Origin of the sequence: Thalassotalea sp. G20_0, from assembly GCF_017744175.1 — a bacterium.
Classification (GTDB): Bacteria; Pseudomonadota; Gammaproteobacteria; order Pseudomonadales; family Endozoicomonadaceae; genus Endozoicomonas.
Map to the genome: position 1 here is coordinate 1 of NZ_JAGHQV010000011.1, position 115343 is coordinate 115343.

Below are 115343 nucleotides of genomic sequence, written 5' to 3' on the forward strand. Positions count from 1 at the left end.
TTCCATGACCTGAAAGCAAAAGGAGTATCGGATCATGAAGGACTGGTATCCGGACACAAAACCCTGGAAGCCAAGAAGGTTTACATCCGTAAAACACAGGAAGTCAAAGGAACGAGATGAAGAAAACGAAGGTACAAAAAAAGGCCATCTCAGGCCTTTTTTTTATGCGACTATTGTCGAGCAATAATCATGAACCAAAGTGCTATTAAGAGGCTATTTTTTTGGCCGCTTTTTTTTGGGAATTTTTTTGGGAAACGACCATGTCAGTCTATTCCACAATTCCCGTAACTCATTGATTCTATTGGTGCCGAAGACGAGACTCGAACTCGTACGCCCATACAGGCACTGCCCCCTCAAGACAGCGTGTCTACCAATTCCACCACTTCGGCCTTAGCTGTCGCTCTCGGCGACAGCAAAATTATTTCTGAAAACTCTTTATAAATCAATAAGATTTTAAATCTTACTGAGGTTTTTCAGAGCTGCTGGAGCCGCTGCTCTCAACGGGCTGAGACTCTAACACAGGCGCATCGCTTTCGATAGTGTTTTCTAATGAATCCACCGAAAAAGGCGCATCATTTACCGGCACAATCTGTTCAATCTGAACAGACGGCAAACCGGCATCAGCAACACTATCAGCTTTCTGCCTGGCCATCATCGCCAGACCGATACTGGTGACGAAAAAGATCGTTGCCAGAATAGCGGTTGTACGGCTCAGAAAGTTCGCTGAGCCCTGACTTCCAAACACCGTTTGCGAAGCCCCCGAGCCAAAGCTGGCTCCTGTTTCTGCACCTTTGCCCTGCTGCAGCATGATCATAGCGATCACACCAACAGCTACCAGCACGTGCACAAGAAGAATAATGGTTTCCATTACTATCCCGCAGCGTGACAAATCACCTTGAAATCAGCAGCTACCAGCGAAGCACCACCGATCAGACCACCATCAACATCAGGCTGGCTCATCAGTTCTGCTGCATTGTCAGCCTTCATGCTTCCACCATACAAAACACGGGTTCTGTCCGCCATGGACGGATCGTTTTCTGCCAGCAGCGCACGAATTTCAGCATGAACTTCCTGCGCCTGTTCAGGGGTTGCAGTCAGACCGGTTCCGATAGCCCAAACTGGTTCATAGGCAATTACATAATTAGCCAGACGCTCCGGACCAGCAGCCCGAAGCACAGTGTTGATCTGATGAGCCACTACTTTCATAGTGTCACCAGCTTCGCGCTCAGACAGAGTCTCACCAACACAAAGCACTGGTACCAGACCCTGATCAACCAGAGCACAGAATTTCGCAGCCACATCGGCATCGGTTTCGCCATACAGGGAACGACGCTCAGAGTGACCAATAAGTACATATTCACAGCCAAGGTCTTTGGCCATCAGAGGAGAGATTTCACCCGTGTAGGCTCCTGACAGCTTATCGGAGGCATTTTGCACGCCAAATTTAACCGCAGAACCCTTCAGCAAGTCGCGTACCTGCTGAACGTATACGCCAGGTGGAAAAACGAGCACCTCAGCCTTGGTTTCAAGCCCTGAAAGGATTCCATCAACAAGCTCACGGATACTGTCAGAAGAACCATTCATCTTCCAGTTTCCGGCTACCAGTGGCTGACGCATACCGCTTACCTCTTTGATCGCGAGGCCGGAATACTAACCTGAAAGACGCCAACATACAATAAGTCAAGCCCTGCGAAGCTATTGAAATCAAGGCAAGGCAACACAGCTCCGGTGCAGGCCAATTCCTGCACCGGGCATCATTCAGCACATTTCCTGCTCAACCACTTTTGCCAGCTTTTCCGCCTGAGCCTTTACCTGAATGCCGTCTTCACCTTCTACCATCACCCGAATGACTGGCTCAGTTCCTGAAGCTCTGAGAAGAACGCGACCTTTTCCGGCCATCTCTTCTTCTGCTTTTTTTACTGCCTCAACAATACCTGGAATGGTGTCGGTGTCCCGCTTATTCTGCACCCGGACATTGATCATGACTTGTGGATAAAGTGTGATCGCAGCCACCATTTCTGACAGTGACTTACCTGCTGTCTGCATGGCTTTTAACACTTTCAATGCCGAGACAATGCCATCACCCGTGGTCGATGCATCACGACTGATAATGTGGCCTGAAGACTCACCACCGAGCTGCCAGTCATTGGCTATCAGCAGTTCATTGACATAACGGTCACCGACATTGGCCCTGGCAAACGGAATGCCGGCAGCTTCCAGTGCTTTCTCCATTCCCAGGTTGGTCATCAACGTGCCCACGACACCACCTTTCAATATCCCCCTGGAATGGCGATCCATGGCAATAATAAACAGCAGCTGGTCGCCATCGACGATCTCACCTATATCATCCACCATAATGACCCGGTCACCATCACCATCAAAGGCAATTCCCAGATCCGCACCGACTTCCCTGACTCTGGCAGCCATTCCTTCCGGGCTGGTAGCGCCTGCGTTCTCGTTAATGTTGACGCCATCCGGATGGATGCACATTGGTATCACTTCCGCACCCAGTTCACGAAAGACCGCAGGACCAACCTGATAGGTTGCACCGTGACCGGCATCAATCACAATTTTCATGCCACGCAGATCCAGCTGCTGGGAAGTGCTACCCTTGCAGTACTCAATGTACCGGCCTGCTGCATCATTCATCCGGGTCACTTTACCCAGGTTCTGGGAGTCAACTACCTCAATCTCTGACTCAAGCAATGCTTCAATTTTCAGCTCAACCTCATCGGATAGCTTGGTGCCGTCGCCTGCAAAAAACTTTATACCATTGTCGTAAAACGGGTTATGGGAGGCGCTGATCACAATACCCGCCTGCCCATTAAAGGTTCGGGTCAGATAGGCAATAGCAGGAGTCGGCATTGGCCCGGTCAGGACAACATCGATACCGGCAGCAGAGAGACCGGCCTCAAGCGCAGACTCAAACATATACCCGGAGATTCGGGTGTCCTTGCCAATAATGACTTTCCCTTCACCCTGTTCAGCCAGGACACGACCCGCAGCCCAGCCCAGCTTCAGGACAAAATCCGGGGTAATTGGAAAGTCACCCACCTTCCCACGAATTCCGTCGGTACCAAAATATTTTCGAGCCATAGCCGTTTACCAAGAATTTCTGAAAGCAATAGCGGTAATCATCTCACTCATTCAAGTGAACCACCAGTACCATTAGATTAAGCGGCTGGCGATATGGAATCGAATATTTCTGTGCTGTTGATGTATGCAAATCTGAAAAGTGACGGGCAACTGGGGGAGTTAATGTCACTCATTTGAAGACCATGAAATGAGCAAAAAAGGATGTTCATCCGTGTTCGCCAGAATACGACAGACTTTCAGGCAATGGGAAGTGGACATGCGCCCCTCTCCCAAAGAGGAAAGACCATTGGTGTACCATATTATAGTCAGCTAAGGGTTACCAGGGTCTAACACGCCAGTTAACCATCAAGGTATTTACAACATCCGAACAACTCCCGTCATCCATTGGCGGGTTAGCTGTCGCCATCAAGGCATGTAAAGCGCCCGAACGACTTCCGTCACTGTCCACTGGCGGGTTAGCTGTCGCCATCAAGGCATGTAAAACATCCGAACGACTTCCGTCACTGTCCACTGGCGGGTTAGCTGTCGCCATCAAGGCATGTAAAGCGTCCGAACGACTTCCGTCACTGTCCACCACTTGCAGGCTAAACCCCAGGGCTTGTAACAACCTATCAACAAGTGAGCACTCTTGCTGGATTGCCCTATCCTTGAGAGGAGTTCTACACATAGGACAGACTACACCATACTGGAGCCAAGTCTCTAAACAAGATGTATGATAATTATGGGCGCATGTGGTAACCGATACTTCTTTTCCTGCAAATTCTGAAATACAAATACCACATTGGTCGTCTTGCTGATATTCAGTAGCGGGCTGGTAATATCGGACGCAGGGGCTTGTGGTTCCGTTCATAACATTTACATCCATCTGATCGATCGTAAATTATGTGACTTGCGTTATCTTTTTTAGTTTCTTGGTTCTCTGTATTTTTTTAGGTAATTCAATAGCTGCAATTATGTAAATGAAGTTGAAATAACAATCATACTTTCTGACTCCCCTGATAAGCAGAAGACAAGGCGGCGTGAAGGCTACGCCTCGTCAACAGACTGAAGAAAACGCAGGACATCAACCGTTTCCCTGACATCATGCACACGGATGATATGAGCACCGCCCTGGGCCGCCAGTATGGCGGCAGCCAGACTACCCGGGAGCCGGTCTTCAGTATCCCGGTCCAGGGTTGCCCCAATAAAGGACTTTCTGGACATACCCGCCAATACCGGCAGACCCGGTTCATGGAAGCGGCGAAAACCCTTCAGCATTTCAAGATCGTACACCGGCGTTTTACCAAACATACCGCCCCCAAAGCCCGGATCCAGTATTAAGCGCTCCCTGGCAATCCCTGCACTCTCACAGCGCTCCACACAAGCCATCAAATACTGGCTGACCTCTTTAACCACATCACCATAGACAGGTACAAACCCGGGCTCAGGTTGATCAACAAGAGAGTGCATCAGAATAATGGGAACCGTCGTTTCCGCTGCTGCTTCCAACGCCCCCTCGCGGTGTAACGCCCGGACATCGTTAATAATCCCCGCGCCCGCTTTTACCGCCTCTTTCATCACCAAAGGAGAGCTGGTATCAATGGAGATAATGACGTTGAAGCGCGATGCCAAACCTTCGATAACGGGCAGAACCCGCTCTAACTCCTGCTCCTGATCTGGCGCACCGGAAGCACCGGGGCGTGTCGACTCGCCACCAATATCCAGAATATCCGCCCCGTCCTTGATCATCTGTTCAGCAACATTCAGCCAGTTATCAGCACAGCGGCTCCCTTGATAAAAAGAGTCCGGCGTAACGTTCAAAACCCCCATCACCCTGGGCCTGTTCAGATCCAGTATTTTCCCTGCACAGTTCAACTTGAATTCGTTGCTCATGAAAACTCCTCAGATCTCATACCAATCACTCCCCCCGAAGTGGGTGCACCAGCAGTAGCCATAAAACCGATAACCATGATTCATCGACAAATTGGCAGACACAAAAAAGGGCAGGTTAAACCTGCCCTTCACAATCTTAGACCTGACTGACGATCAGTGCTCCCCAGCGGGGCCACCAATCGAACCGCCTGAATCTTTTTTACCACCGTCTTCGGCCTTGTCATCAGCCTTTACTTCGGACTCATCAGCAGCAGCCTTAACACCGCTGTCATCGTTATCACCGGAATCCTTGGGAGGGCGAACTTCACGGCCAGCCATGATGTCATCAATCTGATCACTATCAATGGTTTCGTACTGAATCAGCGCCTCAGCCATTTTATCCAGCTTGTCGCGATTATCCACGAGAATCTGGTTAGCGCGGGAGTAACATTCGTCGACTACCCGGCGAACTTCCTCATCAATGATCTTCGCCGTTTCGCCGGAAACATTCATTCTGGAACCACCGCTGCCGTAGTTTTTACCCAGGAAGACCTCACCCTCATCTTCATCGTAGAGCAGCGGACCGAGCTTTTCAGAAAGGCCCCACTTGGTCACCATGCTTCTGGCAATCTGGGTAGCGCGCTGGATATCATTGGAGGCACCGGTTGTTACCCCATCTTTGCCCAACGTCATCTCTTCGGCGATACGACCACCAAACAGCGAGCATATCTGGCTCAGCAGTGCCTGGCGGCTCTGGCTGTAGCGATCCTCTTCAGGCAGGAACATGGTCACCCCAAGCGCCCGGCCTCGCGGAATAATACTCACTTTGTAGACTGGATCATGGTCCGGTACCAATCGACCAACAATGGCATGGCCGGCTTCGTGAAAAGCTGTATTGCTCTTCTCCTTATCACTCATGACCATGGACTTGCGCTCAGCGCCCATCATGATTTTGTCTTTCGCCAGATCAAACTCTTTCTGACCAACTGTGCGCTGGTTAGCCCTTGCTGCAAAGAGCGCCGCCTCATTAACCAGGTTGGCCAGGTCGGCACCGGAGAATCCGGGAGTACCACGGGCGATAACCGAAGGCTGCACATTGTCAGAAACCGGAACCTTGCGCATATGCACTTTAAGGATCTGCTCACGACCACGGATATCCGGCAGGCCAACCACCACCTGACGGTCAAAACGACCGGGACGCAACAACGCAGGGTCAAGAACATCAGGACGGTTGGTAGCAGCAATTACAATAATACCGTCGTTCGCTTCAAAACCGTCCATCTCAACCAGCAGCTGGTTGAGGGTCTGTTCACGTTCATCGTGACCACCGCCCATACCGGCACCACGGTGACGACCGACCGCATCAATCTCGTCAATAAAGATAATGCAGGGGGCCTGCTTCTTGGCCTGCTCAAACATGTCACGGACACGGGAAGCACCAACACCCACAAACATTTCAACAAAGTCAGAACCGGAGATGGTAAAGAACGGAACCTTGGCCTCACCGGCAATCGCTTTGGCGATCAGGGTTTTACCGGTACCCGGAGGACCCACCATCAGAACACCCCGGGGAATACGACCACCCAGACGCTGGAATTTACCGGGATCTTTCAGAAAGTCTACCAGCTCCTGAACATCTTCCTTGGCTTCTTCAACACCGGCTACATCAGCAAACGTGGTTTTGATCTGATCTTCAGACAGCAGACGGGCCTTGCTTTTACCAAAGCTCATTGGGCCACCCCGGCCTCCGCCGCCGCCCTGCATCTGACGCATGAAGAACATAAATACCGCAAGAATCACCAGAATCGGGAAGCTGGCTACCAATAGCTGCGTCCAGATACTCTGCTTTTCAATAGGCTTGGATTCAACCTGTACCTTGCCCAGCAGGAGTTCATCCATCAGTTTGTTGTCTGGCACCGTGGGCGGCAGGTTGGTTTCAAAACGTTCACTGTTGTTTAACATGCCGGTGATGGTAAAACCATCAATGACGACCTTACTGACCTGACGATTTTCTACCATGCTGATGAAGTCAGAATAGGCAACCTTCTGAGTAGACGACTGCATGCCATCGAAGTTTTTAAAGACGGTCAATAGCACCAAGGCGATTATGACCCAGAGAATCAAATTTTTTGCCATATCATTCAAGGGGCTAACCTCTCTTGAGCGTACTTAAGCCTCAGGTAATCGTTTATATTGAGCACGTTCCCCTGGCTCGCTGTGTTATGTATTAATGCTTATTTGCAACGATACACGATCAGCGGACGGTGTGACAGTGATTGTCTTCTATCATGCTGATTAATGCATCCTATTATTCAACGTCCGGTATTATCCCCTGAAGCCCGAGGCCAGCAGATATACTTCTCTTGAGCGCGCCCTGGAAGCCGTCGGCTTGCGAGTCTGCACTTTGTCGAAACTGGTTTTCATATCTTTCAGATAGGCATCAAAGCCTTCCCCCTGAAATACCTTAACCAGGAAAACACCTCCTTTACGTAATACCTGCCTGGACAGATCCAGTGCCAGTTCCACAAGGTACATGGCATTGGGCTGATCAACAGAGAGTGCTCCACTCATATTGGGGGCCATATCGGAAATTACAAGGTCTACCCGGTCTGAACCGATGGTTTCGAGTATTTGTTCCAGCACCGCGTCTTCTGTGAAGTCACCCTGAACAAAGTCAACCCCGGCGATGGGATCCATGGCCAGAATATCTGAAGCAACCACCCGCCCCTGATCACCCACCAAATCAACAGCTACCTGGGACCAGCCCCCGGGTGCCGCACCCAGATCAACCACCCGGATGCCCGGGCGAAAGAGTTTATCCTTCTCCTGAATTTCCAGAAGTTTATAACTGGCCCTGGATCGCCAGCCATCTTTTTGCGACTGCTTTACATAGTGGTCATCAAAGTGCTCTTTTAACCAGCGACCACTACTTTTGGATCTCGCCATATTCTTTTTGCAAACTGCCTGTAAATTAAGTCTGAATGTTGTCTGAAAAATATTTGAACAACATCAAACCGAAAACCGAAAGGGGTAAAAGTCATAGCGATAATATCTTATACAGCATGGCTGTGACAGCAGAAGACAATAAAAGATTAAGTGGCTGATTAGGGGTTAATACGCATCACAAGCCAACACTTTCCACACACTTGTGCTGGTCAAACACTCTGGCAAGTTTATTATTGTGGAGTCAGTAATCACTAACCGCCGTAACACCATTAGCATAATAGGTATTGTTCAACCAATGCCGAAGAGACAGGTTACCACTTATACGGGCAACCTCGAACAGCAGGCCACTTCCCTCCGCAACCAGAAAGCGATAGCATGCGCCACCAGAAGCTTGAATATGCTGTCGAATGACTGAAATGCTGCCAGCCTGAGACCCATTCAGCAGTCCACGGCGCCAGGAGGCTGACCGAGAATAGCGCCCGTAGCGAGGATGGCAGAAAATTGAGGATAAAAAGTCGGAAATTTTTAGTGAATAGTGGTTCTATTTACTAAAAATTTCCGACTTTTTAGACCAATTTGCTGCCACCGCAGCAGGGCAGTCTATTCTCGGACAGCCTCCTAGACATTAATTCACTCTCTTCGACACCCAGTCAATGACCGTTAAGCGCTCCATGAACAGTACTTTTCTGTCCCCAACCTGCATTAACGAAAACTTCTCTGGAAAAATACGGTCATACCCATCATCAGATATCGTGTATGACGATTCGTTATTAAAGAAATTATCAGGAATAGCAAACATGAGCTTGAATGCAGCCAAAAAGAAGCATTTCCGTACCATCGGCCACAACCTGAATCCTGTCGTCATTGTGGCAGACAAGGGGCTGACGGATGGCGTGGTTGAAGAAACATTACGCGCACTGAATGACCATGAACTGATCAAGGTAAAATTCGCCATTGGCGACCGGGAAATCCGCCAGCAACTGGTCAGCGAACTGATCAGCGCCACAAACTCTGACCTCATTCAAACGATTGGCAAAATCGCACTGATTTTCAAAGCCGCCGACAAACCCAATCCTGCACTTTCAAACCTGCTGAGAGTCCAGGGCTAAAGCGAACAGGCCACGATGGTGGCCTTTATCAACGACTGACTGGCAAGCAATTACTGCCCTGCCACTTTCGCCGCCAGGATTGCCTGAAGCTTATAAATATTGGTTTTGCTGTTAAATTCCATCTGCATTGACTCTGGCTGGCCGGAAATCCATATTTTCAGTTCAGCATCCAGATCAAAATGGCCTACAGACTCAACAGTAAACATGGTAATCGACTTATAAGGTATTGAGCGATATTCAACCTTGCGTCCGGTAAGCCCCTGTTTGTCGATCAAAATCAAACGGTGATTGGTCAAAACCACCATATCCCGCACCAGCTTATAGGCCAGCTCTATTGACTCCGACGGATTAAGAATGGTTGCCAGATCCTCCATTGCCTCCGTATTGCTCATCTCACCTGCATTGCCCAGTAAGGCATCAAACAGACCCATAGCATTTCTCCTTAATTTTCACAGGTTATCAGCAAGCATCATTTTTCGGGGGGTAGCGCAATTGAACTTGTTACCAATGATCATGTTCAATGCGTCGAGTCTACCTGATCTTATTCAGGATTCATCATCGCCAGCAGCACTTTGACAAAACCCTTCGTCTTGAGCTGGTGATCATTAACGAGCTGAGTTGTCGCCAGCCAGCTGTTAACCCTGCGCTCAAAATCATCACGACAAATATGGCTGGCCAATTTTATTTGAAGATTCCCAGCCAGCACATGAAGGCGTTGTTGTTCCTGTTGCAGCCGATCAGTCCGGCAGTCTGATGTGTCGGGTTCTTCCTCACAGTGCCGGGCGATAAACTGCCGGGCTTTATTCAGGGTAAGCAGTGAGCGTATCAGCAAGCCATAAATGCGCTCAGCGGTGTTTTGGGGATTGTTAAAAAGAATGGTTCGAGGTATGACAAATACGGCCCCTTTTTGCAGTTTCTCGGTCAGCGGATCAAGGTTCTCAATAAGGAATTCCAGGGCATCGTTCAATAATCTGGTTTCTTCAGTAAACGACAAACACCATACAGGCCTTTCAACGCCAGGAACATGAACGGCCAGTCGTGCTCCATTCGTATCAATGACTCTGGAGTCCACGCTGACTTGCAGCTCCATCGTTTTGATACCCAGATCACCGTATCTAAGATCAATATTGCAGGCGTGCGGCAATTTAATCGCCTGACACCCCGGGATCGACCTGATGGTAATGCTTTGTGTGATTTCTGAATCCTCATCGGTGTTCAGTGCCTGCAGTTTCTCGAGGAGTATGGAGGCCGATTTTTCTGTCGTGCAGATAATGTCAATATCATTAAATGCCGGGCAGAGGTTCTGCAGAAAACGGGCGTATGAACCGGTAATCAGAATGGGGGGATCGGCATAAGAGTGATTGACGTCCTGAATAATTTCCAGTGCTTTTAGTGTCAGTGCATCTAACCGCGGAGCTTGCTTGTCCGGGAAACCCGATGCCCCTGTTTTTGCCCATTGCTTCCGGATTTGAGCCCCAATGGTGGAAAATAATGGCTGAGCAACCGATGTATTTTCTGTTTCATTCCTGTACTCCTGAAACTGAGGAAGGAAAAGGACTTCCTGGCCAGGATTGGTATCGGATACCTCTAACGGTGTTGCTACCCAACCAGGGTTGTCAATATCACTTCCGGGGATAACCGGTTGAAACAGCCACTGATCAAGTATATTGGCTTCGGAGCTGTATTGTTCAAACCAGCAGCCCAACGCATGGCGCTGCTTACTTCCTTCAGGAAAATTATTAAGGTACTCCAGCACCTGATCCTTATGGATTTGTCGTCCATCAATAGACAGTCTCTTACTGTAGCAATGTGCCAGGAAGAAGAAATGCAGGCGTAAATTCTGAAATGAGCGCCTCAGTGTTTTGATGGATTGCAATACCTGTTCTGCGGATACGCTCTGATGATTCATTGGCAGCTCATGCTGCATAGCCATGAATTTCAGGATACATTGCACTCGATGCTGCTCATCGTCTTTGACCGATAAGTTGTTTAGGCTTTGACAGGCTTCTTGAAAAATGTGCTGAAACTCACTGGCTTCATCATACGGCTGAAATTGTTCCAGCCGTTGAATCAGAAACCTGGTTTGTCTTGAAGAATAATCCCCGGGCACTTTACTAAACGCTGCCAATACTCTCTGGTTATCCAGATAAGAGCCATGCAGTATTCTTGCATTCAATGCCAGCCGGGAATAAAAAATAGCCCTTTCCAGCAGCCAACCACCACGGACATAGTCTTTAGCCACCTCATCCGGGTTGACCTGCTGGCCATTCAACAACAAGCCCCTGAAGCAGCATTCTGCTTTGAAGCGCACAACCCCCAGCTTGCCTTCCGGACTGTCCGGGAACGCCCTAACCACCGTATCCGGTGTCACCGGCTGGCCATGTAACGGCAAGCCCCTCAGGCAACATTCCGCTTTAAAGCGTGCCAGCGCCAGTGGTGCCCTGGCTGCCTGATAATCCTTAACTACCTCATCCGCTGTGACTTGCTGGCCATGCAATGTCAGGCTGTTCAGGCAACATTCTGCTTTGAAGTGCGCTATACCCAGTTTGCCTACCGGACTATCCGGGAAATACTTAACTACTTCATCCGGTGTCACCTGCTGACCATTCAGCAGCCAGCCCCTCAAACAACATTCTTCTGTAAAGCGCGCTATCCCCAGCTTGCCTTCCGGACTATCCGGGTAATCCTTAACCACCTCATCCGGTGTAATCTGCCGACCACCCAATGGCAGGCACTTAAGGCAACATTCCGTTTTAAAACGGGCTATCCCCAGTTTGCCTTCGGGACTCTCCGGGAAATCCTGAACCACCTCATCCGGTGTAACCTGTCGGCCATTCAACAGCAGATACCTTAGGCAACATTCCGCCTTGAAGCGCGCCAGCTCCAGTGTTGCCCCGATGGCGTGATAAGCCATGACTACTGAATCCGGGAAGACCTGATGACCATTCAAGTTCAGGCCCATCAGGCAACATTCCGCCATGAAGCGTGCTATCGCTAATTGGAACTTATTATTTCGATCTGGCTGTCGGGCGAACTCTTCAATGACCTGAATCGGGGTAACGACTCTATTGCCATGCAGAATGTTCTGTAAGCAAAGTTTTTGCAGGAAAAAGCCGCTTCTGATAGAAGATGTATCACTTCCATAGGCTGTCAGCACATCAGCCGAAGTGATTTGACGTCCTTGTAATGGCTTTTTTTCCCAAAAAGCATCCTCAACACACTTGCCATTATACAGAGCGATGCCTGTGGCTCTATGGGAACCAGGGTTTGAGACACTTTTACCGTAAAATGCACTTCTGAAAGGGTCAGGAAGTCTGCTTGAACTGGCTTGTTGATCAACCCGGCGAGCAGACTTTGGGTGGGCGCTGGATGATGCGGCAGCTTTCAGAATAATACCCTGCACTCATAAATAACGCCATTTGACCTTAAAATTATTATCAGGTTCCATTCAGGATGTGCCAATCCGGGAGATAAACTCAACCCGAAAGGCTGGTGCATGTGGCAATAGCACAATCAGAGCAGCGCAACTGACACTATGAAACAGAAAAATCTGTCGCAAACTTTTTATGCAAGTAATCCTTGTAGGCGGCAAAATTTTTCTCAGACTCCAGAAGTGCTGCAACTTTGCACTTCAGGCCATTTTGAAAGCCTTGAAGTTCATGCTGGTATTGAGCAGGGGAGAATTTAACCAGGCGACTCTCCGCCAAATGTCGAATTTCCAGAGCATCCAATTGCTTCTCCATTAATGGTTTTAAAGCCTCATCATAGGCAGAGCGCAGTAAAGAAATATGCTTCATTTTGGTCGCCGATGGAGAATCAACATCTTGACGAATGAGTCTTTCCCCAGTGACATTTTTCAACATGGATTGTGCAAACCAGGTGACAGTGTCCTGCTCCCCCCTCGTATAGGCGTTCGCTCTGGTGAGAATCGTCCAAAACTCATTCTCTAAAGCTCTCAGGTTATCAATAGGTTCCTTCAGCGCCAGGTTAGCCAGCAAACGTTGTGCCGCAGATACTTCATCTAACTGTTCCAGCTCCATCATATAGTCAGTAAGTTGTTTACTTTTAGCAGGATCACCTTCCCTGCCATCTTTAAAATGTATACCAAGGGGAGATTGTCTGAAACCGAAGTTTGCTACCTGTTCTGGCGTAAACTGGTATTTTGCAATGCCGGGCGTAGAAGCCAGCAGTGATTCAGCCCATCCATTGTCTTCTGATAACACATCGGTGACCTGAACCTGTGTAATAAAACCGTAATTTAAAAATTGGCAGGCTTCCCGCTTACTTTCTTCGGTGCCGTTTAACATCTTTTCTGCCAGCGCTTTAGCCTGAGATGAAACTGCCTCCAAATGCATTCGTTGAGTCTTCGTGAAATCAAACTGCCGACGGGGATATAAGGAAAAAGGCCTCAAACAGGACTTATGGGTGTAGAGCTTACCGGCTCCATCCTTATTGCAGACAATAAATATTCCAATCTGTTCCAGGAATCTAATCCTCGCAAGATCGGACAGCAGGGCTTCTAAAATACCAGGCAATATCTTGCAAAAATCAGCTTTATCTAGATCATCCCGATTACTGGCCAGTCTTTTCAGCCTATCCAAAGGTGCCTTTAGATTTTTAGACAGCTTACTTGAAAGTTCCTCTACTTTCGCAGCTTGAGAAGCTTTCTCAGCCAGCAGTTTTTCCTTATCGAGTTGAACATCTTCCAATTTAGACGTTGCAAGCTTTTGATTATTCGCCGCTATTGCCAGTTCTAGTTTATATTGAGCATTTGTCTTCTCTGCCTCTGTGAGCGCCTCCTCAGCCTTTATACGCGCCTCCTCAGCCTCGGTGCGAGCTATATCCACCGCCTGGTTCTGCTTCTCCGCCTTGGCAACCTCTCCTGCCAACGCCTGCAATTGTTCTTCTTTAGCCTGCAATTGTTCTTCTTTAATGGAAAGGATGCCTTCCATCTTTTGTACTTCTGCTGTCCGCTTTTTCAGTTTACGAGATGTCAGCACGACATCACTTTTCGCACTTTCTGCCTCACCTTTATAATGAGCGGCTTGTTTTTCCAACGATTTGGTTTCTTGCTGCTGCTTTTCAAGCTTCAGCTGCTGTTCCTGCATTAACTCTTCCAGTTTTTGCTTCTGCTGTTCTTCCATCTCATTGATTGCAAACTGCTGCTGCATCAACACCATCTGCAATTCACGCTCTTTCGCTGCACATTCTTCTTTTGCCATTTTAAATTGCTGTTCAGTTATACCCTTTCTTTGAACTAATGCCTGTTTTTGTTGTACCATTTTCAGTTCATTTTCCAAACGAGCAACTTTATTATGGGCTGACTTGATGTGACTACCAGCTTCTTCAATGATTTTATACCCACTGGAAAAAGCGGTCATTTTCCCCAGGCACTCGTCTAAGTCGGGACGAGAGGCACTGTTGTTTGCAACCATGTCAGTTAAGAAACCTATCAGCTGCTGGACGAAATCAGCACAGTTTTTGTTTATCCTGAGTTCTGGAAGAAATTTCTCCAGATTTAGTTTTAAGTCCTTGCGCTGAGCGATCCGAGACTCGGCAACTGCATAACCACCAGGGTCATCAGAAAATAGATTCAACAAAATAATTCCAAGGGAAAACACCATCGACTTGTCTGTAATTTCTGATTTTTGGAATTGGTCAGGCTCAACAAAAAACGGCGTCCCCAACAGATTCAGTGGCCTGGGCGCTGATGGGTCTTCAAGATCACATACATGGGCATTATCAATAAAAAAAATCTCATTCTTAACTTCATCATACATCATGTTGGACGGTTTAATATCGGGATGAGCTAACCCCCCAGCCACGAAAGTCTTGGCACAAATCAACATAGCCACAGCACAGTCAAACCTGTTTTTCAGTGGCCAGTTTTTATCAGCAAAATACTTCTGTAAACATTTTCCGGGAATGCGTAATTGATCCAGGTATTGGTAACCTTCAAATTCTCCAGCACCTAACGATCCGGGCTGAACCGAATGAAAGTCTCTTTCACTCCGGGCAACTTCATTGTTTTCCTGGATCTTCATAACTCTGTTATATTGCTGCCCATGAGGAACTCCCCAACGTTTCTCTGACTTTCGGACCAAATGACTGCTTTCAAAGACTTCTCCAAAAGCACCCTTGCCTAAATATGGTTTGCCATCGTGAACCTGGATAATGACAGGATCCTCTCCAGCCCTTTTAAAGCCAACCAGTCGATCATAATAACTGGTCTTCACTAAACAAAGACAGGAATCTGAGCTACTGTGACGTTGTACTTTAAGCCGACCATATAATTCTTCAGCCATTTTGGCTTCCGGGGATCTCAATACCCGTTTGAACTTAATCCCATGGGCATTTCGTTGCTCGCCATGGACTGAACCTACTGAGCCCGCGCGAGGTGTTTGATGGCTTACTGAGGGTGGAGAAGGGTATAGCATAAGTAAATCCTGCAATTAAAATTTTGATTATGATGATTTGATCGTTAAAAGTTTAAATAGTTCTTTACCATTGTTAATTAACCTGACAGAACGTCAAATCAAAGCTCCATAAAGTGATTCGAAATACTCCGGTTTAAATACCATTTGTTTTCACATAAATCACTAACCAGTTGGTAAGCGTTTATAACATCCCGACTAATCTACTGAAGTAGAATGATCTGGAAAATATTCGATGACAGTTGGTTAACTGATTATGAAGGGCAAGAAGCGAGTGCATCAGTTCAATGAGATTGACGTGCACCATCTCCGTTCATCCTGAGCGGAGTCCAAGAGGGCTTGGCACGATACTATCATGGGCCGGAGTTTGTGCCCTTTGAGAGGAAACATAGAGCCTCAGGACGAACGGAGTGCAGAGCTTATGGTAACGACACCCCGTCAAACTCATGGAAATGATATAACAGGAGGCTAACCGAGAAAGGGGAAAAGAACTTCATGGCAGGGTAAAAACAAAAAAGCCGGGATTAACCCGGCTTTTTTATGACTTATTCTTCGTCAGCGGACGCTACTGCTTCAACAGCAGGACGGTCCAGCAACTCGACATAAGCCATAGGCGCGTTGTCACCATGACGGAATCCGCACTTGATGATACGGATGTAACCGCCTGGACGCTCTTTGAAACGCGGACCCAGATCAGTAAACAGTTTGCCTACCGCAGCCTTGTTACGGAGACGATCGAACGCCAGCCGACGGTTAGCAACGCTGTCTTCCTTAGCCAGGGTGATCAGCGGTTCAGCAACACGACGCAGCTCTTTCGCTTTTGGCAGTGTTGTCTTGATTACTTCGTGCTCAACCAGGGAAGCAGCCATATTCTTGAACATCGCTTTGCGATGAGAACTGTTCCGGTTAAGCTTGCGGCCACTCTTACGATGACGCATGGCACAAACTTCCTCTTCTTACCAGGAACCGCTTCTGTTTCTGCAACAGTGGCGGCTCCTGGCTGCAATTAAGCAGAAACCTTATCGTCGCTCTTCAAACTGGCAGGTGGCCAGTTATCAAGACGCATACCCAAACTCAGACCACGGGAGGCCAGAACGTCCTTGATTTCAGTCAGGGACTTCTTACCCAGGTTCGGGGTCTTGAGCAACTCAACTTCAGTGCGCTGGATCAGGTCACCAATGTAGTAGATATTCTCTGCCTTCAGGCAGTTAGCACTACGTACGGTCAGTTCGAGATCATCAACCGGACGAAGAAGAATCGGATCAACCTCGTCTTCTTCCTTCACAGGCTCTGGCTCGGACTCACCTTCCAGGTCCACGAATACCGCCAGCTGCTGCTGCAGAATAGTAGCAGCACGACGGATGGCTTCATCAGGATCCAGAGTACCATTGGTTTCCAGGTCGATAACCAGCTTGTCGAGGTCAGTACGCTGTTCTACACGAGCACTTTCTACGACATAGGAAACACGGTATACAGGGCTATAGGTGGCATCCAGCTGCAGACGGCCGATAGCGCGAGTTTCCTCTTCATCCTGACGACGGCTGTCGGCTGATTCATACCCACGACCACGAGCAACCTTCAGCTTCATGTTAAGATTGCCCTTGTTGTTCATGTGGGCAATAACATGATCAGGATTCACGATTTCTACATCGTGGTCCAGCTGGATGTCAGCAGCAGTGACGACACCCTCGCCTTTTTTGCTCAGAGTCAGAGTAACGCTGTCACGGCCAGTCATGCGAATAGCCAGGCCTTTGAGGTTGAGCAGGATTTCAATAACATCTTCCTGAACACCTTCAATAGCACTGTATTCATGCTGCACGCCATCAATCTCTACCTCAGTCACGGCGCAACCGGGCATAGAGGAAAGAAGAATGCGACGCAGGGCATTGCCTAAGGTATGCCCAAAACCACGTTCCAGCGGCTCCAGGGTGACCTTTGCCCGTGTCAGACTGATTTCCTCAACATCAATGTGTCGAGGAGTTAGAAATTCAGTTACCGAATTCTGCATGGATGTTACACCCCACCTAACTGTCTATCCCTTACTTGGAGTACAGCTCGACGATCAAGCTCTCGTTGATGTCGGCCGCCAGATCACTCCGCTCGGGCAGCGTCTTGAAGACACCTTCTTTTTTGTTGGCATCTACTTCCACCCAGATGGAGAAACCACGCTGGGCCGCAAGTTCAAGCGCTGCATTGATGCGCAGCTGGTTTTTTGCCTTTTCACGGATAGCAACAACGTCACCAGGCTTAACCTGATAAGACGGGATGTTTACAGTCTTGCCATTAACCATGACAGCTTTGTGGCTGACCAGCTGGCGTGCTTCTGCACGGGTAGAACCGAACCCCATGCGGTAAACCACATTATCAAGGCGAGACTCCAGAAGTTGCAACAGGTTTGAACCAGTTGCACCCTTCAGGCGGTCAGCTTCCTTGTAGTAGTTACGGAACTGCTTTTCCAGTACACCGTAGATACGACGAACTTTCTGCTTCTCACGAAGCTGAACACCGTAGTCGGAGAGACGACCACGACGCTGGCCATGTTGGCCAGGAGCATTTTCTGCCTTGCACTTTGACTCGAGCGCACGAACACCACTCTTCAGGAAGAGATCAGTGCCTTCACGACGAGACAGCTTGCACTTAGGACCTATATATCTAGCCATTTACCGGTCTCCTGCTTATACACGACGCTTCTTGGGCGGACGACAACCATTGTGTGGGATCGGGGTAACATCAGTGATGTTATTGATCTTGAAACCACAAGCGTTGAGCGCGCGTACAGCGGATTCACGGCCTGGACCAGGCCCTTTAACATTCACGTCCAAATTCTTCAGACCGAACTCAGCGGCGGCACGTCCGGCACGCTCAGCTGCAACCTGCGCAGCAAATGGCGTGCTCTTACGGGAACCACGGAAGCCGGAGCCACCTGCAGTTGCCCAGGAGAGTGCATTACCCTGGCGGTCGGTAATTGTCACGATAGTGTTGTTAAAAGAGGCGTGAATATGGGCGATGCCATCCACAACCGACTTTTTAACTTTCTTACGTGTACGAGTACCTGGCTTTGCCATATCAGAACAAATCCTGTATTTAAAAGTTCGTTATTCTCTGCAAAGAAAAGCCTTTAATAGAAAAGGACTATGCCAAGCGTTTCTTCAGAGAAATGCAACGATCTTATTTACGAATCGGTTTGCGCGGACCCTTGCGAGTACGGGCATTGGTCTTCGAGCGCTGACCACGAACCGGCAGACTGCGACGGTGGCGAAGGCCACGGTAGCAACCCAGGTCCATCAGGCGCTTGATGTTCATGCTGATTTCGCGACGCAGGTCACCTTCTACGTTGAGTTTTGCAACTTCAGTACGCAGGGATTCCAGCTGATCTTCGCTCAATTCAGATACTTTGGCAGACGGGTTAACGCCAGTGGCAGCACACAGCTGCTGAGCTGAAGTCTTACCGATACCAAAAATGTAGGTCAACGAGATAACGGCATGTTTGTTATCTGGAATGTTGACGCCAGCAATACGGGCCATTCAATCGTCTCCGTTATTACATTTAACCGTGTAACAGCTATTCAGTTGATCATTTGCTCAGCAAAACCAAATTAAACTGAAACACGTCACCATATTAAAACGCCGGAAGAAACCGTTGTTTCAGAAATGGCTGCTTTCATCCTGAGAAAACACCTTGCCAACGGAGCAATCAAGCAAAGCTAAAACACTCACGCAGCAAAAGGCATTTCCAACAGGTCGAAAGGCGGAAATTGTAATCCCCCTTTCGATAAAACACAACCGCTCATGAACAATTTCATGAGCGGTTGGCTTTGCCTGAGGTCACATTAGACCAGAGTCCTGCTATCGCGAGAATCCGTAGATTCCCAACAATGATTAGCCCTGACGCTGTTTGTGACGCGGCTCCTGACAGATCACACGTACATTACCCTTACGCTTGATGATCTTGCAGTTGCGGCAGATTTTTTTAACCGACGCACGTACTTTCATAACTAACTCCACAACCGTTGCAGAACTATTCTCAATGAGAGTGGCTTAGCGGATCAAACCGCCAGAGCCATAGCCCTTAAGATTGGATTTCTTCAGCAGCGACTCATACTGATGCGACATGAGATGCGACTGCACCTGAGCCATGGTGTCCATCACCACGACCACCACGATCAACAGGCTGGTACCTCCCAGATAGAACGGAACATTGGCCGACACTACCAGGAACTGAGGCAACAGACACACTGCTGTCATATAGAGAGCACCGAACATGGTCAGGCGAGTCAGGACACCATCAATATAACGTGCAGACTGCTCGCCCGGACGGATACCGGGGATGAATGCACCAGACTTCTTCAGGTTATCTGCCACGTCTTTTGGATTAAAGACCAGGGCAGTGTAGAAGAAGCAGAAGAAGATGATGCCTGCCGAGAACAGTATGATGTTCAGTGGCTGACCCGGACCCAGCGCCAGAGCAATGTCCTGCAGCCATCCCATACCTTCACCCTGGCCGAACCACTGCGCAATGGACGCAGGGAACAGCAGCAGGCTGGAAGCGAAAATAGCTGGAATAACGCCGGCCATATTCACCTTCAATGGCAGATGGCTGCTCTGGGCCGCAAACACCTTGCGCCCTTGTTGACGCTTGGCATAGTTTACGGTTATCCGGCGCTGACCCCGTTCGATAAAGACCACAAATGCGATGATCGCAATTGCCAGAAGGGCAACGGCGAGTAACATCAGGATGTTGATATCACCCTGACGTGCGGACTCGAAAGACCGCACAATTGCACTTGGAAGACCAGCGACAATACCTGCAAAAATGAGAATCGAAATACCATTGCCGATTCCCCGTTCAGTCACCTGCTCGCCCAGCCACATCATAAAGACGGCACCGGTGACGAACGTGACCACAGCAACAATATAGAAGCTGAGGTCAGTGCTGAAGGCAACACCCTGATTGGCCAGACCGACAGTCATGCCAGTACCCTGGACCAGGGCAAGGGCAACGGTCAGGTAGCGGGTGTACTGGCTGATCTTGCGACGTCCGGACTCACCTTCCTTCTTGAGCTGCTCCAACTGCGGGCTAACCACGCTCATCAACTGAACGATAATGGACGCCGAAATATAAGGCATGATCCCCAGGGCCAGTACCGACATTCTCTCCAGCGCACCGCCAGAGAACATGTTGAACAGACCCAGAATGGTGCCTTCATTTTGTTGAAACATCCGAGCCAGCGCATCAGGATTGATGCCCGGCACAGGGATGTGCGCACCGATCCTGTAAACCAGGATCGCCAGAAACACGAACTTAACGCGAGACCAGAGCTCGTTTAAGCCGCTTTGATTCCCAACAGGTAATGTCTTAGCCATTTAGTCCTCGATCTTACCACCGGCAGCTTCAATCGCGGCACGGGCGCCTTTGGTAACAGCCAGACCTTTGATGGTGACTGCTTTAGCCAATTCGCCAGACAGTACCACTTTGGCGCGCTGGATGCTACCGCTGACCAGGTCAGCTGCTTTCAGCGCTGCCAGATCGATCACGTCTGCTTCGACCTTGTTCAGTTCGTGCAGACGAATCTCAGCAGTAAAACGCGCTTTGCGTGAAGTAAAGCCAAACTTTGGCAGACGACGCTGCAGTGGCTGCTGACCGCCTTCGAAACCTGGCTTGACAGAACCACCGGAACGGGACTTCTGACCTTTGTGGCCACGGCCACAGGTCTTGCCCAGGCCGGAGCCAATGCCACGACCTACGCGCTTACCCTCTTTGCGGCTACCTTCAGCCGGGCTCAGAGTATTCAAACGCATGTTATTCTCCTTCTACCCGGACAAGGTAGGATACCTTGTTGATCATGCCACGAACTGAAGGAGTGTCTTCCACTTCAACAGTGTGGTTGATACGACGCAGGCCCAGACCCCGTACGCAAGCCTTGTGGCTTTCGAGGCGACCGTTAGTGCTCTTCACGAGCGTCACTTTGATCATCTTCTCAGCCATGACTTACCCCAGGATATCCTCAACAGACTTGCCACGCTTGGCAGCAACGCCTTCAGGAGAACGCATGTCGCGCAGACCGTTAAAAGTAGCACGAACCACGTTCACCGGATTGGTAGAACCGTAGCACTTGGCCAGTACGTTGTGTACGCCAGCCACTTCAAGAACGGCACGCATTGCACCACCGGCGATAACACCGGTACCAGCAGACGCTGGCTGCATGTAAACCTTGGAAGCACCGTGACGGGCTTTCACCGGGTACTGCAGGGTGTCACCGTTCAGGTCAACATGAATCATGTTGCGACGGGCAGCTTCCATCGCTTTCTGGATAGCGATTGGCACTTCACGGGCTTTACCGCGACCAAAACCAACCTTACCCTTGCCATCACCAACGACAGTCAGCGCTGTGAAGCCAAAGATACGGCCACCTTTCACCACTTTGGCGACACGGTTAACCTGTACCAGCTTCTCAATCAAGCCTTCGTCGTTGTTAGGCTTACGCTCATCTCTTTCTCTTGCCATGACGTTCTACCCTTAGAATTCCAGTCCGCCTTCACGGGCTGCATCGGCAAGCGCCTTGACACGACCGTGATATTTGAAACCAGAGCGGTCAAACGCCACCTTGGTTACACCCGCCGCCTTGGCACGCTCAGCAACCAGGGCACCAACTTTCTTGGCCGCTTCTACGTTACCGGTAGCATCGCCACGCAGTTCTTTTTCAACAGTGGAGGCAGATGCCAGCACTTTGTCGCCGTCAGCGGCGATAACCTGCGCATAGATGTGGCGAGGCGTACGATGAATGCTCAGACGAATGGCACCCAGCTCACGCATCTTGACCCTTGCACGAAGGGCACGACGCAGGCGAGAAGATTTCTTGTCCATCATGATCTCACCCTACCTTACTTTTTCTTGGCTTCTTTGCGACGAACGCGTTCGTCAGCATAGCGAACACCCTTGCCTTTATAAGGCTCAGGACGACGGAATTCACGAATTTCCGCAGCAACCTGTCCAACCAGCTGCTTGTCGATACCGCGAACCAGAATTTCAGTCTGGGTCGGAGTTTCACAAGTCACGCCTTGTGGCAGTTCGTATTCAACCGGATGGGAGAAGCCCAGGTTCAAAGTCAGGCTATTACCTTTGGCCGCTGCACGATAACCAACACCGACCAGCTGCAGCCTCTTTTCGAAGCCAGCGGTAACACCGGTTACCATGTTGTTAACCAGGGCACGGGTAGTGCCGGCCAGAGCACGAGAGTGCTTGGCACCATCACGTGGAGCAAACGTCAGAACGTTTTCTTCCTGTCCAACTTCGACATTGTTGTGAACAACAAGTTCCAGTTGACCCTTAGAACCTTTGATTACAAGGATCTGGCCATTGCGCTTGATCTCTACACCAGCAGGGACAGCAACAGGGCTTTTGGCTACTCGAGACATAATACCCCTCCCTTAGAACACAGTGCAGAGAATTTCGCCACCAACACCGGCTGCACGGGCAGCGCGATCGGTCATAACACCTTTGTTGGTGGAAACGATAGCGATACCCAGACCGCCGTTCACTTTAGGCAGCGCTTCCTTGCCAGCGTAAGAACGCAGGCCGGGACGGCTGGTACGCTTCAGGCTTTCAATAACTGGCTTGCCTTCGAAATACTTCAGCTCGATGGCCAGTTCAGCCTTGGCTTCGCCAGCGACTCTGTAGTCAGCGATGAAACCTTCGTCTTTCAAAACCCGGGCTACAGCAACCTTGATTTTGGAGGACGGCATGGTGACAGAGGCGTGCTCTGCCATCTGGGCATTACGGATACGAGTTAGCATATCTGCTAACGGGTCCTGCATACTCATTATCTATATCTCCCGAAGATGAAATGCGCTTACCAGCTGGCTTTAACCAGACCTGGAACATCACCACGCATCGCTGCTTCACGCAGCTTGATACGGCTCAGGCCGAACTTGCGCAGTACGCCGTGTGGACGGCCAGTGATGCGGCAGCGGTTACGCAGACGCGCCTTGCTGGCATTGCGAGGCTGCTTCTGCAGAGCTACCAGGGCATCCCAACGCTCATCTTCAGTGCTGTTAGGATTGTTAATCACAGCTTTCAGCTGTGCACGCTTTTCAGCATACTTGGCAACGGTGCGCTGACGCTTCAGTTCCCGTTGCTTCATGGATACTTTTGCCATAAAACTCGTACCTGTATCAGTTACGGAATGGGAAGTTGAAAGCCTTCAGCAGAGCACGGCCTTCTTCGTCATTCTTGGCGGTAGTGGTCAGAGTGATGTCCAGACCGCGCAGAGTGTCGATTTTGTCGTAATCAACTTCAGGGAAGATGATCTGCTCTTTAACACCCATGCTGTAGTTACCGCGGCCGTCGAAAGACTTGGGGCTCAGACCACGGAAGTCACGGACACGTGGCAGAGCGATATCAACCAGACGCTCCAGGAACTCATACATGCGCTCACGACGCAGAGTCACCTTAACACCGATTGGCCAGCCTTCACGGACTTTAAAGCCGGCAACGGATTTGCGGGCCTTGGTCACAACAGCCTTCTGACCGGCGATTTTTTCCAGGTCAGCAACCGCGTGTTCGATGACTTTCTTGTCACCAATCGCTTCACCCACACCCATGTTCAGGGTGATCTTGGTGATGCGTGGCACTTCATGAACGTTTTTCACACCCAGCTCTTCTTTGAGCATGGGCAGAATTTCTTCACGATATTTGGTTTTAAAATTTGCCATCACTCTCCCCTTACGCGTCAACAGGCTTGCCGTTAGACTTGAATACGCGCTGCTTTTTGCCATCTTCGATAGCAAAGCCAACACGATCAGCCTTGTTGGTTTCAGGGTTCAGAATCGCAACATTAGAAGCTTCGATAGCCGCTTCTTTTTCTACGATTCCACCAGGAGTGCCCAGCATCGGGTTAGGCTTCTGATGTTTCTTGATCATATTGATGCCAGAAACAACCAGCTTGCCGTCAGCACGAACGGTTTGCACTTTACCGCGCTTACCTTTGTCCTTGCCGGCAATTACGATGACTTCGTCATCACGACGGATCTTTTTCATTACCTGCTCCCGTTACAGTACTTCTGGGGCCAGTGAGATGATCTTCATGAACTGCTCACCGCGCAGCTCACGAGTCACTGGTCCAAAGATACGGGTACCGATGGGCTGCAGGTTGGCGTTCAGAAGAACGGCTGCATTGCCATCGAATTTGATCAGGGAACCGTCTGGACGACGAACACCTTTTTTGGTACGCACGACAACAGCGTTCATCACCTGGCCTTTTTTGACCTTACCGCGGGGAATCGCTTCCTTCACGGATACTTTGATGATGTCGCCAATGCCAGCGTAACGGCGATGGGATCCACCCAGCACCTTGATACACTGAACTCGACGGGCGCCGCTGTTATCAGCGACTTCGAGTTGACTTTCTGTCTGGATCATTGCTTATTCTCCAAGCCCAAACTGCAGACGGGTACTCGCCGGCTTTCACAAAAACAACCGTTCCGACGGCAGCCGGAACGGCCATTAATCACTCAAGCCCAAAGCACCGTAGCCTTAGATCTGAGTAGCACGCTCGTCAATGGATACAAGCGTAAACGTCTTGCTCTTTGACAGAGGACGCGTCTCTTTGATGGTCACAACGTCGCCCATACGGCAGTCGTTGTTTTCATCATGAGCGTGCAACTTGGTGGACCGCTTCACGATTTTACCCAGAAGCGGATGTTTTACCCGGCGCTCGATGAGAACAGTGATGGTTTTATCCATCTTGTCGCTCACGACCTTACCGGACAGTGTACGGATCTTTTTCTGACCAACCAGTTCTTCAGCCATCTTATGCTCCTGCCTTTTGGTTCAGGATGGTTTTCACACGAGCGATGTCGCGCTTAACCTGCTTCAGCAGATGGCTCTGACCCAGCTGGCCAGTAGCTTTCTGCATACGGAAGTTAAACTGATCCCGCAGCAGAGAGAGCAGCTCAGTATTGAGCTCCTCTACAGACTTTTCACGCAGTTCAGCAGCTTTCATCACATTACGCTCCGCTTAACGAAGGCAGTTTCCAGCGGCAGCTTGGCTGCTGCAAGAGCAAAGGCTTCACGAGCCAGCTCTTCGGACACACCTTCCATCTCATAGAGAACGCGGCCTGGTTGAATCTGGCACACCCAGTATTCCACGTTACCCTTACCTTTACCCTGACGAACCTCAAGAGGCTTACCGGTGATCGGCTTGTCAGGAAAGACGCGGATCCAGATTTTACCGCCACGTTTAATGTGACGGGTCATGGCACGACGAGCCGCCTCAATCTGGCGAGCTGTTATACGTCCACGACCGATTGCTTTCAATGCGTATTCGCCGAAGCTAACCTTGGAGCCGCGGAGTGCCAGACCACGATTGCGGCCTTTTTGCTGCTTACGAAATTTCGTACGCTTAGGCTGTAACATTTCCGCGCTCCTTAACTCTTAGCCTGACGCTTCTTAGGGCGACGAGCTGGCTGTTCTTTATCTTTGGAAGGCTCAACAGTGGGCGCCATGCCACCGATAACCTCACCCTTAAAGATCCAGACCTTGACACCCAGAATACCGTAGGTGGTCAGTGCTTCATAATGTGCATAATCGATGTCAGCACGCAGGGTGTGCAGTGGCACACGACCTTCGCGGTACCATTCAGTACGCGCGATTTCAGCACCGCCAAGACGGCCACTCAGTTGAACCTTGATACCCTTGGCACCCAGACGCATGGCGTTCTGGACAGAGCGCTTCATGGCACGACGGAACATCACACGACGCTCCAGCTGACCAGCGATGCTCTGAGCCACCAGCATGGCATTCAGTTCAGGCTTGCGGATTTCTTCAATGTTGATGTGCACAGGCACGCCCATCATTTTGGACACCGCCTGACGCAGCTTCTCAACGTCTTCACCCTTCTTGCCAATCACGATACCCGGACGGGCAGTGTGAATGGTCACGCGGGCGCTTTGCGCTGGACGCTGGATTTCAACATGGCTTACAGAAGCGTTTTTCAGCTTCTCTTCAATGAAACTGCGCACCGCCAGGTCAGCATTCAGTTTGTCAGCGTAATCGCTGCCATCTGCAAACCAGACTGAACGGTGGGGCTTAACGATGCCCAGGCGAATTCCATTAGGATGTACTTTCTGACCCATCTGACCGCTCCTTAGACCTCTGCAACCTTAACCGTAATATGGCAAGACCGCTTCAGAATGCGATCAGCACGACCCTTGGCACGTGGGCGAATGCGCTTCATAGTCATGCCTTCGTCAACGAAGACAGTAGAGACTTTCAGCTCATCGATGTCCATGCCGTCATTGTGCTCAGCGTTTGCAATAGCAGACTCAAGCACTTTCTTAACCAGAACCGCAGCTTTTTTCGGGCTGTAGCTCAGGAGATCCAGGGCGTCGCCAACTGCCTTGCCGCGGATCTGGTCAGCGACCAGACGCGCTTTCTGGGCAGAAATGCGAGCGCCTTTATGCATAGCAGCAACTTCTTTCATTTCTATACCCTCTTAGCGCTTCTTGGCCTTCTTGTCTGCTGCGTGACCGCGATAAGTACGGGTTGCAGCAAACTCACCCAGCTTGTGGCCAACCATATCTTCGGTAACGAAGACAGGAACGTGCTGACGACCGTTGTGCACAGCCAGAGTCAGACCAACCATGGTTGGGATAATCATGGAGCGGCGAGACCAGGTCTTGATCGGACGCTTGTTGCCGCTTTCAGCCGCTTCTTCGACTTTCTTCAGCAGGTGAAGGTCGATAAATGGGCCTTTTTTCAATGAACGTGGCACTATCGTATCCTCTCTCTAGGCTTACTTCGCGCTGCGACGACGTACGATCATTTTGTCCGTACGCTTGTTGGAACGAGTCTTGCGACCCTTGGTCGGGATACCCCATGGCGTCACAGGATGACGACCACCGGAAGTACGACCTTCACCACCACCATGTGGGTGATCTACCGGGTTCATGGCAACACCACGAACGGTCGGACGCACACCACGCCAGCGCTTAGCACCCGCTTTACCCAGAGAGCGCAGGTTGTGCTCACTGTTAGAGACTTCGCCCAGAGTGGCGCGACAGTCAGCCAATACTTTACGCATTTCACCGGAACGCAGACGCAGGGTAACGTAAGCACCGTCACGAGCGACCAGCTGGGCAGAAGCACCAGCACTGCGAATCATCTGAGCGCCCTTACCAGGCTTCATTTCTACACAGTGTACGATGGAACCCTGTGGAATATTGCGCAGAGGCAGAGTATTACCAGCTTTGATCGGGGCATCAACACCGGAGAACAGCTCATCACCGGCTTTCACACCTTTAGGCGCGATAATGTAACGACGCTCACCATCCATGTATTTCAACAGGGCGATGTGCGCAGTACGGTTTGGATCGTATTCCAGACGCTCAACAACAGCTGGAATGCCGTCCTTGTTGCGACGAAAGTCTACGATACGGTAGTGCTGCTTGTGACCACCCCCGCGATGACGGGTAGTGATACGACCAGCATTGTTGCGACCACCAGTTTTGCCTTTCTTTTCCACCAGAGGCGCGTAAGGGCGGCCCTTGTGGAGGTCAGGGTTTACTACCTTGACAACGAAGCGGCGACCTGGAGAAGTCGGCTTGCATTTGATTACTGCCATTCTCTAGCTCCTTATTCCGCGTCCGCGAAGTCAATTTCCTGACCTTGCTCCAGGCTGACGTACGCCTTTTTCCAGTCTGAGCGCTGGCCCATACCGAAACGAGTACGCTTGGTCTTGCCCTTAACAACGGCAGTCCTGACAGCTTTAACGCTGACTTCAAACAGCTGCTCAACAGCTTTTTTGATTTCGAGCTTGGTTGCGTCCCTGGCTACCTTGAAGACGTACTGATTGTGCTCTTCAGCAACGACAGTGGCCTTCTCGGAAATGTGCGGACCAAGCAGAACTTTGAAAATACGTTCCTGGTTCATCCCAGCATCTCCTCGAACTTCTTGATGGCAGACACGGTCATCACGACTTTGTCGTGAGCAACCAGGCTAACCGGATCAATACCCTGAACGTCACGAACATCCACGTGAGGAATGTTGCGAGCGGCCAGATAAATGTTCTGATCCACTTCATCAGCAACGATCAACGCGCCGTTAGCGTTCAGTTCATTCAGCTTGGCTACAACCAGTTTGGTCTTTGGTGATTCAACAGCGAACTGCTCAACCACAATAAGACGCTCTTGACGAACCAGCTCGGACAAGATGGAACGCAGCGCTGCGCGATACATCTTCTTGTTCAGCTTTTGAGCGTGATTCTGTGGTTTGGCAGCAAATGTCTTGCCGCCCCCGCGCCACAGTGGGCTGCGGATAGTACCGGCGCGTGCACGACCGGAACCTTTTTGACGCCAGGGCTTACGACCACCGCCACTTACGTCGCTGCGGTTTTTCTGAGCTCTGGTGCCTTGACGCGCACCGGCCATGAATGCAACAACCGCCTGGTGAACCAGGGTTTCGTTGAATTCAGTGCCAAAAGTCACGTCTGAGACCTGAACGGCATCTGCACCGTTTACCTTCAGTTCCATCGTCTAATCCCCTCAGGCGTGAGCACGTGCTTTAACTGCTGGACGAACAATAACGTCAGCACCGGCTGCACCGGGTACTGCGCCTTTGACCAGCAGCAGGTTACGCTCGCTATCAACGCGAACGAGTTCCAGGGACTGTACGGTCACGTTTTCAGCGCCCATATGTCCAGCCATTTTCTTGCCTTTGAAGACACGACCAGGAGTCTGACACTGGCCGATAGAGCCAGGTGCACGGTGAGACAGAGAGTTACCGTGGGTCGCGTCCTGCATACGGAAGTTCCAGCGCTTGATAGCACCCTGGAAGCCCTTACCCTTGGACTGACCGGTAACGTCTACTTTCTGACCTTGCTCAAACAGGTCTACACCGATAACGTCGCCCGCTTTATATTCAGCGTCAGCGTCGATACGGAATTCCCAGAGACCAGAACCAGCTTCAACGCCTGCTTTGGCGAAGTGGCCAGCTTCCGGCTTGCTCAGACGGCTGCTTTTCTTGCTTCCGGAAGTTACCTGAATTGCAGTATATCCGTCGGTTTCCAGGGTTTTCACCTGGGTAACGCGGTTTGGATCTACCTCAATTACGGTAACCGGTATGGAAACACCGTCTTCGGTGAAAACACGGGTCATACCGCGTTTCTTGCCGACTAATCCAATAGTCATTTCAACCTCTCTCGTGTACGGGGCTATCACCCACTATGGCCGCTCACTTCAGAGCTGTTACACAAAAGTGTGCACACTTTGATGGAGAGCCCATGGCCTCATTAACCGAGACTGATCTGCACTTCGACACCGGCTGCCAGATCCAGTTTCATGAGTGCGTCTACAGTTTTTTCGGTGGGCTCGATAATGTCGAGAAGACGCTTGTGAGTACGGATTTCATACTGGTCACGGGCGTCTTTGTTGACGTGTGGAGAAATCAGTACAGTAAAGCGTTCTTTTCGTGTTGGCAGAGGGATTGGACCACGAACCTGCGCACCAGTTCTTTTTGCAGTATCAACGATTTCCTGCGTAGACTGGTCAATCAGGCGATGGTCAAAAGCCTTCAGGCGAATACGAATTTGCTGCGCCTGTGAGGACTGCTTTGATTGTTGGCTCATTTTGTTCTAACCATGGCATCTATAAAGAACAAAGTCTGATGAACTATGTCACCTAGACAAAAGGACGCAAAATTCTACTAACCACAAAACTTGCTGTCAACACAAGCTTTCAAACAAGTTTTTGTTATATGGAAGAGCAGAGGGTCATTTTATCAGGCGGGCATGATACATGGCCGGGGGGGATTGATTGAATAGGGACTATCTGAAGGCAGGCTGGGTACAGATCACAATCCATTACTCTCAAATTGTTATTTTGCTAAAAGATCAAGCATTTGTCCCCACGGATTTTTAATGATTCTGACTGCCAACTGACTTTCTGTGTCTGAAAAGCCGCCAGAGCTTTTCTTTTTGTTACACCGAAGAACCCTTTAGACATTTGCCCTGATCTCAAATCTCTTACTGCTTTCGAAAAGTCACAAGCCTTATCATAAGTTTCGTTGCTTACCTCTCCGTCTGAAACATCGCCTACGGTCTCTGCTGAATTCTTGAGAAATGCCGCATACTGCCTGTCATCACTCCTGACTGCATCAACAAATTCGGTCACTGACTGCTCTTTAAACGTCCCATGGTTCGGCAAATGCAACATTTGATCCCCACCCATGGAAAGCGCTATATGAGAGTTACCGTAAAAGAGAATAATATCACCGGGTTCCGGCACAGTATCATGCAAAGGTAAGGATTTCTGCATGCCAAAAAGCTCAACGATTTTCTTGTTATAATCCATGTCACTGCTCATGGCATCGTTATTTTTCAACCATTTTATCAGTGCATCCTCAGGCAACACTCCACTTTTCATCCCTGCCTGTAAAACCCCCTCCCAACAATTAAGCCTGGATTGCTCATTGATCGGTGTACCACGCTTCACCAGCTCCTCCAAACCATTTTTGGCACCATCAACATTCATCGCCGGTGCCCCCCAATGGTACCAACCAACCATCTTATTGGCAGCCTCCACTACTTTAGCTCCCGGCGTATTGGTAAAGTCAGGTTGTACTTTTATCTTAATATCAATAGCCGTTGATGAAATCTTACGGCTTGACAATAACTTCGCAGAAGGCTTAACCCCAGACCCCAAACAAGGCTTTACACCATGTTGGGTTACTACTTTGCGCTGATCCTCTGTCTTCCCAACCTTCCTGACTTCCGCTTCGCCAAAATTATTATGAACCACTCCCTGATTTTCGTTAATCTTCATAAACTTATCATCCCTGATCATTATTCATTCGTTATATCTTTACAATAATAGTTAAAAGCTATTAATGAAGAACAGATCACCCCAATACCACCTTGCAAATAAAGCACTTATAGGTGACATAACTTTTGTCTATATAGTAAAGCGAAAGTGCCATTATAATGTCCCACCTTAATCACGGCTTTCCCATTAAAACGATATTTACGGCCTTATTTCATGCATAATCCAACACTTAAACTCTGGTTGGCGTTCTGCGCACTGCTGCCGCTCGGGATTTTTCTGCTGATCAGCGCCAGCTATAAACCACCGGAGTCTCTGCTGTATTGGCCCTGGATTCCGTCACTGGGCATCGATTTTTCACTCCGCCTTGATGGCCTCAGTGTCCTGTTTGCCAGTTTAATCAGTGGCGTCGGGTTTCTGGTCCAACTCTATGCCATCGCTTATATGAAACCTTACCAAGGCCGCGGTGCGTTTCACCTGTATCTGACCCTGTTTATGCTGGCCATGCTGGGTCTGGTACTGGCTGATAACCTGCTGTTGCTGTTCGTATTCTGGGAATTAACCACCCTCACCTCCTATCTGCTGATTGGCTTTAACCATGAACAGGAAAAATCCCGCAAGAACGCCCTGCAAGCCATGCTGGTCACCGGCAGTGGCGGCCTGGCAATGCTGGCGGGCCTGATTATGCTGGGCGAAATGGCGGGTACCTACAGTCTCAGTGCCATCATCACCCAGGGGGCTTCGCTGTCTCAGCACCCGTGGTTTACGCCATCACTGTTGCTTATTCTGCTGGGGGCATTCACCAAATCGGCACAGTTTCCCTTTCATTTCTGGTTGCCCGGTGCCATGGCCGCACCTACCCCCGTCAGTGCCTATCTGCACTCGTCCACTATGGTCAAAGCCGGTGTTTACCTGCTGGCACGACTGCTGCCGGTGTATGGTGACAGCACGTTATGGTTCACACTGCTGTGCAGTGCCGGTGCTTTTACTGCACTGTGGTGTGCCATACAGGCTTACCGTCAGACCGACTTAAAGCTGATGCTTGCCTTCAGTACCAATGTCATTCTTGGTCAGCTGGTGATGCTGATCGGCATCGGCAGCAGCTATGCCGTCACTGCCGCGTTGCTGTTGATTGCGGCGCACTCCTTTTATAAGGCCGGACTGTTTATGGTGGTCGGTAATATCGATAAAGCCACCGGCACCCGGGAATACCATGAACTGGCGGGGCTGCGTGCGGTACTGGCCATCAGCTTTACTGCCGCTTTGGTGACCGCTGCGTCCAAGGCGGGTCTGCCACCGTCGTTTGGTTTCCTGTCCAAGGAGTACCTCTATAAAGCAGGACTGGAATTTGGCTGGCTGCTTTCCGGCACCATGCTGCTGACCAATGCCATTATGGTGGCGTTGGCACTGCTGATCGTGATCAAACCCTTTTTACGGCCCCATCATGCCAAGGCTGCACCGATGAAAGCCGTTGAACATAATCAACTGCTCTGGTTGCCACCCATCGTGCTGGCACTGCTGTCGATCATTGTGCCGCTGGCACTGCTGAACTGGTATCAGGGGCTGGTGATTGATCCGGCTGCTGAGGTGATGCTGTCTACCCCTCAGGTGAAAACGGTGAAGCTCTGGGAAGGGTTAAACCTGCCGCTGCTGTTAAGTGCACTCACGCTGTTACTGGGTATCTTGCTCTATGTCGGCTATCCACGCCTGAAGCCACGGCTCGACCAGCTTATGTCCGGGCTACCGTCCGGCCCTGCTATTTATCAGTACCTGCTGGATGCCGTGGTCAAACTGGCAAACTGGCAAACCCGTCTGTTACAGCACGGTCAGCTAACCCAATACAGCCTGCAGTTTTTCCTGGTGTTACTGGCTTTTCTTGGCACTGTACTCTGGCAGATACACCCCCTGCCACCGATTGATTGGGATCTGAAGTACTACGATATCTTCCTCGCCGTGTTTCTGGTCATCGCCGCCGTGGTGGTGGTCAAGGCCCGTACCCTGCTATTGGCGGTGGCCGCACTGGGTACCATTGGCTTTCTGACCACACTGGTTTTCCTGGTGTATAGCGCTCCGGATGTGGCCAAAACGCAGTTACTGGTAGAGACCCTGCTCGTGGTCTTTATCGCCATCGTGTTACGCCACCTATCTGCTGCCAACACGGTTCCCCGGCATTCAGCGGTTCGCCGCCTGGTGCACGCCTGCGTTGCCGCAGGCATCGGGATCAGCATCACCCTGGCTCTGTGGATTATTACTGCCGAACCCATGAATCAGGCAATCTCCGAGTTCTATGCCCAGACCAGCGTCAGCGGTGGCAAAGGGCGCAATATCGTCAATGTTATCCTGGTGGATTTCCGTGCGTTTGACACCCTCGGAGAAGCCGTTGTAGTGGTGATCGCCGCACTGGCGACCATCGCGGTACTGGCTGGCAAACGAATTAACCAGATGGTCTCTGATACCCCCAAGGAGCCCCGTTAATGTCATCGATTATCTTTCGTACCAGCGCCCATATCGTCACGGTGCTGATGCTGGTGTTTTCTGTCTACCTGCTGTTGCGTGGCCATAACAATCCCGGCGGCGGGTTTATTGCCGGCCTCATAGCCGTGATTGCCTTTGCCCTATTAATGCTGGCTGAAACCCCTGACTATGTGCGCGAGCGACTGATCTATCCACCGCCCGCTTTTGCTGGCTGTGGCGTGTTAATAGCACTGTTCGCTGGTCTGCTGCCCCTGTTTTTCGGGCAGCCTTTTCTCTCTGGCCTGTGGCTGGGCAAAATCGGCAGCCCACTGTTATTTGACGTCGGCGTTTACCTGGCCGTCATCGGATCGGTACTGATGATCCTGCTCAATGTTGAAGAGGAGTTAAGTTAATGGAGTTTCTCTGGTGTCTGGTCGTCGGCCTGATGACGGCCTGCGGCGTTTTCCTGATGCTGGAGCGTCATATCGTGCGCTTTCTGTTCGGTATGATTCTGGTCAGTAACGCCATCAACCTGGCCATTTTTGTCGCTGGCCGCTTAACCCGGGGCAATCCCCCGCTGATTGCCAGTGACGCCCTGCTCCCGGCCGCCGGTTACGCCAACCCGCTGCCACAGGCGCTGATTCTGACCGCCATTGTGATCGGTTTCGGTCTGTTATTGTTCACCTTATTACTGGCCTATCGCGCCATTAAAGAATTTGGCACTGCTGATATGGACAAAATGCAACATGCGGAGACAGAGCAATGACCCATTGGCTACTGGTTATGCCTGTTTTTATTCCGCTGCTGACCGCTACGGCCTGCGCTTTCAGCTTTCGCGCCCGCGCCCTGTCATCGGTGATCAGCTGGTCCGGTGCTCTCGCCAACCTGTGTATCGCCCTGTTGCTGATCCAGCAGGTCATTTCGCAAGGCCTGCAGGTAACCGCCTTTGGTGATTGGCAAGCTCCCTTCGGCATTGTCTTTGTCGCTGACCTGCTATCAGCCAGCATGGTGCTGATTACCGCCATAATCGGTGTCGCGATTGTGCTCTACAGCACCACCGATTTGCGCAGCAAACCGTTCTATGGGATCTATCACAGTTTGATTCATGCCCTGCTGGCCGGTGTGATGGGCAGCTTTTTAACCGGCGACATTTTCAATCTTTATGTGTTTTTTGAGGTCATGCTCATTACCTCATTTGGCCTGATGGTGCTCAATGCCAATAAACAGCAGGTGGATGCGGCGGTTAAATACGTGGTGCTCAACCTGATCTCCACCATGGTTTTCCTGTTGGCCATCGGGCTATTGTATGGCGCTACCGGCACCTTGAATATGGCCGACCTGCACGCCAAAGTCCCGTTACTGCCGGACACCACCATGATGCTGATTTCCGGGTTGTTTCTGTTTGGCTTTGCCATCAAGGCATCGGCGTTCCCGGTCTTCTCCTGGCTGCCAGCGTCCTATCATCATCTGCCCAGCGCCATCGTTGCCCTGTATGCCGCACTGCTGACCAAAGTGGGTGTTTATGCGTTGATCCGCGTTTTCACCATTGTGTTTGACCTGGTCGATAGCGGCTACCAGCCATTGCTGATTGTGATTGCCGGCCTGACCATGCTAACCGGCGTTCTTGGGGCGGCCAGTCAATTCCATATCAAACGTATTCTGTCGTTTCATATTATCAGTCAGATTGGCTATATGCTGATGGGACTGGCCATCTATACACCGCTGGCCATTACCGGTGCGATTTTCTACATCATCCACCACATTATTGTTAAGGCCAACTTGTTCCTGATCGGCGGCTTCCTGCAGCGCAGACAGGGCAGTGATAACCTGCGTGAGCTGGGTGGCGCTTATCGAAGCATGCCGTGGCTGGCCCTGCTGTTTCTGATTCCGGCGTTCTCTCTGGCGGGCTTTCCACCGCTGTCCGGATTCTGGGGCAAGTTTCTGGTGATCAAGGCAAGCCTGCAAACTGACGCCTATCTGCTGGCGGCCACCGCCCTGTTTGTTGGCCTGATGACCATTTACTCAATGACCAAAATCTGGGCCGAAGCGTTCTGGAAACCACTTCCGGACAACGCTGCTGCACCGATCCCCCTGACGCGGATGGAAAACTGCCTGTATATCGTTCCTATTGCGGCACTGGCGGTGCTGACCATTCTGATCGGTTTGCTGGTCGAACCCATTTATCAGCTGGCAGAAGTCTCTGCGACCAACCTGCTCAATCCACAGCCTTACCTTAATGCGGTGCTTGGCAGCGACAGCACGGCCTACTCAACGCTCACCATACCTTCCGCACCCGCTGGAGGAACGCAACCATGAACCTGTTTTTGTTAAACATCCTGTTAGCGTTTGGCTGGATGCTGCTGAACGGCGACTATGGCAGCATCGACTTTACCATTGGTTTTGTGGTCGGTTTTTTTGCGCTGTTGCTGACCGAACCCTTCCGCAATAAACCTCACTACGGCCGCAAGTTCCTGGCAGCCCTGAAGCTACTGGCGGTGTTACTGTACAAACTGCTGACCAGCAGCATGCAAGTGGTATGGGATGTCATCACCCCCACCCACCTGAGCCATCCGGCCATTATCAAAGTGCCGCTGGCGGTTGAATCTGACATGGAGATTATGTTGCTGGCCAATATGGTGTCGCTAACGCCGGGGTCACTGACGCTGGATGTCAGTGAAGATCGCCGGTATTTGATCATACATGCCATGTTCAGCAAGAACGAACAATCGGTGATCGACGATATCAAAACATCATTGGAGCGTCGTATTCTGGAGGTGACCCGTGACTGACATTATGGATTTTGCCACTCATTTCGCCTTTGTCGGTTTGTTAGCCAGCCTGGCCCTGGCATTTATCCGACTGTGCAAAGGCCCCTCCCTGGCAGATCGGGTGATTGCCCTGGATCTCATTGCCTTTATCACCATCGGCTTTATTGGTGTATTCACCATTTACAGCAACGCCACCGCGTTTATGGATATTGCCATCACTCTGGCACTGGTGGCGTTTCTCAGCACCATTGCCTTTGCCCGCTTTATGATGCGCGTGCCACTGGGTCAGTCTCGCGGTGATTCGGGTTTAAGTTCAGGAGAAAAATCATGATGGATTGGGTAGTCGCCAGCTGTTTAATTGTCGGGGTACTGTTCAGCTTTTTCTCTGCGCTGGGTATTTTACGGATGCCGGATGCTTACATTCGCATGCACTCATCCACCAAGGCAGGCACCATCGGGATTGGTTTAATTATGGTGGCTGTGGCCCTGCACTTTCAGGGGGTTTCCGTCAGTTCCCGGGCCGTCGGGATTATCGCTTTCCTCCTGATGACCGCCCCCGTTGCAGCACACCTGATGGGTAAATCGCTGTTGATGAATAATTACCAGATGTGGCGTGGTCATCAACAGGATTAACTCCTCCCTTCTAAAGCGGGCCTGAAACTTCGGGCCTTTTTTCACTTCGGTGCCTCTTCTTTTCAACTCTGCTTCAGGGATCATGGGGAAATTATTTAAGAACAATCAGTTTGCAAATGAACCTGCTAAAACGACTCCCCCCTTTTATCCTGACATTTTCCTCAGTTGTTTCAGTTTTTTTTGCTTTTCCTGTCTTTGATGATTTCTGCCGCACTGACTTGATAAACAAGATTCAAGTACTGGAATTTTCCAACAGTCCCCGAGCCAGCAAGAAATAGATGGCTGTTTTGTGTTTTCGTGGTTGCTCAAACTTGAGCACAAATCCAAGACAATGAACTTTCTCTTGATTAGATGGTCTTAAAAATCGCTGGACAGCTTTTACTACCCGGTAATCCCAAAGCCTGCATCTTTACTGGTTATCTTTGACAACTCAGGCTTTGCAGTAGGGATACTAACAACTGTCCACAGTATTAAAAAAGAGTCATTGATCAAACCAAATTCTTATGGTCGCCATTGTCGGTCTAATAATTTGTGATCTGATTTTTCAGTCACCCTGCACAATGAAAATTCCACATTGCTCAGGTCATGATTGCCTGGCTTGGGAGTTCTCAAGGCAAAAATGATTAAAACCTTAAATGATGAACTCACTACCCGTTTTACCCGGCTCTTCTTCAGAAGCAGTCGCGAAAGAAGCCATACACAACACTGACCATTGCCAGGGTTCTGTCAATACGGCCATTGGCAAAACGCCACCGGGCAAGGTTTCCGTTCAATGTCACATCGGACAACAGCACTATTTCGATTTCACCTCAACCGGAGACATTTCACTGACCCAGCGGGATATTCAACACCTGTCAGCCCATCTGCCCGGATTTAAGCCACAGCCCGGGAATGGTGACCAGCCCCTGGTGACCGTGAAACACGTCCAGACCAACGACCGCCCGGTCATCATGCAACGTGAAGGAGCCGTTCAGGTTATGGCTCCCGATAACGACATCATGCCGGATACCCTGCCACACCTTCTTTACGGGGCCTGTCGGGTTGAGTGGTTACGAAGAAAACTGTTCCCGGTCCATGCGGCCTGTATCGGCGATGCCTCGGGCTGTTACCTGCTTGCCGGTTCCTCAGGCTCTGGCAAAACCACACTGGTACTGGAGCATGCCCTGCGGCATCTCAACCTGCCAGAACGAAAAATCATCTCGGCAGACAAAACCCTCGTCAGGTTTACCGATGACGGGCAACTCAAGGCCGTTGCGGGCACCAAGACCATTTCGGCGCGTAACCATGATATGCCCAAATGGGAGCCCGTGGTCAGTGCCGGAGTTGCTGAAGCAGGAAAATCTGAACAGTCCCTCACCAGTGTTGGCGACCGGACCCATTTTCAGCTGCCTTCGGATTACTACAGTGACCCGGAATCGGAAGTCCCGATACGGGACATTGTGCTGGTCAAGTTAACCGACGATTTCATGGAAAAAACCCTGACCCCTGAAAGTGCAAGACATCAGCTGTTTAACCTGTTCCTCGACAAGCAGCGCGAGGATATTCTGATTGGTGATCACGATGCCGTCCTTGATGGAACCGTTCCTCGCGAGGTCAAAGACTACCTGGCGCAGAAGCTCAGTGATTATCTTCGCGAGGACGGGCGGCAGACACGACAGATCAGCGGCCCACTGCAGGACGTTTACCAATCCATCATGCCCACGCTGTCCATGGAGGTGCTGCCAACGGACAAAAAAAAAAGATAGTGATTGGCATCTGTGGCATTGGCAACGGCCATCTGAACCGTCAGTTGCCCTGCCTCAATTACCTCAGGGACAGAGATCATCAGATCGTCCTGTTCACTTACGGGCAGGCGCTGGAGTATTTCCACAACCACCAGAAGGAGTATCCGGGGGTTCGCGTATGTGAGGTGAACAATCCCTACATTGCTGGCTGTCTGACCGGGCTGGATTTTGAGGCCACCAGTAAGCTGCCACAAAACAACCGCATGAACTTCAACCAAATCAACTTCCAGGCCATGGCAGTAGCGAGTCAACAACTGGGTACTCCGGATCTGGTGATCAGTGATTACGAGCAGGTGTCCGCCCAGTATGCCTACAGCAAACAGGCTCCGCTGATCACCAGCGACCAGCAAAGCAAGTTTTTAACCGGCAGATTCACACCTGATCTGGCGGGTACGTCATTTCGGGATGAACGGGAGCGGCTGTCACTTTTCTTTCCCCGTGCCGACAAGCGTTTGGCCATCTCTTTCTTCAACGTTCAGCCTGGAGTTCAAGAGCAACAGCGCAGGGATACTGCCAATGTAACCCTGCTGCCACCGGTGATTCGTCCGGAAATCATTGCTGCCAAAGAACAATGCCAAGGCACAACGGCCTCGTTACTGATGTACATTACTGCCCAGTCGTGGACCGCTCTGCCTATTGATCAATGGCTACAGACCGTCCGGGAGAATGTACCAGACGGCATCACAGTACATATATTTTTACCCAAACGGTGTCCGCTTCCTGCTGATAGTGGGTGTCGTCGGTTTTATCACCATGGCGACGCCCAATTTGTTTCATTACTCGCGGCCTGCGGCGGGGTGATCTCCACCGCAGGACACACACTGCTGTCAGAAGCCATGTACCTGAACAAGCCCGTCTATGCCATACCCCTGAAAAATCTGTATGAACAGCAGATCAATGCCAAAGTGATTGGCGACAACCAGTTTGGGATAAGCTCGGGGGAGCTGAGTGCAGAAAAACTGAAAACGTTTATTGCCAACCTGGCTTTTTACTCCCACAACATTGGCAAAGATAACACCGTGCTTTTACGGGGCAATGGCAAAGACCAGGTTATCCAAATCGTTGAGCAAACGCTGCAGGAAAACCAGCGCCCTGTCCAGGAGCCGTCCCCCTGCCAGGAAATCACATTTTCCAGCACGGATTCAGGGGCAGAAAAAAAGATACTATTTAATGCAGAACCCTTCGGTTTTGGCCCTTCTGCTGCCATCGGGGAAATATTTCCTTACGTACGCAAACAGGCCAGACACCTCGCCTATATCGGAGAAAAGCACACCCTCGATATTCAGTCCAAGTACCCATATAACCGAATCATTGACTGCACCGAACAGGGCTCTGCCACCGACCGAAAAGAAAAGTACCTCCGCCACCTGCGTGAATACGATCTGTTTATAACCGCCTGTGATCTGGAGGTTGCCGGGTGGGCCAAAGAAGCAGGCCTTGAAGTCATCGTATATGATCCACTGTCCTGGTACTGGAAAGAGGTGTCTCCAGCCATTACCCATGCCGACCTCTATCTGGTACAGAACTTTCTCACCGTGCAGGAGCGGTTACAGGAAAACAGGAATAAACTGCCGGAAACCATCGTCGTACCGTCCATTGCGTCCGGCTTGCAGCGTCTTCAGGATAAGCACACCCAAACCAATACGGCCAGTCTGTTGCTGGTCAATACCGGTGGGCTGATGAATCCCCTGGTTACTTCTTCCATCATGATGAACTACGCAAAAATCATCATGAATTGCATTAACCAGACCCTTGGCAGTCACTACGACCAGCTCCAGTTTCTGGGCAGCCGTACCCTGGCAGAGGCCACAGGGGACCAGTTTGAGGTCCAGACACTGACACCTGATCAAGTGCAGGATGTTTTGCAGCAATCAACAGTGGCCCTGATGACCCCGGGACTTGGCAACATATTTGAGGCGGCCGCCCTGGGTAAAAAAATTATCTGGCTGCCTCCGGCCAATGACAGCCAGGGCCAGCAGTTAACACTGCTAAAGCAAAATCACATGGTGGATGCCAGCATTGACTGGCATGACATATTTCCCGGGACCGCTCCCATTGACTACTTCAAAAGTCAGGAAGAGGTTATGGAATCCATCACTCATCTTATAGAAAGGTTAACAACGGAACCCGGAGCAATCACAACACTCAGCCATCTCATGGATATTGCTCACCAGCAATTGTCCCATACCGACGAGTCATCATTGAGTGAACTTGACAGACGATTTTCCCATGGCGGAGGGAAAGTCATTGCTGATCAGATTCTGCAGCGACTACAAAACACCCTGAAGGAGGAGGAAAAACAATGAACCCACTGGCACGCCCCAATTGCAGTAACAATACCTTTAATGAGATCAGCTATACCGGTCATACAGTTTACGATGGAAAGTGGGCTGACCGGAAAGTCATGAAAGAAGCCTTTGAGAGGGAGGGTTACATCGTTGCCGGGAATGTTTCCACTCCAGCGGATCGTGACAGGGCTGTCAGCCTGCTGCAACGTCAGGTCAAGCATCATCCAGCGGCCAGCATCAATGGTTTTTTTGAACTGTACCATGATGATGCCCTGGCCCAGCTGAGGCAGAACCCAACCATGGTCAAGTTGTTTGAAACCCTTTGGGATAATAAAAAACTATGGGTGGTATTTGACCGATGCATTTATATGCGGCCAGAAACAGACCAGAACAGCATACTCCCCCTTCATGTGGATCAAAATCCTCATACCCAGCCCGGTTTCAGTGCGGTTCAAGGCTTACTGGCGCTCAAGGATTGTGATAAAACCACCGGCATGCTGGGTATTATCCCCGGCTCCCATCATGACTTCGGGCAATATAAATCGTGGTCAGATAATAAACAGGGCTGGATTGAATATCAGGGCGAAGATGTACAAGACCGTTGGCGGGCACTCCGGGCTGTGCAATTGAAAGAAGGGGAGATGGTGGTTTGGGATTCTCGCCTGACCCACTCACGATTTAATCCAGATCCGGACTGCACCGACGACAGGCGCGAGCGTATGCTGGCGATGATCAGCTTTCTGCCCGCCTCTGCCGATGAGGCGCTAAGGGAAAAAAGGGTGCACGCCATGGAAAGCGGCACAGGCCAATACAATCATGAGGCAGGATTGCGGAAAACGGCAGGTTCTGACATTCAATCATTACGGGTAAACCGGGAAAACCTGACGGAAACAGGCAGGAAAATCTATGGTATCGAACCCTGGTGATGCTGGAGCAGTACTACCTGGCCAGATAAGGAAGCGCTTGATGATACCTTGTTCCCACGGTCCCGAGTTTGTTGCAAAAGTTATAAAAGCCTTGAACCACAAAGACACGAAGACACGAAGGAAGCCTTTTTGATTTGCTGAGCGTAACTCAGGCAAGCCCAGAATAACCTTTGTGTCTTTGTGCCTTTGTGGTGCCCTTCTTTTTAAGTCCTTTCGCAACACCCTCTCCCCCGTGGGAATGCATACCGAACCTCTCCGTAAATTAGCCTCCCATTAAACTCTTATAATTCCGGGCAGAAACAGGCTGTTCCACATCCTGCAGGCTTCGGGGGGTTATCTGAGTTAATTAATCAAAGGACAATCAAGGCTGCCCGTGAACTTCCTGACCTTTGGCCTGTCCATTAAAACCGTGAATCAATGGTTGCCACATGTTTCGCAGTGCCGGTAATAACTCATTAATAATGAGGTAAGTCAATGAGTGACCCTTTGTCTTCAGGTGCCGCCGGTGTCCCGATGGCACCGGATTGGCCTGCACATCTGCCGACAAAAACCTCACCCTCTGACTCCCCGTCCACTATCGCGCTTGCAGAGATAAGTCCTCAGAAACAGCCCCCGCAGAAACAAACTTTGTGGCAAAGAAGGATTACTGAACTTCCTCCCGAACTGTTGGCCATGATTTTTGACCACCTTGAATTCGATGATATCCGACGTGTCAATGCAACCTGTCTTGCATTTCGGGATGTGGTCACAGAATGCAAATACATTCAGGAACTGTCTTATTTTGCCCGACTTCCGCAACGCTTCCGGGAACAGTTCCAGCAACATGTCTTTGGGCAGAAAAAATCCCGGTGCTTTCATCCATTTGCCACTCCAGCATTACGCAACAATAGAGGGATATCGTTCAGGGACAGGATAATAAAGAACCTCCCGCAGATGTCCGCACTATTATGCCTTGACACCCTGGGGAGGATGGAATCATGTCCGGCTTATCGCATGGTCAAGCTATTAAAAGTTACGCTCCCCCAGCGTGCAGCATGGAATTCACAGCCACAGACCGGTGCCGCTATTGAGGTTCGCTTCAGCCCGTCCAGTCGTCATCTGTTGTTTTATGGCCGTTGCCTGAATGACTCCCGAGTTCTGGCCAGGGATGACCAGGGGCAATGGGCAGAAGAGCACCTGAATTGGTCCGATAACAGCCGCTCCCGGGTGGTTTCCGGGGCAAATTTCAGTGCTTGTGAAAATCGCCTGTTTACCTGGAACGGTAAGAATCGCGCGAATATGTTGCAACCTGCCCACAACCGCTGGGATGAAGACGACAAGGTAAAGTTATCGGGTCATGCGGTCGTGTTCAGCCCCTCGGGGAAATATATGGCGGCCTACAAGCACGATCCTTTCATCGTCTGTCGCATGGACAACAATAATAAATGGCGAAAAGTGAAGATTAACGGCCTCTCCGGAGAGTTGATTAAACTCGCCCTGTTCAGTCCATCGGAGCGATATTTGGCACTCCTCTGGTCGCATCCACCATCATGGGTGAGTGAAATAACGATGCTATCTCTGAATGATCGTAGCGCTGAAGTCTGGAAATCACAGAACTTAAAAATATGTGAACATTATTTTGTTACTCATGCCCAATTTGGCCCGGTCGCAGATCAGTTACTGGTGGGTTTTGAAAAAAATCATGGCATTAGCGGGCAGGTCTCAATTTACAGCCGGGAATCATCGGGGAAATGGGAAGAGACTGTGATCTTCCCATGCTATTGTCCGGTTTTCTTGAGTTCTAACGGTCAATATCTGTTCAATAAAAGCTGGCTCATGGGCCTTGATATACTGCAAAACAAGTCCAGAGACTATGACGTGCGGCTATGGCACCTACCGGAAAATTTGTCTGCCGGGTCGCTGGACGACGGTCGCTTGCAGCAGCCGGATGCCGTATCAAGAGCGATTCTTGATTCAGAAATAACGCTCAGACACAGTTTTCCGGTGAAAGCGGCGCGGTTCAGTCCGTCTGACAACCACTTAGTGGTCAGCTGCGAGTCGGGTACAGTCTACATCTGGGGGAAGAGCCAGGCTGGACAATGGGCAATTGAAACCATCACCGACGAATGCGCCCCAATCACCATACCCTGGTTTAGCCCGTCCGGCCTTCATGTGCTGACCTGGAACTCGTCAATGGTAGGAATCCTCGGGCGCAGCGGTCAACAGCACTGGTCACTCAAAGGGGTTATCAAGCAAGACCGTATTCTGAAAGCCTACTTCAATCCACTATCAGAGCATGAGGTGGTGGTCCTGAGCCAAACTCAGAATGGCGACGTTACCAATATCAGTTTACAAGTCTGGGAAATAAGGGATGCTGGTACGCAGGATTGAAGGCAAATGCGGTATGCATTACCACGCAGGGCGTGGAAATAAGAAGATACCGGAGCCTGCAGGATGTCAAACAACCGGTCAGGAATTCATGTCAGAAAACCGGTGACTTTACTCCGTTGTCATTGTGAGTTAACGATCAATAATTTTTAAAACAGCTTCTTAATGTCTGCCGTAAGAACAACCTGTTTCTGTCCGGAAACTTCCTGCCCTCAGGTCTGTCCAATATCACCATAAATCCATGGTTATGAAGGTTCTCGGACAGCCTCCTAGCCGGTAATAACTCATTAAGAATGGAGTAAGTCAATGAGCGACCCTCTGTTTCCAGGGGTTGTCGGCGCTTCGATTGCACCGGATTGGCCTGCAAATGAGCCTGCTAAAACGACACCCCCCGGCTCCCCACGCGCTATCGCACTCCCGGAGGCAAGTCCGCAGACACAGTTTCCGCAACAACAACCGTTGTGGCAAAGAAGTATTACTGAACTCCCTCACGAACTTTTGGTCATGATTTTTGACCATCTTGAATTCGATGACATCCGGCAAGTTAATGCAACCTGCCTGACATTCCGGGAAGTGGTGAAAGAAAACAATTATATTCAGGAACTGTCTTATTTTGCCCGACTTCCGCAACGCTTCCGGGAACAGTACCGGCAAATTGCCCCGTGGCAGAAAAAATCCAGGTGCTCTCATCCATTTGCCACTCCAGCATCACGTAACGACAGAGGGATATCGTTCAGGGACAGGATAATAAAGAACCTCCCGCAGATGCCCGCACTACTATGCCTTGAGACCTTGAGGAGGATGGAATCATGCCCGGCTTACCGTCTGGTTCCGGGACACAAAGTCACTCTCCCGCAGCGTGATACAACTGAACCATATAATCAGACCGAAACTATTCTTGATTTTTGCCTCAGCCAGTCCAGTCGTCATCTGTTGTTTTATGGACGTCATTTGAATGACTACCGTATTCTGGCCAGGGATGACCGGGGGCAATGGGCAGAAGAGTACGTCAATTGGTCCGGTAACAACGGCAGCCGGGTGATTACCGGGGCAAATTTCAGTGCTTGCACGAACCGCCTGTTAACCCGCAGCAGTGAGGGTTATGTGAATACCTTACGGTCTGCTAACAGCTGTTGGGAGGAAGTCGGCAAGGAAACTTTGCCGAACCAGACGGTCCAATTCAGCCCTTCCGGGAAATATATGGTGACCTGTAATGAGGACAATCAGGTACTCATCTGGTGCATGGACGAAAATAATAAAAATTGGCTGAAAATGAAGGTTTCCGGCCTCTCCCCCAGAGCGTTGATTGATCAAGTCCAGTTCAGTCCAACGGAGCGGTATCTGTCACTGCGCACGCTGGATAAAAGAACCATTTTATCTCTGGATGATTGTGGAGTCTGGTCAGCACAGCATTCAATATTAATAGCAGAGGATTCGGGTTATGCCTGCTTCAGCCCAGTGGCAGATCAGCTTCTGGTGGGTATTGAACACAAACCCTACAATCCCGGACGGGTTGCAATTCACAGCCCTGATCCATCGGGGAAATGGCAAGAGACGGTAATCTTCCCAACATTCTTTCCGCTTCAATTCAGCTCTACCGGTAAATACCTGTTCGCTATATCTGGTAAAATGGGCGGTCCGACGCCTTGCGAGGATTTGCTGCTATGGCACAGACCGGAAAATTGGTCTGACTGGTCGCTGAACCGGCGTCTCTCGCCGGAGTTGAGTTCCGCGTCAAGGCTTGAATCAGCAATAAGGCTCAAACATGATGGCGCTGTATATCAGGCGCTATTCAGCCCGTCTGACAGTCACTTGCTGACCACCAGCTATAGAGGGACCGGTACAATTTGTATCTGGGAGAAGAGCCAGGCAGGGACATGGTTAATTCAAACCATCACCAGGGAGTACATCCCACACGTCACCCACTTTAGCCTGTCAGGCCTTCATGCACTGACTTGCAACAATCACATGGTAGAAATCCTGGGGCGCAACGATCAAAAGCACTGGTCACTCAAGGGGAAGATCGAGCAAGACGGTATCATAAAAGCATGCTTCAATCCCATGTCAGAGCATGAAGTGGTGGTCTTGAGCCGTACCGGGGAAGGCGATATGACCAATTTCACTCTACAAGTTTGGGAAATAAGAGATGCTGACAAGCCGGGTTGAAGACAATGGCCAGCTGTTTTGAACTCGTTCCCAGGATCCTCCGTGGGAACAAGAAAACGAGCTGGCGACTCGAATCACGTTCAGAACAGCGTATCTATATGACTGAGCAACATCCTGGACTGATCAATCACCCCCAGGGCAGCCCGGATTTCACCTTGTTGCAAATGCATCATTAACTGCTGCTGATAAGCATGGGACAAACGTTTATCGATTTCCTGCGAATCTGAAACGGTGCTTTCAATGGCATTACCTGCGGATTCACGTTTATAAAGCGCAGAAAATGCCGCTTGCAAATCAGCATGCATCTGACCCGCACTCTCCCGCAGCGCCAAAGCCTCCTGAACCTTGCCATCGCCCAGCAACTGAAGAACGGTCTCTCGATACTCTTTACTTAAAGCAATAGTGTCAAAACCGACGGTTGCCTCAGCCTCTCTTCCTGTAGGAACCGGCGGCGTATAAGCAGGCCCTGGCGCAGAGCCGGCGCTGTACGCTTCGGTCAGTAACATGGCTTCCAGAGTAATAACCCCATGATCACTGGCCGTCGCCAGCACATCCTTGGTAGCCGGTGGCATAAAGCCCCGGGCCTTTGCATACTCCTTCTCCATATCAACAACCTGAAGCTTATGGTTGCGACCATCATCACTCATATAAACGACAATGTATTCAACTGGCGTCAGCAGCGGGTCACGATTGTCTACCACAAAGCTGTGATAAAAATACTCCTGACCAAGCAGGCCCGGCTTCTGGTAATGCAAAGCCGTAACTGGCACGGTTTTAACCAACTGGTAATGCTTATCGAGCAGTTGCACTTCCGGCATAAAGGCCGAAGCTTCCCGGCCAAATTTCCCACGTTTTATCTGACTGCTGATTTTGAACCGGTAGGCACCATACCCGGGTAGCTGCCAGCCTATAACGGCAGAATCGCTGTCAGTCGTTTTCAGCGTAGCAGACTGTTCCGTCAGCCCAATGGTCTGCTGAATAGCTTCGTCGTATATCCGCAGTGGTTGATAGTTCAGGGTCGGTAAAGAGTGGTAAACAGCCACGGGCTCTTTAGCAGCCGGGGCTATCGAAGAATCATTGGTTGCACAGCCAGCCAGTAGGCCAAGTGCCAGGCAGAGCGCTGTTTTTTTCATCGTATTACTCAACGGGATAAATCAATTGCCTGAATTCTATCGGTATTCATCAGAGAGCGAGTCTGTAAACGATTACAGATCCCGCTACGATCAGCTTAAGGGCTACTTTGCCTTACGACAGCCACTCAGATTGGCAAAGAACTGCTGATTCTCTTTGCTGGCCAGCATTTCACCAATACTCTGAGGCAGACGACGACGCCAGTTTGGATATTCACTACAGGTGCCAGGTACATTCACCGGAGAGTCAATCATCATCACATCTTCCAGCTGGAAGCCGGCTATTTGCGAAGCCGACAAGGCCAGGTAATAGCTGAATCTCTCCATGATGGTACGACTGAATGCCGGTGCCGTGTTTGCCTGAAGGTCAACGCCTTCTGGTAATTCACCAAGGTCAGCCAGGGTATTCAGTACTGCCTTGCGGGTCTGTTCACGGGCATCGTGGTCAGCGGCGGCACGCTCTTCGGAGAAAAAGCCCAGGGATTCCATCAGGTCGATGTCTTTGCCATCCCACCAGCCTTTCATGGTGGGTGTGTCATGGCACACCAGCATCGCCAGGGCTTTTTCACGGTATTTGTCGGGTGCCGTATAACGATCCTTATTCTGCTGGAAGATCCCCATCACACTGCCGTACATTCTTGCCGGTGGTAGACTATCAGTGATTTCCTGTGGTACCACACCCAGGTCTTCACCAAACACCAGACACTGTTGGCGATGACTTTCCAGTTTGATAATACCCAGCAAATCCTGCAGCGGATAATGGACGTAACAGCCATAACGGGCACCTTTGTTGTCCGTGTTGCCGTTCGGGCACCACCAGAGACGGAACAGCCCCATGGCATGATCAATACGCAACGCACCGCAGTTACGCATATTGTTCCGGATCAGCTCAACGAAAGGCTGGTAACATTCCTCTTTCAAGACCACCGGGTTGAACGGTGGCAGACCCCAGTCCTGACCCATCGGCCCCAAACCATCGGGCGGGGCTCCAGTGCTGGCTTCGAGAACAAATAAATTACGATCCGCCCAGACATCGGCACCGTTGCTGTCGACACCCACCGCCAGGTCACGGTAGAGACCAACCATCATACCAGCGTCTTTGGCTTTGTCCTGGGCCGCGTTCAGCTGTTCATCCATCTGCCACTGGAGGTATTTAAAGAACGTAATCCGTGCCTGATTCATCCTGGCAAAGGCCCTGACCTCTTTACTGTCTGGCACCTGGTACGCCTCTGGCCAGCAGCGCCATCCCCAGCTATTAATATCGGTTTTCCGGAAATGCTCATACAGTGCTTCAAACAGGGCAAACTGATCTAACCGCGCGCCCCTTGACTGACAGAAAGCGGTGAACGCCTGATCCCGGTCTGTTCCCTTGCCCAGATGCTGTTCGGCAAACTCATTAAACAACAGTTCCAACACCGACATTTTAAATGGTGCAACTTTGTCGTATTCAACAAGGTCGGTGCTGCGTAATTGATCAATCAATCCCTGGTGGTGTGCAACAATCTCACGGGCTGATGCACAGTCTGTGTACTCCGCCACCTGTTCAGGATCAATGTACAGTACATTATCAAACAGGCGGGTCGATGGACTGTAAGGCGAGCAGTGCAGTGGATTGGACGGATACAGGGCATGCACCGGATTCAGGCCAACAAAATCAGCTCCTTGCTCACCCATACCTGCCGCCAGCGCACCCAGGTCGGTGAGATCACCCATCCCCCAGTTACGTTCAGAGCGAAGGGTATACAGCTGAATACCGGAACCCCAGATTTTAGCGCCCTGTTTCATGGCTTCCGGTTCATAACAAACTTCTGGTACCACAATCAATCCGGCTTCTGCCGTGAACGCTTTCCCCTGAACCGCCATCGTGTGATAACCCAGTGGCAGGTATTCAGGCACTGAAACCTCAAGGGCAATATACTCTTTGCGCTCCAGCTTCACGGTTTTGGACACAACAGCCGTGGTCAGATCAGCATGATGGCTAACCTGGTCACCGTTTTCCAGCGTTATCCTCACCTCAACAGACGATGGACGTTTACTCTTGGGGCAGCGCAGTACGAAAGAGAAGTTTTGCCCCTGATGGGCAACCGTCACTGGTGATAAAGGAGATTGCCACAGCTTTAACTGTTCAGTGGCTATCGCCTGTTTCAGCGCCGCATTACTGCTAACGTCAAAACCCATGGCAGCCAGCAGGGGAATTTTGTTCTCAGTGTCAATGGCTACCGGAGTACCATCCCAGTCCTTATAGCCGCTGGCCATGCCACACAGGTCACCCAGACTGTCGATTAATTGGTGATCAAGCATTGAGTTTCTTCATAGGTAGGCCGGCAACCTGGAAGGTTGCCGGAGATTGCACAAAATTTGTCGTATGGAATGCAGGTTGTTCCAACGGTCTTCCACGGGAGGGAATCAGGTGTCAGCAATATCAGTCAAATACTGGTGACCTGGTCCGTGAAAACGCAACACCATTGGCATCAAACAGATGACAGTTTTCCGCCGGAACACCCACATGGAATTCAGCACCAGGCTGACGACGCAGGGAATCTTCCACCCGGGCGATAAACGCTTCGTGAATATCCGGATGATTCAGGTAGATAAATGACTCATTACCCAGGCGCTCAATGGTTTCGATAGTGCCGGTGATGCAGTTTTCTGCGCCATTCGCCTCTTCATGATTCAGTACGTCCTGTGGCCGAATACCCAGTGTTACTTTATCGCCAGGCTTCCCATTGCGGGTGTCGTTGCAAACACGCAACTCGGTACCACACTCCAGCTTGATTTTAGTCTCTTTCTGATCGGGTTCCACTATCGTGGCACGGAAGAAGTTCATCTTCGGTGAGCCGATAAAACTGGCCACAAACAGGTTGCACGGGTTGTGATAAAGTTCCAGCGGTGCCCCCACCTGCTCCAGGTTGCTTTCTGCACCCTCTGCCAGTGGGCTGAGCACCACGATACGATCGGCCAGCGTCATGGCCTCAACCTGATCGTGGGTTACATAGATGGCCGTTGTCTTCAGTTTATTATGCAGACGGGACAACTCCTGCCGCATCTGTACCCGCAGGGATACGTCCAGGTTGGACAGCGGCTCATCAAACAGAAACAGCCTTGGTTCCTGCACAATGGAGCGACCAATCGCCACCCGCTGGCGCTGACCACCAGACATCGCCTTTGGCTTGCGATCCAACAGCTTTTCCAGCTGCAAAATTCTGGCCGCTTCATCCACACGACGATTGATCTCGGCCTTGTCCGCTTTTGCCAGCTTCAGGCCAAACTCCATATTTTCCCGAACCGTCATATGGGGATAGAGTGCATAAGACTGGAACACCATACCAACACGACGCTCGTTGGGCGGCATATCGTTGGATCGCTCACCGTCCAGCTCTAACAAACCGCCGGAAATATCTTCCAGGCCACAGATCATCCGCAACAACGTCGACTTACCGCAACCGGAAGGGCCAACGAAGGCGACAAATTCACCATCTTCAATGTGCAGATTGATGTTCTTCAGAACAAATGTCTTGCCACCGTCGTAGCTTTTGTCCAGTTGGGTCAGCTTTACTTCAGCCATTGTCTTTCTCTTGTCTAAGCCTTTCTAAACGGTAAATCCGTTAACCTTTCACACCACCAGCCGTCAGACCATTGACCAGATAACGCTGGGCCATCAGGAAGACGACAGTAATGGGCATGCCGGTCAAAATTGCGGCAGCGGCAAAATCACCCCAGAGGTAGTTCTGGGCATAGAGGAACTGTTTCATACCCACGGCCAGGGTCAGCTGGTCAACGCCCTGGAGCAGGACAGACGCAATCGGGTACTCACCAATCACCCCAATAAACGACAGTACAAAGACAACCGCCAGAATAGGTACAGACAGTGGCAGCAGAATATGCCTGAATGCCTGCCAGGGGGTGGCACCGTCGATATAGGCCGACTCTTCCAGGGCCACATCAATACTTTCGAAATAACCTTTAATCAGCCAGATGTGCATGGTGATACCGCCCAGATAGGACATCACCAGGGCACTGTGAGTATTCAACCCCAGCCATGGCACCACACCACCCAACTTATTAAAGAAGGCATGGAAAGCCACCAGGGCCAGCACCGCCGGGAACATCTGCAGAATCATCATGCTGGTAAGCAAGTGGTTCTTAAAACGGAAACGCAGCCGGGCAAACGCATAAGCACCGGTCGTGGACAGCATCAGGATCAGCGCCGAGGTGGTAAAGCTCACTTTCAGGGAGTTCCACAGCCAGGTCAGTACCGGGAAGGTCGGCTTAATCACCGTGCCATCGGCGGTGGTGTACTCAAAACCCAACACCATTGCCCAGTGTTCCAGGCTGGGGTTTTCCGGAATCAAACTGCCGGTAGCGAAGTTACCGGTCCGGAATGACACCGAAATAATCATCAAAAACGGAAACATCACCAGACAGAGCAGCAGAATCATGATGATCCGGGCTGCCCATACCCGATATTGCAGGTTTCGTGGTTGTACCATCGCCATTTTCAATACTCCTGTGAACTGCGGGTGGCCCTGAGGTTAACCCAGGAGATAAATCCGACGATCAGGAAGATCATCGTGGCAATAGCAGACGCCAGACCAAAGTCCTGACCCGCGACAAATGCCGTACGGAAGGTGAAGTTCACCAGCAAATCCGTGAAGCCTGCTTCCGTTGTCGTTCCGGCCATCATCGGGCCGCCCGCTGTCAACAGGTCAATAAGCACGAAGTTATTGAAGTTAAAGGCAAAGCTGGCAATCAGAATCGGTGCCAGCGGTTTGGCAATATTGGGCAGTGTTATGTACAGCAGGTTATGAATCGGGTTGGCACCATCAATGGCAGAAGCTTCATAGAGATCGTCCGGAATCGCTTTCAGCAGCCCCATACAGACGATCATCATATAGGGGTAACCAAGCCAGGTGTTGACGATCAGAATCATGGTTCTGGCAAAAGTCGGGTCGGTCATCCACTCAGGACTAATGCCAAACAACCCTTCCAGGATCATATTGATCTCACCGAAGTTCTGGTTAAACAAGCCCTTGAAAATCAGAATGGAAATAAACGCTGGCACAGCATAAGGAAGGATCAGCAGCACCCGGTAAATCGCCCGCTCTTTCAGTGGTTCCCACTGCATCAGGTTAGCCAGCAACAGACCAATCACCAGACAGAACAGAACACTGCCCGCAGAAAAGACAATGGTCCAGACAAAAATCTTGAAAAACGGCTCACGAATACCTTTATCATTGACCAGACGTTCGTAGTTTTCACCACCCACATACACAGAGAAACCAGGGGCAACCCGCTCACCACTGTCGGTCACATAGAAACCCGTAGTCATATCCGGGCGTATGACTTTACCGGTGTTGATTTCAACCAGGTTGTCGTTTTTCTCTTCCCGATACTGCGGTGCCATCGCAGAAAACTCACGCAGGGATGACATCACCAGGCGAGTATCACCGGCAAGGTTGACCGCCACTGAACCCAGCGCCGAGCGCTGCTGAACCACCTCCCGCATGGACAGTTTGTTACCCTCTGCATAGGCACCAAGGCGGGCATTAACCTCTACCGGGTCACCATTCAGTAAGAAAGCGTCGGAGGTATAAATACTATTTTTGTCGTTTTTATCAGTCAGCTGCAGCTGAAACTGGTCGTTTTGCTGAAAAAGCGCCAGTGTGTAGCTGTGTTCGCCGTTCTTTACCTGCTTGTTCAGGTGAATCTCTTTGACCCGCTCAAGACTCAGAATATTGGCAGAGCCGTAATTGGTAAACGAAATGCTAAAGGTATACACCAGCGGGAAAACGATAAACATCATAATGCCCAGCAAACATGGGTACACGTAGCGATAGCTGTAACCACGCTTGTTGGTAAAAATCCATGTGCCCAGGCTGCCCAGAACCAGCAGGGTTAATGGGAAAAGCACTTCGCCCTGAAAATAGAGCAGGGCAATGACATAAAGCAGGGCTAGATCAATCAGGGCAACGAGCGCCCACTTTGGCCCGTTGCCAGACAACAATGATCTGACATTGGCGGGAATGGTCATGGTGTTTGTCTCTCCGGGAGGGTTTTGAGCCGATCGTCAAAACGACGATCGGCAGATGTAACGGGTCACGTCAATGTAAACCTGCGCTACACCCCGTTGCGCAGTTTTTAGTTGGCAATCAGCTTGGCAGCGTTGTTCAGTGCCACTTCAACAGTTTCCTGACCGGTGGTGATATTGGTCAGGGCAGACTGGGTAGCCGACCAGAATTTACCCATTTCCGGAACGTTAGGCATCAGCAGACCATTCATAACATTCTGGTAAGTGGCTTCGATGCGTGGGTCCGCCGCCAGCTTCTTCATGTATGCCTTATGAGCAACGGCACCCAGTGGCTTGTCGTTGTTCAGCGTTGCCAGGCCTTCTTCGGTCAGGACATAGTTCTCGATAAACTCTTTCGCCAAACCCTGATTTGGCGAAGCGTTGTTCAGAGCAGCGGCCCAGACGCCAACAAACGCACGGGATGGACTACCGTCGATAGAAGGCAGTGGCGCAACACCGTAGTTGATCTTGCTCTTTTCCAGGTTGGCCCAGGCCCAGGGACCGGAGATCATCATCGCCACTTCACCCTTGTTGAAGCTGGCTTCCATTACACCGTAATCAACGCCCCGTGGCATCACGCCCTCGTCGATGATTTTCGCCAGCATCTTGCCACCTTTGATGGCACCGGCACTGTTTACACCGATATCAGAAACGTCATAGCCGGTGGGCACTTCCTTGAAGACATAACCACCATTGGAGGCCAGCATCGGCGTAGTGAAGTAAGGCTGAACCTGGTCCCACATAATGGTGGTGATATCTTTCTTATCCAGCTCTTTTTTCAGTTCGAACATCTCTTCATAAGAGGCAGGTGCCGTTTTGATGATATCCTTGTTGTAAATCAAACTGATGGCTTCCATGGCGACCGGATAGCCGTAAACGTTGCCATTGTGAGACGTGGCCTGCCAGCCTTTGGCTTCGATATCAGCCTTGACATTGTCAGAAGGCTTGATGGGTGCCAACAGACCGGATTCAGCCCACTCACCGAAACGATCATGTGCCCACATAACAATATCCGGACCCTTACCGGTGGCAGCAGCCTGCTGGAAACGGTCGGTCAGATTCTCAGGAATCTCAATCTTTACCTTAACGCCCAGCTCTTCTTCAAAACGCTTACCTACAACTTCCATACCGTTATAGGCTTTATCGCCACCAATCCACACAACCAGCTCGTCGTCAGAGAACGCCATGGCTGTGTTGGCACCCATAGAGATAGCCAGCGCAGAAGCAATCGCTGCAGCAACCGTTTTTTTCATCATCTCTCTACCTACTCCGGTATTTCCCTGAACCAGGGTGATCATTGAAATTCTCAGGCTCTTGTCATTTAGATCGGAGTGAACACTTTCATTCAAATGCGCTGTCGAGACAACAGACCTGAAAAACGATCGCTATCTTCAATGAATTGGTGTCTGAAAGAAATCGTAAAACGTTTACAGAATGCCCACTTTCTGGTGTGATCCGTGAGTATTTGATACAAATCAACATATTTTGTGCATTTTCAGGAAAATGCCGGGTCAGCCTCACGCCATGACACAGGAGGTCTGCCCTTTACGAAGAAACACATCCAGCCAACATCCACGAGGCTCACAGGATTTCATGGCCTCCATCACCAGTTCTGCTCCCTGAACCGCAATACTTTCTATATCCTGTCGTACGGTGGTCAGTGAATGATAGCGATCATCATCGATACCATCGTAACCCACCACCTGAACATCATCCGGTACCCGCCTACCGGTATCCGCCAGTGCCATGGAAATGCCTGTGGCGACAATGTCAGAAAAAGCGACAAACGCATCAGGCTTAATCCCCGATTCCAGCAAGCCACGTATACGACGATAGCTATCTAATGCAGGCAGACCGGTATCCACTGAAATTTCTATGGCCTCCGAAGGAATAAGCCCCGCTTCCAGCATCGCCTTGCGATAGCCCTGGTAACGCATGCACGAAACTGCATGGTCACTGTGCAGGCACACATAATAAATAGTACGACAGCCATTCCCAAGCAGGTGCGTGGTCGCCAGAAAACCACCCTGTTCATCGTTAGAAGCAACCCAGAAATGCCCCTCCCGCACATCCCCGATACTCACATAGGGAGCCTTCTGCTCCTGCACCTTCTGATAGCGGGGATCATCATGGTGCAAGCCAATGCCAACATAGGCTTTGGCCGACGTCATCAGCTCACCTTCAGAAGAAAACTTCACCCGCTTGACCCGATACCCCTGCCGCTCCAGCTCAATCTTCAGCGCTTCATACACTTTTAATGCAAACGGCGATATGGTTCCCAGATCCAGCCCCAGCACAACCCCCACCACAAAGGCATTCTGCCCATGCAACTGCCGGGCCATATAATTGGGTTGATAGTTCAGTTCATGGGCTGCGTCCAATACCTTCTTGCGGGTGCTTTCTGAAACGTATTTTCCGCCATTGAGCACCCGACTGACGGTTGCAATGGATAATCCTGCCAGCGCCGCCACCTGGAGGATGGTTGATTGCCCAGACACTTGATTCCTTCCCAAAGGGATTTATCCCTATATCAAATAACCGACATTAATTCGAAATATAACGAACCTTCGTAATATATTTTGTTTGCAGTGTTCACAAAAAGACACAGATCAATATTCAGCCAACTTCTTCTAAAAACCTTTTCATATTGCTCTTCACCCCACTAATGCCAAAAAATCCCACAGCCTAAAAAACGTCAACACGTTGTAACGCCTGCTGACAGAGTCTGGACGATTTATTTCGTTTCAGAGGGGACTGCAGCATGCGAGATGGCGAACACACAACAACACACTTGAAGGAATTTGGTTGTGACCAAAGCAAGACTTCTGCCACTGGCTGGTGCTATCGCTGCCGTACTGCTTTCCGGCAATGCAATGGCTAGTGAAACTACCACTGAAACTCTGAATCTGAAGCCGACTGACATTCTGACCGATGGCTGGCAGGTAAACGGTTATATCCGTGCCGGCTGGCGTTTGAATGAAAACGGTACTTCCACCAGCAATGAATATGGTAAGCCTGACTATCGCCTTGCCGGAACTACTGGCAAAAACCCTAACCAGGTTGAATTCAATATCAGCAAGAACACGACTTTTGCCAATGGTGTCTGGTCTCAATTAGGTGTTCGTGCTGAGTACGGTAACGGCGATCACAGCTTCTACTCTTCTTCCGGCAGCGAAGATAGCGGCAAAGAAAATGACGACAAAGGCGCTTTTGAAGTTAAAGAAGCCTTTATTCGCCTGGGTGGCTTCAGCTATCTGCCTGAAAACGCTGAAATCTGGGCTGGCCGTCGTTTCCTGAACCGTGAAGCCGGTATCCTGTCTGGTGAATTCTGGAAGCAATCTTCCGGTGTTGGTTTTGGTTATGAGCAGAACGGCAATGGTATTGCGGTTGTTTCCGTAGACGCTGGTGATGGTGTACCTAAGGCAGAAGGCAAAACTATTCACTCCGTTGATTTTTACAGCTACAACCACAACGCTTTGGGTGGCAGCTTCAATTTTGACCTGAAAGTCATGACTGCCGGCGAAAGCAGCAACTTTGCTGACAATGAAGCCACCAACGGTATTGGTGCAGCCATCACTTACAAGCGTGACTACTATGGCATGAGCGGCTGGACCACAACTGCCCTGGCATACGGTCAGGGCCTGGCAGCCAACCGTGGTGTCAACTTCGGGCAATGGAGTACTGGCACATCCACCACTGACAGGGACGATGGCACCAGTATCTTCTTTACTTCTTACGGTGTTATGAACATCAACGATAGCTGGCAGATGGGTTCTGAATTTACCTACCTGCATGGCGATAAGATTTGGGGTCTGGGTACTAACCCTGCCGCTGAAGGTGATACTGTTGACCGCATGCTGATGGCCGTTCGTCCGACGTATAAAGTCAACGATAATTTCCGTTGGGAATTCACCGGTTCTTACGGCATGGAAAAGTCTAACTGGGGCCTAGAAGAGAATAAGATCGACGTTTACGCTGCCGAAATCGCTGCAGTATTCACGGTGAACTCCGACTACTTTGGTCGTCCACAGATCAAACCATTCGTTACCTTCATGACCAAGGATGAAAGTAACGGTAACGATGGAATGTGGGGTAACGACAATTTTGGCAAAAAAACCTACCAATACGGCGTAGAAGCAGAAATCTGGTTCTAATTCAACCAGTTTCTGCAGTAAAATCTGCAGCCACATGCCTGTGGCTGCAGTCCTGAATTCCCATTCCTGTGATTGTGTTTATCTGACGGAGCCGCTGCTCCGTCTTTTTGTGAATGACTAATGAAAAGCAAATTATCACTGTGTACCCTGCCCCTTGCGGTCTCCCTGCTTTCTGGGTGCCAGAGTGCATACACACCCGCGGCCCCGGAATCATTATGCCCTGAGTCCCAGGCCGATCGGTCCGTTATGCTGTGCATCACCTCATTGCCCGATAACCATCCGGAAGGAGAACAGGTTTATCTGGCAGGCACCATGAACCAGTGGCACGCTGGCGGTGATCAACACAAGGAGATCATCCTGAAAGATAACGGCAATGGTAGTTACAGCCATGAGCTGTCGTTTGATAAACCGGGCGATATTCACCTGTTTAAATTTACCCGTGGTGACTGGAGTTCAGTAGAGATTGATAATGACCGCTACGATGCTCCGAATCGCAAGGTACAATTCACTGGAGACAAGCAAACCATCATGCTAACTATTGATAAGTGGGCAGATCTCGAAGGCGGCTCTTTGGGTAGCCGCTCAACACTGGTTGGCAAACTGGAAACCCTCACCACCACTTTCCCGCAAAATAATGGTGAACGAACCATTCGCATCTGGCTCCCGGAAAACTACGACGCCAGTCGTAAGGAACCCTACCCGGTTATCTACGCCTGGGATGGTCAGAACCTGTTTGATAAACAAACCTCCGGTTATGGCATGGAGTGGCAGCTGGATGAAACCCTGACCGCGTTGGAGGAAGAGTATGTCGTTATCGGTTTTGACAGCCCCCGCGATGCCCTTCCCCGCTATGTTGAATACAGCGGTCTTGACTGGACCCATCCAACCGTTGGCGAAGTACAGGCACGAGGCAGCGAAACGGTGGATTTTGTGGTGGACGTACTGATCCCCGCGCTGGAAAAGCAATACAACATCAGCAGCAGCCCGGCCGATCGCACGTTAATGGGTTCATCCATGGGAGGCTATATCACCCTCTACGCCATGAGCTATCGCCCCGGTGTGTTTGGTACCGGCCTTGCCCTGTCCCACGCCACCAGTGACCGCTACGGTGGCAAACAGTTACGGGAGTATTTCCGGAAAAACGGTTTTGCCCGCGATGCCCGCCTCTATCTGGATATGGGCGGCCAGGAGACCGTTGGCCCCTGGGGGCCTGATGAATGGCTGCAAGGTCACCATGCCATGGTGGCCGCGTTGAACGACGCTGGTATATCACTGCAACATCAGGTGATTGTCGATGGCGTCCATGACGAAACCGCTTGGGCAAAACGCTTTGGCGAAATTTTTCAGACCGTGATTAAACAATTGCAGTGAACTGTGATGTTTTTTTCGACGGAGCCCATGCTCCGTCTTTTTCCTCTCTTCTGCCTAAGCCCTGCCCTATAATTTATTCCCGATCCCCATCCACCCTAAGAGGCTGTCACAGAACCTGAAAAAATGCGGCCATCCATGTAGGTCGGTCCTACAGGAGCCGACAACCAAACCAACTGCTATGCACCATGATATCCGAGTTTCATAAGGAGGATGGCAGTGAGATCACTGGTAAGCCACCCGTAAACCTTGAGTATGTGCTGCCGATACCATTCTTTCGTTCCAAGTAAAACAGGTAAAAAAATGATTAAGAAAGCGTTAGCCTCAGCTCTTATCTTCGTCGCAGGTAGTGCTTTTGCCAATGGCAGTAAAAGCACTGGAGATAGTGCCGTACCGGTGGTGCCCTGCTATGTTAAGGGCGAACTGATCAACTCCATGCCCATCAATATTTGTTTCAGTAAATATCAGGGCAGCACTACGAAAAAAGCCTCGATGCAACAGATGTAATAACTCTGCTCTCCCATGCCTGCCATGGGAGTTCGTCTCTTTTAGAGCTTTTACCCGGTAAAACGTTTACAACTTCCCACCATCTCATTTCATGGCCATAATGCCCGCGAAAAATGAACCACCTCTTTCGCAGTGATTTGAAATGCCCAAAAAAAAGTCAATAAATACTGAATTGCTACCCGCATCCCAAAGCCTGAGCCAGGTGATGCATGCCTCGCCCTTTTCCATCCTGGGAATGCACCCCGGGCAGTCCGGTAGTGGCCTGACCATCCGCGCCTGGCACCCCGATGCCGAGTGCATCGAGGTTGTGCAGGAAAGCACGGGTAAATCACTGGGCAGAATGAGCCGGATGGCCAACGGCCTTTTTGAGCTGAGTTTTCCAAAACGGAAAAAAGCCTTCTACTATCTGCTAAACATCACCCTCAAGGATGGGACAGAAGAACTCCGCTTTGATCCCTACCAGTTTGGCGAGTACACCCTCTGTCAGCAGGATATCGACCCGCTCTATCTGTACCGGCACCTGGGTGCTCTGAAAGTGGAGCATGCCCTTACCCGTCAGCGCAGTGTTTCAGGCGTGTTGTTCAAGGTCTATGCTCCCCACGCCCGCTCCGTCAGCGTGATCGGTGATTTCAACCGGTGGGATGGTCGCTGCCACCCCATGGCCAGTGCTGATGACGGCATCTGGCGGCTGTTTGTACCGGGCGTTGCCGAAGGAACCCTGTATAAATATGAGCTGCACGATCAGAATGGTCAGCTGCTGCCGGAAAAAACCGACCCCTTTGGCCATAAAGTGGAACAGTGGCCGGGCCTGGCCTCCATTGTACAAACGGAAAGTACCTTTACCTGGTCCGACAGCCAATGGCTGAACAAACGTCAGCTGAATCATAACAAGCCCATGTCGGTTTATGAGGTCCACCTGGGCTCATGGAAAAAATCGGACGACGGTGGTTTCAAAAATTACCGGGAGCTGGCCGACGAACTGATCCCGTATATCCGGAAAACGGGCTTTACCCATATCGAATTACTGCCCATTTCCGAACATCCTCTGTACGAATCCTGGGGCTACCAGCCGGTTGGGTTATTTGCCCCCACCAGCCGCTATGGCACACCGGACGACTTCCGCTACCTGGTTGACCAGTGCCACCAGCACAATATTGGTGTGATTCTGGATTGGGTTCCCGCCCACTTTCCACAGGATGAACACGGCCTGTTCCGTTTTGACGGAACTGCTATTTATGAATATGAAGACCCGCAACGGGGCTGGCATCCGGACTGGAAGTCCTGTATCTACAATTACGGTTCGCCGTGGGTACAGGATTTTCTGATCAGTAATGCCCTGTACTGGCTGGATGAGTTTCATATTGATGGCCTGAGGGTGGATGCCGTGGCCTCCATGCTCTACCTGGACTACTCCAGAAAACAGGGCGAGTGGACACCCAACCATCTGGGCGGCAATGAACACCTTGAGGCCGTCGCCTTTTTGCAGCGCCTGAACGCTGAAGTTCACCGTCTGCATCCACACTGCATGATGATCGCCGAGGAGTCCACCAGCTGGCCCTGTGTATCACGCCCCGGACACCCACAGAGCCTCGGCTTTGATTACAAATGGAATATGGGCTGGATGCACGACTCGCTGGCCTATATGAAGCGGGACCCGATTTATCGTCAGCATCACCACCATGAAATGACCTTCAGTATGGTGTACGCCTATAACGAAAACTTTGTGCTCTCCCTCTCCCACGATGAAGTGGTTCATGGTAAAGGCACGATCCTCACCCGTATGCCGGGGGATGACTGGCAGCGCTTTGCCAACCTTCGGGCCTATTACGGATTTATGTTCGGGCACCCCGGTAAAAAGCTGATGTTTATGGGCTCTGAGTTTGGTGTCACCAACGAATGGAACCCGTCAGAAAGCCTGAACTGGAACCTGTTGGAGCAGGGCCCTTACCACCAGGGCATGCTGGCGATGATCAGTGAGCTGAATACACTGTATCAGCGTTCCCCGGCACTGCATGAGCTTGACTTTGATCGCGACGGTTTCCGCTGGTTGATACTGGACGACCATGGACAAAGTGTTTTTGCCTTTTACCGAAAAGACAGCGCAGGTAAAACCATTGTCGTTATCAGTAATATGACGCCATTTGTACGACATGATTACACCATTGGTGTGCCAGTCGATGGACAATGGCAGGAAATCTTTAACAGTGATGACCAGCGCTTTGGTGGCAGTCATATTGTTAACGGTACCGTCTTAACCCGGCCAGGAGAGTGGCATAACCACCCCCAAAGCATCAGCCTGACTTTGCCACCACTGGCTACTATCATGCTGGCCGTTGACCGGGAATAATGCCTATAGCGAGAAAAAGCACTTAACCCGGATATTTCATAAACTGCCTCGAATCTCGCGCCGGACTTTGTCGCTCTAAGGGATTTTGTGAGGGAGCGCCGTACCGGGGAGTACGGTCGACTGAACAAAACTCCCTTAGAGCGGCAAAGGACAAGCGAGAGCGGGAGCACGTTTATGAAATATCCGGGTTAACACATACTGGCTTCTTCGGTTCCGTATGTGTTGCAGAAATCGCTCTATCTTTCGCAAGTACCGTTCCCATGCTTTTAGACCCTGTGGGTCCTGCGTGGGAATGCATACCGGAGCCAGCAGGATATGCAACAACCTGTTTCCGCCCGGAATCATGAGAGTTTAATGGGAGTTCTGACTTGCGGAGAGATTCGATATGTATTCCCACGGGGGACCGTGGGAAAAAGGTGGCTGTATAATAGAGCTTGTCTGCTTTAGAGTGGTTTTACGTGGTTTATTTTGCCGCTTACCCTTGAATGATCGTCAGGTTTTTTTCATTTTCTACATCAAAAATATGACAAGCTTCGGTATTCAAATTGAAGCGCATTGTGCGACCAATATCAGCTGTAGTAATGGTTTGGTCGTTCACTCGAGCAATCAGCTCATTATCGCCTACTTTGAAATAAAGATATTTCTCATTACCCATATTCTCGACAACCGTCAACATGCCTTCGACCGTATTAACAGTATCACTGTCATTTGCCAGGGAGATATGCTCAGGGCGAATACCAAAGTAAACGGCTTGATCAATCTGCTCCTGCAGCAATACCTGTTTGGCTCTTGGGATAAAGCACTTCACCCCCGGTGCAAGTTCTACAAAAAGTCCCGCATCCGATTTACGAATCACCGTTTTTACCAGGTTCATGGAGGGAGAACCAATGAAACCGGCGACAAATTTGTTGGCTGGGTAATTGTACAAGTTGGCAGGGGTATCCACTTGCATGATTTCACCCTTATTAAGTACGCAGATTCGGTCACCCAGTGTCAGTGCTTCTGTCTGATCATGAGTAACATAGATCATGGTGGCAGGGTTACCTTCCTCTTTCAGCCGCTGATGCAGCTGGGCAATTTTTACCCGCATGGAAACACGAAGCTTGGCGTCCAGGTTTGATAGTGGCTCATCAAACAAAAATACATCAGGCTTGCGCACAATGGCACGGCCAACAGCAACCCGCTGTCGTTGGCCTCCGGACATCTCTTTTGGCTTGCGGTCCAGAAGATCGGTAATTTCCAGTTTTTCTGCTGCCTCTTCAACCGCCTGGCGAATCTCCTCTTTCGACTTTTTCTGCATTTTCAGGCCAAAGGCCATATTGTCAAAAACGGTTTTATGGGGGTAAAGCGCATAGTTCTGAAAGACCATAGCAATACCACGGTCCTTGGGAGGCAAGTCATTCACCACGCGTTCACCGATCCGGATTTCGCCGTCGGTGATGCTTTCCAGCCCCGCAATCATGCGTAGCGTGGTGGATTTTGCACAGCCGGACGGACCAACGAACACCATAAACTCGCCGTCATGGATATCAAGGTCAATACCATGAACTGCCTGAAATCCATTGTCATATTTTTTTTCAACGCTTTTTAAGCTTACGTTAGCCATCCGGTCATTCCACAGATAATCTTTCAGGTAACAGGTTTATTCAGCACATTGGGCAATCGCAGCCAGTTTCGGCTTGCCTTCAGCATCCACCTGGAAGCCCCAGACATAGCGGCCAGAATCGGTGAAGTTGATGCGGGTATCTTTCATAAACCCACCACGAATTAACTTACCTTCCTGTCCGACGGTCAATTCTCGACCACTCACGGTGAATTGTGGTTTCCAACCCATGCTGGCAAACTGGAAGTTCACCGGGCCCGCGTCATTCTCCATAATGACCTGATAAATGCCATCCCCCTTGTAAGACATACGACGATGCTCCTGGTGCATCCACTGCCCATCGGAGAAGGTGCCAGTCACGTACATGGGTGGGCGAATAGGGCCACTACCGGTAACATCGGGCAAATTACAGCTGGCTACGGGGCTGGTGCTGACCACTGAGGCAGAAGCCGTATCATTAGCAGGGTTTCCAGCACAACCAGCCAGAGTGGCAGCAAGGGTAAGTGTTATTAAAACTTTGGTTTTCATACGAACTCCATAGCGACAACGACCAATCGCCAAAGTAGACAAATAATAAAGACGTGATGTTTTTTATTGAAAATGAAGTTTCTGTCGTATTTTTCCGAACCAGCTCTCTTTGCCATGCGCTTCACGCTCTGATTTTAGCGATTTAACGTTCCGGCTCGGAATCATTGGGGCTTTACCCTTTGACAGGGCATTAAGGGTAGCCAGTGATTTCATATATTGTTGTGAATCCCTGGCAGGATAACCAAACAGCTTGCTTCGTGGTGGACAGGAACGGCTGACGCCTGACTTGCCCTGAATCACCGTACCATCGCCAATATGCAGATGACCGGCAATGGCACTCTGCCCATGCACAGTAACCCGATTACCAAGGATGGTATGACCGGCAACACCGGATTGTGAAATGATCAGGCAGTGCTGACCTATACGACAGTCGTGGCCAATCTGGCAAAGGTTATCAATTTTGCTGCCCCGGCCAATGACCGTGTCTCCGAGAGTACCCCGATCAATGGAGTTGTTGCAGCCAATGTCCACATTATCTTCAATAATGACCCGGCCAATACTTTCCAGTCGTTCATATTCGCCAGAGCTATTCAGCATGTATTCAAAGCTGAAATTACCGATGGAATTATTGGAATCGATGGTCACATTATTGCCAATCACCGTCCCTTCCTTAATGACGGTATTGGCGTGTATGGCAACATTATCGCCAATCACTGCGCCATTATGAATGCGAACTCCCGGCATAAAATGGCAACCCTTGCCGATGCGGGCATGTTTGCCAATGAATACACCTGGAATACTGGACACATTTTCCTGATCCAACAGGTGGTATTTTTCAGCTTTGTAGTAACGCAATAGATGGTTAAGCAAAGTAACATCCAATGCATCAATCACTATTTTTGCCGGTGCCTTGATATTGCCTATGGCGGCAGGTCCGACCACAATGGCTGCCTGGCAATGATCAATAAACTTGAGGTCATGCTTGGAGAGCACAATAGCCAGGGCATCTGGCCTGCTGGGTGATACCGGGCAGATGCTGTCTACTGTGATGTTGCCATCACCAAACAGACGACCATGGAGTTGTTGAGCAATATCAAGGGCGTTAAGCATGGGATTTACACCAGATTAAAACCTGTAAAGAGCATGGGCGTAGAATTTGTGGTTATCCACTTTCTTGCTAACGCCTGCTTTTGTCGGATCATTGGTGGTTTCTTTCTCATGGGTATACTCATACTCAGCCTTGACCATCCAGTTTTCCCCGATATCGGTCTCATAGCCAACGGAGGTTTTGATGACATCCTTGAAGTAGTCCGGACGACTGCCCTTGGTGATGGTCTCATTCTCAGCAAAACGTGTAGTCAGATAGACCAGGCCACCATTGTCGATGCTGTAACGGATGGTGGGCTGGATATAGGTTTCAGTGAACTTGTCCGTCTGGAATACATAACCTTCAGCAGTCGCACTCTCGTTGTCGTCTTTAACCTGATGGAAGAGTTCCAGTTCAAACTGGAAATTGCCATAGTTGGTGTAAGGCTTGATCATGACGCTGTAACCAGCCTCATCCCGCTGACCCCAGCTACCATTATCAAAGTTCAGGGTCAGGTACTCTGCCATAGCATAAAAACCGGCATTATACTCGTTATTCCAGTACGTCAGATATGGCCGGAAAATTTGCTCCAGGGATTGCTTCTCATGATGGTTTGCACTTGCCGATACTACTTCACTGGTGATGTACTCAGCCTCATAACCCAAACCAGTACCCCAACCGCCACCCAGGGCAAATGGACGATCCAGCAGTATAAGATGTTTCAGAGAATCTTCATTTTCATAGTAACCACTGGAATTTTTTTGTTCCCGGGTCATGGTCTTTAACGAGTAGTTTGCACGAAGACCAAGATCGTGGAAATTGAAGAATACGTTACCCACTTCATTGGTGGTGATTTTTTCTTTTATTTCACCATTCCCCCAGTCATCAGTGGTTTTGGTTTCATACTCAATTGAAGAACCAAAATGACCGGAAAAACTCATGCCAGAGTCAGCAGCTGAGCTATTTTCCCCTTTATCCGCCTGGCGGAGAAAATCGGTAAATTCATCTGCTGAAACGGCACCCGATACACCAACAATATTGGCAATCAAAAGTGGTAGTATTTTTTTCCTCATCCGTAATCCCCAAAAACTAATCTGGTAATCATTTAATTGGAGTAGTACAACCCTGTACAGATTCGAACAGAAAAAACTGGTCGTCTCTCCGCTTAAATACAAAAATTCAAACAACTGCAACAAATCCGGAGATCAACAACAAGAAGCCATTTAGAAACAGGCTACTGATTAAATACCTGGATCGTGACACTATTTGTTCAGCAATGTGTTTTCGTGGCGAGATTAAACGCTTGCAAATCAACTTTTACAAGACCGCACCACTGACATAGATCAATTTAATCATCTTTTTCTAAACAAAAAACATTCAAAAACAAAATCAGAGATCATTTGTTCACTAAAACATTGCACGTTTTCATGTTTTGATAAAGAATGCAGTATTCCATCATGTACTACCATAATCTGAATTATGATTTAGCGGCCAACAGTATGAAACCCATCTATAAGAACCTGGCATTTGCCCTCTCGTTACTCTCTGCCAGTACTGCATACGCGGAACAGCTTATACCTGAAAAAAACGCACAACTACTCATCTGGACCGATGAGCTGGCCATGGATTATATGGACTATGCCACCGAGGCGTTTAACGAAACCTTTGGCTACGATGTTCAGTTCCGTTTCCGACAACTGGCCCCAATGAACAGTGCCGGACGCCTGATTCAGGACGGTGGCACCGCCCGGGTTGCTGATGTTGCCGAGATTGAACACGATATGCTGGGTAAATTAGTCGTCAGTGGCGCGGTTATGGAAAACCTGGTCAGTGCAGATCGTGTTGATAAAGAGTTTATTGTCAGCGCTGCCTCAGCAGCCAAAGCCGATGGCAAAGGCTATGGTTTTCCCGTCAGCTATGCAACAACTGCCCTGTTCTATAACAAAGACATCCTGGCCGAGGCACCAGAGACCTTTGAAGATTTGATTGCGTTCTCCGCAATATTTAACAATCGAACTGAAAACCGTTATGCCCTGCTGTGGGACGTACAGAATTACTATGAGTCCCGAATGTTTATGTCCCTGTATGGCGGCTATGAATTTGGCAAGGCAGGATCCGATGCAGATGATATCGGGGTGAATTCCGAAGCGACTAAACGCGGCCTTGCCGCCATGCTTAAATTGAAAACAGCCAATGACTCAAACCCTGTGGATATGCGCAACACCCAGGTGCGTCGAGGCCTGTTTACTGAAGGTAAAGTTGCCGCCATTGTTGACGGTCCATGGGCAACAAAAAGCCACCTTGAATCGGGAGTTAACGTTGGCGTCGTGGCGATGCCAACACTGGAAGGACAGCATCCGCGCACATTCTCCACAGTAAGGTTGGCGGTTGTCTCTTCTTACACAGAGTATCCCGTTGCCGCACAATTGTTTGCTGACTTTCTGGCGTCAGAAGCCATGCTGAAAAAACGGTTCGAGATGACCAAATCCATCCCGCCACTGAATCACCTGATGGCAGAAATCGCCAACAGTGCAACGGCTGATGAAGCAACCAAAGCCTTTATTGCCCAGGGTTTTTATGCCGATGCCATGCCCTCCATTCCGGAAATGGGCTATGTCTGGTCACCCATGGCTAACGCCATTACCGCAAGCTGGGTCAATGGCGAAACGCCGGAAAAATCATTGGATAACGCCTTAATGGTGATCAAAGAGCAGATTGCTTTCCAGGAATAACAAACACCCCACCATGCGCTGACCGGAGACGTTATTTCGGAATAACTCCCGGGCATGGTGGGATTGACGGCAACTGATTAATACTGTTTAGGAGGGGCTATGGATACAGCCATGGATCAGCCCAAGGTGGCTATCAAGCTACCACCTCTGTCGGTTTTTCTGATGGGGGGGACCCAGCTGTTAAACCGGCATTATATAAAAGGGTGTTTCTATCTTTTAGTGCAGATACTGTTGGTACTTTTTGCTGCTGACTTACTAACTGCCCTGGAAGGCTTCATCACCCTCGGTGATACTGCACAACATCGAGTGGGTTTCAAAATTATCCACGGCGACCACTCCATTCATATGCTGGTTGAAGGGGTACTGGCCATCTTTCTGACCGTGGCGTTTCTTGCTGCGTACCTGCTGAACATTAAAGATGCCGTTAAAATTACCCCTTGTACCATCGGCTTAAAACAGCAGTTACGGGCCTTTTATGATGAGCATTTTGCGCTCATCATGTTAACCCCGGCAGGGATTGCTGCACTCGCATTCATTATTTTGCCAATACTGATTACCGTACTGGTTTCTCTCACCAACTACGCAGCGCCAGCACATATTCCACCAAAAAATCTGGTGGACTGGGTTGGGTTTAGAAATTTCCTGTCCCTGTTTGAACTGAAAATCTGGTCCAGCACTTTGCTTGGTGTCGGCAGCTGGACGGTGATATGGGCGGTCTGCTCTACGATATTCACCTTTGGTTTTGGCTTTATACTGGCGCTTGCCCTGTCGAATCGGGACATCGCCGGTAAAAAGGTATGGCGCGTTATATTCATGCTGCCTTACGCCATTCCGGCATTTGTCAGCCTGCTGATCTTCCGCCTGCTGTTAAACGGCATTGGTCCGGTAAACTCAATCATTAATGGTTTTGGCATTGAGTCCATTCCTTTTTTATCGGACCCCGTGCTGGCGAAAGTGACGGTCATTGCCATCGGTGTCTGGGCCGGAGCCCCCTACTTTATGCTCCTGATTGCCGGTGCCCTGACCAATATTCCCAAAGAACTCTATGAAGCCAGTGAAGTTGATGGTGCCAGCCGGTTCCAGCAGTTCAAAGAGATTACCCTGCCCATGATCCTGCATCAGGTAGCCCCTTCGCTGGTCATGACCTTTGCGTTCAACTTCAACAATTTCGGTGCGGTTTATCTGTTAACGGAGGGTGGACCCATTAATCCGGAATATCGCTTTGCCGGCCACACCGATATTCTCATTACCTGGATTTACAAGCTGACCCTGGACTTCCAGCAGTACAATATCGCTGCCGTGGTTTCCATCATCATCTTCCTGTTCTTGTCACTGATTGCCATTTGGCAGTTTAGAAGGATGAACTCCTTCAAGACCGATGTGAGTATGCGGTAATGAACAAACTGATGCATAAAGCCGGTGTTTTCGCCGTATACCTGTTGCTGGCCATCAACGCTATCCTGGTGCTTGGACCCATTACCTGGACCGTGATGGCATCGTTCAAGCCGGGGGTAAACCTGTTTAGCAGTTCGTTTACCGACTTTTCCTTTACCCTGGATCACTACCGGGCCCTGTTTACCGATACCCCATATCTGCAATGGTATGCCAACACTTTTGTCCTGGCCTTCAGCAATATGGCCATCTCCATCATTGTGGTGACGATGACGGCATTTATCTTCTCCCGATACCGGTTCAAAGGTAAACGCAATGTCATGATGGGGATTCTGGTGATCCAGATGTTCCCGGCGTTCCTCTCTATCACCGCGATTTATGTATTGCTGTCCAAGCTGAACCTGATCGACACCTTTACCGGACTGCTGTTTGTCTACGTCACCGGCTCATTACCCTTTATGACCTGGCTGGTGAAGGGCTATTTTGACGCTATCCCAACGTCGCTGGATGAGGCGGCCAAAATAGACGGCGCTGGTCACTTGACCATTTTCTTTGAAATTATTTTGCCATTGGCCAAACCGATACTGGTCTTTGTCGGGCTGACCTCATTCACAGCCCCCTGGATGGACTTTATTCTGCCTACACTGATTCTGCGCAGCGAAGAAAAAATGACGCTGGCCGTGGGCATTTTCCAATGGATCGCCTCCAACTCCGCAGAAAATTATACCCTGTTTTCGGCCGGTGCACTGTTAGTGGCCATTCCTATCACCCTGTTGTTTGTCGCCACCCAGAAGCACATTACTGTTGGCCTGGTCAGTGGCGCGGTTAAGGAGTAACCCCTGAAAATGATTACCTTGAGTGCTCTGGTCCATAACCCGAAAAGCGCCATGTGTTACGCCCGCGATAATAGCACCCTGCATGTTCGCCTGCGTTCAGCCAAGGATGAAATCGAAAAAGTTACCCTCTGGATCGGTGACCCCTATGAGTGGGCAGTCGGAGGCCTGGACGGTGGTAACCTTGGAGGCAGCGATGCCCACGGCTGGACCGGCGGACGTGAAATTCCCATGACCGTCGAGGCCGAAATGCAACATCAAACCTGCTGGCTGGCTGAGTTCACCCCACCCAAGCGTCGGGCTCGCTACGGTTTTATTTTGCATTCGAAAAGCACTGGCCAGAAGATACTGTTTGGCGAGCGAAAAAGTGTTGATATTACCGATGCCAAAGTGGCAGAAGTAGAACTGAGTAATCTCAGTAATTTCTTCTGCTTCCCCTACATCAACCCCCGTGATGTACTGGCAACGCCGGAATGGGTACAGAAAACCATCTGGTATCATATTTTTCCGGACCGTTTTGCCAATGGCCGACCGGACATATCCCCCGCTGGTACGATGCCCTGGGGCACAGAACCCACGCAGGATAACTTTATGGGCGGGGATCTCTGGGGGGTAATCGATAAACTGGATTACCTTCAGGACCTGGGCATCAATGGCTTATATTTCTGCCCGGTGTTCACCGCCAACGCCAGTCATCGTTATGACACAGTGGACTACTTCAATGTCGACCCTTCCCTGGGCGGCAATGAAGCTTTTAGCCTATTGGTAAAAGAGGCTCACCAACGTGGCATGAAAGTGATGCTTGATGCCGTGTTTAACCATGTGGGTGATCAGCACCCCTTGTGGCTGGATGTGGTCGCCAATGGCAAGGCATCGCCCTACCACGACTGGTTCTGGATTCGCGAGTTCCCGGTGTATGAAGACAAGCCCCGTGAACAGTGGGACTACCAGAACCTGCGTTATGAAACCTTTGGCAATGTGGCATCCATGCCCAAACTGAACACTGAGAATGAACAGTGTCGTGCTTACCTGCTGGACGTAGCCAGACGCTGGGTTGAAGATTTTGATATTGATGGCTGGCGACTGGATGTGGGTAATGAAATTGACCACGACTTCTGGCGTGATTTCCGTCGTACGGTCAAATCGATCAAGCCTGACTGTTATATTCTCGGGGAAATCTGGCATGATGCCTCAGCCTGGCTCGGTGGTGATCAGTATGATTCGGTCATGAATTATCCGATGACCCAGGCAGTGCTGGACTTTTTTGCCCTGGATCTGAGTAACAAACAGGACTTTATCTGGGATGTGAACCGCTCCTACTGCGCTTACTCTCACACCGCCAACCAGGCGATGTTCAACCTGCTTGATAGCCACGACACTTCTCGTATTTTAAGTTTGTGTGGGGAGAATAAAGCAAGAGCCAGGCTGGCCTACCTGTTTATGTTCACCCAGGTGGGTACGCCATGCATCTATTATGGCGGTGAAGTGGCCCTCAGTGGCGGACGGGGAATGGGCAGCGAAGCCAATCGCCGTTGTATGGCTTGGGAGGAAGAAAAGCAGGACCTTGAGTTCAGACAATTTATCCAGGAGTTGATTGTCCTGCGCAAAAGTGAGCCTGATTTCAATATTCCGACCGTGCATTGGCTTGATGTTGACAGTGATCATTGTATTGCTTATCAGCGTGGCCAGTGGCAAATCGTGATGAATAACTCTGCCGTTGCCCAATCGGTAAACCTGCAAAGTGAGACTGTCCAGCTTGCTCCCTATGGCTACAGAATGAGCAAGAGTCAATAAACAGACCAAAGCCTGCGCCCCTTAATTGGGGCGCAGGCTTTGGTCAGGAATATAGCATTTTTGATGTATGGTTCTGCACGATGAGCACTACTACAGATTTACAAAAATATAATGATATTGTTCAACGTTTGACGACTTTTGGTTTCAGTAAAACGGATGCACTGGTTTATCTTGATGTGCTGAAAAATGGCAGGACCAACGGTTATCAGATTGCCAAATCGTTAGGCATGACCCGCTCAACCATTTATTCATCCATAGACAACCTGTACCTGCAAGGCTATCTCTACATGATTTCCGGCAGTGTAAAGGAGTACGAAGCTAAATCACCTGACGTGATTCTGGCTCAAATCCGGGAAAAAACCATTGACGATATTACAGTCCTGAAAAAAGAACTGGCTGTTTTGTCCAGGTCGGAAGAAAAACCCTTTTTTTTCAATCTGTCAGGGTATGAGAGCCTGATACTGAAAATTAAAGAACTTATAAACGAAAGTAAAAACGAGCTTTATATTAATACTGACTTTGATATCACCCTGTTCCAGCGTGAATTACAAGAGGCTATTATTCGCGGCGTCAGGGTGATTTGCTTTTCATTTAACCAGATGCACTCTCCGGTTGAAGGCATTGAGTTCTTTTCCCGTTCCCATATTCCAGAGCATGACTTCCCCTCTACCCGGTTTATGCTGGTCCGCGACACACTGGAAACACTGGTATTTTCCAATTTGACTGAGGCTCAGGGCATCTACACCAATGAGAAAATTCTGGTAAAAATCATCTCCGAGCATATTCACAGCGATATCTATCTATCGGGATTATTAGGGGACAAGCCCCTTGACTTGGTGAACATCGCCATCAACACCAACCACGAACGACAGGCGCTGTAAGCTTTTTTGCCACTCCCTGTTATCTAACTTATATCGAACCCAATCCCCATGACTGAAATGACCAACCCTGTTTTACCCGGCAGCTTTCCTGATCCGTCCATTTGTCGCGTCGGTGATGATTTCTATATGGTTAACTCCTCGTTCGAGTATTTTCCGGGGCTGCCCATTCACCACAGCCGTGACCTGGTCAACTGGGAACTGATTGGTCATGCTCTGGATCGCCCGGAGCAGTGCCAGGGACCGATTTTTCTGACCGATGTACAGTCCGACGGCGGTATTCATGCGCCGACTATTCGATATAAAGACGGAGTCTTTTATCTGATAACCACTAATGTCTATATGCCACCGGAGGCACCTGCAGATTTCAATCCCTGTGTGAATTTTATTCTGACAGCGACAAATCCTGCAGGTCCCTGGTCTGAGCCCAAAGTCATTAGCGGCGCACCGGGCATCGACCCTGATATTTTTTTCGACGATGACGGCAGGGTGTGGTACGTAGGAACCCATAGCCCAAGCGATCCTGCCTACCCCAGTGAAGGTGAAATCTGGCTGCAAGAGCTAGACCTGGACTGTACATCCCTGATTGGCGAACGATACTTTCTCTGGCGGGGCACCGGCGGAGACTGGGTAGAAGGCCCTCATATGTATAAACACAATGACCGCTACTATTTAATGACAGCAGAAGGGGGAACGGGGTTTTACCATGCCGTGACGGTTGCCTGCAGTGACGCTATTACCGGACCGTATATAAGTAATCCAAGAAACCCGATATTAACCTCACGTCACCTGACCCACAATTACTGGGTAAACAGCACCGGCCACGGTGACCTGGTTGAGCTGGCTGATGGCCGTTGGTATATGGTCTGCCTGGGGATTCGTAATGACATTGCCAGCCGTTCCAACATGGGCAGAGAAACCCATCTGCTTCCTGTCGTTTGGGAAGCAGAAAACCCGGACAACAGGGATATGCTCTGGCCAGTGTGTGCTCCCGATACCGGCAAAGTGGAAAAACACCTTCCGTTACCGTTTCCGAAATCAAGTCAGCCTGGTTATGGTAACTTTTATGATGATTTTTCCGGTCAGACTCTGAAAAAAGAGTGGAGTTTTCGACGACTGCCAGAAGCCAGTCGCTTTCAGATTCTGCCAGAAAAAAGGCGCTTGAGGATCTGGCCGGGGCAACCTGTCCGGGAGCGTAGCCAATCCACCGTTATTGGCTTTCGACAATCACACAGTTATTTCAATTATCAGGTTACCCTGCATATATCAGATACTATGGGCAGTAGTGAGATTGGTATAGGTATATTGCAAAAAGACAACCATCATCTGTTACTGGGTGTCTCGCAAAATGATAATGGTCTTGATTTTATCGTCAAACTCAATAATAAGGTGCTTGCATCTGCAACCATTACTGACGAGACTACTGCGTTGAAATTATTCGTTCATTGTGCTGAAACCGGTTACGACTGCGGTTATATAACCAATGAACAAAAAGTACCAGTGATAACCAGCATCCCGATTGATTCGATGTTATCCAGATACTACACAGGCGCGTTTTGCTGTCTTTATGGCGTCAATCCAGAGGGTACATCTGAAGTATTTGCAGACTTCTCAGATGTTAAATTCTTGAATTAGCCAGTTGGGCTGTTTGCGCCCACCACCATGATGTAATGTGACCATCGAGTGGAATCCGTTAGAAAGCCTGATGTGGTCGGTTCGCATCCGTACCCATAGGGCATAAAAGCCGAATCGTACTTCGTGCCCCACCGTCATGCACTATGAAACCCTGATATCACGGTGCATGGCGGCCGGTTAGGGCGTTGACTCCTTTAGGAGCCGATCCCCGAGGAGAGTCCTTTATACAGGCTGTCTGTTCACCATGTTTTTAATTAAGTCAATCCCTTATAAAAGTCTGTAATCGTTTACATGACCGTCGTGCTTTTCTGTCCGTTCCTGAAAACTAATAATACACACCGTTTTTTTGATCACGCTATATAGAGCCTCAACACGTTATGGATACGCCATCTGCCACCCAGACCTATTGCGCCTTTCCTGGAAAAACCTCCCCACAGGGTGCCACTTTAGTTAATGCCGATCTTGTGGCAGAACCGGGTAATCAGGCGACAGGGGTTAATTTTTCTGTGTATGCCCCGCAAGCAGAACAACTGTTTGTATCGTTATTTGATGCACGGGGAGAAGAACAACTGAAAATGTTTCCTTCCGCTGAGGGCATCTGGCACCTCTATGTTGAAGGTATTACCGAAGGTCAGCACTATGGATTCCGGGCAGACGGTTACTGGTCACCCAATACCACGCCGCGCTTTAACAAGCACAAACTGCTGATGGACCCCTATGCCCGGGAAATCAGTGGTGATGTGCAATGGTGCCAGGACATTTTTGACTATATTTCAGACGACAATGATCAATGGCTATTCAACGAGCAGGACAGCGCCACCAAAATGCCCCGCAGTGTTGTGCGTGACACCACCTTTGACTGGCAAGGCGTAACCCACCCCCACACTCCGGACCAGCAGAGCATTTATTACGAAACCCACCTCAAGGGATTCACCAAAACCCATCCGGATATTCCGGAGGATATTCGTGGTACCTATCTGGGCATGTGCCACCCAATTACCATTGAATATCTGAAAAACCTTGGCATTACTGCCGTTGAACTGCTACCGGTTACCTACAGTTCCAGTGAAGAGCGACTCACTCACCTTGGGTTATCCAATTACTGGGGTTACAACCCGCTGTGTATGATGGCACCGCACACACCTTATGCCATTTCCGATCCGGTTATCGAGATGAAAACCATGGTACGGGAGCTGCACCGCGCTGGCATTGAAGTGATTATGGATGTGGTGTTCAACCATACCTGCGAAGGTGGCCATGGTGGTCCATTCCTGAGCATGCGTGGTCTGGCTGAAACCGACTACTACCATATGAACAAACACGACGGTGACATTTCCTCGGAAAATTACAGTGGTTGCGGCAACACTATAAACTTCGATAGCCATCAGACTCTGCGCCTGACCATGGATGCACTGCGTCACTGGGTGGTGGAGTATCAGATCGATGGTTTCCGTTTTGACCTGGCACCCACTATGGCTCGCCAGCACCGTCATTACAGCAAAGATGCGCCTTTCTTTTATGCCGTGAGCCAGGACCCGATTCTGAGCCAGGTAAAAATGATTGCCGAGCCATGGGATATTGGGCCGGACGGTTATCATATGACTGACTTCCCCAATGACTGGCAGTCCTGGAATGATCGTTACCGCGATACCTGTCGGAAGTTCTGGAAAGGCAGCAAAGGGGTACAAACTGAAATGGCCTGGCGTTTTTCCGGTTCAGAAGACCTGTTCAGTGAACAAAGTTATCTTGCCACCGTCAACTATATCTGCAGTCACGATGGCTTTAACTTAATGGACCTGGTTTCTTACAATCAGCGCCATAATCTTGCTAACGGTGAAGATGGGCGGGATGGTGACGAGCACAATTACTCCTGGAATCACGGTGAAGAAGGCGTCACTGACAACCTGGATATCAATAAAGCCCGCCTGCGCAGCCGGAAAAATCTGGTGGGGATGTTAATGCTGGCCAAAGGCTCCCCCATGCTGTTAGCCGGTGATGAGTTCAGCAACTCTCAGGATGGTAATAATAATGCCTATTGCCAGGACTCCCCCATCGCCTGGCTGCACTGGGACTGGTTGCACAACACCGACTCTGACGGTGCACAGATGCATGATTTTACCCGACAAATGATGCATTTTCGTCGCAATGAACCACTGTTGACCGATGGTCTGGGCCACATAGAATACCAGTTATACTCCCCGAAGGGTGACGTCGTTGACCCTGTTTATTTCAGTGAGCGCCACTGTTACACCCTGACGGTTAAAATTCATGACCCGAATGACGCTGAAAAAGGTGCTATCTGGGTCATCATGAACGCTGGCAAACATGTAGGCAGAGTGTTGATTCCTGAAACTGGTCAATTCAAACACCGGATGGTTATGGTGAATACTGACAAAGAGTCTTCTTTTATTCAGGAACCGTCTGTTGATCAGTGCAGCTATGAAGTTCAGCCGCACAGCCTGATCATGCTTAAAGAGATGAATTAACAGGCAGGTCGGCAACCCCGAAGATGGGTTGCCGACAGGTTAATCTACACAATTACTCCGCACAGCGGGATACCATCACCTGATCAATCTCACCACTGTCTTTGAACGTTAAGCTCCATACATAGCGTCCTGCCTCCGGTATCATCACCGAGGTATCGGTACCATACCCGCCGTTTTTCCCGGCAGCTGCCTGCCCCGGCTTTTGTGACAGATCAGCAGCCGTGTATTGCGGGCTCCAGCTGGCTGTGGCGTACTGGAAGCGATAGCTGCCTTTGCGCTCATCAGTAACGGTTTGATACACGCCATTGCCTTTATATTGAAAGGCCCGGGCCGGTTTGTGCATCCAGTTAGAGTCCGGGAAGCTACCCACCACAAACAGCGTGTCTTTTGCCGGGCCTGCTTCTTTAACTGTCGGGTTATCGCACTGGGCCAGGAAACCTTCACCGGTCATCGAGCTGGCATCTCGTTTATTGACCTTTGGTCCGGCTGGAACAGGCTTGGCAATGCGCAGGAATCGTGATTCAAACCCTTTCATGCGAATAGAATATTCATTGTTTTTCGGGAAAAACACCTCTCCCGTGAGCAGATCCACCAGCCTCCCTTCGGAACCGGCTTCCGCCGTTGTCAACGTGACCATTTGGAAAGCGCTGTCGGTGCTGACCATATAAAGCAGGGCATCATCTCCGCTTTGCTTGTGGTCGACGTAGACCTCTTTCTCTGCACGGATGTTAATGCGTTCGCCTTCAGACAACGCTGGATGTTTATCTCGCAACGTCATCAATGACGATACATAGGTTTTAAGATCACGCTGCTGTGTATTCAGCTCAGCGGTTAGCCCATCAATTCTGGCACTGGTACGCCCCGAATGGTCATCACACATGCCACGAATGGCGCAGTTATTATCCGGCTGCTTTTCAGCAAAGTCTGGCGTTTCATCACCAATTTCATCGCCGTAATACAAGGTGATGGGGCCAGTGTAGGCAGCCATAAATGACAGGGCCGCTTTATGCCGCAACCAGTATTCTGCATCGTCCGGATTGGCAATGCCGCCACGCTGCAAAAGGTCACCAAACCGCACAACATCGTGATTGCCCAGCATCAGGTTAGGTTGCGCATGTTTCGGATAGAGTGAGTGCAGGCTCATGCCTTCATCCAGCCAGTCACCGCCTTTACCACCCATACCATTTTCATTCACTGCAAAGGTTTCCACCAGGCGATAACGCATGGGGAAGTCAAATGCAGAACACAACGCCGGACTCTCCCCGGTACCGTAGCCGACCCTCTGAATGGTGTTTTCTTCTTTCCAGATCTCCGCCACCATATAGCCCAATGGATTGACGGTTTCACCCTTGTGGTTCTGGTAAGTCACTGACTGAGAAGCGTCATCCACGGCTTTGCGGATTTCTGTCCAGGCTTCGGTGGGCACCTGATAGGCCTGATCCAGACGCCAGCCGTCTATTTTCAACTCCTTCACCCACCAGGTTGCCACCTCCCGGTAAAATGGCAGGCTTTGGGGATAGTCAACAGGATTGTGACTGCCGGAAGGCAGCAAACCAGATGGTGATGGCACGACACCGGACGTCTTATGATGGCCAAATACACCATCAAAAAATACGTACAGCCCTTTGGCATGGGCTTTTTCCACCAGCTCTTTCGCCTGTTCCAGGGTCCCGAAGCGTGGGTCGATGGAAAAATAATCCGTGGCAAAATAGCCAGTAGCATCCAGCCGGTCATCCCAGTGTGATTGGCCTGCAACGGGTTCTGAGTTGAAGACTGGTGTCATCCAGATGGCATTCATACCCAGTGACTTGATGTAGTCCAGGGAATCAATTATGCCCTGCAAATCCCCCTGGTGATGACTGGTACCGTAGCCGGTGCCGTGACCGGTTCCCTTTTCTCCATCCACAAAGCTTTCGACCATGATCTGGTAAATTCTCAGGTCGTTGGCTTTTGCCCTAGTACTGGCGTTGCAGTCATAGGCCGGTGTCAGGCTTGCGCTGGCCTTAGACGCTGTATCAGGTGACTGACTGGCACAGCCAGTCAACAGTAAGGCAGAAAGCGCAGAGATAGCCACTGCCAATACTTTTGGCTTCGTCATCGGTTCCTCCGATTGGTCACATTACAATACTGAAAAGAGGATGGGAAAGAGATGCAAAATATTTCCCCGGAGTTGTATAACGACACAGGTCATACGCCGCCCGCCATTATCGCTTTGAGTAACTTCAATGCATTGATTTACAGCATTTTTATTTTCTGTTCAAAATAGTTGTAATCGTTTTCAGAGGTTTACAACAATCCACAAAAGGTGAAATTAATTTCACTTGACGCCTGTATTTCGCTTTGTCACATTCATGCTTACTTAGTAAATAACAACCCATGGCTGGTGGTGTGTACCCTCATCTTTTAAAGACCATTAAACCAGCACAGAGACTGAAAGCGTTTACAAGGCAACAAGCCATTTTTTTTCCATTACACTAGGGCTCTTTTGCAAAGCCGCTGAAACAAATCATCAGTGAAAAAGGCCAACCTGATAGAACAGCAAGAGTGAAGCACATCACATGGATCAGAAAACATTTACCTCCGAGCTTGAAAAACACTTGCGTCGTGAACTGGGCACGACTCCTAAGCAAGCCACACATCGCGACTGGTGGCAGGCCCTCTCTCTGGTACTCCGTGACATTAATCTGGACCAGCTTCAGGAAAGCAGCCTGAGCAATGCCAAAGAGACCAAGCCACAACGACACGTTTGTTACCTTTCTATGGAATTCCTGATGGGACGCCTGCTGGGTGATGCCCTGATGAACCTTGGACTCTACGAAACCGCAGCCACCCTGCTGCAATCCCACGGCGTACGCATTTCTGATGTCCTGGATCAGGAGCGTGACATGTCCCTGGGCAACGGTGGTCTGGGTCGTCTGGCCGCCTGCTTTATGGATTCTCTGGCCAACCAGCATATTCCAGCCACCGGGTACGGCATCAACTACCGCTATGGTCTGTTTCGTCAGATCTTTGTGGATGGTTACCAGAAAGAGAAGCCGGATGTCTGGCGTGAATTTGGCAGCCCCTGGGAAACCTGTCGTCCATCCGAGACCGTTGAGATTGGCCTGTTCGGTCATATGGAAATGGACAACGATGGCAATAACCACTGGGTGCCTGGCAAGAAGCTTTTCGGTGTGCCATGGGATATCACCATTCCATCCTTTGGCGGAAACTATGTAAACCGTCTCCGTCTCTGGGAAAGCCTGGTGGGTGCCTATCCTATCGATCTGGATAAATACAACCAGGGTGAGTATCTGGAAGCCTGCCGTAACCTGGTGGATGGCGATACCATTTCCGGTGTCTTGTACCCTGAAGACTCAACGCCGCAGGGTAAAGATCTGCGACTGATCCAGCAGTACTTCTTCACGGCCTGCTCCCTCAAAGACATTATCCGCCAGCATAAGCAGCGTGGCCTGCCATTAAGCAGTCTGGCAAAACACTACGCGCTGCAATTGAACGACACCCACCCGGCTATCGCTATTCCGGAATTAATGCGCCTACTGATGGACGAGGAAGGCATGGTCTGGAATCAGGCCTGGGCCATCACTCAGGAAATGTGCCACTACACCAACCACACCCTGTTGCCAGAAGCTCTGGAGAAATGGTCTGCCTCTCTGCTGGACCGTGTTCTCCCAAGACACTTGCAGATCATTGAGATGATCAACTATGTCTTCCTGAACGGAGAGGCTAAAGAGCAATGGGGCGACAATGTAGAGGTCATCAAGAAAGTCAGCATCTTCGAAGAGCTGGACAACGGTGATCGCATGATCCGCATGGCCAACCTTTCAGTGATTGGCAGTCGCCGGGTCAATGGTGTTGCCGCGCTGCACAGTGGGCTGGTTAAAGCCAATCTGTTCCCCGAGTTTGACGCCCTGTATCCCGGCAAGCTGGTAAACGTCACCAACGGTGTTACCCCAAGACGCTGGCTGGCTCACTGTAACCCGGGCCTGGCACGACTGCTGGACCGGAATATCGGCAAAGAGTGGCGTACAGACCTGGATCAGCTGGAAAAGCTGACACCACTGTCGGAATCTCCCGATTTTCTCGATGCCTTTGCCAATGTCCGTTTCAAAAACAAGGAGCGACTGGCGCGGTTGATTGAGAAAGAGTGCAAGGTCACCGTTAACCCCAATGCGCTGTTCGATGTTCAGATTAAGCGACTGCACGAGTACAAGCGTCAGCAGTTAAACCTGTTGCACATCATCAGCCTGTATCACGAAATGCTCGATAACCCGGATGCCGAACATACCCCACGGGTATTTATTTTTGGCGCTAAAGCCGCACCAGGTTATATAATGGCCAAACAGATTATTCTGGCGATCAACAAGGTCGCCCAGGTAATTAACAACGATCGTCGTTTGGATGACTGCCTGAAAGTGGTATTCCTGCCGGATTATCGCGTCACCCTGGCGGAACAGATCATTCCTGCCGCTGATCTTTCCGAGCAGATCTCCACGGCCGGTTTTGAAGCCTCCGGTACCGGCAATATGAAGCTGGGCCTGAATGGTGCACTGACCATTGGGACACTGGACGGAGCCAACGTGGAAATTGCCGAAGCGGTGGGCGATGACAACATCTTTATCTTCGGAAAAACTGTTGATGAGATTGCCGAACTGCAGCAGCAGGGTTACAACCCATACCATTATTATGAGAACAATCCGGTACTGAAGCGGGCCATTGACGCTCTGATGAATGGTTCCTTCTGCCAGCACAAGCCCGACCTGCTCAAACCCGTTGCGGAAGATCTGATGCATCGTGACCAGTTTATGGCTCTGGCTGACTTTGAAAGCTATCGCGAAGCTCAGCAGAAAGTATCCGACACTTTCCGTAAGCCAAGGATCTGGTGGCGCAAGGCCGTTCTGAATACCGCACGCCTGGGTCGATTCTCTTCTGACCGGTCTATTGCAGACTATGCAGAGAAAGTTTGGGGTATTAAATAACCGGGTGGTTTTGGCGGCTCACTGAGCGTGAGCTGCCGCTAATTATTCTTGTTAATCTTTTCCCAGACCACTGACTTTCTGCGCTCCAACGTGACGAGTACTGAACTCAAATATCAGGAACTATCTGCCTGACCCAACCCAACAGTTCAACGATGTTGGTATAGACTCCCGGGTAACCCGGCTCAGCACAGCCGTAACCCCAACTCACGATACCCAGCTGGTACCAGGTGCCCTGGTGGTTATAAACCATGGGGCCACCACTATCGCCCTGACAGGAGTCTTTGCCTCCTTCATCAAAGCCAGCGCACAGCATATTTTTGGTAATAGCTCCGTCATAATGTTGCCCGGAGTTACAAAGTTCTCTCTCCACATAGGGCACCTGAACCACATGTAGCGTGTCTGGTTGTCCCTTCTCATACCCCAGGGTTCCCCAGCCCATCACCTCAAATACTGAACCTTTATTAATGCCTGCAAAGTGTTCTTCAGAAATCAGCGGAACAGGTTCAATACCCTCAACGTCCTGCTGTAATTCAATAATGGCAATATCGTTATCGAGGAATTCATAGCTATAGTCTGGATGTATATAAAACCTGGCCACCGGGTAGAAACTGCCAGAGCCCGGCTCACTGAGTCTATGCCCCCCCAACCAGACGGAAATAGAGTCTGCATCATCCTCAAGGTCTTCGACGCAATGGGCGGCCGTCAGGACATACTTGCCACCAATGAAGGCCCCGCCACAAAAATGAATCGCTCCAAATACTCTTAATGACGCCATATAAGGACGGGAAAATGGAGAAAGCTCATCACCACCAACAATTTTTATTCCTGAATGGCTACTCGTCTTTTCAGGATGCGCACTGACGCTTACAGCAAATACTAAAACTAATTGACTTAATGCCAACACGGCCATCTGTAGGAGTTTTTTCACTATTGAAGTCCCTTTCAATGTTAAAACCACAAAGTGGTAATGGATATTACAGTTTTGTTTTCTGTCGCTTAACAAGACGGTTTAATGCACCCAGAGAGTGTAAGTGTGCATAGGTCCACGCCAGCCAACCGGAATCAAACCAGCTTTTAACTTTTTCTTCCGGAATGGAATTCAGTTTTTTCTCATCAATAACTAATAACCCTTCGAGTCTTAGGGGCTTATCCTCCTCCAGGAGGATCTGAAGATTGAACGGAGACAGCAGATCAAGCGCTTTTAATTCATTACAATAATCAAGGGTATTCTTATACTGCTGATCATAGTTATTAAGAAATTGAATGATGTTATTCAATGTTTCTGTATTTTCACCGTCATCACTGAAAAGTGCTTCACCTTCTTCACCAGCAAACTGACTGGCTTTCTGATCAAAGCAAACGCTGCCTTCATCAGTCAGGGCAAAAGGATAACGCCGGATAAAAGCAGGAATATAGCTGTCACTCCAGCTGCCCGCCTCACCCAGATGCTTATGCCCTGCATCCATCAGCGATAGCAGGGCAAGGGGGAAAAAGTTGCCCTGCTCATCCTTGCTGAAGAGCACAGGCATATCACGGCTGGCTTCAAAAAACTCGATACCTGTCAGTGGTACAGAGTTTACCTCTTCGGTGAAAGAGTAGTCGTCAGATGCCTTGAACTTAAGGGTCTTATGCACTTCCCGGTTGAGAAATGCCGGCTCATTGTAAAACAGTAATGTTGCCATAATCAGGGGCCGCCTCTCTTGTTTTGTCTGGCTATATAGCCACTTCTAAAAATAGTTATAATGACATATTTAAGCTGACCTGAGCTTAAAATTTTTACATAGCACATTAAAGGTATCAACGAATAAAATGTTATATGGTTGTTAAGAGTAAGTGATTGCTGCAGTAGAATGATAACAATGAATAAAAACTACTCATTTCCAAGCTTCATTCCTGGCTTAATAGTCAGCAATAAAAAACATATCCTTGATTTATTTTTTCTCAGGAATTAAACGGAGTCCCCCACCAATGTCCACTGAAACCCTGCAACTCAATGATACGCTCTATCAATATATTTATAACGTTGGTCTGCGTGAGCACCCGGCATTAAAAGAGCTCCGGGAATTGACCAGCCACCACCGCTACCGAATGATGCAAATCTCTGCCGAGCAAGGGCAGCTTATGGCCATGCTGGCAAAATTGGCCAATGCCCGCAGGACCATCGAAATTGGTGTTTTCACCGGTTACAGTGCGCTCTCTGTTGCCCTGGCGCTGCCCGATGATGGGGAGCTGATTGCCTGTGATATCAGCAGTGAGTATACCGACATAGCCAAACCCTTCTGGGAAAAAGCCGGCGTCTCTGAGCGGATCAAACTTCACCTGGCTCCGGCGTCTGAAACCCTGGATCAACTGATCAGGAACGGTGAACTTAATCAGTTTGATATGGCCTTTATTGATGCGGATAAAACGGGGTATGACGTTTATTACGAACAATGCCTGCAGCTTATTCGCCCTGGTGGGCTGATTCTTATCGATAACGTGCTGTGGAGCGGGAGAGTAGCTGATGCAGACGCAAGCGATGAAGACACTGCAGCACTGAAGGCATTAAACCGGAAAATTCACGATGATGATCGTGTTGATATGATGATACTGCCTGTTTCCGATGGGCTTACCATTGCCATCAAGCGCTAAGAAGAATAAACACAGAGAGTTACTCGTTCCCACACCGCAGAGGCTGTCGCAAAAGTCTTTTTAATCTGTCTTTTTCGGCAACCTCTGCGGTGTGGGAACGAGACAATTTTTATTCGGGGTTCTTGTCCATTCTCATTGACTCCTCATAACTTGGAGGCGGTTCATCAAAAGTCTGTGGAGGGTATAACCGATACTCTAAAGAATCATACGCAGGAGGAGCTGGCGGTATTGAAAAATAGCCATTTCCCTCAGGATCAGCAGGAGAAGTTGATGGTGTTGGGGAATAGCCACAAGCTCCCTGAGGCTCAGCAGGATCATCATGTGGCGGTGCAGGCATATCATCACAAACTTTTTCTTCAGGCTGCTGTATGTTAAGACCGCCTTCTTTCTTTAAAAAATCAACAATCACCGTTTTATTAAGTGCCTCTGCCCGGACCAGAGGGGTGTATTTGCCATGGCCATTTACAGGCTCCCCCTTGTCTAAAAGAAGCTGGATCATCCTACAGGCTGTCTGCTCATCCATCCATGTTGATTGAACTGCAGCATTGATAAGTGCATCAATACCGCTTTGATGATCAGGTTTGTAATAATTTTTTTTCCTATCGTTAAGCTTTGGGTCAGTCAGATATTCCACAATCTCAAATTGTCCATGAGAAACCGCTGACCAGATAAGAGCCTGGAAAGATTTTTTGCAAACTTTTTTTCCTTGGCCAACAAAATAATTGAGAACTTCAAGGAATCCGTGCTTGGATGCCATTTGCATCGCTATAGCAGAGTCTAAACGTAATTTCTTACGTAGTGATTTGATGTCTGATTTCTCTTTGCTTTCAATTGCGTTTTGCAAATAAATTAAACAGTCAAACTCTTTTTTCTCACTCACGGACAATAAGCAATATCTCTTAAGGTTGCTTCTTTGCCTCAAAAGTCTGGCAATGCGTAATTTATTTAACTTCTTTGCCCACTTGAGAGGAGTAATCGCACCACAACAAGCATCAGGATCTTCTCCCCTGCTCAGAAGAAACTTGATCAATCTGCAGGCTGTATCCTCATCCATATTTGATGATCGAACTGCTTCGTGGATAAGTCCCTCATTTTCAATTCCTTCGCCAGGGATGAAGCAAGACTTGTCTTTGTCTTTGAGTCCGAGATCAAACAGATATTTCACGATTTCCAATTGTCCAAAAGAAACGGCTCTCCGGATGTGGGAGGAGGGGCCAATATTATTAATTTCTTCCCCTTTGTTGATAAAATACTTAAGCACATCAAGGTAGCCATGCACGATTGCCATATTCACCCAGCTAGAACTACGACGATATGCTTTCAACAGTTCTTCTATTCTTTTTTGTTGTCTTTCTGGTGGTATACCCCCAAACCGTGTATTCCAATTGATAACTTCATGAATACGTTGCAGCTGCTGAACTTCTCTGGTGCTTTGTCTTAAAATATCTTCATCATGTAAACTGCTGCGTACCCGAATATGAGGAACATGATGATGTTTTTTTTCCTCTGGGTTCATGTCGAGGCTATCTTTACAGACATGTTTACTGACACGTTTACTGACACGTTCACCGGCACGTTCACCGGCACTAAGATTATTGACGGATTCTGTAATTTGTATTTTTCGGTATCCTGCGCTTCTGCATTCATTTCTCTCGGAATCGCCGGGAGGATTTGGGCATTCCCTAAAATCAGTGCAGCAACAAAGGGTGCTAAAAGGTTGACTTGTAGTTTCCATTAAAATTACTTAATACATTATTAATTAAGGGCATCGCTTAAGTAGTTGGGCAAATGGAATCGTATTTTCTGGCTAAGTGGACAGTTACTATGCAAGGCACAACGTAGGGAGCATAGCCTTAGCTATGTGACCGGAGTTGTAACGCCGCAGAGTGACTGTTCACTTAGCCAGAAAATATGATTTCATTTGGTTAACTAACTTAACACACTGTGATAAAAGCTTTCTCCATTGGAGTAAAATTTAAGAATTTAGTTCCCATACTAACAACAACTAATCAATCCAGTAATTTTCGGTATTTTCCAAAAGAACCTTCTAGGGTAGACATTAAGCCCCACCCACCCCGCAAAGGCCTCATCTTGTACCCCGATAGCCAACCCCAAAAAGCCAAGTATTAGCATTACTAACCGAATGGTTAGTGCTTTAAGAAAAAGAAAATCATTCAATATTTTTACAATGAATCAGAAATGGATAGAACTATTTTATCAACTTCCTATCAAATATTTTATATGCCATCCAAATACAAGCAATTAATACAAGGAGTGTCCTATGCTTGACGGAATTTCACACTCAGAAAAAATGAAGCCCCTGACTAAAGAAGTACCAGCGCAGCAAGGGGACAATAAAACTATTGAGCCAACAAGCCATACAAGCCAGGGTCAGTCAGTCCATCACAGAACAGTATCTATTGCTGCAAAACCGGCAAAGCTTGAAGAGTCCGAAAGCCTCAGGTTATCGATGGAACCGTCACCCGGATTAGCGTTTAACAAAATAGAGTCACCATTTAAAGCTGATGATATTACCATTGATGATCCGGAGTTTAAGTGCCCACCCGTCAAATTTAACAAGCTTGCCCTGGCGATTAAAATATTTTGCAAAAGCTTTATGACAATATCTCATTTCAATAATCCAGAGACTGATCGGAGCGCACGGGTACAAACAACACGTAACAGGGTTTTCACTGTGACCTCGATACTGTCAAATATACTAACCGGAACAATAATCCTGGTAGGGCTTAAACATCTTTTGGAAATACTTGAAACTCCAGCTGGTCAGACAGCGGAGGCGTTCGCAGTTGGTTTGACGGTAGTGATCATTGCAGGCTTATCTTTTGGTGTTTTTGGTATTGGCTGGCTGCTCTCCCAGGGAATTTCTCGCTTAGTGACTGCAACCGTGACAGCATCGGTGGATACCCGTGAAAAAATGACCGATATGACAACCTTTACTTCACCGCAAGAGAGGTTTTTAAAAAAATACCAAAGGATGGAGAAGTCGCTTACCACCTTGCGAACCAAGCTTATTGACGCAAAGCTTGTCAAAAAGTTAGACCTTTATAAAACAGAGGAATCAAGGCTTAAGGCCAAAGAGCAGGCCAGGCAGGAGGCTGCCATTTTGAATCCTGACCATAAAGAGAAATGGCATGATTCTCTACAGCGCTATTGCCTGAGAGAGTGGTATGAATGGTATGTGGACGATAGTAAAAAACTGGAGGATGCCATCCGTAAAACCGAAGATTGGCTTGACCGGGCCGCAACACAGAAAGCACTGCTCACTAATGAACAGCGGGAACTGGAGGAACTGTATGATGAGGTTGCTCCACCTATTGACGGGAAGTTGCAGCTGGAATCAGTAAACCCGCATGACTGGGTTCGTGTGTAATTTTCTGTGTGGCCTTAATTCTGCAGCTGACTTACCAGACCAGGGGTTAGCATCTCTAACCGGTCTGTTAGTTTTTTATGAAAAAGAAATCTGTTTAATAGTAACGTTATTTTAACAATGAATCAGATGGAAAAATTTTATTAATTCCGTAGCAAAACTTGCACGTGCCATCTAAATACCAACAACTAATACAAGGATGGTCCTATGAATATCGTAAGCGGTGAATTTTCGACCACAAAACCTGAATTTGATACACCCTTAACTGTGGATATGGCAGGACAGCACCGGGGCGATAAAGCCGTTAAGCCAGAAAGCCTCACAAACTCAGGGAAGCCAGTCCATCACAGGGCCGTATCTTTTCCTGCGGCACCGCCAGAGTTTCAAGAGTCCGAAAACCTCAGGCAATTGATGGAACCTCTGCCCGGGCAAACCACCGCATTTCAGCAAATGCAGTCGTTTAAACCTGATGAAATTACCATTGATAGTCCGGAGTTCAAGCAACCACCCGGAAAAATAAAAAAGCTCGCCCTGGCGATTAAAATCTTTTCTAAAAGCTTTGAGACAATATACAAGGTCAACAATCCGGAGACTGATCGGAGTTCACTGGTAGAAACCATACGAGGCAGAGTTTTCACCGTGACTTCTATATTGTTAAAAGCTTTAAACGCCGTGCAAGCCTCTGCAATCACAGCCGGGTTATTTATTGGTGCTTTTAGTCTTTTTGCAAGTCAGCCAGGGGCAGTGTTCTTCCTTGTTGTCGCTGGATTGATTATTGCAGCCCATACCTTCCTGTTTTATGTCATGGGCTACGCCCTCACCGAGTGCGCCACTCACTTTATTACTGCAGCCGTGTCAGCGTTAGTGGATACCCGTCAAAAATTGGCCGAGATAACCGCCTCTACCTCACCAGAAGAGCGGTTTTTAACAAAATATAAAAGAATGGAGGAGTCTCTTTTCGCATTGCGGACCAAGCTTTATGCGGCAGAACTGGCAGATGTTGATTTTCTCATAGAATATTATGAGAAAAAAGGTATGACAGAGGATTTGAGACTTAGGCAGGAACAGCGCTCCAGGCTTGAGTCTGCCAAAATTGAGGCGGGTATCCCAGTCAAAACGAAATGGTATAAATCTGTGGAGTACTACTTCCTGAGGAAGGGTTACGGGTACACAATCGGGCATCTGGAGGATGCCATCCATAAAACCGAAGATTGGCTTAACAGGGCAGCAAAACAGAAAAATCGGCTCTCCAATGAACCTGTAAAACCACAAGAAATGAATAGTGTGGTTGCTGGCGAAAACCCGGCTCACTGGGTTCGTGTGTGATTCGAAGGTAATGGGCAGCGTGTACTGTTAGAACTGTGGACGTTAACCCTTTGAAAATGGCGTGTGAAGACCGCCGTCTTCTCTGGACAGGGTGGGCATAGCAGCTTTCAGAAGAACCTTAAACATTTCATTCTACAGCTAGGAGCCTGTCGGACTTAAGACTGTCCTACTGCGGTTGCGATAAATTGGTCTAAAAATTCCTGCTTCTTCGTCAAATAGCCCCGCTATTCTCCTCAGAAGCAGAAATTTTTATCCTCAATTTCTCGCAATCCTCGCTACGGGGTCGCCTAGACGGACGCTTAAGTCCGACAGGCTCCCAGCCCACAAGTACCGGCAAGGGGTTAGCGATGCTTACCGGCTGGTTAGTGCTTTATTGAATAAAAAATCATTTAATATTTTCAATTGATGAGAAACAGACGGAAATGTTTTATCAATTCCCTGCCAGAATTTGCAGGCGATCTCTAAATACCAGCAATTAAGACAAGGAGTGTCCCATGATTCACATAACTGGTCCGACTACATTATCGGGATCTGCGACCCCCTCAACTCTAGCAAAAAAAGCGACAGAGCAGCCAAGGGACGATAAAGCTGTCGAGTCCAACAGCCATACAAGGCCAGATCAGTCACTCTCTCACAGGGCAGTCTCTTTAACCGAGCAATCACCGGGACTCAAAGCATCCGAAAAACTCAAGCTGACGACAACTTCGTCACCAAAACAAACAGCCATTGACCAGATGCATTCACCATTGAAGGCTGATATTACCATTAATGATCCGGAGTTCAGGCAACCACCCGGTAAAATAAAAAAGCTTGCCCTGGCGATTAAAATCTTTTCGAAAAGCTTTAAAACAATGTCTGATTTCAATAATCCAGAGACTGATCGGAGTGCCCGGGTGGAAACCATACGTAGCCGGGTTTTCACCGTGTCCACTAAATTGTTGGACATCCTAACCGGGGCAATAATCCTGAAAGGGTTTATAGATTATTTGGGTTCCCATGAGAGTCTTGGATCTTCAGTAAATTTTCTCGGACTGCTTATTATTGATCTTATCGCCACAATCGTAATTTTTGGGGCTTTTGGTATTGGCTGGCTGCTCTCCCAGGGAATTTCTCGCCTGTTGACGTCAACCGTGGCAGCATCGGTGGATACCCGTGAAAAATTAGCCGAAATGACCGCTTTTACGTCACCAGAAGAGAGGTTTTTAAAAAAATATCAACGAATGGAGGAGTCTCTGTGCGTACTGCAAACCAAGCTTATTGATGCAAAGCTGGCCAGAACGTTAAGAAATTGTGACAGAGGAAACGCAGAGATTAAGGCCGAAGAGCGTGCCAGAAAGGAGATTGCAAAGTTGAATCCTGGCGCTAAAAAAGAGACATGGTTTGAATCTAAACAGCGCGAACACCTGAGAGACTGGTATGAGTTTTACGCGTTCAAAATTGAGGAACTGGAGCAAGAAATCAGTAAAACCAAAGATTGGCTTGACCGGGCCGCAAAACAGAAAGCACTGCTCACCAAAGAACAGCGGGAACTGGAGGAACTGTATGATGACGTTGCTCCACCTATTTCCGGGAAGTTGCAGCTGGAACCGTTTAACTTGATTCATGTTTAATTTCCAGCGTGGCCTTAATTCTACAGGTAACTTAACGAGCCGGGGTTAGTATTACTTACCTTCAGGTCAGTGTTTTATGGAAAAGAAAATTATTAAATACGTTCGACATTTTAACAACTAATCAAAATCAGGTGGAAAAGTTCTATTAACTCCGTAGCAAAACCTGCACGTGCCATCTAAATACCAACAATTAACACAAGGATTGTCCAATGAATAACGTAAGCAGTGAATTCTCAACAATAAAACCTGGATTTGATACACCCTTAGCTGTGGATTTGACAGGCCAGGACCGGAACGATACAGCCGTTAAGCCAAAAAGCTCCACAAACTCAGGGAAGCCTATCCATCACAGGGCCGTATCTTTTCCTGCGGCACCTCCAGAGTTTCAAGAGTCCGAAAACCTCAGGCTATTGATGGAACCTTTGCCCGGGCAAACAACTGCATTTCATCAGATGCAGCCGCTTATAGCTGATGAGATTACCATTGATAATCCGGAATTTAAGCGCCCCCCCGGAAAAATAAAAAAGCTGGCCCTGGCGATTAAAATCTTTTCTAAAAGCTTTAAAACAATGTCTTGTTTCAATAATCCAGAGACTGACAGGAGTGCACGGGTAGAAAAAATACGTAACCGGGTTTTCACCGGGACCGCTGCAGTGTTAGACATACTGACCGGAGCAATCATCTTAAAAGGGTTTTTAGGCCTTATGGGTTCTTGTCGTAATTGTGGAGAGTCAGACACTATACTCCTGGATATTTTTCTTGTGGCTATCGCCATCACCGTAATTTTTGGGACTTTTGGTATTAGTTGGCTGCTCTCCCAGGGAATCTCTCGCCTGGTGACTTCAACCGTGGCAGCATCGGTGGATACCCGTGAAAAATTAGCCGAGATGACCGGCTTTACATCACCAAAAGAGAGATTTTTAAACAAATATCAAAGAACGCAGGAGTCTCTCACCGTATTGAAAACCAAGCTTATTGATGCTGAGCTGTCCAGTACTTTAAGACATTGTCAATCCAGTGAAGCAGAGCGTGAAGCCAGAGAGCAGGCCAAACTTGATACTCAAACTTTGAATCCAGGCACTGCCAAGGATAAATGGTATGATTCTTTACAGCGTTATTACCAGAGAGAGTGGTCTGAGTTCCATCAGTTCATTATTGAGGAACTAAAGGAGGAAATCCGTAAAACCGAAGATTGGCTTAACAGGGCAGCAAAACAGAAAGAACGGCTCTGTAATGAACAGGAACTGCAAAAACTGAATGCTGTGGTTGCTGACGAAAACCCGGCTCACCGGGCTCCTATGTAATTCGAAGGTAATGGGCACCGTGTACTGTTAAACCTGTAGACGTCAGCCCTTTAAAAATGGCGTATGAAGACCAATGGCACTGACTTAAGCTTAAAAGCCCCACAAACATGGGGATTGATACAGGTTGAGATATTTGAATTGGAACCACAAAGCACACAAAGAGCACTAAGAAGAGCTTTTCTTTTCCTTTGTGCTCTTTGTGTGCTTTGTGGTTCAAATCGCAGGGGGCCTTAAAGCCTACGTATGGCAAGGCTTTCACTCTTAAGTCAGTGCCATTGGTATGAAGACCCCCTTATTCTCTGGACAGGATGGGCATAGCAGCTTTCAGGAGAACCTTAAACATTTCATTCTACTGGTGGCCCACAAGTAGCAGCCAGCGGTTAGCTATGCTTACCGGCTGGTTAGTGCTTTATAGAGTAAAAAATCGTTAAATATCTTCAATTGATTAGAAACAGACGGAAATGTTTTATTAATTACCTACCTGAATTTGCAGGCAATCTCTAATTACCAGCAATTAAGACAAGGAGTGTCCCATGCTTAACACAACTGGTTCGGCAACATTATCAGGATATGTAACCCCCTCAACTCAAGAAAAAAAAGCGACAGAGCAGCAAGGTGATGATAAAGCTGTCGGGCCCAAAAGCCAGACAAGCTCAGATCTGCCACTCTCTCACAGAGCAGTCTCTATTACTGAGAAATCTACAGAACTCAAATCGTCCGAAAAACTCAAACTAATGACAACTTCGTCACCGAAAAAAACAGCCATTGATCAGGTGCATTCACCATTTAAGGCTGATGATATTACCGTCGATGATCCGGAGTTCAAGCGCCCACCCGGAAAAATAAAAAAGCTGGCCCTGGCGATTAAAATCTTTTCTAAAAGCTTCAAGACAATATACCAGGTCAATAATCCAGAGACTGACCGGAGTTCACTGGTAGAAGCAATACGCAGCAAGGCTTACACCGTGTCCTCTGTGTTGTTACACACTCTAAACTTAGTGCTGGCCTCTGCCGTGACACCTGCGCTTTTTGTTGGTGCTTTAATTCTTTGTGCAAGTTTTCCAAAGGCGGTGGCCGCGGTAGCTTTAGCTGTACCTATCGGTTTATTGATTACAGTCGGAGTTTTTGCTATTGGCTATATGCTCACCCATTCAATCTCTAACTTTATTACTTCAGCTGTGTCAGCGTCGGTGGATACCCGAGAAAAATTGGCCGAGATAACCGCTTTTACTTCACCAGAAGAGCGGTTTTTATCAAAATATCAAAGAATGGAGGAGTCTCTGCGCGAATTGCGGACCCAGCTTTATGCGGCTGAATCCGCAAAGATCAATGACTACATAAAGTTTTATAAAGAAAATGGTGAAACAGAGAATTTGAGGCTCAAGAACGAAGAGCTCGCCAGGCTTGAGAAGGCCAGAGATGCGGCGGGTATTCCGGCCCCTGACAAAGAGGACTTGTATGACTCTGTGCAACGCTACTGCCTGGAAGATTACGGGTGCGATATCGAGAGACTGAAAGATGCCATCCATAAAACCGAAGATTGGCTTAACAGGGCAGCAAAACAGAAAGCACTGCTCACTAAAGAACAGCAGGAACTGGAGGAACTGTATGATGACGTTGCTCCACCTATTGTCGGGAAGTTGGAGCTGGAACCGCTTGACTTGATTCTTGTTTGATTCCCGGTTAAGTCATGGACGAGCAGCTTCATTCCAGCTTTAAACTTCTGGGAACACATACTTTTCCCTGCCCAAAACGAGAAACCCCGGCCTAAGCCGGGGTTCCTATGGGGTTTGGGAATACATTTTCGTTAGAAAATGTATTACTCCATGATTTTGGCAACAACGCCAGCACCAACAGTACGGCCACCTTCACGGATCGCGAAGCGCAGACCTTCTTCCATCGCTACCGGGTTGATCAGGGTAGCAACGAAGTTGATGTTGTCACCAGGCATGACCATTTCAACGCCTTCGTTCAGTTCTACAGCACCGGTTACGTCAGTAGTACGGAAGTAGAACTGTGGACGGTAGCCCTTGAAGAAGGGAGTGTGACGACCACCTTCTTCTTTGGACAGGATGTACACTTCAGCTTCGAACTTGGTGTGCGGAGTAACAGTGCCTGGCTTGATCAGACACTGACCACGCTCAACGTCTTCACGCTTGGTACCACGCAGCAGGGCACCGATGTTCTCGCCTGCACGACCTTCGTCCAGCAGCTTACGGAACATTTCAACACCAGTAACGGTAGTCTTGGTAGTCTCTTTGATACCAATGATTTCTACTTCATTACCAACGTTGATGATACCACGCTCAACACGGCCAGTTACTACAGTACCACGACCAGCGATGGAGAATACGTCTTCGATAGGCATCAGGAATGGCTGATCGATCGCACGCTCTGGCTCTGGGATGTACTCGTCCAGAGTTTCAACCAGCTTACGTACAGCAGAAGTACCCATTTCGTTGGTGTCGTCGCCGTTCAGGGCCATCAGGGCAGAACCGATGATGATTGGCGTGTCGTCGCCCGGGAAGTCGTAGGTGTCCAGAAGTTCACGAACTTCCATCTCGACCAGTTCCAGCAGCTCTTCGTCGTCAACCATGTCGGCTTTGTTCAGGAATACCACGATGTATGGTACACCTACCTGACGAGACAGCAGGATGTGCTCACGAGTCTGTGGCATGGGGCCATCAGCAGCAGAACATACCAGGATCGCGCCGTCCATCTGGGCAGCACCGGTGATCATGTTCTTAACGTAGTCAGCGTGTCCTGGGCAGTCTACGTGGGCGTAGTGACGGTTTGGAGAGTCGTACTCTACGTGTGCAGTAGAGATGGTGATACCACGCTCACGCTCTTCTGGAGCGTTGTCGATCTGGTCAAATGCACGCATGGTGCCGCCCCAGGTCTCAGCACATACGCGAGTCAGTGCTGCAGTCAGGGTGGTTTTACCGTGGTCAACGTGACCGATGGTGCCGACGTTTACGTGCGGCTTCGAGCGTTCAAATTTTTCCTTAGCCATGTCTCTTAACCTTTAGCTATAGATAGTTCGAGGGTAGCAATATCAAGCAGGGCATTCTAACAGCCATTGTCACCGGAAAGAATTTCTCATGTTAAAAAAACATAAAAAAAAACGGTTATTCCCGGGAAGCCGACTGTCAGAACCCCTTAGTTAATATCAACCCTGGTTTTTGATGACCGCTTCAGCAATGCTGGCGGGCGCTTCGGCATACTCATGGAATTCCATGGAGTATGTAGCACGCCCCTGAGTTGCTGAACGCAGATCGGTAGCGTAGCCGAACATTTCACCCAGCGGCACCTGAGCATTAATCACCTTGCCAGAAGGTGTATCTTCCATCCCCTGAACAATACCGCGACGACGGTTCAGGTCGCCCATAACGTCGCCCATGTAGTCTTCCGGTGTTACCACCTCGACCTTCATCATAGGCTCCATCAGGACAGGCTTGGCCTGAGGCGCGTATTTCTTCAGAGCCTGCGAAGCAGCGATTTTAAACGCCATTTCGTTAGAGTCAACATCGTGGAAGGAACCATCGTACAGACGAGCTTTCAGACCCAGCAGCGGATAGCCGGCGATAACGCCGTTCTTCATCTGTTCTTCGATACCTTTCTGGATAGCCGGGATGTATTCCTTCGGAATCACACCACCCACGATTTCGTTGATGAACTCCAGACCTTCTTCACCGTCGGAAGCAGGCGAGAATTCAACAACAACGTGACCGTACTGACCGCGACCACCAGACTGCTTGGCAAATTTGTGGTTAGCGTCAACAGAGCCTTTCAGCTTCTCACGGTAGGCAACCTGTGGCTTACCAATGTTCGCTTCTACCTTGAACTCGCGACGCATACGGTCAACGATGATGTCCAGGTGCAGCTCACCCATACCGGAGATGATGGTCTGGCCACTCTCTTCGTCAGTGTGTACGCGGAAAGATGGATCTTCCTGGGCCAGTTTGCCCAGAGCGATACCCATTTTTTCCTGGTCAGCCTTGGTCTTTGGCTCAACCGCAACAGAGATTACCGGCTCAGGGAACTCCATGCGCTCCAGAGTGATCACGCTGTCCATCGCACACAGGGTGTCACCGGTGGTGACATCTTTCATGCCGATCAGCGCGACGATGTCACCAGCGACACACTCTTTCAGCTCTTCACGATTGTTAGCGTGCATCTGAACCATTCGGCCAACACGCTCTTTCTTGCTCTTGACCGGGTTATAAACCGAATCACCGGAGCTCAGAACACCCGAGTAGTTACGGATAAAGGTCAGAGTACCCACGAATGGGTCAGTGGCAATCTTGAACGCCAGGGCAGCAAAAGGAGCGCTGTCGTCAGCTTCACGCGTGGCAACCGTGCCTTCTGCGTCGTCCAGGATACCTTCGATCGCCTTCACTTCTTTTGGCGAAGGCATCAGCTCGATAACGGCATCCAGAACAGCCTGTACACCCTTGTTCTTGAAGGCAGAGCCGCCGAACACAGGGATGATTTCGTTCGCCAGAGTACGGGCACGGATACCGGCCTTGATCTCTTCTTCTGACAGATCACCCTCTTCGAGGTATTTTTCCATCAGTTCTTCAGTGGCTTCAGCGGCAGCTTCGACCATGTACTCACGCATTTCTGCGCACAGCGCTTCCATGTCGGCAGGAATGTCTTCGTAAGTGAAGCTCATGCCCTGGTCTTCTTCGTTCCAGATGATGGACTTCATCTTCACGAGGTCAACCACACCCTTGAACTCATCTTCGGCGCCGATGGTCATCTGCATGGGGACAGCGTTGGCATTCAGACGGTCACGCAGCTGGCTGATCACCATTTCGAAATCAGCACCGGTACGGTCCATCTTGTTGACGAAGACCATACGGGGTACTTCGTACTTGTCAGCCTGACGCCATACGGTTTCAGTCTGAGGCTGAACACCGGAAGAACCACACAGTACAACGACAGCACCGTCGAGTACACGCAGGGAACGCTCTACCTCGATGGTAAAGTCAACGTGTCCTGGAGTGTCAATGATGTTGATACGATGCTCATCAAACTGAGCATCCATACCACGCCAGAAACAGGTAGTAGCAGCAGAGGTAATGGTGATACCACGCTCCTGTTCCTGCTCCATCCAGTCCATGGTGGCAGCACCATCATGAACTTCACCAATTTTATGGCTCAGACCGGTGTAAAACAGAACACGTTCTGTGGTCGTTGTCTTACCCGCGTCAACATGGGCACAGATACCAATGTTGCGATAGCGGTTGATCGGGGTTTTACGGGCCACGACTCAATCCTCTGATACTTAGAAACGGTAGTGGGAGAATGCCTTGTTGGCTTCAGCCATACGATGCACGTCTTCACGCTTCTTAACGGCAGCACCCTTGCTTTCGGCAGCGTCCAGCAGCTCTCCAGCCAGGCGGAGTTTCATGGACTTTTCACCACGCTTGCGCGCAGCGTCTACCAGCCAGCGCATAGCCAGGGCAGTACGACGGGCAGGGCGAACTTCAACGGGTACCTGGTAAGTGGCACCACCAACACGGCGAGACTTAACCTCTACCATAGGAGCGATGGTTTCCAGAGCTTTTTCGAACAGCTCCAGAGGCTCCTTATTGGTACGCTCCAGAACGATGTCCAGGGCACCATATACGATCTTTTCAGCGACAGATTTCTTACCGCTGACCATCACGTGGTTGATGAATTTAGTGAGTGTTTTGTTGCCAAACTTAGGATCTGGCAGCACGTCGCGCTTAGCGACTACGCGTCTTCTTGGCATTGATAAGCCCTCTACGTCGGTCTTCAGGTAATCCAGGATCAATCAATGACTTTTTCGATACAAAAAAGCAGTGACCTGGCCTTACTCTCATCAACCTGATTATTAAATAAATTCTTACCCGGCTTGACACTAGTTTCTTGCAACTAGTTTCTAGCCCTTAGGTCTCTTGGTACCGTACTTGGAACGGCCCTTCTTACGGTCGTTAACACCCTGGGTATCCAGGCTACCGCGAACGGTGTGGTAACGAACACCTGGCAAGTCTTTTACACGACCGCCACGAATCAGAACAACACTGTGCTCTTGCAGGTTGTGACCTTCACCACCGATGTAGGAAGTCACTTCAAAGCCGTTGGTCAAACGCACACGACATACTTTACGCAGCGCAGAGTTAGGCTTTTTAGGGGTAGTAGTATAAACACGGGTACAAACCCCGCGACGCTGAGGACAGGCCTGCAGCGCAGGCACGTCCGTCTTTCTAACCTTACGCTTCCGGGGCTTGCGCACCAGCTGGTTAATTGTTGCCATTCAGCAAACTCCAATCTCTATTCGAGAACCGTTTCTAAGTGTTGAGCCTGAACCGTCAGAGGAAAGAGCAGTCCAAACTCCTGCTTTAAACAGCAAAAGCCGGCAGAAACCGGCTTATACGACCCGGTCCACGACTAACTCACAAGAAGCGAACCACGGGCAAAATAAAGCGCAGAAATTTTACGGATCGACAAAAGCAACGTCAAGTAGGGGATTCAGCCATATATAGCGAGAAATATCCCATAGTCTGGCACAGAAGCGTGTTTAACAGGGGATTCTTACTGTGTTAAGGGGGGCTCTTAGGTTGGACATTAAGCTTATCCCTCCATTTTCATTGGGGTTTCGGATGGGACCACGAAGGACACGAAGAGCACAAAGAAGAGCTATTCTTTTCCTTCGTGCTCTTCGTGTCCTTCGTGGTTCCATCTTTAACAGGAGTAGGCGCTTAATGTCTACCCTAAGAAGGAGGGCTAACCAAAGGCCGGGAGAATAATTTACGGGCAAAAAGTTAACATAAGAAAGCCAGAAAAAACAGATAACCCAATGATTTATATATTCTTTAATAAATCCCCCCTTATCCGGCAACCACTTCCCCGAGCAAGTGATAAGCGCTGCCAGAGTATTACCAGATATGCTAAAGTCGTCACCCCACACACCTTCAAAGTTTAAAACTCAATGAAACGCGAACTGGCAATCGAATTTTCACGGGTCACCGAAGCTGCCGCCCTGGCAGGGTATAAATGGCTGGGACGAGGTGATAAAAATGCCGCTGACGGTGCTGCCGTCGAAGCCATGCGCACCATGCTGAATAAAGTCGATATGCACGGTGAGATTGTGATCGGTGAAGGAGAAATCGACGAAGCACCCATGCTGTATATTGGTGAAAAAGTCGGCACCGGCAATGGCGAAAGCATTGATATTGCTGTCGACCCGATTGAAGGCACCCGCATGACGGCCATGGGCCAGAATAACGCCATCGCCGTTCTGGCCGCCGGTGAAAAAGGCTCCTTTTTGAAAGCGCCGGACATGTATATGGAGAAGCTGGTCTGTGGACCAGGTGCCAATGGCGTGATCGACCTGAATCTGGGACTGCGTGAGAATATCCGGAATGTCGCCCGCGCCCTGCACAAGCCCATCGAGAGTCTGGTGGTCATCACCCTAGCCAAACCACGCCATGATGCCGCCATTGCCATGATGCAGAGCATGGGTGTTCGCGTCTTTGCCATTCCCGACGGGGATGTTGCTGCTTCCATTCTTACCTGCATGCCCGACAGCGAAGTTGACCTGATGTACTGCGTGGGCGGAGCACCGGAAGGCGTGGTTTCAGCAGCCGTTATCCGGGCACTGGGTGGTGATATGCACGGCCGTCTGGTAACCCGTGACAAAGCCAAGGGGGAAACGCCGGAAAATATTGAAGCAGGCCGACAGGAAGCGGAACGCTGCCGGGAAATGAGGGTCGAGCCGGGTAAAGTACTGCGCCTGGATGATATGGCCAGTTCCGATAACGTCGTCTTTTCAGCCACCGGCATTACTAAGGGAGACTTGCTCCAGGGCATTATGCGCACCGGCAATATCGCCACTACCGAAACCCTGGTGGTTCGCGGTAAATCCCGAACCATCCGCCGCATCCAGTCCACTCACTATCTGGATCGCAAGGATGATGATATTAAGAACATCATTCTTTAACCCACAAGCCAGGTCTGAATAAGCCGGTGGTGAATGTTAAACAGCACTTTGCGAACATTATCTATGAATGCACTATACATTGATCTTTGGGCAGACCAAGCAAATCACAAGGGGAGTCGCAATTCGGGTTACTCATAACACCAAAATCCCTAAACTCTTTCAAACAGGCAGCACTAAAAGCAGACTCTTGTAGGCTAGCCCAATGGCCGTAGGCCATAGTGGCCACATTCACTACCAGCATAAGCTTTGTGCGCTTTGATGGGCTCCAGCCCTCCAGAGAGCATTGCGCCACGCTCAGGATGGTACCTAAAGTCCCGGTAATGATCGTCACTGAATGACTCATCCATTTTGGCTGAGAGAAGCCGAAAAGCGAGCTTTCATTGGTGGTCATCGTTTTAAGGCCAAACATAGCAAGATGTGCGGCTGCATCGCCAATATTCATAGATAATAATTCCGTTTTGCTTAAAAAAATTGTTCGATAGACTGTTGTCAGACACTTGGAACTAATGAAAAGTTTCAGATGATTCGTGCTCTTGCCACACCGCAAAGCACCTCAAAACCTTCACCATGTTGAGTACTGAAATATGAGCTGTTACAGAATTAACGAATTGATTGAACTCCTCTCCACACAGTGGCAAAAACAGGGTCACCTGAACCTGGTACAGATTATTGAAGCCCTGGCCACAGAAGCTGGCCACAAAGGGCCCCTTAACGAAGTAACGGATGACCTGCTGATCTATCATCTGAAAATGAAAGGCGAGGCTCCGGATGCGATGATTCCGGGCCTCGCCAAAGATGTTGAGGTCGATTTTAAGGAAGCACTGCTCAAGGCTCGCGGCTGTAAATGACCGAGGAAATGCTTCCTTCCCGCGCCGACTATTGAGAGGTCAGTGCTGCACACCTGAAGACAGAGTCTTCAGAACAGCCTTGAGGGTATTATCATTAGCTTTCAAAGAGCCGCCCAGGTAAGCAAATTCCAGCAGTGACTGGTCAGGTTTCCAGCCGTGGGTAAGGCGGTAGATAACACCCACCACACCGCCACGCTGGGTGCCTCCTACGCAGTGCACATACACCGGAGCAGGATGAGCACTCAATTGTTCAGCTATATGCCGGATTTGGCTTTGGTCAAGGCTGGCATTCTTGTCAAAAGATAAATTGACAACTTTAATGCCCTGACTTTCCAGCCATTCACGTTCTTTATCAGCCGAGGTGATGGCAAAAACGGTTTTTATCCCAAGATTGGCAAGACTGTGGGCACCATCAGCACTCTCCAGCTCACCTCCCCGGTAGAAGTGATCATCATAACGGACCAGCCAGGTTTTCAGGCCATCTCTCTTGCCAAGAACCTCATAACTCTGATGGTTCCATCCATCGGCTTTTGGCGGCAGGACTCCGCGAAAACCGGATTCATAAGCCGTGACCCTGTTCAGTCCCCAGTCACAGGCTTCCTCATGGTCGGAAAGGGCACCAGGTGAAAACATATTGAGTGCCACGAAAAACAGGGAAGGGACCCAGAACCGACAAAGTTTGACAAAGTACATTACACTAACCTCAATCATTACTTGATAGGGTGTGGTTAAAACTAGCACAATGTTGTTTTTTTTCTAATTAGCTGATTTCCTGAAAACCAAATCCTTTCAACATCACCTTCCAACCACAAAGCCATCTCCTTCTTTTCCCGGTCCTGCCGATGCAAACAGTCTGAAAAGGCCTCAGAAAGCGCCATGACCACAGTACTCAACAGAATGACCGGCTCCATTTTAGCGTTGACCATTTCGGCATCAGCCGCAGTGAGCAGGGCACAGCCCTCAGAGTCCTGGTATCAGCAAGTCTGGTGTGAAGGGATGGATGGTAAAGTGGAGCACCGACTGAAAGACGGTCGTCGTATTGACTGCCTTACCGATCAATACGCCATTGAGGTTGAATTTGCCCGAAAGTGGCCGGAGGCAATCGGCCAGTCATTAAACTACAGCATGCTGACCGGGAAAAAAGCGGGGATTGTTCTGATTCTCAAAACGGCAGAGGACCAGTCACACTGGCAGCGGCTGAAGACCGTTATCAAACACTACACACTTCCTATAAAAGCATGGAAACTGGGCCCATGATCAATGGCGCTGAGCCCAGATGAAAAATTCACGATTGCCATCACCCCCGGTAATCGGGCTGTCAAAGTAACCTCTCACCTGTAAACCAAGCTCAATGCAGCAGGCTTTGATAGATTGCTCAACCTCTGGATACAACCGGGAATCCCTGACAATCCCTCCCTTACCCAGACCGCCGGGCCCCACCTCAAACTGGGGTTTAACCAGGCTCAGCAGCTGCCCTCCCGGTTTTAACAGAGGCACCAGCGATGGCAAAATTCTGGTTTGGGAAATAAACGACACATCCATAACCGCAAGATCAAATCCCTGTTGCTGGTCCGTATGGTCAAGGAGTGCAGCAGGCAATGCACGGGCATTCAGCCCTTCAAGACAGACCACCCTGGGATCCTGACGCAGCGACTCGACCAGCTGGCCATGACCCACTTCAACGCCTACGACTCTGGACGCCCCGGCCTTTAAGGCACAATCCGTAAACCCACCGGTAGACTGGCCAACATCAATCACGGTCGCACCGGTCAGGGATATACCTGACACCGCCAGTGCCCCCGCCAGTTTCATTCCGCCCCGGGAGACAAATTGATCGGCTTCATCCTGACAGATATCAATCTCAACCCAGTCAGGGTATTTCTGACCCGCTTTGCCCGGTGTTTCCCAGCCTTCTGATTGCCGGACTTTCACCCTGCCTTCACTGATTAATCGCTGGGCCCGACTTCGGGAGGACACTTTACCCTGATCCACAAGAATAAGATCGAGTCTGCGCATAAATAAACTTTAAATAGAAACGACAACTGATCCGGCATTATACACCAGTCGCAAATCAGTTCAGGTGTTGCAATGGCCATACTCACCGAGAGGATTTAACTGAAACCTGCCAGGGAAATAAGCACAATCACGGATACTGGAAGAATTAACGAAAGCGCGCTTCATTTACGAGCCGTTTTCCACTGATAAAGGGCTAAACTGGCGACTTTATCTATTTTATGCATCACCTCTTGCACCCTGCCTTCATCCGCTATGGTCCACGGAGCAGTTATCCCGTGAAGAATATCAACCTGCACTTTTTGAGACACAGGCCGCCATCTTTTACCCTGGGAGCCCGCGTTGCCTGACTCAAGAAAAGCGTCTGCCAATTGTTCATAATCCGCTCGACGCGTCCGACGTATTTCAGGGCATGGGTTGTGAAAAGTCTCCCCCAGAATCTTATTGACAATTTTACCCATATCTTCTCCAGCTGAACTCACTCCTGATAACTCATGCAGCAAGGTAAGAAAGATGCGAGGTCTTATCACACAGGCGATCTGCAAGGCTTCTTTCAGGCTGACATCATCCGGCAGGCCTTGCGCTATTGCTCCCTTCTTTCTGGATGCCTCTTGATTCAATCGATTAACTGCAGCCATTGTCCTCTCTGCAGTCAAAGCATCCACCCTGGTATTCAAATCTGAAAATTTCATCAGCAGATCATCAAGGACTTTCATTAATGCGACAATGTCTTGTTTTGAGCATCGGCCATCTCCTGATGGCCCGGGCAAAGTGGGCGGAGGATCATTAGACGTCACATTATGATTGCTTTCTTCCCTCATTGAGCCACGACAGTAAATCGTCCCCGCCGCAAACCCACCCCCAAGGTAAAAAATCGCAGGAAGGGAAATCATACCGGTGTAGAGACCAATACCGGCGATCACCCCCACCCCTCCCAATCGTTCACACCAGGTTTTATTCTCCCGGTAAGTGTTTCCAACAACAGGCAACAGCTTTTTGGTCGCAGGAACACAGACATCCCACACCCAGGCTCTTGCTCTCTGTAAACGGCCGCCTTCCCCTGCAGGACCGGGCGGCATCAGATTCCGTGAACCAGCTGTTTTGACAGCTAACGCTTCCACACCTCATATCCCCTGAAAACCCTTAGTCGCTGGATGAGTCCAACCATTATTGGAATGACAGACACAAACCGGGTATTTAGAGTGATAAGAGGAAATGCCAGTTCCCCTGTATAACTACACACACCGTCAAGTAAGCGTAAAATATTCGTTGGCTAACTCAGGAAGCTGATCAGCAATAAAGTCACTAGGAGGCTGTCCGAGAATAGACTGCCCTACTGCGGCGACAGCAAATTGGTCTAAAAATCCGCTTTTGTTCGGCAAATAGCCCCGCTATTCACCTCACAAAACCAAATTTTTATCCTCAATTTTCTGTCGTCCTCGCTACGGGCGCTATTCTCGGTCAGCCTCCTAGCCCCAAAGCACTTATGGTTATTTTTCAACAGACAAAAAAAAGCCACCGGACCGGTGGCTTTTTTGGATGTTAAAGGCAGGCCTGCCTTTAACGGATCAGCAATTAAACTTCACCGAAGTTCAAAGCATCAGACAGTGCCTGCTCAACTTCAGAAGCCGATACCTTGGCCGGAGTCTCAAACTCAACTTCTTCACGCCCTTTACGACGCTCAGCATGGTAAGTCAGACCGGTACCTGCCGGGATCAGACGACCAACGACCACGTTCTCCTTCAGGCCGCGCAGGTAATCGCGCTTGCCGGTTACTGCCGCTTCGGTCAGGACACGGGTGGTCTCCTGGAAGGAAGCCGCAGAGATGAAGGATTCTGTTGCCAGAGATGCCTTGGTAATACCCAGCAGTACGCGCTCAAACTTGGCCGGGAAGCCGTTCTCACGGTTAACACGGTCATTCTCTTCCAGCAGGCGAGTGTACTCCAGCTGGTCACCACGGATAAAGGTCGAGTCACCGGTATCGGTGATTTCTACCTTACGCAGCATCTGACGCAGAATGGTCTCAATGTGCTTGTCGTTAATCTTTACACCCTGCAGACGGTATACGTCCTGGATTTCGTTAACGATGTAGCGAGCCAGTTCACCGACGCCCAACAGACGCAATACGTCGTGTGGGTTGGTCGGGCCGTCGGAGATAACTTCACCGCGGGTTACCTGCTCACCCTCAAACACGTTAAGGTGACGCCATTTCGGAATCAGCTCTTCATAAGGATCAGTACCGTCAGTCGGGGTAATCACCAGACGCTTCTTACCTTTGGTTTCCTTACCGAAGCCGATGGTTCCGGAGATTTCCGCCAGGATCGAGTGCTCTTTTGGCTTACGGGCCTCAAAGAGGTCAGCAACCCTTGGCAGACCACCGGTGATGTCCCGGTTACCAGACGACTGCTGAGGAATACGGGCAAGTACCGCACCCACTTCCACCGTGGCACCATCCACCAGGTTCACCAGGGCGTTCGCTGGCAGGAAGTACTGAGCAGGAACGTCAGTACCTGGCAGCTTCAGTTCGTTACCATTGGCATCTTTCAGCTGAATGGCTGGACGAATATCCTTACCGGCGGACGGACGATCTTTCGGATCCATCACTTCCATATTGGACAGACCGGTCAGTTCATCGGTCTGCGTTTTCACGGTGATGTTTTCATCCATGCCCTGGAATTCAACAATACCGGCGGTTTCCGTGATGATCGGGTGAGTGTGTGGATCCCACTTGGCCACCGTCTGACCCGCTTCTACCAGGTCGCCGTCCTTCACCGAAATCATTGCACCGTAAGGCAGCTTGTAACGCTCACGCTCACGGCCAAATTCGTCAGCAATGGCCAGCTGTCCGGAACGGCTGACCGCTACCAGAGTGCCGTCTTTACGTTCAACCGACTTCAGGTTCAGCAGACGGATAGAACCTTTGTTCTTCACCGTTACGCTGTCTGCCGCTGCGTTTCTGGATGCCGCACCACCGATGTGGAAGGTACGCATGGTCAGCTGTGTACCCGGCTCACCGATGGACTGGGCGGCGATAACACCCACAGCTTCACCTTTGTTCACCAGGTGACCACGACCCAGGTCACGGCCGTAACACTTGGAACAGATACCGTGACGGGTTTCACAGGTAATTGGGGAACGTACGCGCATCTCGTCAACATTCATGGTTTCGAGACGCTTCACCCACATTTCATCAATGAGGGTGCCGGCCGGTACGGCAATTTCACTGTCGCTGCCTGGCTTGAGTACGTCTTCTGCCACCACACGGCCCAGAATACGCTCACCCAATGGCTCTACGATATCCCCGCCTTCAATGTGCGGCGTCATCAGCAGGCCGTCGTTGGTGCCACAGTCGTCTTCAGTGACTACCAGATCCTGGGCAACGTCAACCAGACGACGGGTCAGGTAACCGGAGTTCGCTGTTTTCAGAGCGGTATCCGCCAGACCCTTACGAGCACCGTGGGTGGAGATGAAGTACTGGAGTACGTTAAGACCTTCACGGAAGTTCGCGGTAATCGGCGTTTCGATGATGGAGCCGTCTGGCTTGGCCATCAGACCACGCATACCCGCCAGCTGACGAATCTGTGCCGCACTACCCCGGGCTCCGGAGTCCGCCATCATGTAGACGCTGTTGAAGGATTCCTGCTCTTCTTCCTCGCCCTGCCTGTTGATAACCGTGTCGGACTTCAGGTTATCCATCATCCGCTTGGCCAGCATTTCGTTGGCACGGGACCAGATATCGATAACCTTGTTGTACTTCTCACCGGCGGTTACCAGACCCGAAGCAAACTGGTTTTCGATTTCCTTAACCTCTTCGTTGGCGTCATCAATGATGCGCGCCTTCTCAGGAGGAATAACGAAGTCGTTAACACCGATGGAGGTACCGGAAATCGTTGCATACTGGAAGCCCAGATACATCATCTGGTCAGCGAAGATAACGGTTTCCTTCAGACCCACCCGACGGTAACAGGCATTCAACAGGCCGGAAATCGCCTTCTTCTTCATGGCCTGGTTAACCAGGGCAAAAGGCAGCCCCTGAGGAACGATATCCCAAAGGATCATCCGACCAACGGTGGTATCCGCCAGGAATTTGTTTTCGTGCTCGACCCCTTCACCATCCTTGTATTTCTCATGGACACGCACCTTGATGCGGGCATGCAGATCAACCGCCTTGGTACGGTAGGCACGCATGACTTCGTCGATATCAACGAAGGCCATGCCTTCACCCTTGGCGTTGATGCGCTCACGGGTGATGTAGTAAAGGCCCAGTACCACGTCCTGGGAAGGTACGATGATTGGCTCACCGTTGGCGGGTGCCAGGATGTTGTTGGTGGACATCATCAGGGCACGGGCTTCCAGCTGGGCTTCCAGCGTCAGCGGTACGTGCACCGCCATCTGGTCACCGTCGAAGTCAGCGTTATAGGCGGCACACACTAGTGGGTGCAGCTGAATCGCCTTACCTTCGATCAGCACCGGTTCGAACGCCTGAATACCCAGACGGTGCAGGGTTGGCGCACGGTTCAGCATGACCGGGTGTTCGCGGATGACATCCGCCAGAACGTCCCACACCTCAGGGGTTTCCCGCTCAACCATCTTCTTGGCAGCTTTGATGGTGGTTGCCAGGCCTTTGGCTTCCAGCTTACCGAAGATAAATGGCTTGAACAGTTCCAGCGCCATCTTCTTGGGCAGGCCGCACTGATGCAGACGCAGGGTAGGACCTACGGTAATAACCGAACGACCAGAGTAGTCTACCCGCTTACCCAGCAGGTTCTGACGGAATCGACCCTGCTTACCCTTGATCATGTCGGCCAGGGACTTCAGGGGACGCTTGTTGGAACCGGTGATGGCACGACCACGACGGCCGTTATCCAGCAGCGCATCAACGGACTCCTGCAGCATCCGCTTTTCGTTACGGACAATGATATCCGGCGCGTTCAGGTCCAGCAGACGCTTCAGACGGTTGTTACGGTTGATCACCCGGCGATACAGATCGTTCAGGTCAGACGTGGCAAAACGGCCACCGTCCAGCGGCACCAGAGGGCGCAGATCGGGCGGCAGAACCGGCAGAACGGTCAGGATCATCCACTCAGGGTTGTTGCCTGAGTTATGGAACGCTTCCAGCAGCTTCAGACGCTTGCTCAGCTTCTTCAGCTTGGTTTCAGAGTTGGTCTGTGGAATCTCTTCACGCAGCGTGTTGACTTCGTCTTCGATGTCGATATCCGCCAGCAGACCTTTGATGGCTTCGGCACCCATGCGGGCATCAAAGTCATCACCGAACTCTTCCAGGGCTTCGTAGTATTGCTCATCCGACAGCAGCTGGTTTTTCTCCAGCGTGGTCATGCCCGGATCAACAACAACGTAAGATTCAAAGTACAGCACCCGCTCGATATCACGCAGGGTCATGTCCAGCAACAGACCGATACGGGATGGCAGGGATTTCAGGAACCAGATGTGGGCCACCGGGCTGGCCAGCTCAATATGACCCATGCGCTCACGACGCACCTTGGCCAGGGCCACCTCAACACCACACTTCTCACAAATAACACCACGGTGCTTCAGTCGCTTGTACTTACCACAGAGGCACTCGTAGTCTTTGACCGGGCCAAAAATCTTGGCACAGAACAGACCGTCACGCTCAGGCTTGAACGTACGGTAATTGATGGTTTCCGGCTTTTTCACTTCGCCGTATGACCAGGACCGGATCATGTCCGGTGAAGCCAGCGCAATCCGAATAGCGTCGAATTCGTCCGTCTGGCCCTGTGTCTTGAGCAGATTCAATAAGTCTTTCAAGATCGTATCTCCTCGCGGTGCAAGGCGCCTGCTGTTCTATCAATCAGAAAGCAGACACCCTGGCCACACGTTCGTTATTCGGTTTCCAGTTCGATGTCGATGCCCAGTGAGCGGATTTCCTTCAACAGTACGTTGAAAGATTCCGGCATACCGGCTTCCATTCTGTGGTCGCCATCCACGATGTTTTTGTACATCTTGGTACGGCCAGTGACGTCATCGGACTTCACAGTCAGCATTTCCTGCAGAGTGTAGGCAGCACCGTAGGCTTCCAGCGCCCAGACCTCCATCTCCCCGAAACGCTGGCCACCGAATTGTGCCTTACCACCCAGAGGCTGCTGGGTAACCAGAGAGTAAGAACCAGTAGAACGAGCGTGCATCTTGTCGTCTACCAAGTGGTTCAGCTTGAGCATGTACATGTAACCAACGGTGACCGGACGTTCAAAGGATTCGCCGGTACGACCGTCAAACAGCTTGACCTGGCCACTGTCGTTCATGTCCGCCAGGCGCAGCAGGCGCTTGATCTCGGTCTCTTTGGCACCGTCGAATACCGCCGTTGCCATTGGCACACCACCACGCAGATTGCGGGCCAGCTCCAGTACTTCTTCATCACTGAAGGAGTCAACTTCCACCGGGCTGGAGCCGGGAATACCGTTGTAGACCTCGTTCAGAAACTTGCGCAGTTCAACCATGCTCTGCTGAGCTTCCAGCATGCGGTTGATCTTGACGCCAAGGCCTTTGGCCGCAGCACCCAGGTGAGTCTCAAGCACCTGACCAACGTTCATTCGCGATGGCACACCCAGAGGGTTCAGTACGATATCAACCGGATTACCCTCTTCATCGTGCGGCATGTCTTCTACCGGCATGATGATGGAGATAACACCCTTGTTACCGTGACGACCCGCCATCTTGTCACCGGGCTGGATACGACGCTTGATGGCCAGGTAGACCTTGACAATCTTGAGCACGCCAGGGGCCATATCATCGCCAGTCTGGAGCTTCTTCTTCTTGTCTTCGAAGCGCTCATCCAGCTGGGCACGACGCTCTTTCAGCTGCTCTCTGGACAGATCCAGCATCTCATTGAGCGCCTCGTCTTCCATGGACAGTTTGAACCACTGCTCGTGCTCCAGGCCATCCAGATAGCTGTCGCTGATCCGGTCACCCTTGCCAAGACCCGGTGCGCGAACCACCGGCTGATCACGCAGGGCACCAAGCAGACGGGCGAAGGTGTCTTGCTCAACTACACGGAACTCTTCATTCAGGTCCTTGCGGTACTCATCCAGCTGCGCCTTTTCAATGGAAAGTGCACGGGAGTCTTTCTCTACGCCATCACGGGTAAAGACCTGAACATCAATAACGGTACCTTTGACACTGGTCGGTACACGCAGGGAGGTATCCTTAACATCGGATGCCTTCTCACCGAAGATGGCACGCAGCAGCTTCTCTTCCGGGGTCAGCTGAGTTTCACCTTTTGGCGTCACCTTGCCCACCAGAATGTCACCAGCGCCCACTTCTGCACCTACATAAACGATACCGGCTTCATCCAGCTTGTTCAGGGCAGACTCACCCACGTTGGGAATATCGCCCGTGACCTCTTCGGCACCAAGCTTGGTGTCACGGGCCACACAGGTCAGTTCCTGGATGTGGATGGTGGTAAAGCGATCTTCCTGAACGACACGCTCGGAAATGAGGATGGAGTCCTCGAAGTTGTAACCGTTCCAGGGCATGAACGCGACGCGCATGTTCTGACCCAGCGCCAGTTCACCCATATCAACCGATGGGCCATCCGCCATGATGTCGCCACGGGCAATCTGATCGCCAGCCTTAACCAGAGAGCGCTGGTTAATACAGGTGTTCTGGTTAGAACGGGTGTACTTGGTCAGGTTGTAGATATCAACACCGGCCTCACCTGGCTGCACTTCATCATCGTTCACACGCACCACAATACGGGCAGCATCAACGGTATCAATCACACCGCCACGACGGGCAACCACACAGACACCGGAGTCGGAAGCAACGTTACGCTCCATACCGGTACCCACCAGAGGCTTCTCTGCTCTCAGGGTAGGTACGGCCTGACGCTGCATGTTCGATCCCATCAAGGCACGGTTAGCGTCGTCGTGCTCAAGGAATGGAATCAGGGAGGCCGCAACGGATACCATCTGCTTGGTAGACACGTCCATGTACTGGACTTTGTCCGGGCTCATCAGGGTGGCTTCACCACGGTAACGCACAACGACCAGTTCATCGGTCAGCTGTTTGTTCTCATCCATGGCAGCAGATGCCTGGGCGATAACGTATTCACCTTCTTCAATGGCGGACAGGTAATCAACGTCGTCAGTCACCTTGCCATCAACAACACGACGGTATGGTGCTTCCAGGAAGCCATAGTCGTTGGTACGGGCATAGGTTGCCAGCGAGTTAATCAGACCGATGTTGGGACCTTCAGGGGTCTCGATGGGGCAGACACGACCATAGTGCGTCGCGTGTACGTCACGAACCTCAAAACCGGCACGCTCACGGGTCAGACCACCCGGACCCAACGCGGATACACGACGCTTATGAGTAATCTCGGAGAGCGGGTTGTTCTGGTCCATAAACTGGGACAGCTGGCTGGAACCGAAGAACTCCTTGATCGCCGCCGCTACCGGTTTGGCATTGATCAGATCCTGAGGCATCAGGCCTTCGGATTCCGCCAGGCTCAGACGTTCCTTAACGGCACGCTCAACACGTACCAGACCGACACGGAACTGGTTCTCAGCCATTTCACCAACGGAACGTACACGACGGTTACCCAGGTGATCGATATCGTCACAGACACCTTTACCATTGCGGATATCAACGAGGATGCGCAGGACATCAATAATGTCGGAGTTATCCAGAACACCGGAACCGGTATCTTCATCACGTCCCAGACGACGGTTGAACTTCATTCGACCGACGGCAGACAGATCATAACGCTCGGTGGAGAAGAACAGGTTCTGGAACAGGGCTTCAGCCGCATCCTGCGTTGGTGGTTCACCAGGGCGCATCATGCGGTAGATTTCAACGAGCGCTTCCAGACGGTTGGTGGTGGTATCTGCACGCAGGGTGTCAGACATGAACGGACCACACTCCAGCTCATTGATGTACAGCGTTTCTACGGTTTTGATACCGGCAGACAGCAGTTTTTCATAAACGTCAGGGGTGATCTCAGTGTTGCACTCAACAATGATTTCACCGGTCGTTTTGTGAATAACAGTCTTCGCCAGAACACGGCCATAGATGTAATCAACCGGCGCTTCCAGGTTCTTGATGTTGGCTTTCTGCAGGTCACGGAGGTGTCGGGCAGTGACACGACGGCCTTGCTCTACGACCACATTGCCGTCGTTATCGTAAATATCAAAGCTGGCAGCCTCGCCTCTCAGACGATCGGCAACAAACTCGGTGCTGACATTTTCAGCGCCAATGTTGAATTCAACAAAATCAAAGAAATTATCAAGAATTTCTTCATTGGAAAGCCCAATGGCTCTCAGCAGAATGGTGGCAGGCAGCTTACGACGACGGTCGATACGGACATACAGCAGATCCTTTGGATCAAACTCAAAGTCCAGCCATGAACCACGGTAAGGAATAACACGGGCAGAATACAGCAGCTTACCGGAGGAGTGCGTCTTACCCCGGTCATTATCAAAGAATACGCCCGGAGAGCGATGCAGCTGGGATACGATAACACGCTCTGTACCATTGATAACAAAGGTACCGTTATCGGTCATGAGCGGAATTTCGCCCATGTACACTTCCTGCTCTTTGATATCCTTGATTGCCTTGTTAGCGGAGTCTTTATCGTAGATAATCAGGCGCACCTTGACACGCAGAGGTACTGCGTAAGTGACACCCCTGAGCTGGCATTCCTTGACATCAAACGCAGGAGCACCCAGTCTGTAGCTAACATATTCAAGGGCGGCATTGCCGGAATAGCTTACGATTGGAAAGACGGATTTGAAGGCTGCGTGCAGCCCGATATCTTCTCTGGCTGCCGGTTCTTTATCTGACTGCAACAGCTTGTGATATGAATCAAGCTGAATCGCCAGCAGATACGGCACATTCATGACACTCGGCAGCTTGCCGAAGTCCTTGCGGATGCGTTTTTTCTCTGTATACGAGTATGCCATCAGCGTTCCCCAGCTTGGTTACCTGTTTTTGACTTCAGGCGGCGTCGCCTGGCCATAGTAGGTTAGTTCGAGAGCGGGTGGCTCCCTGTCAAAACCAATAAATTTTCAACTTTTATGGTCATTTACTGACCTGTATCACAGACACCCTTAAGGTGTTGCAGATACTCTTAATGCCGTTACAGACACTTGCGCATCGTTGTAGACACTTCATGTCGTGATAGACATCAACCGTTGTATGAGCTTTAGCGCCTGAACAGAAAGCAATCTAATACTATTGTTCAGATTTACTACCCTGCTTTCACGGCAATACCGCTTACATCGCACAAGGCAACGGAAGCGGTATTCGAATCTGCCCAATGGATTTATTGGACAGCCTATATATGTCAGGCTGGGCAAAACGGTCAGCGCATGAATTCTCTACAGCAATCTACCATCATCTCACAGCTTGATCTGAAGTGGTACTATAATTACCGGAAAACCCCTGTATTTAAACGTTTTACACCATCACAAAAAGCCTTCTCCAGATTGACCAGTTTCTGCGACGACTTTTCCAGGTCCATATCTCTGCCACAACGATCTGCCAAAACAGCAATACCCCAATCAACATCACGAAGAACCCCGTCCAGCCAAAAAGACTGAAAAGAATGGGAAGTTTCATGATATAGAACAGGATCTACGTGCAAATACAGTTACTCAGACGATATAGCTCATACAACGGAAAAAAGGCCGGCACCCTCGCAGGCACCAGCCACCTGAATCTATTATGCAACAGACCCGGGATTATGCAATGCTTTTGTAGAAAATTACTTGATTTCTACTTTAGCACCAGCTTCTTCCAGCTGCTTCTTCAGCTCTTCAGCTTCTTCTTTAGAAGCGCCTTCTTTCAGAGGAGCTGGAGCGCCGTCTACAACAGCCTTGGCTTCTTTCAGACCCAGGCCAGTAGCAGCACGTACTACCTTGATGACGTTAACTTTCTTCTCGCCAGCGTCAGCCAGGATTACGTCGAACTCAGTTTTTTCTTCAGCAGCGGCAGCAGCTTCAGCAGGAGCAGCAGCAACAGCAACGGCAGCAGCAGCAGAAACGCCGAACTTTTCTTCCATAGCGGAAACCAGTTCAACAACGTCCATTACAGACATTTCAGCGATTGCATTCAGGATATCTTCTTTGGACAGAGCCATCTCTATATCTCCAAAAATCTTGGTTGGGGCAAACAAACAGCCAGCCCCGGAATTTGTTTAAGCAAAAAAGCAAGAAAACCAATCCAACAAGGATTAAGCGGCTTTCTTCTTCTCGTCGGCAACAGCTGCCACAACACGGGTAATGCTTGCAGGAATCTCGTTCAGAGTTCTTGCCAGCTTGGTTACCGGTGCGATCATTACGCTCATCAGCATTGCGCGAGCCTGATCCAGAGTAGGCATCTTGGCCAGAACATCGATCTGTTCCGCACCCAGCAACTGTCCGGAAATAGACAGGGCTTTGATGTCCAGCTCTTTGTTCTCTTTGGCAAAATCCTTCATCAGACGCGCAGCGGCACCCGGATCTTCCATAGAGAAAGCAAGCACAGTAGGGCCTACCAGAACTTCCTGCAGGCACTGAAGCTCAGTACCTTCTACAGCGCGCTTGGCCAGGGTGTTACGCACTACCTTCAGATAGACGCCACCTTCACGAGCCTGCTTACGCAGAGCAGTCATTTGACTAACAGTAAGACCACGGTAGTCCGCGATTACAGCCGACAGAGCGCTTTGTGCAGCCTCGCTGACTTCGGCCACAATAGCCTTCTTGTCTTCGAGTCCTAACGCCATGGGCTTTACTCCAAATTTATGAAGTTTCACTTATGATTTATCTGTGATAAATCATTAAGCGCTTACAATACGGTGATGGGTGTATATCGTTTTGGATAAAACGCATACTCACCGTCTACGCAGGACATTAAGCCCTCCGCCTATAACCCTTTCCGGAGAAAGGCCCCTGAATAAACAGGCACGGCGTTGGACACCTGCGATCTTTGACGACCCCCGCTATGACAGCAGGGACCCCAAAGAGGGTTGCGACTGGCTTGCACCAGCCAGAAATCTGATAATCCAGATTTCAGTAATTCTTTCTATCGCTTACGCTGACAGGCTTAGGCAGAAAGAGAAGACATGTCGATAGTCAGACC

General features: G+C 49.9%; 101 protein-coding genes, 1 tRNA gene and 1 pseudogene (1 of these 103 running past the window's edge). 34 read left to right on the forward strand and 69 right to left on the reverse strand.

All coding sequences use genetic code 11. From position 1 onward, the window contains the following. Window positions 1-302: 302 nt before the first annotated feature. The 9 genes and pseudogenes from J7438_RS08570 to rlmE all read right to left on the reverse strand — a co-directional run bounded on the left by J7438_RS08570 (window position 303) and on the right by rlmE (window position 7893). Window positions 303-389, reverse strand: a tRNA-Leu gene (locus J7438_RS08570). A 71-nt stretch (window positions 390-460) separates the two neighbouring features. Beyond that, complete coding sequence (gene secG / locus J7438_RS08575) at window positions 461-814, reverse strand: preprotein translocase subunit SecG (protein WP_503003895.1); 354 nt, start codon at window positions 812-814, stop codon at window positions 461-463. A gap of 56 nt (window positions 815-870) precedes the next feature. Further along, window positions 871-1617, reverse strand: a complete 747-nt coding sequence (gene tpiA, locus J7438_RS08580; protein WP_209276230.1) for a triose-phosphate isomerase — start codon at window positions 1615-1617, stop codon at window positions 871-873. A 141-nt stretch (window positions 1618-1758) separates the two neighbouring features. Continuing rightward, window positions 1759-3096, reverse strand: coding sequence for a phosphoglucosamine mutase (gene glmM / locus J7438_RS08585; protein ID WP_209276231.1), 1338 nt, complete (start codon window positions 3094-3096; stop codon window positions 1759-1761). A gap of 316 nt (window positions 3097-3412) precedes the next feature. Beyond that, a complete protein-coding gene (locus J7438_RS08590; RefSeq protein ID WP_286196482.1) occupies window positions 3413-3763 on the reverse strand; it encodes a hypothetical protein in 351 nt (116 codons plus the stop codon). A 3-nt stretch (window positions 3764-3766) separates the two neighbouring features. Beyond that, window positions 3767-3961: pseudogene (locus tag J7438_RS28225) on the reverse strand (RING finger domain-containing protein); the annotation flags it as partial. A 161-nt stretch (window positions 3962-4122) separates the two neighbouring features. Further along, window positions 4123-4968, reverse strand: a complete 846-nt coding sequence (gene folP / locus J7438_RS08595) for a dihydropteroate synthase (protein ID WP_209276233.1) — start codon at window positions 4966-4968, stop codon at window positions 4123-4125. A gap of 153 nt (window positions 4969-5121) precedes the next feature. After that, window positions 5122-7092: an ATP-dependent zinc metalloprotease FtsH gene (ftsH, locus tag J7438_RS08600; RefSeq protein ID WP_353620109.1), complete on the reverse strand. Its 1971-nt coding sequence runs from the start codon at window positions 7090-7092 to the stop codon at window positions 5122-5124. 180 nt (window positions 7093-7272) lie between these two features. Continuing rightward, window positions 7273-7893 (reverse strand): 23S rRNA (uridine(2552)-2'-O)-methyltransferase RlmE, encoded by a 621-nt coding sequence (rlmE, locus tag J7438_RS08605; protein ID WP_209276234.1) that lies wholly within the window; start codon window positions 7891-7893, stop codon window positions 7273-7275. A 797-nt stretch (window positions 7894-8690) separates the two neighbouring features. On the opposite strand from rlmE, the gene J7438_RS08610 reads away from it, so the two are divergent. Beyond that, window positions 8691-9002: a YhbY family RNA-binding protein gene (locus J7438_RS08610; RefSeq protein ID WP_209201922.1), complete on the forward strand. Its 312-nt coding sequence runs from the start codon at window positions 8691-8693 to the stop codon at window positions 9000-9002. A 50-nt stretch (window positions 9003-9052) separates the two neighbouring features. Here the strand turns inward: J7438_RS08610 and J7438_RS08615 are convergent, their stop codons facing one another. The 32 genes from J7438_RS08615 to J7438_RS08770 form a co-directional block, all read right to left on the reverse strand. Beyond that, window positions 9053-9433, reverse strand: coding sequence for a PH domain-containing protein (locus tag J7438_RS08615; RefSeq protein ID WP_101746620.1), 381 nt, complete (start codon window positions 9431-9433; stop codon window positions 9053-9055). A 110-nt stretch (window positions 9434-9543) separates the two neighbouring features. Next, window positions 9544-12405, reverse strand: coding sequence for a hypothetical protein (locus J7438_RS08620; protein ID WP_209276235.1), 2862 nt, complete (start codon window positions 12403-12405; stop codon window positions 9544-9546). 130 nt (window positions 12406-12535) lie between these two features. Then, window positions 12536-15307, reverse strand: a complete 2772-nt coding sequence (locus J7438_RS08625) for a protein kinase domain-containing protein (protein WP_209276236.1) — start codon at window positions 15305-15307, stop codon at window positions 12536-12538. Between the two features lie 674 nt (window positions 15308-15981). Continuing rightward, window positions 15982-16374 carry a 50S ribosomal protein L17 gene (gene rplQ / locus J7438_RS08630; RefSeq protein ID WP_209201925.1) on the reverse strand — a complete coding sequence of 131 codons (393 nt, stop codon included), beginning with the start codon at window positions 16372-16374 and terminating at the stop codon, window positions 15982-15984. Between the two features lie 68 nt (window positions 16375-16442). After that, on the reverse strand, window positions 16443-17444 hold the full coding sequence (locus J7438_RS08635) for a DNA-directed RNA polymerase subunit alpha (RefSeq protein ID WP_209276237.1): 1002 nt from the start codon (window positions 17442-17444) through the stop codon (window positions 16443-16445). A 31-nt stretch (window positions 17445-17475) separates the two neighbouring features. Beyond that, window positions 17476-18096 carry a 30S ribosomal protein S4 gene (rpsD, locus tag J7438_RS08640; RefSeq protein ID WP_209201926.1) on the reverse strand — a complete coding sequence of 207 codons (621 nt, stop codon included), beginning with the start codon at window positions 18094-18096 and terminating at the stop codon, window positions 17476-17478. Window positions 18097-18111: 15 nt separating this feature from the next. Next, window positions 18112-18501 (reverse strand): 30S ribosomal protein S11, encoded by a 390-nt coding sequence (gene rpsK, locus J7438_RS08645; protein ID WP_020582394.1) that lies wholly within the window; start codon window positions 18499-18501, stop codon window positions 18112-18114. A 103-nt stretch (window positions 18502-18604) separates the two neighbouring features. Continuing rightward, on the reverse strand, window positions 18605-18961 hold the full coding sequence (gene rpsM / locus J7438_RS08650) for a 30S ribosomal protein S13 (RefSeq protein ID WP_101746626.1): 357 nt from the start codon (window positions 18959-18961) through the stop codon (window positions 18605-18607). Between the two features lie 354 nt (window positions 18962-19315). Further along, entirely contained in the window at window positions 19316-19429 is a 114-nt protein-coding gene (rpmJ, locus tag J7438_RS08655) for a 50S ribosomal protein L36 (protein ID WP_081622108.1), read from the reverse strand. A gap of 45 nt (window positions 19430-19474) precedes the next feature. After that, window positions 19475-20800, reverse strand: coding sequence for a preprotein translocase subunit SecY (gene secY, locus J7438_RS08660; protein WP_101746627.1), 1326 nt, complete (start codon window positions 20798-20800; stop codon window positions 19475-19477). Then, entirely contained in the window at window positions 20801-21235 is a 435-nt protein-coding gene (gene rplO / locus J7438_RS08665; protein ID WP_101746628.1) for a 50S ribosomal protein L15, read from the reverse strand. It abuts the gene before it with no gap. 1 nt (window position 21236) lies between these two features. Next, the gene (gene rpmD / locus J7438_RS08670) at window positions 21237-21422 is read right to left on the reverse strand and encodes a 50S ribosomal protein L30 (RefSeq protein ID WP_209276238.1); all 186 of its coding nucleotides are present in this window, start codon (window positions 21420-21422) and stop codon (window positions 21237-21239) included. Between the two features lie 3 nt (window positions 21423-21425). After that, window positions 21426-21941, reverse strand: a complete 516-nt coding sequence (gene rpsE, locus J7438_RS08675) for a 30S ribosomal protein S5 (RefSeq protein ID WP_101746630.1) — start codon at window positions 21939-21941, stop codon at window positions 21426-21428. 12 nt (window positions 21942-21953) lie between these two features. Next, window positions 21954-22301, reverse strand: coding sequence for a 50S ribosomal protein L18 (rplR, locus tag J7438_RS08680; protein WP_503003896.1), 348 nt, complete (start codon window positions 22299-22301; stop codon window positions 21954-21956). Between the two features lie 17 nt (window positions 22302-22318). Beyond that, on the reverse strand, window positions 22319-22852 hold the full coding sequence (rplF, locus tag J7438_RS08685) for a 50S ribosomal protein L6 (protein ID WP_209201928.1): 534 nt from the start codon (window positions 22850-22852) through the stop codon (window positions 22319-22321). A gap of 12 nt (window positions 22853-22864) precedes the next feature. After that, complete coding sequence (gene rpsH / locus J7438_RS08690; protein ID WP_209276239.1) at window positions 22865-23257, reverse strand: 30S ribosomal protein S8; 393 nt, start codon at window positions 23255-23257, stop codon at window positions 22865-22867. Between the two features lie 29 nt (window positions 23258-23286). After that, entirely contained in the window at window positions 23287-23592 is a 306-nt protein-coding gene (rpsN, locus tag J7438_RS08695; RefSeq protein ID WP_101746634.1) for a 30S ribosomal protein S14, read from the reverse strand. 16 nt (window positions 23593-23608) lie between these two features. Continuing rightward, a complete protein-coding gene (rplE, locus tag J7438_RS08700) occupies window positions 23609-24148 on the reverse strand; it encodes a 50S ribosomal protein L5 (protein ID WP_101746635.1) in 540 nt (179 codons plus the stop codon). 10 nt (window positions 24149-24158) lie between these two features. Further along, a complete protein-coding gene (gene rplX, locus J7438_RS08705) occupies window positions 24159-24473 on the reverse strand; it encodes a 50S ribosomal protein L24 (RefSeq protein WP_101746636.1) in 315 nt (104 codons plus the stop codon). 12 nt (window positions 24474-24485) lie between these two features. Then, window positions 24486-24854, reverse strand: a complete 369-nt coding sequence (gene rplN, locus J7438_RS08710) for a 50S ribosomal protein L14 (RefSeq protein ID WP_066014875.1) — start codon at window positions 24852-24854, stop codon at window positions 24486-24488. A gap of 114 nt (window positions 24855-24968) precedes the next feature. Further along, window positions 24969-25244 carry a 30S ribosomal protein S17 gene (gene rpsQ / locus J7438_RS08715; RefSeq protein WP_101746637.1) on the reverse strand — a complete coding sequence of 92 codons (276 nt, stop codon included), beginning with the start codon at window positions 25242-25244 and terminating at the stop codon, window positions 24969-24971. Between the two features lies 1 nt (window position 25245). Then, the gene (gene rpmC, locus J7438_RS08720; RefSeq protein ID WP_020582408.1) at window positions 25246-25437 is read right to left on the reverse strand and encodes a 50S ribosomal protein L29; all 192 of its coding nucleotides are present in this window, start codon (window positions 25435-25437) and stop codon (window positions 25246-25248) included. Further along, on the reverse strand, window positions 25437-25850 hold the full coding sequence (rplP, locus tag J7438_RS08725) for a 50S ribosomal protein L16 (RefSeq protein WP_020582409.1): 414 nt from the start codon (window positions 25848-25850) through the stop codon (window positions 25437-25439). The genes rpmC and rplP overlap by 1 nt, the downstream gene beginning before the upstream one ends. An 11-nt stretch (window positions 25851-25861) precedes the next feature. Further along, entirely contained in the window at window positions 25862-26569 is a 708-nt protein-coding gene (gene rpsC, locus J7438_RS08730) for a 30S ribosomal protein S3 (protein ID WP_101746638.1), read from the reverse strand. A gap of 11 nt (window positions 26570-26580) precedes the next feature. Beyond that, window positions 26581-26916 (reverse strand): 50S ribosomal protein L22, encoded by a 336-nt coding sequence (rplV, locus tag J7438_RS08735; protein ID WP_209201929.1) that lies wholly within the window; start codon window positions 26914-26916, stop codon window positions 26581-26583. Window positions 26917-26928: 12 nt separating this feature from the next. Next, on the reverse strand, window positions 26929-27207 hold the full coding sequence (gene rpsS, locus J7438_RS08740; RefSeq protein ID WP_066014871.1) for a 30S ribosomal protein S19: 279 nt from the start codon (window positions 27205-27207) through the stop codon (window positions 26929-26931). A 21-nt stretch (window positions 27208-27228) separates the two neighbouring features. Next, the gene (gene rplB, locus J7438_RS08745) at window positions 27229-28056 is read right to left on the reverse strand and encodes a 50S ribosomal protein L2 (protein ID WP_209276240.1); all 828 of its coding nucleotides are present in this window, start codon (window positions 28054-28056) and stop codon (window positions 27229-27231) included. 11 nt (window positions 28057-28067) lie between these two features. Continuing rightward, window positions 28068-28364, reverse strand: a complete 297-nt coding sequence (rplW, locus tag J7438_RS08750) for a 50S ribosomal protein L23 (protein WP_101746640.1) — start codon at window positions 28362-28364, stop codon at window positions 28068-28070. Next, window positions 28361-28963, reverse strand: coding sequence for a 50S ribosomal protein L4 (gene rplD / locus J7438_RS08755; protein ID WP_101746641.1), 603 nt, complete (start codon window positions 28961-28963; stop codon window positions 28361-28363). Before rplD ends, rplW begins: the two co-directional genes overlap by 4 nt. 12 nt (window positions 28964-28975) lie before the next feature. Continuing rightward, window positions 28976-29620 carry a 50S ribosomal protein L3 gene (rplC, locus tag J7438_RS08760; RefSeq protein WP_209201930.1) on the reverse strand — a complete coding sequence of 215 codons (645 nt, stop codon included), beginning with the start codon at window positions 29618-29620 and terminating at the stop codon, window positions 28976-28978. A gap of 101 nt (window positions 29621-29721) precedes the next feature. After that, a complete protein-coding gene (gene rpsJ / locus J7438_RS08765; protein WP_066014867.1) occupies window positions 29722-30057 on the reverse strand; it encodes a 30S ribosomal protein S10 in 336 nt (111 codons plus the stop codon). 256 nt (window positions 30058-30313) lie between these two features. After that, the gene (locus tag J7438_RS08770; RefSeq protein WP_209276241.1) at window positions 30314-31252 is read right to left on the reverse strand and encodes a hypothetical protein; all 939 of its coding nucleotides are present in this window, start codon (window positions 31250-31252) and stop codon (window positions 30314-30316) included. A 213-nt stretch (window positions 31253-31465) separates the two neighbouring features. Between J7438_RS08770 and mbhE the strand changes: the two genes are divergently transcribed. The 12 genes from mbhE to J7438_RS08830 all read left to right on the forward strand — a co-directional run bounded on the left by mbhE (window position 31466) and on the right by J7438_RS08830 (window position 46635). Then, entirely contained in the window at window positions 31466-33724 is a 2259-nt protein-coding gene (gene mbhE / locus J7438_RS08775; RefSeq protein ID WP_209276242.1) for a hydrogen gas-evolving membrane-bound hydrogenase subunit E, read from the forward strand. Further along, window positions 33724-34116 carry an MnhB domain-containing protein gene (locus J7438_RS08780; RefSeq protein WP_209276243.1) on the forward strand — a complete coding sequence of 131 codons (393 nt, stop codon included), beginning with the start codon at window positions 33724-33726 and terminating at the stop codon, window positions 34114-34116. The genes mbhE and J7438_RS08780 overlap by 1 nt, the downstream gene beginning before the upstream one ends. Then, window positions 34116-34469, forward strand: coding sequence for a Na+/H+ antiporter subunit C (locus J7438_RS08785; RefSeq protein ID WP_209201934.1), 354 nt, complete (start codon window positions 34116-34118; stop codon window positions 34467-34469). The genes J7438_RS08780 and J7438_RS08785 overlap by 1 nt, the downstream gene beginning before the upstream one ends. Further along, entirely contained in the window at window positions 34466-36019 is a 1554-nt protein-coding gene (locus tag J7438_RS08790) for a proton-conducting transporter transmembrane domain-containing protein (protein WP_209276244.1), read from the forward strand. The genes J7438_RS08785 and J7438_RS08790 overlap by 4 nt, the downstream gene beginning before the upstream one ends. Further along, window positions 36016-36492, forward strand: a complete 477-nt coding sequence (locus J7438_RS08795; RefSeq protein ID WP_209276245.1) for a Na+/H+ antiporter subunit E — start codon at window positions 36016-36018, stop codon at window positions 36490-36492. Before J7438_RS08790 ends, J7438_RS08795 begins: the two co-directional genes overlap by 4 nt. Next, entirely contained in the window at window positions 36485-36802 is a 318-nt protein-coding gene (locus tag J7438_RS08800) for an MrpF/PhaF family protein (RefSeq protein ID WP_353620110.1), read from the forward strand. Before J7438_RS08795 ends, J7438_RS08800 begins: the two co-directional genes overlap by 8 nt. After that, window positions 36799-37104: a monovalent cation/H(+) antiporter subunit G gene (gene mnhG, locus J7438_RS08805; RefSeq protein ID WP_209276246.1), complete on the forward strand. Its 306-nt coding sequence runs from the start codon at window positions 36799-36801 to the stop codon at window positions 37102-37104. The genes J7438_RS08800 and mnhG overlap by 4 nt, the downstream gene beginning before the upstream one ends. Window positions 37105-37739: 635 nt before the next feature. Beyond that, on the forward strand, window positions 37740-38849 hold the full coding sequence (locus J7438_RS08810; RefSeq protein WP_209276247.1) for a hypothetical protein: 1110 nt from the start codon (window positions 37740-37742) through the stop codon (window positions 38847-38849). Beyond that, entirely contained in the window at window positions 38849-41194 is a 2346-nt protein-coding gene (locus J7438_RS08815) for a glycosyltransferase family protein (protein WP_209276248.1), read from the forward strand. Before J7438_RS08810 ends, J7438_RS08815 begins: the two co-directional genes overlap by 1 nt. Further along, window positions 41191-42102, forward strand: a complete 912-nt coding sequence (locus J7438_RS08820; RefSeq protein WP_209276249.1) for a phytanoyl-CoA dioxygenase family protein — start codon at window positions 41191-41193, stop codon at window positions 42100-42102. The genes J7438_RS08815 and J7438_RS08820 overlap by 4 nt, the downstream gene beginning before the upstream one ends. 474 nt (window positions 42103-42576) lie before the next feature. Then, window positions 42577-44472: an F-box/WD repeat-containing protein gene (locus tag J7438_RS08825; protein WP_209276250.1), complete on the forward strand. Its 1896-nt coding sequence runs from the start codon at window positions 42577-42579 to the stop codon at window positions 44470-44472. A gap of 303 nt (window positions 44473-44775) precedes the next feature. Then, window positions 44776-46635, forward strand: coding sequence for an F-box/WD repeat-containing protein (locus J7438_RS08830; RefSeq protein ID WP_209276251.1), 1860 nt, complete (start codon window positions 44776-44778; stop codon window positions 46633-46635). A gap of 80 nt (window positions 46636-46715) precedes the next feature. On the opposite strand, the gene J7438_RS08835 is transcribed toward J7438_RS08830, so the two are convergent. The 7 genes from J7438_RS08835 to J7438_RS08865 all read right to left on the reverse strand — a co-directional run bounded on the left by J7438_RS08835 (window position 46716) and on the right by J7438_RS08865 (window position 56330). Next, window positions 46716-47780 carry a MalM family protein gene (locus J7438_RS08835; RefSeq protein WP_209276252.1) on the reverse strand — a complete coding sequence of 355 codons (1065 nt, stop codon included), beginning with the start codon at window positions 47778-47780 and terminating at the stop codon, window positions 46716-46718. Between the two features lie 90 nt (window positions 47781-47870). Beyond that, the gene (gene malQ, locus J7438_RS08840) at window positions 47871-50066 is read right to left on the reverse strand and encodes a 4-alpha-glucanotransferase (RefSeq protein WP_209276253.1); all 2196 of its coding nucleotides are present in this window, start codon (window positions 50064-50066) and stop codon (window positions 47871-47873) included. A gap of 121 nt (window positions 50067-50187) precedes the next feature. Beyond that, entirely contained in the window at window positions 50188-51330 is a 1143-nt protein-coding gene (locus tag J7438_RS08845) for an ABC transporter ATP-binding protein (protein ID WP_209201945.1), read from the reverse strand. Between the two features lie 40 nt (window positions 51331-51370). Next, a complete protein-coding gene (malG, locus tag J7438_RS08850) occupies window positions 51371-52261 on the reverse strand; it encodes a maltose ABC transporter permease MalG (RefSeq protein WP_209276254.1) in 891 nt (296 codons plus the stop codon). Between the two features lie 2 nt (window positions 52262-52263). Further along, window positions 52264-53796 carry a maltose ABC transporter permease MalF gene (gene malF, locus J7438_RS08855; protein ID WP_209276255.1) on the reverse strand — a complete coding sequence of 511 codons (1533 nt, stop codon included), beginning with the start codon at window positions 53794-53796 and terminating at the stop codon, window positions 52264-52266. 107 nt (window positions 53797-53903) lie between these two features. Continuing rightward, window positions 53904-55130 carry a maltose/maltodextrin ABC transporter substrate-binding protein MalE gene (gene malE, locus J7438_RS08860; RefSeq protein WP_286196483.1) on the reverse strand — a complete coding sequence of 409 codons (1227 nt, stop codon included), beginning with the start codon at window positions 55128-55130 and terminating at the stop codon, window positions 53904-53906. Window positions 55131-55349: 219 nt separating this feature from the next. Then, on the reverse strand, window positions 55350-56330 hold the full coding sequence (locus J7438_RS08865; protein ID WP_209276256.1) for a LacI family DNA-binding transcriptional regulator: 981 nt from the start codon (window positions 56328-56330) through the stop codon (window positions 55350-55352). 309 nt (window positions 56331-56639) lie between these two features. Between J7438_RS08865 and J7438_RS08870 the strand changes: the two genes are divergently transcribed. From J7438_RS08870 to glgB, 4 genes are all read left to right on the forward strand, one after another. Then, window positions 56640-57986 carry a carbohydrate porin gene (locus J7438_RS08870; RefSeq protein ID WP_209276257.1) on the forward strand — a complete coding sequence of 449 codons (1347 nt, stop codon included), beginning with the start codon at window positions 56640-56642 and terminating at the stop codon, window positions 57984-57986. A gap of 120 nt (window positions 57987-58106) precedes the next feature. Next, complete coding sequence (locus J7438_RS08875) at window positions 58107-59357, forward strand: alpha/beta hydrolase (RefSeq protein WP_209276258.1); 1251 nt, start codon at window positions 58107-58109, stop codon at window positions 59355-59357. Between the two features lie 300 nt (window positions 59358-59657). Continuing rightward, a complete protein-coding gene (locus J7438_RS08880) occupies window positions 59658-59861 on the forward strand; it encodes a hypothetical protein (RefSeq protein WP_209276259.1) in 204 nt (67 codons plus the stop codon). Window positions 59862-60003: 142 nt separating this feature from the next. After that, window positions 60004-62208: a 1,4-alpha-glucan branching protein GlgB gene (gene glgB, locus J7438_RS08885; protein WP_503003894.1), complete on the forward strand. Its 2205-nt coding sequence runs from the start codon at window positions 60004-60006 to the stop codon at window positions 62206-62208. A gap of 475 nt (window positions 62209-62683) precedes the next feature. On the opposite strand, the gene J7438_RS08890 is transcribed toward glgB, so the two are convergent. The 4 genes from J7438_RS08890 to J7438_RS08905 form a co-directional block, all read right to left on the reverse strand. Continuing rightward, window positions 62684-63814 (reverse strand): ABC transporter ATP-binding protein, encoded by a 1131-nt coding sequence (locus J7438_RS08890; protein ID WP_209276260.1) that lies wholly within the window; start codon window positions 63812-63814, stop codon window positions 62684-62686. Window positions 63815-63850: 36 nt separating this feature from the next. Further along, a complete protein-coding gene (locus tag J7438_RS08895) occupies window positions 63851-64339 on the reverse strand; it encodes an early set domain-containing protein (protein ID WP_209201952.1) in 489 nt (162 codons plus the stop codon). A gap of 63 nt (window positions 64340-64402) precedes the next feature. Further along, the gene (gene lpxD / locus J7438_RS08900; RefSeq protein ID WP_209276261.1) at window positions 64403-65449 is read right to left on the reverse strand and encodes a UDP-3-O-(3-hydroxymyristoyl)glucosamine N-acyltransferase; all 1047 of its coding nucleotides are present in this window, start codon (window positions 65447-65449) and stop codon (window positions 64403-64405) included. A gap of 15 nt (window positions 65450-65464) precedes the next feature. Continuing rightward, a complete protein-coding gene (locus J7438_RS08905; RefSeq protein ID WP_209201954.1) occupies window positions 65465-66499 on the reverse strand; it encodes a hypothetical protein in 1035 nt (344 codons plus the stop codon). A gap of 384 nt (window positions 66500-66883) precedes the next feature. On the opposite strand from J7438_RS08905, the gene J7438_RS08910 reads away from it, so the two are divergent. From J7438_RS08910 to glgX, 7 genes are all read left to right on the forward strand, one after another. Beyond that, entirely contained in the window at window positions 66884-68158 is a 1275-nt protein-coding gene (locus J7438_RS08910) for a sugar ABC transporter substrate-binding protein (RefSeq protein WP_286196485.1), read from the forward strand. A gap of 99 nt (window positions 68159-68257) precedes the next feature. Continuing rightward, a complete protein-coding gene (locus J7438_RS08915) occupies window positions 68258-69553 on the forward strand; it encodes a carbohydrate ABC transporter permease (protein WP_209276262.1) in 1296 nt (431 codons plus the stop codon). A gap of 11 nt (window positions 69554-69564) precedes the next feature. Then, a complete protein-coding gene (locus J7438_RS08920; RefSeq protein WP_286196486.1) occupies window positions 69565-70386 on the forward strand; it encodes a sugar ABC transporter permease in 822 nt (273 codons plus the stop codon). A gap of 9 nt (window positions 70387-70395) precedes the next feature. Beyond that, window positions 70396-72177: a glycoside hydrolase family 13 protein gene (locus J7438_RS08925; protein ID WP_209276263.1), complete on the forward strand. Its 1782-nt coding sequence runs from the start codon at window positions 70396-70398 to the stop codon at window positions 72175-72177. Window positions 72178-72257: 80 nt separating this feature from the next. Then, on the forward strand, window positions 72258-73058 hold the full coding sequence (locus J7438_RS08930) for a TrmB family transcriptional regulator (RefSeq protein ID WP_209201958.1): 801 nt from the start codon (window positions 72258-72260) through the stop codon (window positions 73056-73058). Between the two features lie 57 nt (window positions 73059-73115). After that, window positions 73116-74690: a glycoside hydrolase family 43 protein gene (locus J7438_RS08935; RefSeq protein ID WP_209201959.1), complete on the forward strand. Its 1575-nt coding sequence runs from the start codon at window positions 73116-73118 to the stop codon at window positions 74688-74690. Between the two features lie 377 nt (window positions 74691-75067). Further along, window positions 75068-77176: a glycogen debranching protein GlgX gene (gene glgX, locus J7438_RS08940; protein ID WP_209276264.1), complete on the forward strand. Its 2109-nt coding sequence runs from the start codon at window positions 75068-75070 to the stop codon at window positions 77174-77176. Between the two features lie 52 nt (window positions 77177-77228). Here the strand turns inward: glgX and J7438_RS08945 are convergent, their stop codons facing one another. Beyond that, window positions 77229-79274, reverse strand: a complete 2046-nt coding sequence (locus J7438_RS08945; protein WP_209276265.1) for an alpha-amylase family glycosyl hydrolase — start codon at window positions 79272-79274, stop codon at window positions 77229-77231. 460 nt (window positions 79275-79734) lie between these two features. On the opposite strand from J7438_RS08945, the gene J7438_RS08950 reads away from it, so the two are divergent. Beyond that, the gene (locus J7438_RS08950) at window positions 79735-82155 is read left to right on the forward strand and encodes a glycogen/starch/alpha-glucan phosphorylase (protein WP_209276266.1); all 2421 of its coding nucleotides are present in this window, start codon (window positions 79735-79737) and stop codon (window positions 82153-82155) included. A gap of 106 nt (window positions 82156-82261) precedes the next feature. Here the strand turns inward: J7438_RS08950 and J7438_RS08955 are convergent, their stop codons facing one another. Then, window positions 82262-83083 carry a serine protease gene (locus tag J7438_RS08955; RefSeq protein WP_209276267.1) on the reverse strand — a complete coding sequence of 274 codons (822 nt, stop codon included), beginning with the start codon at window positions 83081-83083 and terminating at the stop codon, window positions 82262-82264. Window positions 83084-83129: 46 nt separating this feature from the next. Continuing rightward, window positions 83130-83837 carry a SapC family protein gene (locus tag J7438_RS08960; protein WP_209276268.1) on the reverse strand — a complete coding sequence of 236 codons (708 nt, stop codon included), beginning with the start codon at window positions 83835-83837 and terminating at the stop codon, window positions 83130-83132. Window positions 83838-84123: 286 nt separating this feature from the next. Between J7438_RS08960 and J7438_RS08965 the strand changes: the two genes are divergently transcribed. After that, the gene (locus J7438_RS08965; RefSeq protein WP_209276269.1) at window positions 84124-84786 is read left to right on the forward strand and encodes a class I SAM-dependent methyltransferase; all 663 of its coding nucleotides are present in this window, start codon (window positions 84124-84126) and stop codon (window positions 84784-84786) included. Between the two features lie 109 nt (window positions 84787-84895). Here J7438_RS08965 and J7438_RS08970 read toward each other — a convergent pair whose 3' ends face one another. Then, window positions 84896-86521, reverse strand: a complete 1626-nt coding sequence (locus J7438_RS08970) for an ankyrin repeat domain-containing protein (protein WP_209276270.1) — start codon at window positions 86519-86521, stop codon at window positions 84896-84898. A gap of 546 nt (window positions 86522-87067) precedes the next feature. On the opposite strand from J7438_RS08970, the gene J7438_RS08975 reads away from it, so the two are divergent. The 5 genes from J7438_RS08975 (at window position 87068) to J7438_RS08995 (ending at window position 94090) form a co-directional block, all read left to right on the forward strand. After that, window positions 87068-88177: a hypothetical protein gene (locus tag J7438_RS08975; RefSeq protein WP_209276271.1), complete on the forward strand. Its 1110-nt coding sequence runs from the start codon at window positions 87068-87070 to the stop codon at window positions 88175-88177. A 447-nt stretch (window positions 88178-88624) separates the two neighbouring features. After that, complete coding sequence (locus tag J7438_RS08980) at window positions 88625-89500, forward strand: hypothetical protein (protein ID WP_209276272.1); 876 nt, start codon at window positions 88625-88627, stop codon at window positions 89498-89500. 494 nt (window positions 89501-89994) lie between these two features. Then, window positions 89995-91110: a hypothetical protein gene (locus tag J7438_RS08985; protein ID WP_209276273.1), complete on the forward strand. Its 1116-nt coding sequence runs from the start codon at window positions 89995-89997 to the stop codon at window positions 91108-91110. Between the two features lie 452 nt (window positions 91111-91562). Then, entirely contained in the window at window positions 91563-92414 is an 852-nt protein-coding gene (locus J7438_RS08990; RefSeq protein ID WP_209276274.1) for a hypothetical protein, read from the forward strand. 533 nt (window positions 92415-92947) lie between these two features. After that, window positions 92948-94090, forward strand: coding sequence for a hypothetical protein (locus J7438_RS08995; RefSeq protein WP_209276275.1), 1143 nt, complete (start codon window positions 92948-92950; stop codon window positions 94088-94090). Window positions 94091-94233: 143 nt separating this feature from the next. Here the strand turns inward: J7438_RS08995 and tuf are convergent, their stop codons facing one another. The 4 genes from tuf to rpsL form a co-directional block, all read right to left on the reverse strand. Further along, on the reverse strand, window positions 94234-95427 hold the full coding sequence (gene tuf / locus J7438_RS09000; RefSeq protein ID WP_209276276.1) for an elongation factor Tu: 1194 nt from the start codon (window positions 95425-95427) through the stop codon (window positions 94234-94236). A gap of 156 nt (window positions 95428-95583) precedes the next feature. Beyond that, on the reverse strand, window positions 95584-97686 hold the full coding sequence (fusA, locus tag J7438_RS09005) for an elongation factor G (protein ID WP_209203121.1): 2103 nt from the start codon (window positions 97684-97686) through the stop codon (window positions 95584-95586). 18 nt (window positions 97687-97704) lie between these two features. Beyond that, entirely contained in the window at window positions 97705-98175 is a 471-nt protein-coding gene (gene rpsG / locus J7438_RS09010; protein WP_101748087.1) for a 30S ribosomal protein S7, read from the reverse strand. Between the two features lie 150 nt (window positions 98176-98325). After that, window positions 98326-98700 (reverse strand): 30S ribosomal protein S12, encoded by a 375-nt coding sequence (gene rpsL / locus J7438_RS09015; RefSeq protein ID WP_101748082.1) that lies wholly within the window; start codon window positions 98698-98700, stop codon window positions 98326-98328. 675 nt (window positions 98701-99375) lie between these two features. On the opposite strand from rpsL, the gene glpX reads away from it, so the two are divergent. Further along, on the forward strand, window positions 99376-100386 hold the full coding sequence (gene glpX, locus J7438_RS09020; protein WP_209276277.1) for a class II fructose-bisphosphatase: 1011 nt from the start codon (window positions 99376-99378) through the stop codon (window positions 100384-100386). 61 nt (window positions 100387-100447) lie between these two features. Here the strand turns inward: glpX and J7438_RS09025 are convergent, their stop codons facing one another. Next, on the reverse strand, window positions 100448-100828 hold the full coding sequence (locus J7438_RS09025) for a hypothetical protein (RefSeq protein ID WP_209276278.1): 381 nt from the start codon (window positions 100826-100828) through the stop codon (window positions 100448-100450). 142 nt (window positions 100829-100970) lie between these two features. Between J7438_RS09025 and J7438_RS09030 the strand changes: the two genes are divergently transcribed. Then, window positions 100971-101234 carry a YihD family protein gene (locus J7438_RS09030; RefSeq protein ID WP_209276279.1) on the forward strand — a complete coding sequence of 88 codons (264 nt, stop codon included), beginning with the start codon at window positions 100971-100973 and terminating at the stop codon, window positions 101232-101234. A gap of 39 nt (window positions 101235-101273) precedes the next feature. Here J7438_RS09030 and J7438_RS09035 read toward each other — a convergent pair whose 3' ends face one another. Then, a complete protein-coding gene (locus J7438_RS09035; RefSeq protein ID WP_209276280.1) occupies window positions 101274-101867 on the reverse strand; it encodes a phosphatase domain-containing protein in 594 nt (197 codons plus the stop codon). Between the two features lie 243 nt (window positions 101868-102110). Between J7438_RS09035 and J7438_RS09040 the strand changes: the two genes are divergently transcribed. Beyond that, window positions 102111-102491, forward strand: coding sequence for a hypothetical protein (locus J7438_RS09040; RefSeq protein ID WP_209276281.1), 381 nt, complete (start codon window positions 102111-102113; stop codon window positions 102489-102491). Here J7438_RS09040 and J7438_RS09045 read toward each other — a convergent pair whose 3' ends face one another. The 7 genes from J7438_RS09045 to rplA all read right to left on the reverse strand — a co-directional run. Further along, window positions 102492-103250: a TlyA family RNA methyltransferase gene (locus J7438_RS09045; RefSeq protein ID WP_209276282.1), complete on the reverse strand. Its 759-nt coding sequence runs from the start codon at window positions 103248-103250 to the stop codon at window positions 102492-102494. A gap of 161 nt (window positions 103251-103411) precedes the next feature. Then, the gene (locus J7438_RS09050) at window positions 103412-104170 is read right to left on the reverse strand and encodes a hypothetical protein (protein ID WP_209276283.1); all 759 of its coding nucleotides are present in this window, start codon (window positions 104168-104170) and stop codon (window positions 103412-103414) included. A gap of 652 nt (window positions 104171-104822) precedes the next feature. Continuing rightward, window positions 104823-109034 (reverse strand): DNA-directed RNA polymerase subunit beta', encoded by a 4212-nt coding sequence (gene rpoC / locus J7438_RS09055; protein WP_209276284.1) that lies wholly within the window; start codon window positions 109032-109034, stop codon window positions 104823-104825. Between the two features lie 74 nt (window positions 109035-109108). Beyond that, the gene (rpoB, locus tag J7438_RS09060; protein WP_209276285.1) at window positions 109109-113185 is read right to left on the reverse strand and encodes a DNA-directed RNA polymerase subunit beta; all 4077 of its coding nucleotides are present in this window, start codon (window positions 113183-113185) and stop codon (window positions 109109-109111) included. An 803-nt stretch (window positions 113186-113988) separates the two neighbouring features. Next, entirely contained in the window at window positions 113989-114363 is a 375-nt protein-coding gene (gene rplL, locus J7438_RS09065) for a 50S ribosomal protein L7/L12 (RefSeq protein WP_101748386.1), read from the reverse strand. A gap of 93 nt (window positions 114364-114456) precedes the next feature. Next, complete coding sequence (gene rplJ / locus J7438_RS09070) at window positions 114457-114987, reverse strand: 50S ribosomal protein L10 (RefSeq protein ID WP_101748379.1); 531 nt, start codon at window positions 114985-114987, stop codon at window positions 114457-114459. A gap of 320 nt (window positions 114988-115307) precedes the next feature. Beyond that, window positions 115308-115343: the end of a 50S ribosomal protein L1 gene (gene rplA, locus J7438_RS09075; protein ID WP_209276286.1), read on the reverse strand. It continues 660 nt past the right edge of the window; only the last 36 of its 696 coding nucleotides appear in the window; its start codon lies off the right edge, out of view; its stop codon occupies window positions 115308-115310.

Excerpts from the sequence above, each read along its gene's own strand:
- J7438_RS08970 (WP_209276270.1), bottom strand. The coding sequence starts at position 86,521 with ATGGAAACTACAAGTCAACCTTTTAGCACCCTTTGTTGCTGCACTGAT.
- J7438_RS08615 (WP_101746620.1), bottom strand. The coding sequence starts at position 9,433 with ATGGGTCTGTTTGATGCCTTACTGGGCAATGCAGGTGAGATGAGCAAT.
- J7438_RS08770 (WP_209276241.1), bottom strand. The coding sequence starts at position 31,252 with ATGAAGATTAACGAAAATCAGGGAGTGGTTCATAATAATTTTGGCGAA.
- J7438_RS09025 (WP_209276278.1), bottom strand. The coding sequence starts at position 100,828 with ATGAATATTGGCGATGCAGCCGCACATCTTGCTATGTTTGGCCTTAAA.
- rpsC (WP_101746638.1), bottom strand. The coding sequence starts at position 26,569 with ATGGGTCAGAAAGTACATCCTAATGGAATTCGCCTGGGCATCGTTAAG.
- rpsE (WP_101746630.1), bottom strand. The coding sequence starts at position 21,941 with ATGGCAAGAGAAAGAGATGAGCGTAAGCCTAACAACGACGAAGGCTTG.
- J7438_RS08950 (WP_209276266.1), top strand. The coding sequence starts at position 79,735 with ATGGATCAGAAAACATTTACCTCCGAGCTTGAAAAACACTTGCGTCGT.
- lpxD (WP_209276261.1), bottom strand. The coding sequence starts at position 65,449 with ATGCTTAACGCCCTTGATATTGCTCAACAACTCCATGGTCGTCTGTTT.
- J7438_RS08590 (WP_286196482.1), bottom strand. The coding sequence starts at position 3,763 with ATGTGTAGAACTCCTCTCAAGGATAGGGCAATCCAGCAAGAGTGCTCA.
- J7438_RS08880 (WP_209276259.1), top strand. The coding sequence starts at position 59,658 with ATGATTAAGAAAGCGTTAGCCTCAGCTCTTATCTTCGTCGCAGGTAGT.
- J7438_RS08990 (WP_209276274.1), top strand. The coding sequence starts at position 91,563 with ATGCAGCCGCTTATAGCTGATGAGATTACCATTGATAATCCGGAATTT.
- J7438_RS08935 (WP_209201959.1), top strand. The coding sequence starts at position 73,116 with ATGACCAACCCTGTTTTACCCGGCAGCTTTCCTGATCCGTCCATTTGT.
- J7438_RS09040 (WP_209276281.1), top strand. The coding sequence starts at position 102,111 with ATGACCACAGTACTCAACAGAATGACCGGCTCCATTTTAGCGTTGACC.
- rlmE (WP_209276234.1), bottom strand. The coding sequence starts at position 7,893 with ATGGCGAGATCCAAAAGTAGTGGTCGCTGGTTAAAAGAGCACTTTGAT.
- rplW (WP_101746640.1), bottom strand. The coding sequence starts at position 28,364 with ATGAACCAGGAACGTATTTTCAAAGTTCTGCTTGGTCCGCACATTTCC.
- rplF (WP_209201928.1), bottom strand. The coding sequence starts at position 22,852 with ATGTCTCGAGTAGCCAAAAGCCCTGTTGCTGTCCCTGCTGGTGTAGAG.
- glpX (WP_209276277.1), top strand. The coding sequence starts at position 99,376 with ATGAAACGCGAACTGGCAATCGAATTTTCACGGGTCACCGAAGCTGCC.
- rpsL (WP_101748082.1), bottom strand. The coding sequence starts at position 98,700 with ATGGCAACAATTAACCAGCTGGTGCGCAAGCCCCGGAAGCGTAAGGTT.
- secY (WP_101746627.1), bottom strand. The coding sequence starts at position 20,800 with ATGGCTAAGACATTACCTGTTGGGAATCAAAGCGGCTTAAACGAGCTC.
- rplC (WP_209201930.1), bottom strand. The coding sequence starts at position 29,620 with ATGACTATTGGATTAGTCGGCAAGAAACGCGGTATGACCCGTGTTTTC.
- tpiA (WP_209276230.1), bottom strand. The coding sequence starts at position 1,617 with ATGCGTCAGCCACTGGTAGCCGGAAACTGGAAGATGAATGGTTCTTCT.
- J7438_RS08965 (WP_209276269.1), top strand. The coding sequence starts at position 84,124 with ATGTCCACTGAAACCCTGCAACTCAATGATACGCTCTATCAATATATT.
- rpsD (WP_209201926.1), bottom strand. The coding sequence starts at position 18,096 with ATGGCTAGATATATAGGTCCTAAGTGCAAGCTGTCTCGTCGTGAAGGC.
- rpsN (WP_101746634.1), bottom strand. The coding sequence starts at position 23,592 with ATGGCAAAAGTATCCATGAAGCAACGGGAACTGAAGCGTCAGCGCACC.
- rpsH (WP_209276239.1), bottom strand. The coding sequence starts at position 23,257 with ATGAGTATGCAGGACCCGTTAGCAGATATGCTAACTCGTATCCGTAAT.
- rplP (WP_020582409.1), bottom strand. The coding sequence starts at position 25,850 with ATGTTACAGCCTAAGCGTACGAAATTTCGTAAGCAGCAAAAAGGCCGC.
- J7438_RS08905 (WP_209201954.1), bottom strand. The coding sequence starts at position 66,499 with ATGAGGAAAAAAATACTACCACTTTTGATTGCCAATATTGTTGGTGTA.
- rpmC (WP_020582408.1), bottom strand. The coding sequence starts at position 25,437 with ATGAAAGCTGCTGAACTGCGTGAAAAGTCTGTAGAGGAGCTCAATACT.
- J7438_RS08845 (WP_209201945.1), bottom strand. The coding sequence starts at position 51,330 with ATGGCTGAAGTAAAGCTGACCCAACTGGACAAAAGCTACGACGGTGGC.
- J7438_RS08610 (WP_209201922.1), top strand. The coding sequence starts at position 8,691 with ATGAGCTTGAATGCAGCCAAAAAGAAGCATTTCCGTACCATCGGCCAC.
- J7438_RS08820 (WP_209276249.1), top strand. The coding sequence starts at position 41,191 with ATGAACCCACTGGCACGCCCCAATTGCAGTAACAATACCTTTAATGAG.
- glgB (WP_503003894.1), top strand. The coding sequence starts at position 60,004 with ATGCCCAAAAAAAAGTCAATAAATACTGAATTGCTACCCGCATCCCAA.
- rplV (WP_209201929.1), bottom strand. The coding sequence starts at position 26,916 with ATGAAAGAAGTTGCTGCTATGCATAAAGGCGCTCGCATTTCTGCCCAG.
- rplJ (WP_101748379.1), bottom strand. The coding sequence starts at position 114,987 with ATGGCGTTAGGACTCGAAGACAAGAAGGCTATTGTGGCCGAAGTCAGC.
- J7438_RS08890 (WP_209276260.1), bottom strand. The coding sequence starts at position 63,814 with ATGGCTAACGTAAGCTTAAAAAGCGTTGAAAAAAAATATGACAATGGA.
- rpsJ (WP_066014867.1), bottom strand. The coding sequence starts at position 30,057 with ATGAGCCAACAATCAAAGCAGTCCTCACAGGCGCAGCAAATTCGTATT.
- malQ (WP_209276253.1), bottom strand. The coding sequence starts at position 50,066 with ATGCTTGATCACCAATTAATCGACAGTCTGGGTGACCTGTGTGGCATG.
- rpoB (WP_209276285.1), bottom strand. The coding sequence starts at position 113,185 with ATGGCATACTCGTATACAGAGAAAAAACGCATCCGCAAGGACTTCGGC.
- rplX (WP_101746636.1), bottom strand. The coding sequence starts at position 24,473 with ATGAAAAAGATCCGTCGTGATGACGAAGTCATCGTAATTGCCGGCAAG.
- J7438_RS08810 (WP_209276247.1), top strand. The coding sequence starts at position 37,740 with ATGATGAACTCACTACCCGTTTTACCCGGCTCTTCTTCAGAAGCAGTC.
- J7438_RS08635 (WP_209276237.1), bottom strand. The coding sequence starts at position 17,444 with ATGCAGAATTCGGTAACTGAATTTCTAACTCCTCGACACATTGATGTT.
- J7438_RS09045 (WP_209276282.1), bottom strand. The coding sequence starts at position 103,250 with ATGCGCAGACTCGATCTTATTCTTGTGGATCAGGGTAAAGTGTCCTCC.
- glgX (WP_209276264.1), top strand. The coding sequence starts at position 75,068 with ATGGATACGCCATCTGCCACCCAGACCTATTGCGCCTTTCCTGGAAAA.
- J7438_RS08830 (WP_209276251.1), top strand. The coding sequence starts at position 44,776 with ATGAGCGACCCTCTGTTTCCAGGGGTTGTCGGCGCTTCGATTGCACCG.
- J7438_RS08960 (WP_209276268.1), bottom strand. The coding sequence starts at position 83,837 with ATGGCAACATTACTGTTTTACAATGAGCCGGCATTTCTCAACCGGGAA.
- rplN (WP_066014875.1), bottom strand. The coding sequence starts at position 24,854 with ATGATCCAGACAGAAAGTCAACTCGAAGTCGCTGATAACAGCGGCGCC.
- rplL (WP_101748386.1), bottom strand. The coding sequence starts at position 114,363 with ATGGCTCTGTCCAAAGAAGATATCCTGAATGCAATCGCTGAAATGTCT.
- J7438_RS08945 (WP_209276265.1), bottom strand. The coding sequence starts at position 79,274 with ATGACGAAGCCAAAAGTATTGGCAGTGGCTATCTCTGCGCTTTCTGCC.
- rplQ (WP_209201925.1), bottom strand. The coding sequence starts at position 16,374 with ATGCGTCATCGTAAGAGTGGCCGCAAGCTTAACCGGAACAGTTCTCAT.
- J7438_RS08790 (WP_209276244.1), top strand. The coding sequence starts at position 34,466 with ATGACCCATTGGCTACTGGTTATGCCTGTTTTTATTCCGCTGCTGACC.
- rpsG (WP_101748087.1), bottom strand. The coding sequence starts at position 98,175 with ATGCCAAGAAGACGCGTAGTCGCTAAGCGCGACGTGCTGCCAGATCCT.
- malE (WP_286196483.1), bottom strand. The coding sequence starts at position 55,130 with ATGATCACCCTGGTTCAGGGAAATACCGGAGTAGGTAGAGAGATGATG.
- J7438_RS08985 (WP_209276273.1), top strand. The coding sequence starts at position 89,995 with ATGATTCACATAACTGGTCCGACTACATTATCGGGATCTGCGACCCCC.
- rplE (WP_101746635.1), bottom strand. The coding sequence starts at position 24,148 with ATGGCAAATTTTAAAACCAAATATCGTGAAGAAATTCTGCCCATGCTC.
- rpmJ (WP_081622108.1), bottom strand. The coding sequence starts at position 19,429 with ATGAAAGTACGTGCGTCGGTTAAAAAAATCTGCCGCAACTGCAAGATC.
- folP (WP_209276233.1), bottom strand. The coding sequence starts at position 4,968 with ATGAGCAACGAATTCAAGTTGAACTGTGCAGGGAAAATACTGGATCTG.
- rpsK (WP_020582394.1), bottom strand. The coding sequence starts at position 18,501 with ATGGCAAAGCCAGGTACTCGTACACGTAAGAAAGTTAAAAAGTCGGTT.
- malG (WP_209276254.1), bottom strand. The coding sequence starts at position 52,261 with ATGGCGATGGTACAACCACGAAACCTGCAATATCGGGTATGGGCAGCC.
- rpsM (WP_101746626.1), bottom strand. The coding sequence starts at position 18,961 with ATGGCCCGTATTGCTGGCGTCAACATTCCAGATAACAAACATGCCGTT.
- mbhE (WP_209276242.1), top strand. The coding sequence starts at position 31,466 with ATGCATAATCCAACACTTAAACTCTGGTTGGCGTTCTGCGCACTGCTG.
- J7438_RS08625 (WP_209276236.1), bottom strand. The coding sequence starts at position 15,307 with ATGGCTGAAGAATTATATGGTCGGCTTAAAGTACAACGTCACAGTAGC.
- rpsQ (WP_101746637.1), bottom strand. The coding sequence starts at position 25,244 with ATGGCTGAAGAACTGGTTGGTCAGAAAAAGATCCGTACACTGTCCGGT.
- J7438_RS08925 (WP_209276263.1), top strand. The coding sequence starts at position 70,396 with ATGATTACCTTGAGTGCTCTGGTCCATAACCCGAAAAGCGCCATGTGT.
- J7438_RS08975 (WP_209276271.1), top strand. The coding sequence starts at position 87,068 with ATGCTTGACGGAATTTCACACTCAGAAAAAATGAAGCCCCTGACTAAA.
- J7438_RS08920 (WP_286196486.1), top strand. The coding sequence starts at position 69,565 with ATGCATAAAGCCGGTGTTTTCGCCGTATACCTGTTGCTGGCCATCAAC.
- J7438_RS09035 (WP_209276280.1), bottom strand. The coding sequence starts at position 101,867 with ATGTTTTCACCTGGTGCCCTTTCCGACCATGAGGAAGCCTGTGACTGG.
- rplO (WP_101746628.1), bottom strand. The coding sequence starts at position 21,235 with ATGCGTTTGAATACTCTGAGCCCGGCTGAAGGTAGCCGCAAAGAGGGT.
- J7438_RS08795 (WP_209276245.1), top strand. The coding sequence starts at position 36,016 with ATGAACCTGTTTTTGTTAAACATCCTGTTAGCGTTTGGCTGGATGCTG.
- J7438_RS08785 (WP_209201934.1), top strand. The coding sequence starts at position 34,116 with ATGGAGTTTCTCTGGTGTCTGGTCGTCGGCCTGATGACGGCCTGCGGC.
- rpmD (WP_209276238.1), bottom strand. The coding sequence starts at position 21,422 with ATGGCTGAGAAGATGATCAAAGTGACGCTCGTGAAGAGCACTAACGGT.
- J7438_RS08895 (WP_209201952.1), bottom strand. The coding sequence starts at position 64,339 with ATGAAAACCAAAGTTTTAATAACACTTACCCTTGCTGCCACTCTGGCT.
- rplB (WP_209276240.1), bottom strand. The coding sequence starts at position 28,056 with ATGGCAGTAATCAAATGCAAGCCGACTTCTCCAGGTCGCCGCTTCGTT.
- secG (WP_503003895.1), bottom strand. The coding sequence starts at position 814 with ATGATCATGCTGCAGCAGGGCAAAGGTGCAGAAACAGGAGCCAGCTTT.
- rplR (WP_503003896.1), bottom strand. The coding sequence starts at position 22,301 with ATGGACAAGAAATCTTCTCGCCTGCGTCGTGCCCTTCGTGCAAGGGTC.
- glmM (WP_209276231.1), bottom strand. The coding sequence starts at position 3,096 with ATGGCTCGAAAATATTTTGGTACCGACGGAATTCGTGGGAAGGTGGGT.
- J7438_RS08780 (WP_209276243.1), top strand. The coding sequence starts at position 33,724 with ATGTCATCGATTATCTTTCGTACCAGCGCCCATATCGTCACGGTGCTG.
- J7438_RS08915 (WP_209276262.1), top strand. The coding sequence starts at position 68,258 with ATGGATACAGCCATGGATCAGCCCAAGGTGGCTATCAAGCTACCACCT.
- J7438_RS08875 (WP_209276258.1), top strand. The coding sequence starts at position 58,107 with ATGAAAAGCAAATTATCACTGTGTACCCTGCCCCTTGCGGTCTCCCTG.
- J7438_RS08980 (WP_209276272.1), top strand. The coding sequence starts at position 88,625 with ATGCAGTCGTTTAAACCTGATGAAATTACCATTGATAGTCCGGAGTTC.
- J7438_RS09030 (WP_209276279.1), top strand. The coding sequence starts at position 100,971 with ATGAGCTGTTACAGAATTAACGAATTGATTGAACTCCTCTCCACACAG.
- rplD (WP_101746641.1), bottom strand. The coding sequence starts at position 28,963 with ATGGAACTGAAGGTAAACGGTGCAGATGCCGTTCAGGTCTCAGACGTG.
- malF (WP_209276255.1), bottom strand. The coding sequence starts at position 53,796 with ATGACCATTCCCGCCAATGTCAGATCATTGTTGTCTGGCAACGGGCCA.
- mnhG (WP_209276246.1), top strand. The coding sequence starts at position 36,799 with ATGATGGATTGGGTAGTCGCCAGCTGTTTAATTGTCGGGGTACTGTTC.
- J7438_RS08930 (WP_209201958.1), top strand. The coding sequence starts at position 72,258 with ATGAGCACTACTACAGATTTACAAAAATATAATGATATTGTTCAACGT.
- tuf (WP_209276276.1), bottom strand. The coding sequence starts at position 95,427 with ATGGCTAAGGAAAAATTTGAACGCTCGAAGCCGCACGTAAACGTCGGC.
- J7438_RS08825 (WP_209276250.1), top strand. The coding sequence starts at position 42,577 with ATGAGTGACCCTTTGTCTTCAGGTGCCGCCGGTGTCCCGATGGCACCG.
- J7438_RS08910 (WP_286196485.1), top strand. The coding sequence starts at position 66,884 with ATGTACTACCATAATCTGAATTATGATTTAGCGGCCAACAGTATGAAA.
- J7438_RS08995 (WP_209276275.1), top strand. The coding sequence starts at position 92,948 with ATGCTTAACACAACTGGTTCGGCAACATTATCAGGATATGTAACCCCC.